The organism is Achromobacter sp. K91, assembly GCF_003576205.1.
Lineage (GTDB): Bacteria > Pseudomonadota > Gammaproteobacteria > Burkholderiales > Burkholderiaceae_B > Achromobacter > Achromobacter aegrifaciens.
Genome location: NZ_QWFB01000033.1, coordinates 1 through 112,277, shown reverse-complemented (window position 1 = coordinate 112,277; position 112,277 = coordinate 1). Strand labels below are relative to the sequence as shown.

Genomic DNA, 112,277 nt, shown 5'->3' with positions numbered 1-112,277 from the left:
ACGCCCTCACCATGGCCTGGTGGGCCGTGTGCAGCGCCGTGTTCTACATCGTCGTCGGCGCCACGCTCGCGCTGAAATACGGCGCCCGCAACGCCATCATCGGCATGGTGCTGTCGGTGATCAGCTACGGGCTGATCAACGGCGTCATCAGCCGCTACGCCATCCGCAGCGGCCTGTCGGTGGCGCTGTTCTCGCGCCGGCTCTTTGGCACCTCGGGCGCGGCGCTGGCCACCCTGATCTTCTTCGCCACCGCCATCTACTACGCGGTGTTCGAAGGCGCGGTGATGTCGGTCGCCGCGCATCATCTTTATCCTGCCGTGCCGTACTGGCTGGTGGCGCTGGTGGTGGTCATCTACAGCGTGCTGTTGATCTTCGGCAGCGTGCAAACATGGCTCGACAAGTTCAACGGCGTGCTGCTGCCCTTCTATTTGCTGGGGTTGTTGCTGGCCGTGGTGATGGCGACGCAGGAATACGGCTACAGCGATGCCTGGCTGTCATTCGGTCCGCCCGAAGGCCCGGTCCCCGGCGGTTGGTGGGACGCCTTCGTGTACTACATGGGCGTATGGGTCCTGATGATGTTCACCTTCGACTATGCCCGCTTCGGCAAGCGCGAAGACCAGACCTACCATAGCCGCTACAACTTCGGCATGCCCTTCTATCTGGTGACCTTCCTGCTCAACGGCGTGGCCGGCATCTATCTGGTCAGCACCATCCCCAGCGACGCCGCGCTGTCGGAGGTGTCGGTGGTGCTGGCGCTGCTCAAGCTGATGGGCCTGGGCGGATTGCTGTTCGTGTGGATCACGCAGACCCGCATCAACACCGCCAACTACTACCTGGCGACCATCAACATGCAGGCATTCTTCGCGCGCTGGCCGGGCATGCGCTGGCCCAAGGCGATGTGGGCGGTCATCGTGGGCGCGGTGACGTATGCGCTGATGCTGCTGGACGTGTTCTCGTATCTGCTGCAGGCGCTCGCCTACCAGGGCATCTTCGTGGTGTCGTGGGTGGCGGTGGCCCTGGTGCACATTCTGGGCGACCAGGAGTCCGCGCCGCAACATGGCGGGGCCGCATTCAACCGCGCAGGCCTGGCCGGCTGGTTCGCAGGCGCGATTTGCGGCCTGGCGCTGATGCACACGGAGGGTTTCGCGGCGACGCTGGCCGCGCCGGCCAGCTTCGTGGTGTCGGCGCTGGTGTACCGGATCTGCTCCACGGCGGCGGCACGGATGCAGGCGCAGGGCGGCTAAGGCCGCCCTGCGGGCCGCGCGGCAAAACGCCCGGCCCGAGAACGTCCTGTGTACACTTTCCGCTGGTCCCGAAGCTGGCGGAAGAAAATGAAGATGCGCGAAGATTTGGCGGCATTGCGGCCGCAGCTCATACTGATCGCCCAGAGCGCGGATACCGGTGACGGCGCCCATGACCTGAGCCATCTGGAACGCGTATGGAAGGCCGCCAACAGCATGCTGGCGCACCACCCCGAAGCCGACGCCATGGTGGTCATGGCCGCCAGTTACCTGCATGACCTTGTCAACCTGCCCAAGAACCATCCCGACCGGGCGCGCGCATCGGCCATGGCGGCTGACGAGGCCGTGCGTGAGCTGCAGGCCGCCGGCTATCCCTCAACCAAGCTCGCAGCCGTCCATCATGCCATCGAGGCCCACAGCTACTCCGCCAACATCCCGCCCCGGACCATCGAGGCCCGCATCGTGCAGGATGCCGACCGCCTGGATGCGCTTGGACCGGTGGGACTGGCCCGCATGTTCCATGTCGGCGGGCAACTGGGGCGGGCGCTTGCGCACCCCACCGACCCCATGGGCATGCATCGGCAACTGGACGACGGCGCCTACGCGCTGGATCACATCGAATTGAAGCTCGCACGCATCGCGGGAACCATGCAGACGGATGGCGGCCGCGCGCTTGCTGCCACGCGGCTGGACTGGATACGGCGGTTTCGTGATGAGTTCGTGGCAGATTGGTCGGCCTGATTCAGGTTCCCGCCCACGCCATCAATTGGCAGGCTGGCGGCGCCTGGCCGACAAACCACGGATCCATCACAGCACGAAGCAATCCGCCGAAGCGCGCACCGTCATGTCGCTGACCGAAACGCCCCATGGTTGATCGATGGCAAGCAGGATCGCGTCGGCGATCGAGTCAGGCTCCACCGGCATATGCGACAGGCTCTCCGGATCGCGGAGATCAGGCGGCAGGGCCCCTTCCTGCAGGCCCTTTACCATTGCCATGAACTGCTCCATGTTGTTCCCGACTCTCCCGACGGCGGCAGCGTGGTTGGCTACGGACCCGCCAAGTCCGGTGTTGGGCACTCCGGTGGGGCTGATGGTCGTCACCTTGATCTTCCCGCGCGCCTCCGTCCTCACGGCTTCCGACATGAAATCGACTGCGGCTTTGGTGGCGCCGTAGATTGCCGCGCCCACTGCGGGGAAGTCCCCATAGATGGACGAGATGTTGATGAAGTGGCCCCGCCCCTGAAAGATCATCGCATCGTGGGCGGCAATCATGCCATTGAACACGCCCCTCATATTGATGTCGATACAACGCATCCAGGCATCGTAGGCACGCGAGTGATCCGCGACAAAAGCCAGCGGCATGATGCCTGCATTGTTGAGCATTACGTCGATCGAACCATAGCGCTGCACGCTGGCGCCGACGAGGCCTCTCAGGTCATCCAGAATGCGGACATCCGCGGCTAGGGCCTGCGCCCGGCCGCCCGCCGCGGTAATGCGTGCGACGGTTTCCGCCGCAGCGTCCGCGTCGATATCGCCGCACGTCACCAGCGCGCCACGGGCGGCGGCCTGCTGCGCGACTTGGCGTCCAAAGCCGCCGCCTGCCCCGGTAATGACGATGGTCTTGCCTGAGATGTAATCACTCATGATTCTCTTCTCCAATGCCGCTATGCGAGGAGCCGCGCCATGCCGCATCGCCGCCGTGCGCATGACCTGCCGTTGCATCCACGCAAGTCGCGGACTGATCCGTGGGATACGGCAGAGCTGGCAGGAGGACCAACCCACGACCATATTTCGTTGCCACACAATAATTAGAATTCTAATTCTATTATTGGAAGGTACTTGAGGCCCTTCAACGCGAGGTTTCCCTAGGCCGAGATCAGTGCTGGGCCAAGCACCTGTGACCGCCGTTCGTCCTGCAAACAACCTCCCCGTTATGACGTGGCAGCAACAGGCGCTTGATCGATAAGAGAGCGCATCTGCTACGGCATAATGTGGCACTTCAGGTTTGGATAGATGTTGTCATGGCAGCCCCTCCATCGCAGAAAACAACTACCAAGACAACGCGCGCTTCCAGGGAGCGGAAAGCCGCTCGCCCGGTCGCGCAATCACCGGGCGTTCCGCGCCCTCCCCGTCAGTTACGCAGCGAGGAGTCCCTGGCCAGGATGATCCGCGCCGGCCGCGAATTGCTAGAACGGCACGCCAACCTGGACCTGGTACTGATTGGTGACGTGATACGTCTCGCGGACACATCCATCGGCGCGTTCTATGGCCGTTTCCAGGACAAAGAGACCTTTCTTGCGGCAGTCCTGGACGCTGCCGTCACGGAAAGCAAAGCGCAAGCCGATAATCTTGTCCGCCAAGACGCCGTCTGGACCGAAGGCACCGCCTCGGATATCGTCGCAGCCATGGTGGATTTTTACGTCGATGGCTGCCGCGAAAGCCAGGGGACTTTCAAGGCCGTGCTACAGGATTTCTCGATGGCCGAACGAGAATCGAGTCCGTTGGTCATCTTGAATCGCCATATGCATGCCCTGTTCGTGCCGGCCTTGGCTCGAAAAATGCCGGTCCAGGCGGGCGTGGACACAGAATTGGAAATCCAGATCGCCATGCAGATGCTGCTGGGAACGCTCAGTGCCATGATGCTGACGGACCCGGGTCCAATGCGCCTCCCGGATGATGCAATCAAGCAGCTGCTGACGGACAGGATGCGGCGGATGCTGCGCTTGACCTGAGGGTCAGCCCGGAAATGGCAAAAGGCCGTCAGCGACATATCGCTGACGGCCTTTCTTCATTGGTCGGGGCGGTGGGATTCGAACTCACGACCCTCTGCTCCCAAAGCAGATGCGCTACCAGGCTGCGCTACGCCCCGAAGGGTGGCAACTATACCAGATCCCGGCCCGGTTGGCCTATGCGGCTGGGCCTGCGGGGCTGTTACGCGCTGGCGAGGATGTTCATGGTGCTGATTCCCGGCCGCCATGCGGGCAACGTCCAGGACCAGCCCCGGCGGGCTCCGAGCAGGTGCTGCTGTAACAGCAAATGAAAAACGGCGCGCTGTCCGAACAGCGCGCCGCCATTTGCAGAGCCGAAACGCAGCGGTCAGCCGAAGCGACCCGTGATGTAGTCTTCCGTTTCCTTGCGCGAAGGCTTCACGAAGATCTGGTCGGTCTGGCCGAATTCCATCAGCTCGCCCAGGTACATGTAGGCGGTGTAGTCCGAGCAGCGCGCGGCCTGCTGCATGTTGTGCGTCACGATGACGACGGTGTAGTCGTTCTTCAGTTCGGCGATCAGCTCTTCGATCTTGGCGGTCGAAATCGGGTCCAGCGCCGAGCACGGCTCGTCCAGCAGCAGCACTTCCGGCTTGATGGCCACGCCGCGCGCGATGCACAGGCGCTGTTGCTGGCCGCCCGACAGGCTGTTGCCGCTCTGGTGCAGCTTGTCCTTCACTTCGTTCCACAGCGCGGCCTTGCTCAGGGCCCATTCCACGCGCTCGTCCATTTCCCCCTTGGACAGGCGCTCGAACAGGCGCACGCCGAAGGCGATGTTGTCGTAGATGCTCATGGGGAACGGCGTGGGCTTCTGGAACACCATGCCGACCTTGGCGCGGATCAGCGAGATGTCGGTCTTGGCCGTCAGCAGGTTTTCGCCGTCCAGGATGATTTCGCCCTCGGCGCGCTGGCCGGGGTAGAGCTCGAACATGCGGTTGAAGGTGCGCAGCAGCGTGGACTTGCCGCAGCCGGACGGGCCGATGAAGGCCGTGACCTTCTTCTCCTGGATCGACATGTTCACATTGCGGATCGCATGGAACTTGCCGTAGTAGAAGTTCAGGTTCTTGACCTCGATCTTGTTCTTGACGGCGGTAGCGGTGTTTTCCATTTGGTTTCCCTTGGCTCCGGCGCGCCCGGCGCGCCGGCATAGCGATCTTTACTTGCGGAACATGTTGCGGGCGATGATGTTGATGCCCAGCACCAGCAGCGTAATCAGGGTGGCGCCGGCCCAGGCCAGGTTGTTCCAGTCCTTGAAGGGGCTGGCGGCGTACTGGTAGATCACGACCGGCAGGTTGGCCATCGGGCCGTTCATGTTCAGGGACATGAACTGGTTCGACAGCGCGGTGAACAGCAGCGGCGCGGTTTCACCCGAGATGCGGGCGATGGCCAGCAGCACGCCGGTGATGATGCCGGTCTTGGCGGCGCGATAGCACACCATGGTGATCATGCGCCACTTGGGGCAGCCCAGCGCGGCAGCGGCTTCGCGCAGGCTGTTGGGCACCAGCAGCAGCATGTTGTCGGTGGTGCGCACCACCACCGGAATCACCAGGATGGACAGCGCGATGGCGCCGGCCCAGCCCGAGTAGTGCCCCACCTGGGCCACGTACACGGCGTAGATGAACAGGCCGATGATGATGGACGGGGCCGACAGCAGCACGTCGTTCAGGAAGCGCGTGGCCGGCGCCAGCCAGCCGCGCTGGCCGTATTCGGCCAGGTAGGTGCCGGCCAGGATGCCGACGGGCGTGCCGATGAGCGTGCCCACGCCAGCCATCATCACGCTGCCGAAGATGGCGTTGATGAGACCGCCGGTCTGCCCGGGCGGCGGCGTGATCTCGGTGAAGAGCGTGTACGACAGCGCGGGCGCGCCCTTCATCAACAGCGTCAGAATGATCCAGAACAGCCAGAACAGCCCGAACACCAGGGTGCCCAGCGACACGGTCAGCATGATGCGGTTGACTACGCGGCGCCGGCGATAGGTGCCGTTCTGCATATTGAGTACGGATACAGCCATGATCTTTTCCTTGTGCTCGCGGCGCGTCAGGTTTTCTTGCCTTCACTGGCGGACAAGCGAACCAGCAGCATCTTGGCCAGCGCGAGCACGATGGTCGTGATCAGGAACAGGATCAGGCCCAGTTCCAGCAGCGCCGACTTCTGTATGCCGCCCGCTTCATTGAATTCGTTGGCCAGCGCCGAAGCGATCGAGTTGCCCGGCGAGAACAGCGAACCGGACCACTTGAAGGCGTTGCCGATGACGAAGGTCACCGCCATGGTTTCGCCAAGCGCGCGGCCCAGTCCCAGCATGATGCCGCCGATGACGCCCGACTTGGTGTAGGGCAGCACCACGCGCCACATCACTTCCCAGGTCGTGCTGCCCAGGCCGTAGGCGGATTCCTTGAGCATCGCCGGCACCAGTTCGAACACGTCGCGCATCACCGCGGCGATGAACGGGATGATCATGATCGAGAGGATCAGGCCGGCGGTGAAGATGCCGATGCCGAAGGGCGGCCCCGCGAAGATGCCGCCGATCACGGGCAGGCTGCCCAATGTGGCGATCATGAAGGGCTGCACATACTGCTGGAACACGGGGACGAAGACGAACAGGCCCCACATGCCGTAGATGATGGACGGAATCGCCGCCAGCATTTCGACCGCTGTGCCCAGGGGGCGGCGCAGCCAGGTGGGCGACAGTTCGGTCAGGAAGATGGCGATGCCGAAGGACACGGGCACGGCGATGATCAGGGCGATGGCCGAGGTCAGCAGCGTACCGATGATGGGCACCACGGCGCCGTAGTTCGAATTGACCGGATCCCAGTCGTTGAGCCAGAGGAACGACAGGCCGTACTTGGCCAGCGATTCGCGGCTGCCGTAGATCAGGGAAACAAGAATCGCCGCCAGCAGGATGAACACCAGGAAGGCGAACAGGCGGGTCAGGTTCTTGAATAGCGCATCCATCAGCGCGTTTTTGTTTTGCTTCATAGGCGAAGGCGTGCCGGTAGTCACGGAGTCCGCCACGCTGGGCGAAAGCGGCACACTATTATCCATTACCGCGCTCATGGATGGACTTTCCTTAGGAAACCAGGGGAGAAACTTCGAAGGTCTTGCGGCGGACCGCCGCCAGCATCCCGTATCCGGAACGCCAGCGGCGGCCGCTGGGGCTTGCGCGCGATGGAGATTGGCATTGTCAGCCGACCTCCCTCGCGCTCAAGCCTTTATTGCCAGACGGCCTTGCCGTCGGCGGCCTTGACTTCGCCCCAGGCGGCGCGGATTTCCTTGGTCACGGCTTCCGGCAGCGGCACGTAGTCCATGGCTTCAGCCGACTTGGCGCCGTTCTTGAAGGCCCAGTCGAAGAATTCCAGCACGGCCTTGCCCTGCGCCGGCTTGTCTTGCGACTTGTGGACCAGGATGAAGGTGGCGGCGGTGACGGGCCAGGAATCGGCGCCCGGCTCGTCGGTCAGGACCACGCCCATGCCCGGCGCGCTCTTCCAGTCGGCGTTGGCGGCCGCGGCTGCGAACGCCTTCTGTTCCGGCTGGACGAACTTGCCGTCCTTGTTCTGCAGTTGCGTCCAGGCCAGCTTGTTCTGCTTGGCGTAGGCGTATTCCACGTAGCCGATCGAGTTCTTCAGCTGGCCGACGTAGGCGGCGACGCCTTCGTTGCCCTTGCCGCCCTGACCCACGGGCCACTTGACGGCCTTGCCTTCGCCCACGGTCGACTTCCAGTCCGGCGACACCTTGGACAGGTAGTTGGTCCAGCCGAAGGTGGTGCCCGAGCCGTCCGAGCGGTGCACGACGATGATGTCGGCGGCCGGCAGCTTCAGGTCGGGGTTCAGCGCCTTGATGGCAGCGTCGTCCCACTTCTTGATCTTGCCCAGGAAGATATCGGCCAGGACCTTGCCCGACAGCTTCAGCTTGCCGGGTTCGACGCCGTCGATGTTCACCACGGCAACCGTGCCGCCGATGACGGCCGGGAATTGCAGCAGGCCGTTCTTTTCCAGATCGGCAGCCTTCATGGGATCGTCCGAAGCGCCGAAATCGACGGTCTTGGCGATGATTTGTTGCTGACCGCCGCCCGAACCGATGGACTGGTAGTTGACGGCGCTATTGGTGGCGGCCTTGTAGTCGGAGGCCCACTTGGCGTAGATCGGGTACGGGAACGAAGCGCCGGCGCCGGTCACGTCGGCGGCCTGGACGGCAAATACGGCGGCGCTCAGCGCGACGCCCAGGGAAACTTGTTTGAAGACACGTTTGAACATCAGGGTTCCTTCTGTGCTCGTTGGAGGAGTCTGGCAGGCTTGGAAAACTGCCTGTCTTTCAGCGACCCTCGAATAATAGAAGTCCCACATGACAGGATAGTGACAGTCATGATCCCCCCGAGGCGCTGCGCGCCTCCCTCCCAGGGGGCGCCGGTGGCGGACCGGCGCGGAGCCGGATCCGCGCGGCCTGGATCTGGGGAGGATTTGCCTCGAACACCGCCATCCCAAAAAGGGGACGTAACATATGGGAGGCCTTGCTTCGAAAACCGCCCCGGTCGGGGCGGCTGGCGTTACACGCCCAGCTTCTGCATCAGGTACTGGTGCACGTTGAAGGGCTCGCGACGGCTCTTGACGCGGGTGTAGTCGCCGTCGGGCAGTTGCTGCCAGGCCAGCTGGTTGTCGCGCAGGGCGTAGGTGAAGGCTTCGTCGATGACGCGCTTCTTCAGGGTCTTGTCGTAGATCGGGAAAGCGATCTCTACCCGGCGGAAGAAGTTGCGATCCATCCAGTCGGCCGACGACAGGTACACGGTTTCTTCGCCCTCGGCGTAGAAGTAGAAGACCCGCGAATGCTCCAGGAAGCGGCCGACGATGGAACGCACCCGGATGTTCTCCGACAGCCCCGGCACGCCGGCGCGCAATGCGCATACGCCGCGCACGATCAGGTCGATCTTCACGCCGGCCTGACCGGCCTTGTAAAGCTCTTCGATGATCTGTTCTTCCAAGAGCGAGTTCATCTTGGCCATGATGCGCGAACGCTTGCCGGCCTTGGCCGCGCGGGCCTCGGCGCGGATCAGCGCCACCATGCCGTCGTGCATGGTGAAGGGCGACTGCATCAGCGCCTTGAGCGAACGGCGCGCGCCCAGCCCGGTCAGCTGCGCGAACACCTTGTCCATGTCCTCGCACAGCTTCGGATCGGCGGTCAGCAAGCCGAAGTCGGTGTACAGGCGCGCCGTGCGCGGGTGGTAGTTGCCGGTGCCCAGGTGAGCATAGCGGCGCAGCCGCCCTTTTTCGCGGCGCAACACCACGGCCATCTTGGCGTGCGTCTTGTGCGCCACCACGCCGTACACGACGTGCGCCCCCACCTCTTCCAGCTTGGAAGCCCAGTTGATGTTGGTCTGCTCGTCGAAGCGGGCCATCAGCTCCACCACCACCGTCACTTCCTTGCCGGCGCGCGCGGCGGCCAGCAGGATCTTCATCAGCTCGGAGTCCTCGCCGGTGCGGTAGATGGTCTGCTTGATCGCCATGACGTCCGGATCCAGCGCGGCGGCGGTCAGGAAGTCGATGACGGGTTGGAACGACTGGTAGGGATGGTGCAGCAGGCGGTCCTGCTCGGCCACGGCCTCGAACAGTTCGGCCGGCTTGTCGCCCACGCGGTCGAACGGCGCCGGCACGGGCGCGCGGTAATCCGGGAACAACAGATCCGGGCGCGAATCCGAGTTGCACAGCTGCATCAGGCGCGACAGGTTCACCGGCCCCGGCACGCGGTACGTGTCCTCGGCCTTGAGCGAGAACTCGCGCTGCAGGAAGTGTTCCAGTTCGACCGGCGTCAGCTTGTCGATCTCCAGGCGCACGGCGGCGCCGAAGTTGCGCTGCGACAACTCGCCCTGCAAGGCGTGGCGCAGGTTGGTGACTTCTTCCTCGTCCACGAACAGGTCGCTGTTGCGCGTGACCCGCCACTGATAGCAGCCCAGCATTTCCAGGCCCGGGAAGAGCTCGCCGACAAAGGCGCGCAGCAGCGAGGTCAGCAGGATGTAGCCCTCGGGCTGGCCCGACAGCTCCTGCGGCATCTTGATCAGGCGCGGCAAGGCGCGCGGCGCCTGCACCACGGCGATCGAGGCCTGCCGGCCAAAGGCGTCGGCGCCCGACAGCGACACGATGAAGTTCAGGCTCTTGTTGTAGACCCGCGGAAACGGATGCGCCGGATCCAGTCCGATCGGGGTCAGCAGCGGCATCACGTCGCGATTGAAGACATCGCGCGCCCATTCCTGCTGTTGCGGATTCCATTCGGACGCGTGGTGCAACGAAATGCCCTCGGCGTGCATGGCCGGCAGGATCTCGTCGTTGAGCAGGTTGTACTGGCGGTTGACCAGTTCGTGCACCGCCTGCTGCACATTGTCGAACGCCTGGTCGGGCGTCATGCCGTCGGGCCCCACCAGATTCGGCGACTGGCGCTGCTGCTCCTTCAGGCTGGAAATCCGGATCTCGAAGAACTCATCCAGGTTGGAACTGACGATGCAGACGTAGCGCAGGCGTTCCAGCAAGGGAGTCTTGGGATTCTCCGCCATCGCCAGCACGCGTTCGTTGAATTTCAGCAGCGACAACTCGCGGTTCAGAAGCAAGGGCTCGGCAGGAGGGCGTGAGGGCATACCGGATTCCATACGTAGGGAGAGCGTGGAGTTTTACTGCAAAAAAGTGACGGTTCCATGACACAGCAGCAAATACGTAGCGTACGCCAAAACCGGGACGCATAGCAGGCGGATCAGATGCCGCAAACCCCTGTTCCATAAGAAAAAAAACGTGGGCGGGGGCGCTGTCACATGGGATCTCTATAATCGGGCCACCTCTCAGACAATATTTACGAGCCGCATGGATCAACTTCTGGCCGCGGTGGACCTCGGGTCCAACAGCTTTCGCCTCTCCATCGGACGCATCGTTCAACAGGACGGTACGCCCCAGATCTATCAGATCGACCGCCTCAAGGAAACCGTCCGGCTTGCGGCCGGCCTGGACTCCGAAAAGAGGCTGGGCGACGAGGCCATCGACAGAGCCATCGCCGTGCTGGAGCGCTTCGGCGACCGCCTGCGCAGCTTCCATCCCAACCGGGTCCGCGCCGTCGCCACCAATACGTTCCGCGTCGCCCGAAACACCCGGGATTTCCTGCCGCGCGCCGAAGCCGCGCTGGGCTTTCCCATCGAAGTCATCGCCGGCCGCGAAGAGGCCCGCCTGATCTTCTCCGGCGTGGTTCACACCCTGCCCCCCTCGCCCAACAAGCGCCTGGTCATCGACATCGGCGGCGGCTCGACCGAAGTCATCATCGGCAAAGGGCACGAGCCCGGCCTGATGTCCTCGCTCTACATGGGCTGCGTCAGCTACAGCCGCCAGTTCTTCTCGGACGGCGTGGTGGACGCGCATCAGATGAAGCAGGCCGAACTGGCCGCGCGCCGCGAGATCGAAGTCATCGCCAAGCAGTACCGCAAGATGGGCTGGAAGGAAGCCTACGGCTCCTCCGGCACGGCCAAGGCGCTGTTCGCCATCCTGACCGAATGCCGCTTCTCGGACCGAGGCATCACGCGCGCCGGCCTGAACAAGCTGAAGGACCGCATCATCCGCTCGGGCCGTGTGGTCCCATCAGAACTGCCCGGCATCAAGATCGAACGCTCGGACGTGCTGCCCGGCGGCCTGGCCATCATGAGCGCCCTGTTCGACGAGCTGGGCATCGACGTCATGCACACCGGCGATGGCGCCTTGCGCCTGGGCGTGCTGTACGACCTGCTGGGCCGCGATGACGAGCATGACAAGCGCGATGAATCGGTGCGCCAGTTCATGAAGCGCTACCACGTCGACGTCAACCAGGCGCGTCGCGTGCACCACGCTGCGCTGACGCTGTTCGACGCCATGTTCCCGGACGGTCCGGAACGCGCGGAGTTGCGCCCAGCACTGGGCTGGGCGGCCGATCTGCACGAAGTGGGCCTGTCCATTGCCCACAACGCGTACCACAAGCACACCGCCTACGTGCTGGAAAACGCCGACATGCCCGGGTTCTCGCGCGCCGACCAGCAGTTGCTGGCGCTGCTTGCGCTCGGCCATCAGGGCAAGCTGACCAAGCTGGAACCGCTGGTGCGCTCGCGCCCGCAATGGAAGGCCATCCTCAGCCTGCGCCTGGCGGTGCTGCTGTTCCGCCGCCGCAATGAAATCGAACCGCTGCCGCTGACCGCGTCGGTGCGCGACAACTCGATCGTGGTGCGGGTCAACCGCGAATGGCTGGCGCAGCACCCCCTGAGCGACTTCACGCTGCGCGCGGAAGAAGCCGAGTGGAACAAGGTGGGCTTTTCGTTCGAACTGCTGGAGTTCTGAGGAACCAGCCGGGCGGCGCGCTCGCGCCGCCCTGTTCGGACCCCGCCCTGCGGGGCCGACGCGCTAGAACGGCGACAGATCGGTTTCGCGATCCAGCCGCTTGAGTTCCATGCGCAAGGGCCTGGTGGCCCGCCGTATCAACCTGATCTTCATGCGGCGGAACAGGCGGCGCATGGGGGTCTCAGCGCTGGACAGCGGCGGTTGCGGGCTGATCCAGCCCGAAATGGCGGCGGTAGCGCTCGTCCATGCGGTCCATCTTCAGCAGGACCGGGAAATCCGCGGCGTTGAAATCGGGGTCCCAGGCGGGCTCGCCACAGACCTTGGCACCCAGCTTCAGGTAACCCTTGATCAGCGGCGGCACGCGCGCCGGCAAGGTGCTGTTGAGCTTTTCCACCGGATAGCGGTGCAGCGGCGTCACGCGCGGCTCATCGCCCTGCGGCAGCTGCTTGGAAATGGTGCGCCACACTTCGGCGGCCGTGACGCCGTCGTCGCGCAGGCTGACGCTGGCGCAGCCCAGCACGTACTGATAGCCGCCCCGGCGCAGGTATTCGGCCAGGCCAGACCACAACAGCATGATCACGCCGCCGCTGCGGTAGTCGGGATGGGTGCAAGAGCGGCCGACTTCGACCAGCTCGTCCTGGATGGAGCCCAGCCCGGACAGGTCGAACTCGGACTGCGAGTAATACCCGCCAGCCTCTCGCGCCTTTTCCGGCGTCAGGATCCGGTAGGTGCCGACCACGCGGCCCGTATCCAGCTCGCGGACCATCAGATGTTCGCAGAACGGATCGAAGCGATCATGCTCGATGCCGTCCTGGGCGTCGGGGAACACCGCGCCCATGTCCTCGGTGAAGACGTCGTAGCGCAGGCGTTGAATCTGCTCGATTTCTTCAGCGGTGCGCGCCAAGCCCACCACCAGCACCTTGGCGGCGGCGCCGGTCCAAGGTTCCGCGGCATTACGGCTCGGATTGATGCGTGCTAATTCCAGCATTGCGCGAAGCTCCTAGAGAGTCCAGCCAGTGTGGACGCCCTGTATGTCAAAGACTTGACCAATATGTTACGTGACTATGAAGTTTAGTCTGGAGCGAATAAATCAATCCTCCGCCCAAATCGACAAAACTTTACAAATCTATACAACCCTTGAACAAACAAAGGCCACCCGTCACGCGCCGGGTGGCCTTGCTCGAAATCGTAAGGCAGCGTTTATCCCAGGCTGGCCGCAAGCTTCTCGGCGCAGGAGACGGCCAGGGCTTCATCCTCGGCCTCGACCATGAGGCGCAGCTTCGGCTCGGTGCCCGAAGCGCGGATCAGGATGCGGCCGCGGCCGTCCAGCTCGGCTTCGACGGCCTTGCGCGCCGCGCTCAAGCCGGCATGCGTCTTCCAGTCCTGGCCCGGGGTCAGCGGCACATTGATCATCTTCTGCGGATACATGCGCAGATCGCTCACCCACTCCGCCAGCCCGACCGAGTTGCGGCGCAGCGCAGTCAGGACCTGCAGCGCGGCGACGATGCCGTCGCCCGTCGAATGGCAGTCCAGGCACAGCAGATGGCCGGAGCTTTCGCCGCCATACAGCCAGCCGCGCGCCTGCATCTGCTCCAGCACGTAGCGGTCGCCGACATTGGCGCGCTCGAAGCCCACGCCCAGCCGCTGCATTTCGCGTTCGAAGCCGAAGTTGGTCATCAGCGTGCCGACCACGCCGTCCACCTTGCCGCGCTGCATGCGTTCGCGGACGATGGCGTACATGAGTTCGTCGCCGTTGTAGATGCGGCCTTCGCCATCGACCATCTGCAGGCGGTCGGCGTCGCCGTCCAGCGCGATGCCCAACTGGGCGCCGCGAGCGTGCACTTCCTTGGCCAGCAGCTCGGGATGCAGCGCGCCCACGCCCTTATTGATGTTGAAGCCATCCGGATTGACGCCGATGGCGTGCACTTCGGCGCCCAGTTCGCGGAACACGTGCGGCGCGATGTTGTAGGCGGCGCCATGGGCGGCGTCCACCACGATCGTCATGCCGTTCAGGTCCAGATCGTTGGGGAAGGTGCTCTTGCAGAACTCGATGTAGCGGCCCTGCGCGTCGCCCATGCGGCGCGCGCGACCCAGCGCTTCCGAGGCGACGCAGCCCAGCGGCTCGTCCAGGGCGGTTTCGATGTCGGCCTCGATCTCGTCGGGCAGCTTCATGCCCTGCGCCGAGAAGAACTTGATGCCGTTGTCCTGGTACGGATTGTGCGAAGCGCTGATGACAATCCCCGCCACCAGTCGCAGCGCCCGGGTCAGGTAGGCCACCGCGGGGGTCGGAATCGGACCGGCCAGCAGCACGTCGATGCCTGCCGCCGACAGGCCGGCTTCCAACGCGGATTCCAGCATGTAGCCGGAGATCCGCGTGTCCTTGCCGATCACGACCTGCGGACGGCTGCCGCCGCGCACGGCGTGCTCACGCGCCAGGACGCGGCCGGCCGCGTAACCCAGACGCAGCGCGAATTCGGCGTTGATCACCGGACCGCCGACTTCGCCGCGGACACCGTCGGTACCGAAATATTTGCGTCGAATCATGAACTGAGTGCTCCTTGTTCTGCCGCGTGCCATACCTTGAGCGCGTCGACCGTGGCCGCCACATCGTGCACCCGCACGATGGAAGCGCCACGCGCCACGCAGGCAAGCGCCGCGGCGATGCTGCCGGGCAACCTGTCGCCCACGGGCCGGCCGGTAGCCTGGCCGATCATGGTTTTGCGCGAGAGGCCGATCAGCAATGGATAACCGGCGCTGCGCAGGCTGGACAGCCGGCGCAACAGTTGGAAATTCTGGTCGCCCGTCTTGCCGAAGCCGAAGCCCGGGTCCAGCACGATGCGGCGAGGATCGATCCAGGCCGCGCGCAGCTTGTGCGCGCGAGCCCCCAGGAAGAGTCCGATTTCACCGATCAAGTCGGTGTACTCGGGCGGGGCGGCCTGCATGGTGCGAGGTTCGCCCTTCATGTGCATCACGCAAAGCCCGCAGCGCGAATGCGTCACCGCCTCGACGGCGCCGGGCTGCCTGAAGCCATAGATGTCGTTGATCATGTCCGCGCCGGCATCCAGCACGGCGCGCATGACTTCCGGCTTGAAGGTGTCGATGGACAGGGGCACGCCGCAATCGCGCAGCGCCTCCACCACCGGCAGCAGCCGAGCCAGTTCGTCGGCCACGGACACCGGATCGGCCCCGGGGCGCGTGGATTCGCCGCCCAGGTCCAGGATCTGGGCGCCTTCGGCGATCAATTGGCGCGCATGCGCCACTGCGGAATCCGTATCGTCATGCTGGCCGCCGTCGGAAAAGGAGTCCGGCGTGACGTTGACGATACCCATGACAAGCGGGCGCTCGAGATCAAACTCGAAGCGCCCGCAAAGGAAGTTATTTGCCATAACTCAGGATGAGCAGCCTCAGACAGCGGCAGCCGTATTGCCACCTGCCGCCAGGCCCGTGGGCGGCGTATCGGACGTATCCGACGGGCCCTGAGGCGTCTTCGGGGGACGCGGAGGACGGCCCTCGATGATGTCGTTGATCTGGTCGGCGTCGATGGTTTCCCATTCGAGCAGCGCGGAGGTCATGACTTCGACCTTGTCGCGGTTGTCTTCCAGGATCTTGCGCGCAACGCTGTACTGCTCGTCGATGATGCGGCGGATCTCGGTGTCCACCTTCTGCATGGTGGCTTCCGACATGTGCGTGGTCTTGGTGACGCTGCGGCCCAGGAACACTTCGCCTTCGTTCTCGGCATAGACCATCGGGCCCAGCTCGTCGGTCATGCCGTAGCGCGTGACGATGTCGCGGGCGATGGCGGTGGCGCGTTCGAAGTCGTTCGAAGCTCCCGTCGTCATCTGGTCCATGAAGATTTCTTCGGCGATGCGGCCGCCGAACAGCACGGCAATGGTGGACAGCAGACGACCCTTGTCCATGCTGTAGCGGTCGGTCTCAGGCAGTTGCATGGTCACGCCCAGCGCACGGCCGCGCGGGATGATGGTGACCTTGTGGACCGGATCGGTCTTGGGCAGCAGGCGGGCGACGATCGCGTGGCCGGACTCGTGGTACGCGGTGTTCTTGCGTTCCTCTTCGGGCATCACGATGGAGCGGCGTTCCGCACCCATGATGATCTTGTCCTTGGCCTTTTCGAAGTCGGACATGTCGACCGTGCGGCCATTGCGGCGGGCGGCGAACAGCGCGGCTTCGTTGACCAGGTTGGCCAGATCGGCGCCCGAGAAGCCCGGGGTGCCGCGCGCCAGCACGGTCGCGTCGACGTTGGGCGACAGCGGAACCTTGCGCATATGGACCTTCAGGATCTGCTCGCGGCCGCGGATATCGGGCAGCGGCACCACGACCTGGCGGTCGAAGCGGCCCGGGCGCAGCAGCGCGGGATCCAGCACGTCGGGACGGTTGGTCGCGGCGATGACGATGACGCCCTGGCCGGACTCGAAGCCGTCCATTTCCACCAGCATCTGGTTCAGCGTCTGTTCGCGTTCGTCGTTGCCGCCGCCCAGGCCGGCGCCACGCTGGCGGCCGACCGCATCGATTTCGTCGATGAAGATGATGCAGGGAGCGTGCTTCTTGGCGTTTTCGAACATGTCGCGCACGCGGGCCGCGCCCACGCCGACGAACATTTCAACGAAGTCGGAACCCGAGATGCTGAAGAACGGCACTTTGGCTTCGCCCGCGATGGCCTTGGCCAGCAGCGTCTTGCCGGTACCCGGCGAGCCGACCATCAGCACGCCGCGCGGAATGCGGCCGCCCAGCTTCTGGAACTTGCTGGGGTCGCGCAGGAAATCGACCAGTTCCTGGACGTCTTCCTTGGCTTCGTCGCAGCCGGCAACGTCGGCGAAGGTGATCTGGTTGGTGTTCTCGTCGAGCATGCGGGCGCGCGATTTGCCGAAGCTGAACGCCCCGCCCCTGCCGCCGCCCTGCATCTGGCGCATGAAGAACACCCAGACGCCGATCAGCAACAGCATGGGGAACCACGACACGAAGATGCTCATCAGCAACGACTGCTCTTCGCGCGGCTTGCCCGACACCTGGACGCCATACTTCAGCAGATCGGAGACCATCCAGAGGTCGCCCGGCGAAGTCAGCGTGTAGGCGCGGCCCGCGTCAGGGGTGACGTACAGCACGTCGCCCTGGACGTCGACCTTGCGGATACGTCCCGCCTTGGCGTCGTCCATGAACTGCGTGTAGGTCACGCCGTCCTGGGTCTGAGCGCGTCCGTCGAACTGTTTGAAGACGGTGAACAGCACGAGGGCTATCACCATCCAGACAGCGACTTTCGAAAATGAATTATTCAAGGTCGATCTCCTGCTTTCGATTCCGACCGGCGACCGCGCACCCGCATATGGCACAGTCACAAGTATGTCAATAGCTCATTCTACCCTGTCAGACCAGATTGCGTCCCGGGATGCCTGAGCCCCTCTGAGTTTTGTCTTATTCGCGAATTTTCTGGTCGTTGTCCCGGCAGGCTGTAGGTTTTTCGAATCCGAGGCGGCGCGCCCCGGACCCGGGCTACTTCAGATCGCGCGCAACCAGAAAGGTTTCGGAGGATTTGTCCCGCGATGCCTTCGGCTTGCGTTCGACCACCCGCTTGAAGCGCTGCTTGAAGGATTCCACGATCTGCGAAAAGCCGCTGCCGTGGAAAGCCTTGACGATCAGCGCCCCGTTGGGCTTGAGGTGGGCGCAGGAGAATTCCATCGCCAACTCGCACACATGCTGGATGCGCGCGGAGTCGGCAATACCCACCCCTGACAAGTTGGGGGCCATGTCGGAAATAACAAGGTCCACCGCGCGCGATCCGACCATGTCTTCCAATTGTTTCAAAACTTCATCTTCGCGGAAGTCGCCCTGGATGAATTCAACGCCCGCCACGGGTTCCATGGGCAGGATATCGAGCGCGATGATGCGTCCGTCCACGACCCCGCCCGGCCCCGCCAGGCGCTCGCGCGCCACTTGGGACCAGCTGCCGGGCGCCGACCCCAGGTCGACCACGAGGTCGCCCCGGCGCATCAGCTTCTCGGTATCCAGGATCTCGATCAGCTTGAAGGCGGCGCGGGCCCTGTAGCCCTTCTGTTGCGCCAGCTTCACATAGGGATCGTTGATGTGCTGGTGAATCCAGTCTTTAGAGAATTTATTCTTGGCCATTACCGTACAATTCCACGCATGCCTATATTAGAACTTACCTCTCGTGAGCGCAGCGACCTTCGGTCCGCCGCTCACCCTTTGCGCCCCGTCGTCCTGATTGGCGACAATGGCCTGACCGAAGCCGTGCTCAAGGAAATCGACCTGGCGCTGACTTCGCATGGCCTCATCAAGGTGCGCGCCGGCGGCGACGACCGCGAGGCCCGCGACGCAATGCTGTCGACCATCTGCGACACGCTTTCCTGCGCCCCGGTGCACCACCTGGGCAAGACGCTGATCCTGTTCCGCCCGCTGGCCGGCAACATCAAGCCCGCCGCGCTGGCCGCCATGGAACCCGAACGCCCTGCCAAGCGCCGCGCCTCTGAGCCGCACACGCCCAAGAAGCTGGCCGCCGAAGGCAAGACCCTAGCCAAGCGTCCGCGCCGCAGCGAATCCGAAGAGCCCAAGCCGAAGACGCGCTTCGTGCCCCAGGACCAGCTCAACAAGAACGGCAAGCCCATGCGCCCTGGCACCAGGAAGACCACCGCCAGCGGTCACGGCATTCCCCGCCGCGCCGGCAGCGCGCTCAGCCTGCGGGCCGGAGCACGCAGCGGCACCAGCCGCAAGTCGACGAAAAGGTAAGTGCAGGCACAAAAACGGGCGCTTTACGCGCCCGGTCCACCATAGCGATCCGCATTAAACCGCGGAATTCAGTCGAACGCACGGTTCGGACTATGGTGTTTTGACAACTTCCAGCTTACTACGTTGGCGTCAGATGTAGCGCACGCCCAGGACTTCATACTCGCGAACGCCAGCCGGGGCCTTGACCTCGACCACATCGCCTTCGCTTTTGCCGATCAACGCGCGCGCCACCGGGCTGGACACGGAAATCAGGTTCGACTTGATGTCGGCTTCAACGTCGCCGACGATTTGGTACGTCACACGATCGCCCGAGTCCAGGTCCTCGATGTCGACGGTGGCGCCAAACACGGCGCGGCCTTCGGCATCCAGGGCGGTAGGATCGATCAGGTGGGCGTTGGAAAGCGTGCCTTCAAGCTCGGCAATCCGGCCCTCGATAAAGCCTTGGCGCTCGCGAGCAGCGTCGTACTCGGCATTTTCCGACAGATCACCCTGCGCACGCGCTTCAGCGATCGCGTTGATAACGGCAGGACGTTCCACGGTTTTCAGCCGCTGGAGCTCTTCTTGCAAGCGCTCGGCCCCGCGCACGGTCAAAGGAATGGCAGACATGTCGTTTCCCAAACAAAAGTAGAAAACGCCCCGGACGGAGCGTTCTCGGTGAAGGTCGGAATCCTGGCGCGCGCAGGCAGCCGGGTAAAAGCAAAAACTGGCGAGCGGCGCGGACGACCAAAACAAAACCCCGGCTCGGGTCGGAACCGGGGCAATCAAGGTCATATTGTGGTCAAAGTCCACGGGAATTGCAAGCCGCCGGAGAAACCGCTGTTTTCGCCGCATTTCGCCGCTGTAACCCGCTAAAACCCGTCATTTTTTTCAGTTTTTCCTGATCCACCCGAAAGCCGGATGGGGCAGGCCGCAATCGCGCGCCATGGCGCAGGTGTGGCGTAAAAACTACTCTTCGATAGTTTTTTGCAACAGCCGATGCTTACCTCTCAAAAACGCCAGCAAAAACGGACTGAATCAGTATAAAACAACAAATTGTGTCATTCATGACAATTTAATACATTGAAATCACTGCCGATTGGCCGGGGCTGCTGATCGCAAGCACGTGCCAGGGGCAGGAGTCTTGTTTTTGCGGGTAGTTGCAGTGGAGGCGGACGCATCGCAGCCACCCGGCGCGACGTTCGCCATTCCGCCGCTCGGCGGGCGGCCTGGGCCGTTCCTTCGCGCGGCGGATCGCGTTCAAGAACGAGGAGCTCTCATGCTGGAAAAATTGAAAGTCCGTACTGGAATGCTGTTGGTGCTGGGCTGCTTCGTCGTCGCCCTGGCGCTGGCTTGCGGCTTGAGCTGGATGAACGCCGAAAAAAGCGTGACCGAGATCAAGGACCTGAACAATGTCGCGGTCCATCAGGTCGACCCGCTCTACGAAGCCAACGCCGCCCTGCTGCGCGCGCGACTGGCGCTCGGCGCGGGCATGGCTGCCATGCAGGCCGGCGGCATGGACCAGGCCGGGCTGGCCGGGGACGAAGCCGCCAGCCATCTGAAGCAGGCGCGCGAGCGCTTCGCCCGCTACATGGCCGTCCCCAAGAGTCCTCGCGGTCAGGAGCTGGCCCAGACGCTGCAGGGACGCTTCACCGAGTACGCCGCCATCCTGGACACACTGGAATCCGACCTCAAGGCACGCTCGCCTGCCAAGTACCGCCAGGACGAGGGACGGCTGCCCCAGGCAGACGCCTACTTCATGAAAGACATGCAAGCCTTCCTGGCCCGGGTCCAGGAGCGCAGCGACGGCGTGCTGGCAAGCTCGGAGCAAACCTACTCCACCGCCCGGATCTCGGCGGTCGCGCTGATATCCGCCGCCCTGCTGCTGACGGCATTGTGCTGGACCTTCATCCGGCGCGCCGTGCTGCGTCCGCTGCAGGAGGCTGGCAGGCATTTTGACCGCATCGCGGCCGGCGACCTGACGAACCGCGTGGAAACCCGCTCCAACAATGAGATCGGCGTCCTGTTCGCTTCGCTCAAACGCATGCAGGAGGGCCTCACCCGCACGGTGACGTCCGTGCGCCAGGGCGTGGATGAGATCAATGTGGGCGCGGCGGAAATCGCTGCCGGCAACTCCAACCTGTCAGTGCGTACCGAAGAACAGGCCGCGGCGCTCGAAGAAACCGCATCCACCATGGAAGAGCTGGCGGTGACCGTCAAGCAGAATGCGGAAAACGCCGCCCAGGCCAATCAGTTGGCCGCGGTCAGCATGGACGTGGCGCAGCGCGGCGGCCAGAACGTGGAGCAGGTGGTGGCCACCATGCACGGCATCTCGGACAGTTCGCGGCGGATCGCGGACATCGTGTCCGTGATCGATGGCATCGCCTTCCAGACCAACATCCTGGCGCTGAATGCGGCGGTGGAAGCCGCGCGCGCCGGCGAGCAGGGCAAGGGCTTTGCCGTGGTCGCGGGCGAAGTCCGCACCCTGGCCCAGCGCGCGGCGCAGGCCGCCAAGGAGATCAAGACGCTGATCGAAGCTTCGGTGGACACGGTCGCCGCCGGTTCGGCCCAGGTCGCCGCAGCCGGGCAGACCATGCAGGAAATTGTGGATTCCGTGCAGCGGGTGGCGGCGATCATGGCCGAGATCTCGGCCGCTTCGACGCAGCAAGCCGGCGGCATAGACCAGGTCAGCCTGGCAATTTCGCAAATGGACGAGGTGACCCAGCAGAACGCCGCGCTGGTCGAGGAAGCGTCAGCGGCGGCAGCCGCGATGGAGGAACAGGCGCGGCGCCTGGCGGAAGCCACCGCGGTATTCAAGACGCAATCCGGACAGGTGATCGAGGCGGTGCCGGTGGCCGTGACCGCCACGGCCTCTGCCACGAGGCTGTCGGGCACCTAGGCGCGCTGGCCGGCCACGCGCGCGACGCCGGGTCCGCGCGTGGTCGCGCCGCTTACTTCCTGCGGCGCAGCAAGGCATACAGGATGATGGCGCCGAAGGTGGCGGTGCCGATGCCACCCAGCGTGAAGTTACCCAACTTGACCGTGAAGTCGCCCGCGCCCAGCACCAGCGTGACCGCAGCCACGATGAGGTTGCGGTTGTCGCTGAAGTCCACTTGGTTGACCACCCAGATACGGGCGCCGGCAATGGCGATCAGGCCGAACACCACCACCGACATGCCGCCCAGCACGGGCCCCGGGATCATCTGGATCAGCGCGCCGAACTTGGGCGAGAAGCCCAGCACGATGGCGATCAGGGCGGCGACCACGAACACCAGGGTGGAATAGATGCGCGTGACCGCCATCACCCCGATGTTCTCGGCGTAGGTGGTGACGCCCGTGCCGCCCACGGCGCCGGACACCATGGTGGCGACCCCGTCGCCGACGAAGGCGCGGCCCAGATAGCGGTCCAGGTCCTGTCCGGTCATGGCGCTGACGGCCTTCACGTGGCCCAGGTTCTCGGCCACCAGGATGATGGCGACAGGCACGATCAGGCCCATGGCCTCGGCCTTGAACACCGGCGCGGCGAAATGCGGCAAGCCGAACCAGGCCGCGGCGGCCACGCCCGAAAAGTCGATGGGCTTGCCCAGCCCCATGCCGTTGGCCAGGATGCCGTACACCACGCAGGCCAGGATCATGCCGACCAGGATCAGCAGGCGCTGCACCATGCCCTTGGTGAACACGGCGATGCCGCCCACGCAGAGGATGGTGACCATGGACATCACGCTGTCGAAACCGGATGCGCCCATCGCGCCCTTGGCGGCGATCGGGGCCAGGTTCAGGCCAATGACCGCAACCACCGCGCCCGTGACGACGGGCGGCATCAAGGTGTCGATCCAGTTCGCGCCGCCGCCGGCGCGCGCGTTGACAAACCAGACGATCAGGCCGATCAGCGTGTAGGCCAGGCCGCAGGCGATGATGGCGCCCAGCGCGACGCCGATATTGGCGTTCGCCCCGCCGCCGGCATAGCCGGTCACCGCGATCACGCCGCCGATGAAGGCGAAGCTGGAACCCAGGTAGCTGGGAACGCGTCCGCCCACGAACAGGAAGAAGATCAGCGTGCCGATGCCTGACATCAGGATGGCGACGTTCGGGTCAAAGCCCATGAGCAGCGGCGCCAGCACGGTGGAGCCGAACATGGCAACCACGTGCTGGGCGCCCATGGCCACGTTCTTGGGCCAGGACAGCCTTTCGTCGGGCGCGATGATGACGCCGGGCTCGGCGTCGTCCGCCAGGCGCCAGCGCGGAAAGTAGGAATTGGACATGGATATCCCAAAGTAGGTGTTGGGTGTGAGCGGGCGCCAGTGTAAAGGGGGCCGCAAACAGGGGGCAATGCTTAAGTTCACCGTCAGAATGCCGTACTAGTGAAAACCCCGAAATCCTCATAGGCGGCAGGAGCAATCATGGCGATCGATCCCATCAGCGGCAGTTCCCGAATCAACAGCCTGGCCGACCTCTGGGCCCAGAAGATCCAGGCCAACAAGGAAGCCAAGAGCGCCTCGGACGCGGAAGCGAGCACGGTGTCCACGGACGGCAAGATCCGCGTCAACAACCCAGGCGGCCTGAAAATGGGCAACGTGCAGGAAGCCAAGGAAACCGAAGACTCCAGCAACGACGACGCCTACACACGCCAGATCAAGGAACTGCAGAAGCAGCTCAAGCGCGTGATGGACCAGATCGCCAAGGTCAAGGCCAGCAGCATGCCGGCCGAAATGAAGGCCCAGCAACTGATGGCGCTCAACGCCCAGGCGATGCAGATCCAGCAGCAGATCACCGCAGTGATGGACAAGCAGGCCCGGGCCATGCAAGGCGGCATATCCGCCACGGCCTAGCGGGCAAGGCTCGGCGCCCCGCCCGGCCGGGGCGCCCGCATTGATGGCGCGCATCAAAATTTGTGATTGGACGCTGCCCAGGCCGGCCAGTACTGTCTCCGGACAAATCTAAAACTACGGAGACAAACCATGCATGCAATGCGCACAGCCCTTGCAGGTGCGGTGCTGGCCGTTTGCGCGGCCCCTGCCCTGGCAGGCACCGTCACGGTGATCACGTCGTTCCCCAAAGACCTCACCCAGGCCTACAAGACGGCCTTCGAAAAGGCCAATCCCGGCATCACGCTGGAAGTCCTGAACAAGAACACGGTATCGGGCATCGCCTATGTGCGCGAAACGCCCGCCGGCCAGCGCCCCGAGGTGTTCTGGGCCAGCGCGCCCGACGCCTTCGAAGTGCTGGGCCGCGACAAACTGCTGGCAAGTTCCACCGACGTCGCCAACAAGCAGGTGCCTGACAAGATCGGCAACTATCCCATCAACGATCCGGGCGGCATGTATTTGGGCCAGGCCCTGGCCGGCTACGGCATCATCTACAACACCCGCTACATCGCGGCGCACAAGATCCCTGCGCCGGTGGAATGGAAGGACCTGCTGTCGCCGCAGTGGTTCGGCCATGTCGGGATCACCTCGCCGTCGCGCTCGGGCACCATGCACCTGACGGTGGAAACCATCCTCCAGGGCGAAGGCTGGGACGAAGGTTGGAGCACCTTGCTGCGCATGTCGGGCAACAGCAGCGCCGTGACCGAGCGTTCGTTCGGCGTACCCGACGGCGTGAACAACGGCCAGTTCGGCGCCGGCCCGGTGATCGACTTCTTCGGCCTGTCCAGCAAGTATTCCAAGTTCCCGGTCGAATTCGTCTACCCCTCCGAAACCGCCATCGTGCCGGCCAACATCGCGCTGATCGCCGGCGCGAAGAACTCTGAGGAAGGCAAGAAGTTCATCGCCTTCACCCTCAGCCAGGCCGGGCAGGAACTGCTGCTGGAGCCCAAGATCTCGCGCCTGCCAGTGCTGCCCTACACGGCGCTGGCCGGCAAGATTCCCCAGGGCTACCCCGACCCCGCCGAAATCGCCAAGCGCAGCAAGGTGCAATTCAACGCCGACCTGTCGCAGTCGCGCTATTACGTGGTGCAGTCGCTGTATGACCAGACGGTCACGTTCCGCCTGAAGGAACTGCAGGCCGCCACCAAGGCCATCTACGACGCCGAAGCCAAGCTGGGCGACAAGGCCAAGAGCGGCAAGGCCGCCGAACTGCTGGCGCAGGCCCGCAAGCTGACCTGGGCGCCGCTGATCGACGGAAAGAAGGCCGCCGACCCGGCCTTCCTGGCGATCTTCGCCGGCAACAAGAAGGACGCCGCCGTGAACCAGCAGATCACCCAGCTGGAAGGCGAATGGAACGGCCGTTCCAAGGCGAACTACGAAGAAGCCGTAAAGCTCGCCAAGCAGGCCGCCGCGCTCTAGGCCGCCACACCCGCAGGACGCGCAGTGGACGGGCCGGTCCCGTCCGCTGCCGCGGTTTTCCCCTGGCAACGATTTCGGGAATCTCGATGAATTCTTCGGGCCACTCGCGCCTGCCCGTCGGCCCCCTGCTGACGGCGCTACTGGTGTTCGGTTTTCTGCTGCTGTTCCTGGCCGTGCCGGTGGGCACGGTGTTCTACAGCGCCTTCGTGAACGCCGACGGCAGCTTCACCATGGGCCACTTCGGCGCCTTCTTCAACCAGCCGCTGATGAAGGAAGCCTTCTTCAACAGCCTGTACGTGGCGGGCTGGTCGGCGCTGCTGGCGTCCCTGATCGCCGTGCCGCTGGCGTACTTCACGGTGCGCTTCGATTTCCGCGGCGCGCTGCTGATCCAGACGCTGGGCGTGCTGCCGCTGATCATGCCGCCCTTCGTGGGCGCGGTCGCGATGCAGCTGATCTTCGGCCGCTCGGGCAGCGTGAACCTGCTGCTCAATGACTGGTTCGGCTTCACCATTCCGTTCATGGAAGGCCTGAACGGCGTCATCTTCGTGGAAGCGCTGCACTACTTTCCCTTCATCCTGATGAACCTGGTGGTGGCGCTGCGCAACATCGACGGCGCCATGGAAGAAGCGGCCTTCAACCTGGGTTCGCGGGGCTTTCGCCTGTTCCGCCGCGTGATCTTCCCGCTGGCCCTGCCCGGCTACGTGGCTGGCGCCTCGCTGGTGTTCGTCAAGGTGTTCGACGACCTGGGCACGCCGCTGGTGCTGGGCACCACCAACATGCTGGCGCCGCAAGCCTATCTGCGCATCACGCAGGTGGGCCTGGAGGACCCGTTGGGCTATGTGATCAGCGTGATCATGGTGGGCTTCTCGATCCTGGCGTTGTGGCTGTCGGCACGGGTCCTCAAGGGCCGCGATTACTCCACCCTGCAGAAGGGCGGCGGCTCCATCCAGAAGCGCAAACTGCGCCCGATGGAGAGCGTGCTGGCCTATGGCTGGATCATCCTGGTGCTGCTGCTGGTGCTGTCGCCGCACATGGGCGTATTGCTGCTGTCGCTGGCCAGCGTCTGGAGCTTTGCGCCGCTACCTGACGGCTACACGCTGGCGCATTACGCCGCGGTGTTCTCCGAGTCGCAAGGCATGATCGCCAACACCCTGCTCTATTGCGGCCTGGCCGCCGGCGTGGACGTGATCCTGGGGACTGCCATTGCCTACCTGATGCTGCGCACCCGCTTGCCGGCGCGCCAGTGGCTGGACTTCCTGGCTTCCGCGGCGCTGGCGATTCCAGGCATCGTGCTGGCCATCGGCTTTCTGCGCACTTTCCGCGGCATAGAGCTGCCCGGCACGGGCACGTTGCTGACCTCGTCGTGGATCATCATCATGATCGCGTACTCGGTGCGCCGGCTGCCCTACGCCCTGCGTTCCTGCGTGGCCTCGCTGCAGCAGATCAACATCTCGCTGGAAGAGGCGGCGCAATCGCTGGGCGCGACGCGCATGAGCACCATACGGCGCGTGGTGGTGCCGCTCATGGCGGGCGGCATGCTGGCGGGCTTCGTGACCAGCTTCGTGACGGCGGCCGTGGAACTGTCGGCCACCATCATGCTGGTGACCAAGGATAGCCAGGCGCCCATGAGCTACGGCATCTATCTGTACATGCAGAGCGCAGCGGGGCGGGGTCCCGGCGCCGCGCTCGGCGTCCTGGCGGTGGCCGCGGTGGCCATCGGCACGTATGTCTCGCACCTGCTGGTGGAGCGCGCCCAGTCGCGCCAGCGGCCGGCTCGCAATGAAGGGGAATCCGCATGAAGAAAGTCAGCGTCGAATGCCGCAACATCCGGCTGTCCTATGGCAAGACGGAAGTGCTCAAGGACGTCAACATCAGCATCGAACCCGGCGAGTTCTTCGCGCTGCTGGGCCCCTCGGGGTCGGGCAAGTCCACGCTGCTGCGGCTGATCGCCGGCTTCAACCGGCACAGCGCCGGGCAGTTGCTGGTGGACGGCAAGGACATCAGCGGCACGCCGCCCTGGAACCGCAACATCGGCATGGTGTTCCAGAACTATGCGCTGTGGCCGCACATGACGGTCTGGGACAACGTGGCCTTCGGCCTGGTCGAACGCAAGCTGCCGCGCGCCGAGATCCATGCCAAGGTGGAGGCCGCGCTGGACCTCGTCGGCCTGTCCCAGTATGGCAAGCGCCGCCCCAACCAGCTTTCCGGCGGGCAGCAGCAGCGCGTGGCCCTGGCGCGCACCATCGTGATCGAGCCGCAGGTGCTGCTGCTGGACGAGCCTCTGTCCAACCTGGACAAGAAGCTGCGTGTGCAGATGCGCCAGGACCTGCTCAGCCTGCAGCGCCGGCTTGGCATCACCACCATCTTCGTCACCCACGACCAGGAAGAGGCCATGACCACCGCCGACCGCATGGCGGTGCTGGACCATGGCGTGGTCCAGCAAATCGGCGCGCCCAGCACCTTGTTCGACTATCCGGTGAACCGTTTCGTCGCCAACTTCGTGGGCACGATGAACGTGCTGGAAGGCGACGTGCGCGAACGGACCAGCGGCAGCGTGGTGCTGGCGGTGGAAGGCGTGGGCGACCTGCACCTGCCGCTCACGGGCGAAGCGCCCGCCGCTACCCGGCTGGCGGCCAGCTTCCGCCCGCACACGGTGCAGATCGAAATGGCGGACGGGCTGGGCGACGCGCGCTATGTGTGGCTGCCGGGCATCGTGGAAAGCAGCGAGTTCCTGGGCGAGTTCACCCGCTATCAGGTGCAGATCGGCGAGCAGCGGCTGACGGCGGACCAATCGCATCTGGCCGGGCTGTCGCCCTTCCCCATCGGCGCTCCGGTTTCCATCGGTCTCGAACCTACCCAAGTGCGGCTCCTGGCGGCCTAAACTCGGGGCCATGGAAATCTATCAGATCCGCGCCTTCGTCACCGTCGCCCGGCTGGGCAACCTGACGAAGGCGGCCGAGGCGCTGTCGCTGACCCAACCCGCCGTGACCGCGCAGATCAAGGCGCTGGAACAAAGCCTGGGCGTGGCCTTGTTCGACCGCAGCGGCGGCAGGCTGGCCTTGGCCAAGGCCGGCGAGGTGCTGCTGCCCACCGCCGAATCGCTGCTGGTGCTGGGCGCGCAGTTCAAATCCGAAGCCCAGCAGCTGCAAGGCAGCCTGCATGGCGCGGTCGAGCTGGGCGTGCCCAGCGAAAAGCCGGATTTCCTGCGCCTGGGCGAACTGGCCTCGGCCGTCACCCAGCGCCTGCCGCTGGTCGAGCTGAAGACCCAGACCCTGCCTGCCGCCGCGTTGGCGGAACAGGTCAGCACCGGCCGCCTGCCGGCGGCGCTGATCATCGCCGCGAATCCGCCGCGCGGCGTGCTTTGGCAGCCCCTGCGCAGCGTGCGCTACCGCATCGCCATGCCCAAGGAGCACGCCGCCGTGCTCAAGCGCGGCGGCTGGCGCGAGGTGGCGCAATTGCCCTGGCTGGACGGCCCCGCCGGCAGCCATACGCACCTGCTTTTGCGCGACATGTTCGAACGCCATGGCCTGTCGCCGCGCATCGTGATGCAGAATGACGACCAGGCCAACCTGGACGCGCTGGTGCGCGCGGGCGCCGGCTGCGCCCTGCTGCGCGAGGAAGCCGCGCTGGCCGGCGCGGCCTCGAACGACTTCATCGTCTGGGGCCAGGCGCGCGTGGACGCCATGCTGGGATTCATCCTGCCCTATGAGCGCGCTAGCGAGCCCGCGCTGGTCGCGTTAAGCTCGATCATTCAAACCATCTGGAAACCGCGCGCGCCCATCGCGTCCGGCCAGCTCTAAATCCGCATCAAGACCGTAATGACTGAAATCTGGTTCATCCGCCACGGCGAAACCGACTGGAACCGCCAGCGCCGCCTGCAAGGCTGGCAAGACATCCCCCTGAACGAATTCGGCGTCAACCAGGCCAGCCTGCTGGCCGCGCGCATGCGCGAAGAGGCTCGCCACACGCCCATCCACGCCATTTACAGCAGCGACCTGCAGCGCGCCCACGCCACCGCCGTGCCCGTGTCCGAACAGCTGGGCCTGCGCGTGCGCGTGGAGCCGGGCATCCGCGAGCGCGGCTTCGGCGTGCTGGAAGGCCTGGACCACGAACGCATCGATGTGCTGGCCCCCGAAGCCGCTGCCGCCTGGAAGAGCCGCGACCCGCTGCGCCCGCTGGACGGCGGCGAAACGCTGGGCCAATTCCAGTCCCGCGTCATTTCCACCGTGGACGACATCGCCAGCCGCCACGACGACGAACGCATCCTGATGTTCACGCACGGCGGCGTGCTGGACATCATCTGGCGCCATGCCTCGGGCGTGCCGTTGAACGGGCCGCGCGACGCCTCGCTGCTGAACGTCAGCATCAACCGCGTCGGCGTGCAGGGCCGTAAATGGCAGGTGCTGGACTGGGGCGACGTGGGCCACGTGACCGACGAAGTCGGCAACGACGTGGTGCCGTGAACACTTAGCGCGCGCGGCGCGGCTTGCGCGGCGCGTTGCGCGCCAGCCTGTCGTAGACGGCATTGGGCAACAAGCGCATCAGCTTGGCCACGATGCCCATCTGCCACGGAATCACCACATAGGACGCGCCCCGCCCGATCGCGCTGCGCGCGCGGCGGGCGAAGGCGTCTGCTTCCATCAGGAAAGGCATGGAATACGGGTTGTGGGCCGTCATCGCCGTCTTGATGTAGCCGGGCGCGATCGTCACCACGTCTATGCCTTCGGCGGCCAGCTCCAGCCGCAGGCTTTCGCAATAGGTCACCACCGCCGACTTGGACGCGCTGTAGGCGCCCGCGCCCGGCAGCCCCCGCACCCCTGCCACGCTGGCGATGCCCACCAGCCTGCCCGACCCGGCCTGGCGCATGGACGCGATGAAGGGTTCGAAGGTTGCCACGGTGGCCAGCAGATTGGTGTCGACGATGGCCTTGAAGACGTCGTAGTCTTCGCCATGCTCGGTCAGGGTGCCGGCGCTGATGCCGGCGCTGGCGATGACCACGTCCACCCGGCCCTGGCAAAAGGCAATGAAATCCTGTGCCGCGGCATGCAGCGCCTGGCGGTCGCGCACGTCCACTGCATAGCAGCGGTGCTCGCCGGGCAGGCTGTCGGCCAGTTCGCGCAGCGCGTCCTCGCGCCGGCCCAGCAGGCCCAGCGTGGCGCCCGTGGACGCGTATTGCTGCGCCAAGGCGCGTCCCAGGCCGCTGCTGGCGCCGGTGATGAAGACTCTTTCCATGTGTGCCTGATGCCTGTCGTAGCGTTGCGGAATCGCGTTGCAAAAAAATAGGGCACGCTTTCGCGTGCCCTATTGTGTCGCTTGCCGGCTTAGCCTTGCAAGGAAGCGTGCAGCTCCTGCAGCGGATACACCTGCAGGCCCAGGCCTTGGCGCAGGTATTGCATGCCTTCGACCGCGGCGCGGGCGCCGGCGATGGTCGTGAAGAAGGTCACGCGGGCGGCCAGCGCCTGGGTGCGGATGGTGCGCGAATCAGCGATGGCGTTACGGCGCTCTTCGACGGTGTTGATGACCAGCGAGATCTCGCCGTTCTTCACCATGTCGACGATGTGCGGACGGCCTTCGGTGACCTTGTTCACCAGTTGAACCGGAATGCCGGCGGCTTCGATCTCGGCAGCCGTGCCACGCGTGGCGACCAGCTTGAAGCCGAGCGCGTGCAGGCCGCGCGCCACTTCCACCGCCAGGGGCTTGTCCTGGTTCTTGACGCTGATGAACACCGTGCCGGATTCCGGCAGGCGCACACCCGCGGCCAGCTGCGACTTGACGAAGGCTTCGCCGAAGCTCGTGCCCACGCCCATCACTTCGCCGGTCGACTTCATTTCCGGACCCAGGATGGTGTCCACGCCCGGGAACTTCACGAACGGGAACACGGCTTCCTTGACCGAGAAGTAAGGCGGCACGACTTCCTTGGTGATGCCTTGCGCAGCCAGGGTCTGGCCGGCCATGGCGCGCGCGGCGATCTTGGCCAGTTGCAGGCCGGTGGCCTTGGAAACGTAGGGCACCGTGCGCGAAGCGCGCGGGTTCACTTCCAGCACGTAGACGTCGCCGCCCTGGATCGCGAACTGCACGTTCATCAGGCCGCTGACGTTCAATGCCTTGGCCATCATCGTGGTCTGGCGCTTGATCTCGGCGATGACTTCCGCCGACAGCGAGTACGGGGGCAGGCTGCAAGCCGAGTCGCCCGAGTGCACGCCGGCCTGCTCGATGTGTTCCATGACGCCGCCGATGAAGACGGTTTCGCCGTCGGCCAGGCAGTCCACGTCCACTTCGGTGGCGTTGTTCAGGAAGCGGTCCAGCAGCACCGGCGAGTCATTGCTGACCTTCACGGCCTCGCGCATGTAGCGCTCGAGGTCCTGCTGCTCGTGCACGATTTCCATGGCGCGGCCGCCCAGCACATAGCTGGGACGCACGACCAGGGGATAGCCGATTTCGGCGGCGTGGGCCAGGGCCTCGCCTTCGGTGCGCGCAGTGCGGTTGGGCGGCTGGCGCAGGCCGAGCTTGTTGAGCAGCTTCTGGAAGCGCTCGCGGTCTTCGGCCACGTCGATGGATTCAGGGCTGGTGCCGATGATGGGCACGCCGTTGGCTTCCAGGGCGCGCGCCAGCTTCAGCGGGGTCTGGCCGCCGTACTGGACGATCATGCCGACCGGGTTTTCCTTGTGGACGATCTCGAGCACGTCTTCGAGCGTCAGCGGCTCGAAGTACAGGCGGTCCGAGGTGTCGTAGTCGGTGGACACGGTTTCCGGGTTGCAGTTGACCATGATGGTCTCGTACCCGTCATCGCGCAGCGCCAGCGCGGCGTGCACGCAGCAATAATCGAATTCAATGCCCTGGCCGATGCGGTTCGGACCGCCGCCCAGCACCACGATCTTCTTGCGGTCGGTGGGCGCGGCCTCGCACTCTTCCTCGTAGGTCGAGTACATGTAGGCCGTGCGGGTGGCGAATTCGGCGGCGCAGGTGTCGACGCGCTTGTAGACCGGACGCACGTTCAGCTGGTGGCGCAGCTTGCGCACTTCGGATTCCGAGGAATCCAGCAGGAAGGCCAGGCGGCGGTCGGAGAAACCGCGGCGCTTGAGTTCCCACAGCGTGGCGTAGTCCAGGTCAGCCAGCGTCTTCTGTTCCAGCGCCAGCTCGATGTCGACGATTTCCTTGATCTGCGACAGGAACCACGGATCGATGTGCGTGATGTTGTGCACTTCGTCCAGCGTGAAACCCTGCGCGAAGGCATCGCCCACGTACCAGATGCGTTCCGGACCGGGTTCGCCCAGTTCGACCTGCAGCTTTTCGCGGTCGGTGGTCTTCTGGTTCAGGCCGTCCACGCCCACTTCCAGGCCGCGCAGCGCCTTCTGGAAGGATTCCTGGAAGGTGCGGCCAATGGCCATGACTTCACCCACGGACTTCATCTGGGTGGTCAGGCGCGCGTCGGCAGTGGGGAATTTTTCGAAGGCAAAACGCGGCACCTTGGTGACCACGTAGTCGATCGAGGGCTCGAACGAGGCGGGCGTGGCGCCGCCGGTGATTTCGTTCTTGAGCTCGTCCAGCGTGTAGCCCACGGCCAGGCGCGCGGCGACCTTGGCGATGGGGAAGCCGGTAGCCTTGGACGCCAGCGCCGACGAACGCGACACGCGCGGGTTCATCTCGATGACGATCATGCGGCCGTTCTTGGGATTGACGGCGAACTGCACGTTCGAGCCGCCCGTATCCACGCCGATCTCGCGCAACACCGCGATCGATGCGTTACGCATGATCTGGTATTCCTTGTCGGTCAGCGTCTGAGCCGGCGCCACGGTGATGGAGTCGCCCGTGTGCACGCCCATCGGGTCCAGGTTTTCGATGGAGCAGACGATGATGCAGTTGTCCGCCTTGTCGCGGACCACTTCCATCTCGAATTCCTTCCAGCCCAGCAGCGACTCTTCGATCAGCAGTTCGCTGGTGGGCGAAGCTTCCAGGCCGCGGCGGCAGATGGTTTCGAATTCTTCGGCGTTGTAGGCGATGCCGCCGCCCGAACCGCCCATGGTGAAGCTGGGGCGGATCACGGCGGGGAAACCGGAGGTGCCGACTTCGGCCGCGATGCGGCGCTGCACTTCCCAGGCTTCGTCCATGCTGTGGGCGACGCCCGACTTGGCCGATTCCAGGCCGATGTCGGTCATGGCCTGCTTGAACTTCTGGCGGTCTTCGGCCTTTTCGATGGCGTGCTCGTTGGCGCCGATCAGCTCGACGTTGTGCTTCTTCAACACGCCGTGGTGGGCCAGGTCCAGGGCGCAGTTCAGCGCGGTCTGGCCGCCCATGGTGGGCAGCAACGCATCGGGCTTTTCACGCTCGATGATCTTTTCGACGGCTTGCCAGGTGATGGGCTCGATGTAGGTGACGTCGGCCGTTTCCGGGTCCGTCATGATCGTGGCCGGGTTGCTGTTCACCAGGATGGTGCGGTAGCCCTCTGCCTTGAGCGCCTTGCACGCCTGTGCGCCGGAATAGTCGAATTCGCAGGCCTGCCCGATGATGATGGGGCCGGCGCCGATGATGAGTATGCTTTTTAGGTCTGTACGCTTGGGCATGATGCAATCTTTACTTTTGGCCGGACATCAGGGCGATGAACTTGTCGAACAGTTCAAGGATGTCGTGCGGACCCGGGCTGGCTTCGGGGTGACCCTGGAAGCAGAAGGCCGGGCGGTCGGTGAGCTCGAAGCCCTGCAGCGTGCCGTCGAACAGCGAGACGTGCGTCACGCGCGCGTTGGCCGGCAGGCTTGCCGCGTCGACAGCGAAACCGTGGTTCTGGCTGGTGATGAACACGCGCTTGGACTGGAGGTCCTGCACGGGGTGGTTGGCGCCGTGGTGGCCGGTCTTCATCTTGAGCGTCTTGCCGCCCAGCGCCAGGCCCATGATCTGGTGGCCCAGGCAGATGCCGAACACCGGCAGCTTCTTGTCCAGGAAGGCGCGCGTGGCTTCGATCGCGTAGTCGCAGGGCTCGGGGTCGCCAGGGCCGTTGGACAGGAACACGCCGTCGGGATTGAGCTTCAAGACTTCCTCGGCGCTGGTCTGGGCCGGCACCACCGTCAGGCGGCAGCCGCGGTCGGCCAGCAGGCGCAGGATGTTGGTCTTGATGCCGAAGTCGTAGGCCACGACGTGGAACTTGGACTGGTCGGGCTTGGAGAAGCCCTCGCCCAGTTGCCAGGTGCCTTCGGTCCATTCGGCGCGATCCTTGAGCGACACCACCTTGGCCAGGTCCTGGCCGGCCATGCCGGCAAAACCGCGCGCCAGCTCGACGGCGCGCTCGGCGTCGGTGCCGACGAAGATGCAGGCGCCCTGGGCGCCCTTTTCACGCAGGATGCGGGTGAGCTTGCGGGTGTCGATGCCGGAAATGGCGACGACGCCTTGCTCGGAGAGGTACTCAGGCAACGATTGCGTGGAACGGAAGTTCGACACGCGGGCGGGACAGTCGCGGACCACCAGGCCGGCGGCAAAGACGCGCTTGGCTTCCACGTCTTCGGCGTTGACGCCGGTATTGCCGATGTGCGGATAGGTCAGCGTGACGATCTGGCCGCTATAGCTGGGATCGGTGAGAATTTCCTGGTACCCGGTCATCGCGGTGTTGAACACCACTTCGGCAACGGTATGCCCAGGCGCACCGATCGACACGCCTCGAAAAATGGTACCGTCCGCCAGAGCCAGAATTGCAGGAGGGAAGCGGTTGATCCCCTCGGGAAAGAGTTGCGGCAGCACAGTAAACCCCGGTTTTAGAATCGATAATCAAACCTTCGGATTATACCTTGAGCGGCCGTTTTTCTCGGGGAACCGCGCCAAATAAGGCCGGAAACGGGGTTTTGGCCTGTTTTTCCGCGTCCCGCCGTCCCCCTCCGCCGTCCGGCCGGCAGCGCGCCTGCGGCCTCGGTGATACGCTAGGACACCTTCAACCCTAGCCTGCAGCGAGCCGTACCGTCCATGCCCAGCCAACTTGACGCCCTGCGCAACCACACCACCGTCGTCGCCGACACGGGGGATTTCGAAGCGATGAAGGCGTTGCGTCCCACCGACGCCACCACAAACCCGTCCCTAATTCTTAAGGCCGTCCAGCAGGACGCCTACCGTCCCCTGCTGGAAAAGACCGCGCGCGAACACCGCGGCGCGCCCACTGCCGAACTCATGGATCGCCTGCTGGTGGCCTTTGGCCGCGCCATCCTGGACATCGTGCCCGGCCGCGTGTCGACTGAAGTCGACGCCCGCCTGTCCTTCGACACCCGCGCCACCATCGAACGCGCCCGCAGCCTGATCGCCCTGTACGAAGCCGCTGGCGTGCCGCGCGAGCGCGTGCTGATCAAGATCGCCTCGACCTGGGAAGGCATCCAGGCGGCCCGCGCCCTGCAATCGGAAGGCGTGCGCTGCAACCTGACCCTGCTGTTCTCGCTGCCGCAGGCCGTGGCCTGCGCCGATGCCCGCGTGCAGCTGATCTCGCCCTTCGTCGGCCGCATCTACGACTGGCACAAGAAGTCCGCCGGCGCCAACTGGGTCGAGGCCGACAATGCCGGGGCGCGCGATCCCGGCGTGCTGTCCGTCACGCGGATCTACCAGTACTACAAGCACTTCGACATCCCCACGGAAATCATGGGTGCGAGCTTCCGCAACGTGGGCCAGATCCTGGCGCTGTCGGGCTGCGACCTGCTGACCATCAGCCCCGAGCTGCTGACCAAGCTGGCCGGCACCGAGGGCGACGCGCCCGCGCAATTGCGCGCCGACGACGTGCCCGCCAACATTGCCCGCATCGGCGCGGACGAGGTCACCTTCCGCACCCTGCTCAACGAGGATGCGATGGCCAGCGAAAAACTGTCGGAAGGCATCCGCCTGTTCGTGGCGGACGCGGTCAAGCTGGATGCGTTGATCGAGGCGCAGCGCGCCTGAGCGCGACTTTCCGCTGCCACATCCGCAAGCATGCGCGCGGCCCTTGCGGCCGCGCGCGTACGTCAGCGGTGATCGTGTGAATGCACCTGCAGCGCTTCCAGGAAGCGCGACACCATGTTGTAGGCCGCCACCGTCGCGGTCAGCTCCACGATGAGCTTTTCGGAGCCCATCGCCGCCTTCGCCACCTGGAACACCGGTTCCGGCACCTGCACCTGTCGCGTCATGGCATCGGTGTAGGCCAGCACCGCCCTTTCGCGTTCATCGAACAGGTCTGACGCTTCCCAATCATTGAGCGCGTCCAGCTGCGCTTGCGAAACGCCTTCCTTCAGCGCGATCGGCGCATGCTGGTCGGCCTCGTAGGGCGCGCCGTTGATGGCCGCCACGCGCATGATGACCAGCTCGCGCAGATCGCCAGGCAAGGTGCTGAGCTGGCGGATCGAGGTCAGGTAATTGAGCCAGCCGCCGGCCACCGCGGGGCTGTGCAGCAGCATCTGGTACAGGTGCAGGACGCTGCCGCGTTCGGCGACGATGCGGTCGACCAGAGGCTTGGCTTCGGGATGGGTCAGGTCGGCGTAGGGTAGACGGGCCATGGGAAACTCCGGTCAGATCTTTTCGGTTTCGCCGGACCTGGGCTGCCATTTCATCAGCCGCTTTTCGCCCATGCCGACGATGGCGTCCAGCACCAGCGCAAAAGCCGTGAGCACGATGATGCCCGCGAACACGGTGTTGACGTCGAAAGTGCCTTCGGCCTGCAGGATCAGGTAGCCCACGCCGCTGGCCGAGCCCAGATACTCGCCCACCACCGCGCCCACGAAGGCCAGGCCCACGGAGGTATGCAGGCTGGAAAACACCCAGCTGGTGGCAGACGGCAGGTAAACGTGCCGCAACAGCTGGCGGCGGCGCGCGCCCAGCATCCTGGCGTTGTCCAGCAAGGTGGGGCTGACTTCGCGCACGCCCTGGTAGACATTGAAGAACACGATGAAGAACACCAGCGTCACGGCCAGCGCCACCTTGGACCAGATGCCCAGGCCGAACCACATGCCGAAGATGGGCGCCAGGATGACGCGCGGCATCGAGTTGGCGGCCTTGATGTAGGGATCGAGGATCGCGCTTGCGCCGGGCGACAGACCCAGCCACAGGCCAAAGGCCAGGCCGGCGATGGTGCCGATGAAAAACGCCAGCACGGTTTCGGTCAGCGTCACGCCCAGGTGGGTATAGATGTCCGCGTTGGTCACGAACCAGGCCCAGATGCGGCCCCACACTTTCAGCGGTTCGCCGAAAAAGAAGGCCACCTTGGGATCGCGCGACGCGAAATGCCAGACGAGAAGAATGATGACGAGCAGCAGCAACTGCCAGAAGCGCAGGCTGGCCGAACCGGGTTTGATCAGCTTGGACATGGCCTAGGCTCGCTTCTGTTGGGCGTAGCCCTTAAGAACTTCTTCGCGCAGCACGCCCCAGATGGCGGAGTGCAGCTCCACGAAGCGCGGATGCGTGCGCACTTCGGCCACGTCGCGCGGACGCGGCAGGTCGATGGCGAATTCGCCGATGGGGTGCGTGCCGGGCCCTGCCGACAGCACCACCACGCGATCGCTCATGGCGATGGCCTCGTCCAGGTCGTGCGTGATGAAGAGCACGGCCTTGCGCTTGGCCATCCACAGGTCCAGGACCTCGTTCTCCATGAGCTGGCGCGTCTGGATGTCCAGCGCCGAGAACGGCTCGTCCATCAGGATGATGTCGGGATCGCGGATCAACGTCTGCGCCAGCATCGTGCGCTTGCGCATGCCGCCCGACATCTGATGCGGATAACGGCCCTCGAAGCCGCCCAGGCCCACGCGGCGCATCCATTCGCGGCCACGCTCCAGCGCCTGTTGCCGAGGCACGCCGGCAAAGTCCAGGCCCGCCACCACGTTGTCCAGCGCGCTGCGCCAGGGCAGCAGGGCCTCGCCCTGGAACATGTAGCCGGCCCGCTCATTGATGCCGGACAGGGGCTGCCCGAACACCTTCACGCTGCCCGAGGACGGCGCCAGCAAGCCGGCGCTGACGTTGAGCAGGGTGGACTTGCCGCATCCGGTCGGACCCACCACCGACACGAACTCCCCTGGCGCGATGGCCAGGGTCGTGTCGCTGACGGCGGTGTAGCGCTGCGAGCGGTCGTCGCGGGAGACAAAGGTGCAGCTGATGTTTTCCAGCGACAGCGCGGCTTCAGCCATTGGGGTACTTCTCGTTGGCGCGGCGCGCGTAGTCGTTGGTCCAGACCTTGGACGGGTCGATCTTGGAGCCGTCGAAATCCGCCTGGTAGGCAGCCAGCGCCTTGAGCGCAGTGGCGGCGCCATCCTCGGGGATCAGGCCGTCCGGCGACAGGCCTTCCAGGCTCTTGGCGATGGCGGCCTTGTAGACGGCCGGATCGCCCAGCAGATAGGTTTCCGGCACGACCTTGGCGATTTCGTCGGCGCCGGCCTTCTGGATCCACTTGTCGGCGCGCACCAGCGCGTTGGCCAGGGCCTGGGTGGTGTTGGGATTGGCGTCAAGGAAGGCCTGCGGGGCGTACAGGCAGCCCGCCGGCATGTTGCCGCCGAAGATTTCCTTGGTGTCCTTGAGCGTGCGCGTATCGACGATGATCTGGATGTCGCCCGGCATTTCCAGCATCGACACCACGGGGTCGGTGTTGGAGATGGCGTCGATCTGGCCGCTGCGCAGCGCGGTCACTGCGCCGGCGCCGGCGCCCACGCCGATGATGGACACATCCGAGGCCTTCAGGCCGTGCTTGGCGAGGAAGAAGCTGACCACCATGTTGGTGGACGAGCCCGGCGCGGTCACGCCGATCTTCTTGCCCTTCAGGTCGGCGGCGCTCTTGTAGTTGGGCAGGTTCTTCTTGGACACGCCCACGCCTATCATCGGCGCGCGGCCCTGCAGCACGAAGGCGCGGTAGGCCTGGCCCTTGGATTGCATGGACAAAGTGTGTTCGAACGCGCCTGACACGATGTCGGCGCTGCCTCCCACCACGGCCTGCAAGGCCTTGGAGCCACCCGCGAAGTCGGCGATGCTGACGTCCAGCCCTTCGTCCTTGAAGTAGCCGCGGGCTTCCGCGATGGACAGGGGGAGATAGTAGATCAGCGGCTTGCCGCCGACTGCGATCTGGACCTTGGTCTTCTCCAGCTTCTGCGCGCGCACGATGGCGGGCGCCATGCCCATGACGCCGGCGGCGCCGGCCATCTTGAGCAGATCACGGCGAGTGACTGACATGTGCTTGTCTCCTAGTTGTCGGGCAGACCGATAGCGCCGGTCTTTGCCAGCTCTTCTATAGCCGCTGAATCATACCCCAGCGATTTCAGGACTTCCTCGGTATGTTCCCCTAATACGGGCCCCACCCAGCGCGTCTCGCCGGGCGTCTCCGACAGCTTGGGCACGACGGCCGGCAGCTTGACCGGCGTGCCGTCAGGGAAGCGGTGCTGCTCTATCATGCGGCGCGCCAGGAACTGCGGATCGCTGAACATGTCGGCCACGCTGTAGATCTTGCCCACCGGCACGTCGGCGCCCTTCAGCGCGCCCAGCGCCTCTTCGATGCCGCGCGCGCCGCACCACTGCTGGATGGCGCCGTCGATCTCGTCCACGCGCTTGGCGCGGCCGTCGTTGCGCACCAGCCCCGGATCCGTGGCCAGATCGTCACGGCCGATGGCGCGCATCAGCCGGTGGAAGATCGCGTCGCCGTTGCCGGCGATGACGATGTTCTGGCCATCGCGGGTGGTGTAGGTATTCGAAGGCACGATGCCGGGCAGCGCGCCGCCAGTACGCTCGCGCACCACGCCGGCCACGTCGTACTCTGGCACCAGGCTTTCCATCATGTTGAACACGGCCTCGTACAGCGCCACGTCCACCATCTGGCCCTGCCCCGCCTGGCACTCCGCGCCCTGCTTGCCGTTCCAGCGCCCGCCGGTGGCGTCGCGGTGCCGCAGCGCCATCATCGCGCCGATCACGCCGTGCAAGGCGGCGATGGAATCGCCGATGGAGATGCCCACGCGCAGGGGCGGCCGGTCGGGATGGCCCGACACGTAGCGCAGCCCGCCCATGGATTCGCCGATGGCGCCAAAGCCCGGCTGGTCCTTCATGGGCCCCGTCTGCCCATAGCCGGACAGGCGCACCATGATGAGCGCGGGGTTGATGGCGCGCAGCTGCTCGTACCCCAGCCCCCACTTCTCCAGCACGCCCGGCCGGTAGTTCTCGACCACCACGTCGGCGTCCAGCGCCAGCTTGCGGGCGATCTCCCGCGCGCGTGGATCTTTCAGGTTGAGTGCGATGGATTGCTTGTTGCGGGCCTGCACCGTCCACCAAAGGGAATTGCCCTCGTGCAGATGGCGCCAGCTGCGGATGGGGTCGCCGCCGCCCGTGCCGTCAGGCCCGTGGGGCGTTTCCACCTTGATGACATCGGCGCCGAATTCGCCGAAGATGCGCGCGGCGAACGGGCCGGCAATGAGCGTGCCGAGTTCCAGGACCTTCAGTCCGGTCAGCGCTGACATGGCTTGTCTTCCTCACGGTTTTTGCCGTTGCCGATACGTTGCCGGCAAGGCGTTCTGGTACTGCGGAATCAGGTGGTCTTGCGCTCCATCAGGGCCCAGGCGATGGTCCCGGCGTCGACGTATTCCAGCTCGCTGCCGGCAGGCACGCCGCGCGCCAGCCGCGTGACCCGCAGGCCGCGCTCGCCCAGCGCTTCGCCCAGGAAGTGGGCGGTGGTTTCGCCTTCGGCGGTGAAGTTGGTGGCCAGGATGACCTCCTGCACCACACCGTCGGTCGCGCGCTTGATCACCCGCTCGAAATCCAGCTCGCGCGGACCGATCCCTTCGAGCGGCGCGACGCGGCCCATCAGCACGTAATACAGGCCGCGATAGCCGTGGCTGGACTCGATCATGTTCTGATCGGCCGGCGTCTCGACGATGCACAGCAGCGAGGGGTCGCGCTTGGGATTGATGCAGGTGCCGCAGACTTCCTCTTCCGAGAAACTGTTGCAGCGGGCGCAATGCTTCAGGTCCCGCACCGCGCCCGCCAACGCCTGCCCCAGCATGTCCGCGCCTTGCGGGTCATGCTGCAGCAGGTGATAGGCCATGCGCCGGGCAGAACGCACGCCCACGCCGGGCAGGCGCCGCAGCGCCTCGATCAGCGAGACGAGCGGCTCGGGTTCAGGCAGTAGCGGGTCCATTGCGGCCTTGGGGCTGCGTTCAGAACGGCAGCTTCATGCCCGGGGGCAGCGGCATGCCGGCGGTGACCGAGGCCATCTTTTCCTGCGAGGTGGCTTCGGCCTTGCGCAGCGCGTCGTTGAACGCGGCGGCGACCAGGTCTTCCAGCATGTCCTTGTCATCGCCCAGCAGCGACGGATCGATGGCCACGCGCTTGACGTCGTGGCGGCAGGTCATGGTGACCTTGACCAGGCCGCCGCCGGAGGCGCCTTCGACCTGGATCTCGGCCAGCGCGTCCTGCGCCTTCTTCATGTTTTCCTGCATTTGCTGCGCCTGGCGCATCAGGCCGGCCAGTTGTCCTTTCATCATGATCGATGCTTCCTTGAACGAGGGGAATGAGAGATGGCCGCCGCTTCAGGCAGCGGCGGCGGGGGAATCTACGTGGCGGATCGAGCCGGCGACGACCTGGCCGCCGAAATCGGCGACGAGCGCCTGTACGAACGGGTCGACCGCGACCGCCTCTTCGGCGGCCTGCTGGCGGGCGGCGCGTTCGGCCTGTGCCACGGCATGCGCCGTCGCCTCGCCCGTCACGCCGACCTCGACGTCCAGCCGTATGCCTTGGCCGAAATGTTCGCACAACACCGTCTGCAGACGGACGCGGCTTTCGCTTTCGGCCAGCGTCTTGACGGCCACGCGCAGGATGACGGCATCGCCCTGCACGCCGGCCCATGCGCTCTGGCGCGCCAGTTCCGCCGCCAAGCCGGTGACCGGCAGGCGCGCAGCCAGCTCGGGCCAGGTTTCCGACGTCATGTCCGTCAGGCGGGCGCGCGACGACTGCCGCTTGCGCGCGGGCGCCGGACCTTCGCGGCGGGCCGCTGGCGGCGGCGCAGCCGAGGGCGCGCTGGCCAGGGTTTCGAAATCATCGTCGTCGGGATCCGACGTAAAGCCGTTGTCCGGCGCAAAGCCGCCTTCGGCTTCGAACGGGATTTCTTCGTCGACCCAGGCGGGCGGGCCTTCGCCATCATCGGTTTGGGGCGCGGGCGCGGGCGCGATGGCTGCGGCGGTCGCGGGCGTGACCGCCAGCGCGGCCGAACCAGCGGTCTTGCCAGCTTCGGATTCGGACATGGCCGGCGCATCGGCAGGCAGTTCATCCCAGGGCGGCACGCTGCCGGGCTGGGTGGCTTGCGAAGTTTGTTCCAACGCGGCCGGTTCGGGTTCCGCCGCGGCAGGCGCCGGTTCAGCCTTCTGCGCGACGGCTGCGGGAGCCGCGGACTCAGCCGGAGCAGGAGCCTGCGCGGCCACGGGCGGCGCCGGAATCGCGGCGACCGGTGCAGGCTCCGCAACCGCTGGTGCGGCTGCGGGCTGAACGGCTGCCGGCGCGGGCTGGGGCTGCGCCGCGGCGGGCGCAGGTGCGGCAACTGCCGCCGGCGCTGCGGCCGCATCGGCAGTCTGACGGGCCGGCGCGGCGGGCGCTTCGAGCGCGGTCTGCGGGCCGGCGTCGCCATTGAGCGCCAGCATGCGCAGGCAGGCCATGATGAAGCCCGCGTACTCGTCGGGCGCCAGGGTCAGTTCGCTGCGGCTGTGCACCGCCACGGAATAGAACAGCTGCACCGCGTCCGGGTGCAGAGCCAGCGCCAGCCGGGCAATGTCGCCGGCCAGCGGATCCTCGGCGGGGGTCACGCCGCGCACGCGCTGCTCGATGGCGACGCGCGACAGCAGCACGGCCAGGTCGGCCAAGGCGCCAGCATAGGACAGGCCGCGGATGGCCAGTTCATCCGCCACCGCCAGCACGCCCTTGGCGTCGCCAGCGGACAGCGCATCCAGCAGGCGCACCAGATGCCGCTGGTCGATGGTGCCGAGCATGCCGCGCACGGCGTCCTCGGTCAGGTTGCCAGCGCTATAGGCAATGGCCTGGTCGGTCAGCGACAGCGCGTCGCGCATGGAGCCCGCGGCCGCCTGCCCGATCAGCCGCAAGGCCGGCACGTCGAAGCCCACCGCTTCCTGGCCGAGCACGGCCTGCAGATGGCCGACGATGGAATCGGCCGGCATCTGCTTCAGGTTGAACTGCAGGCAGCGCGACAGCACCGTCACCGGAATCTTCTGCGGGTCGGTGGTCGCGAGGATGAATTTGACGTGCGGCGGCGGCTCTTCCAGTGTCTTGAGCATGGCGTTGAACGCATGCCCGGTCAGCATGTGGACTTCGTCGATCATGTAGACCTTGAAGCGCCCTGCTCCCGGCGCGTACACCGCCTGCTCCAGCAACTGCGTCATTTCCTCGACGCCGCGGTTCGAGGCCGCGTCCAGCTCGAGGTAGTCGACGAAACGCCCGGCATCGATCTCCGTGCAGGCGCGACAGACGCCGCAAGGCTTGGACGTGATGCCTGTTTCGCAGTTGAGGGACTTCGCCAGGATGCGCGAGAGCGTGGTCTTGCCGACGCCGCGGGTTCCCGTGAACAGCCAGGCGTGATGCAGGCGTTGGGTGTCGAGCGCATGCGTCAGCGCGCGCACCACGTGATCCTGTCCCACGAGGGTATCGAACGATCTCGGCCGCCACTTGCGGGCCAGTACCAGATAAGTCATGGGTGGATTGTAGAGCCTGTTTCGCAAGCTGGCCCGAAATGGCCGGTCCAGCTGCCGGGGTTCGGCGCGAAGCATGGCAACCCATGCTCAGCGCGGCCTGAAACGCAAAGGGGACGGGCTTATTCCCGTGGAACGTATCCTTGGAAAATAACCCCGTCCCCCTTGAAAGCGGCGACATCATGGATAGTCATGACGCGCTGCTTTGAAGAATCCGGTTGGCGAGCCTTACTCCGGCACTGACCCTAAACGACTATGGCTGCTTCGTTCCCGACCTGACCAGGTTCACCGCCGAACCATGCGGAGGGGCCCGCCAGCCGAGATTCTAGCAGAGCTGCGCTTCGCTTGCTTGCTAGCCTCTCGGCTGGCGGGCCCCGGGGGGCTGAATGTGCGCCCCCTCCCCGGCCCTCCCCCCGAGGGGGAGGGGGTTGGGACGTCGCTTCGCTGGTCCTTTTGGCTCGCTTCGCTTTGCCTGGCTTGGACTGCTTTTGCGCGCCTTTCCCCCTCGTTTGGCTATCTCCACTGGGCTGCGCTTTTCTTGATATGCCTGATCGCGAATGGGAGGGGTGACGGGTTGCAGGGTTGGCCGGGCGATGGCTTCTTATTTGGACGTGGCGGCGGCCAGAACATAGAGTTTGCGGACAGTGGCGTGGATGTGCCAGACGCCTTGGGTGCCGGGGGGCATGGCCAGGGTGTCGCCTGCGCGGAATTGCAGGGGGGGCTGGCCGTCGGGCGTAAAGGTGCCGGAGCCGGCAAGGATGTGCATGATCTCGCCTTCCTGGACCTCGCGGCGGAACTGACCGGGGGTGCATTCCCAGATGCCGGCGCTGGTGGCTTCGGCGCCGGGGATCACTATCTTGCTTGCGCGCAGCGTGCAGGCGGGGTCGCTGAGCGGGATGCCGACGGGGCCGAGCTCGTCGAGCTGGGCGGAGTCGCCGGTCTGGGGGATGTGCTGGATGGACATGGGTGCTCCGGGGTTGGGGTTGGCGCCTCTACGAGAGCTTGTCGCACAGGCCGTAGTAGGCAACGCCGAGGGCGATGTAGAAACGCTTAAGGCCGTGGAACGGCAGCGGCGTGATCGGGGTGACCGGGTATGGCATGGGTTCGCCGGCGGCGATGGTGCGGGCGAGGTAGCGGCCCATCTGCGTCGCCAGCGCAACGCCGCGACCGTTGTAGCCCAGCAGGATGTGCAGGTTGGGCGAAGGCTGGTGCACGTGCGGCACGAAGTCGCGCGTCAGGGCGATGCGGCCGGCCCAGCGGTAGGTAAACGGAATCCGGGCCAGCTCGGGAAACAGCATGCGCGCCCCCCGCACCAGGTGGTCCCAGTCTTGCTGCGCGACGGGGTCAGCGAACTGGCCCCGGCCGCCCAGGACGAAACGGCCCTCATGGTCGCGGCGGAAGTACAGCAGCAGGCGGCGGGAGTCCGAGGCCACGACGCCGCCGGGCATGATGTGACCGCAAGCCTGCGCGTCCAGCGGCCCCGTAGCGACGATGAAGCTGTTGGCCGCGATGACGCTGCGCTGCAGGCCTGGCCACAAGCCGTTGGTATAGCCGTTGGTGGCGATCAGCGCGTGGTCTGCCCGGACCGTGGCGCCCTGCTCCGTGCGTGCCAGCCAATGCTGGCCTGAACGCTCCAGCGCCTTGACGCGGGTATGGCCGTGCACGGCAGCCCCGGCGGCTTGCGCCGCCGCCAGCAGGCCGCGTGTGTAGAGCAACGGCTGGATGCTGCCGGCGCGCCGGTCTATCCAGCCGCCCAGGAACCGGTCAGTGCCCAGACGCGCGCTGACCGCTTCCCGGTCCAGGATTTCCACCGGCGCGCCGCGCTCCAGCCACTGCCGCGCCCGATCCGACACCGCCTCCAGGGCCCGGGCCGAGTGGGCCGGCTGTATCCAGCCGGCGCGCGTGGCATGGCAGGCGATGGCGTGCCTATCGATAAGTTCGAACACCGCGTCGGCGGCCGACCCCACCATGCTCAACAGCGGCTCCCCCCGTTCCTTCCCATAACGGGCCAAGATCGCCCGCGGGTCGTGCTTGATGCCCGGAATGACCTGCCCGCCGTTGCGGCCGGAGGCACCCCAGCCTGGGTCCTGGGCATCGAGCACGCAGACGCGCAGCCCCGATTCGCTCAGATGCAAGGCCGTGGACAGGCCGGTAATGCCCGCGCCGACGATGACGACGTCGTATTGGACGGAACCGGTCAGGGCCGGCGTCGCGGGCGCCTGTCCCGCGGTCTGCTGCCACAAGGATTGCCGGGCATCGGCCGAGTCTGGTGCGCGCATGGTGGGTATCAGCGTCCGCTGGCCTGGGGAAACACGAAGGGCGTGGCGTCGGCGAACCGGGCAAGCACGTTCGCGGTGATGCGCGACACGTTGTTGTCGTAGCCGTTCCAGGCCAGCGACGCGCCCCACGTGATCGAGCCCGTGGAGAACACGGCGCCGCCGTTCAGGCATTCGTAGAACACCAGGTCCGCATAGCAGTGCTTGGCTTCCTCGCCGTTGATGGTGGGATGGTGATAGGTGGTCTCTTCGGGCACCACGTTGTAGTAGCGCGTGTGCTTTTCCGAGCGGGCCACGATCAAGGTGTGCGGCGGCGTGCCCAGGCGGTAGTCGACGCGGTCGATCTCGTCGCCCGCGGCGCCGCCCCCGCTGCTGCCGAAATCGCCGATGATCTCGTCCTCCACGCCGTCGAACATGAAGGCGACGCGCGGATCATGGCTTTCGGGCCGCCGGCGGTAATAGGATGAGGCGTCGAACCCGGTCGCGGTCGTGCCGATACCGGTCAGCGTCTGCGGCGCGATCCCGATGCGGCGCCAGGTGCCGCCGTATTCGCCGGTATAGCTGTGGTAGCTCTCGCCCGCCGGCGTCTCGCTGTAGCGGGCGCCGGTCTCGGTCCGGCGCAGTTCCATCAGCCAGGGCTTCTCGGGATGGTAGGCGCAACGCCAGTAGAAGCCGTTGCCGCCCATGTACATGAGGCGACCGCCCCGCCCCTGGTATGCCACCATTGCCTGCCACATGCGCGTGGTCCAGTACTCGGGGTGCGCGCCGGTCATGACGACCTTGTAGCCATCCAGTGCCTGCAGACCCTCCGCGTGCAGCATGTCGTCCGTGATGACGTCGTAGTCGAAACCCTTTTCATCCAGCCAGTCCAGGAAATGCGTGTCGCCATTGAGCGACCAGGTGCGGCATTGCAGGTGCATGCTGAAAACCGGTCGCAGGCGCGAGGCGTAGTAGACGCCGTAGCCATCCGAATGCGTGTCGTACATGGACAGGCCGAGCTCGCGATGCTCGCCCAGATAGGTCTCCCATGGATACAGGACCATGAAGTTGCCGGACTTCATTTCCATGCCCTCTTCATCCAGGCGGTAGTGCGAGTTCGAGTACGCCATGTAGGTGGCCGTCGACGCCAGGAACGCGATCCGCTTGCGTGGGCCGCCCGCCTTCGGGCGCACGATGAAGGTGATGCGCTCCTGCTCTCCCGCCGCGCCGGTAAGGCGCGCCGCATACAGGCCGCTGGGCAGATCATCCGGCACGGCCAGGCTGAAGTCGGTTTCCCAGCCCGCGTCTTCCAGCGTGTCGTCATGGAAGTGCAGCGCGGCGAAATGGTCTGGGCGTTCGCGCCAGAACATGACACTGGAATCCCAGCGCAGGCCGGGCACGCCGCGCGCGGGCAGGTTCTCGATGCGCCCCTCGGACCAGGGCCGGGCTGCGTCGACGATGACGTCGGTGTCGATGCGTTGCGAAAAATCCCATGCGGCCAGAGGCGGCGCGGCATGGCGGCGCGCCGCGGCCTCGACGCGTAGCTGCGCCAGGTCGGCATCGCCCGCGGCATACGGCAGCAACGTGGGCGAATCGAGCCGCCCGTTATAGTGCCGGGCATAGCGTGGAAACGGCTTGCCGGTGGCGGCCGCGCCCATCGTCAGCGGCAGGCTCGCCAGCGCAGCCGGATCCACCGCTGTCAGCCGGCCACTAGCCTGCGCATGGGAATCCACGGCCAGCAAGGGATTGGTGGGAGTCTGCCGCAGCGCGACCGTTCCCGCATCCAGGTCCATGTTCACCGCCACCAGGTACCACTGTCTCGCGGCCATGGGCAACGCCAGCGTGAGACGCTCGCTCTTGCCCCCACTGCCCTGCTCCCAGAACAGACGGCCGTCTCTGTCCAGGCCCAGCGCGTAGCCGACGTGCGCGGCCTCGTCCCAGCGCGACAGGATCGCCTGATCGCCGCCGTTGCAGGGCAAGGTCGGCATCACCGCCAGGATCCAGCTCTTGCAGCCCGAGACAGGCTCGCTGAACGCCGGCGCCACCGCGCGCGAGCCGGTTTCCGTGCCTTGCGGACGTCCGGCGATACCGGTGGCGATACCAGACAACACCACGGTTTCCTTCAGCCCCGGCGCGCCCGGCGACACGTCGCCGCTGCGGATGCGCACCAGATCGGCGTCGTAGCGCAGTGCCTGCGCACAGCTGACTTTGAATTCTATGGTCTCTCCCGGCGCGATCGTCCAGGTGCTGGGGTACCCCAGGATCTCGTACATACAGGCTCCGTCGATTGGGTTCAGGCCACACGGCGTGGCGGCCGGCGTTCAGTCCAGGTCGGACGGCCAGGGATAAGGGGAATGAATGGCCCAGCGGATCTTCAGCAAAGCCCACTGCGCATCGGCCAACTTGGCGTAGCGCTGCGGCGCCAGCTCGACCGGATCGCCCCGCCCCTCGCCCAGCGTGCCAATGGCATATTCCGAATAGGGCTTGGTGCAGACGATGACCTGCTTGCCGGCCATGGGCTCCATCCGCAAGCGGTTGAGCAGGCGGTTCAGCTTCAACGGCCGGTTCTTGGTGGTGGTCGTCCTGAAGTGCTTGAGCAATTCCGCATCTTCGGGCTGGATCTCATACATATCGGGCTCCGGACATAAAAAGGGGTTCAGTGGTCGCGCTCCGGCGCGGCGAACATCTCCAGCCCGACCGTGCGCTCCAGCAGCAGCACCAGCGCAAGCGTGAAGACGATCAGGGACGTGGCGATGGCGGCGATCACCGGGCTGGCGCTTTCCTGTATCTGCGTGAGGATGCGCACGGGCAAGGTGTTGACATCGGGGGCGACCAGGAAAACGGTGATCGTCGCCTCGTCGAACGACACGATGAAGCAAAACAGGAACGCAGTGATCAAGCCGGGCTTGAGCATGGGCAGGGTTACAGTGCGCAGCACCTGCGCGGGCCGCGCACCCAGGCTCATGCTGGCTTCTCCCAGCGCGGGGTCCAGCTTGCGCAAGGAGTTCAGGATGGGGCGATAGGCGAACGGCAGCGTAATGATGCAATGCGCCAGCACGATGCCCAGGTACGAGCCGCTGACGCCCAGCAAGCCGAGCAGTCCCAGGAAGGCCACGCCCAGCGCCGCGTTGGGAAACACCAGCGGCAGCATGATCAGGGACTCCATCAGGCCGCTACCCCTGATGCGGCTGCGGTCCAGCACCAACGCGGCCAACAGGGCCGCCGAGGTGCTGATGAACGCCACCAGCAAGGCGATGCCGGCGCTGACGGCCAGCAGGCCCAGCCACTGCGCGTCGGTAAAGAATTCCAGGTACCAGCGCCACGACAGCGAGGCCAGAGGCAAGGTGAAATAACCCGTGGAGGTGAACGACGACACCGCCACCACCAGGATGGGCAAAGGCAGGAAGCCGAACAGCAGCACCAGCAGCAAGCGGTAGAGCCAGCGCATATCAAACTCCCATTCCGGACACGCGCGCGGCGACGCGGCGTTCAAGCCATTGCAGCGGGATGACCAGCGAGAACGCCGCGAACAGCAGGACGATCGCCATGCTGGCGGCCTTCGGGTAGTCGAAGACCTGCAACACGTCCTGGTAGATCTGCGTGGCCAGCATGCCGTCGCGCACGCCGCCCAGCAGCAGCGGCGTGACGATGGCGCCGGTGGACAGCAGGTAGACCAGCATGGCCCCGGTAATAACGCCCGGCAGACTCAGCGGCAAGGTGACGTGCATAAAGGTCTTCACCGGGCCAGCCGACAAGGTTTGCGACGCCTCGTCCAGCGCGCGGTCCAGGTGCAGCAGCACCGCCAACACCGAAACGATGAAGAATGGACAGAAGACATGCACCAGGCCGATTACGACGCCGGTCATGTTGAAGATCAACCGCATGGGCGTATCGATCAGACCGAGCGACAATAGCAGCGAGTTCAAGGTGCCCTTGGGGCCCAGGATCACCACCCAGCCGTAGGTGCGCACCACCACGCTGACCAGCCACGGCGTGATGACCAGCATCATCAGGAGATTCCGATTGCCCCGGTAGCGCGAGATGGCATAGGCGATGGGATAACCGACCAGCACGGAGAACAGCGTGACAACCAGCGCGATCCCTATCGTGCGCAACAGCACCGCGACGTAGTCGGCCCGAGCGAAGAAGCTGGCGAAGTTGCCCAAGCCGAAACCTTCCCCGGCGCGCAGCGATTCGACGACGAGATAGGCGATTCCCGTGACGAACATGAGGATCAGGATCGCTGGAGGAAGCAGCAGTATCAGCGGCGGCCGGGTCGATTTCATCGAGGCGGCTCCGGGCTTACCGGCCAGCGCCCGCCATGGCGCGCTCGACCAGCTCGATGCGCGACTTGCGGGATTCGGCGATGTAGTTCCAATCCGGCTGGTAGAGCTGGTCGCGCAGGGCTTTCAGCGGTTGTCCCAGTTCTTTTTCAGTGGCCGCAGACAACTTGGCCATGCTGTTCAGCGGCAGATAGCCGGCGATGTCGGCGATGCGCGACTGCCCTTCCGGCTGCGCCACGTAGTTCAGCCACTTCAGGTAGCTGGCGCGGCCCTGCGCCTTCTTGGGCACAACCACGATGTAGGGCAGGATCAGCGCGCCCTCCTTGGGGATGACCATCTCGATATTGGTCTGCCCGTCGCGCTTCATCTGCCAGACGCGGGTCGAGTAATAGGGAGCCGCCGTGACCTCGCCGCGCTGCAGCAGTTGGTTCATCTGCGCCATCGAGCTGTACATCGCCAGCGAGTTCTTGCCCAGCGCGGTCAGCAGGGCCAAACCCTTGGCGGTGTCGCGCTCATTGCCGCCTTCGGCCACCGACATGATGGTCAGGTCATAGGCCGAGCTGTAGACCGGGCGGGTAACGGATAGCTTGCCCGCCCATTTGGGATCGCCGAGCGCTTTCCACGACGAAAAATCGGAGGGTTTGGCCAGGTCCTTGTTGACCGCGATACCGTAGTAGGCGAAATAGGTGCTGACGCCGATCAGGCGCCCGCCGGGCGTCTTGAGCAGGTACTTCTCAGGCACGTTCTTCAGCGCCGGCACCTCGCTCATGTCGAAATCTTCGAGCAGACCGTCGCTGTACATCTGCGAGGCCTCGAAGAATGACGACAATGCCGCGTTGAATTTGGGTGCGTCCTTCTGCGCGCGCACCTGGGCCTCGGGCGTGGGCACTTCGACGATCTTCACGCCGATTCCGGTCTCTTTGGTGAAGGGCTCGGCGTAGGCCTCGCGCCACGCCGCACCGACGCCGCCGCCCCAGGTGGCCATGGTGATTTCCTGCGCGCCGGCTGCGCCGCAAACGGCCATGAACGCGGCGGTGGTCCAGTTGGCGAATCGATGGATGCTCATTGTGCGACTCCAGTAAGAGTGAACAGCGCTAGAGGGAAACGACCGAAATGCGGCTGTCGTCCCAGGTCAGTCCAACGGCTGCGCCCTGTTCGGGCAGGGGCAGTCCGTCCTGCGCAGGCCAGTCGGCGATCAAGGTGCGGGCGCCGGCCTGTAGCCAGACGCGGGTGTTCTGTCCGGCGTAGACGCGGCGTTCCACGCGGGCCTGCAGGCGCGCGCCGGCCATCGGCGTCAGCTTCAGGTGCTGGGGGCGCAGCGACACACCCACGGCACTGCCCGCGGCGAAACACGGCTCCGGCAGATCAAAGGCACAGCGGAGTTCGGCGCAGTCCACGCGCGCCGCGCCGGTCTGCACCACGCCTTCGAAGAAGTTCGTGTCGCCCACGAACTCCGCAACGAAGCGGGTCTGCGGCTTTTCGTAGATGGTGGCGGGATCGCTGACCTGGTCGATCAGACCGTTGCGGAACACGGCAACGCGGTCGGACATGGTCAGGGCTTCTTCCTGGTCGTGCGTCACGAAGATGAAAGTGGTGCCGAGCTTTTCCTGGATCAGCTTCAGCTCGGTCTGCATCTGGCGGCGGATTTTCATATCCAGGGCGCCGAGTGGCTCGTCCAGTAGCAGCACCCGCGGCTCCATGACGATGGCGCGCGCCAGCGCCACGCGCTGCTTCTGTCCGCCGGAGATTTGGCCGATGTAGCGCGCGCCATAACCCTCCAGGCCCACCATCGCCAGCGAGCGCTCCACCTTGCTGCGGATGGCGGCAGGCGTTTCGCGACGCATCCTCAGGCCGTAGCCGATGTTCTCCGCGACGGTGAGGTGCGGAAACAAGGCAAGGTTCTGGAAAACCATCCCGAGGGGACGGCGGTATGGCGGCGCGGACAGGATCGACAGCCCGTCGATCCGCACCTCGCCGGAGGTGGGTGTTTCGAAGCCGGCGATGATCCGGATGAGCGTGGTCTTGCCGCAGCCGCTCGGGCCCAGCAGCGTCAGAAACTCGCCTTCGCGCACATCGAGGCTGACGCCCTTCAATGCCGCCGACGCGCCAAACGTCTTGCTGACGTTCTGGACCTGGAGGATCGGCGTCCCCGCTGTTTTCTGACCCTGCCCCATGCTCACACACTCCGGCAAAACAGATGAATGAGCGCAGAATATTGGAACGAATATGCTTTGGGCAATAGTAAAATCCCGCATGAAGATTTAATATTACCGCTAGGCGATAATTAACACCCAAAATTCGGGAAAACGAGGAGCCCAAAATGCTGGAACAGGCCGAACTGGAAGTCGACGATGGCATGTTCAATCACTCGTTCGCGAGAGGGCTGAAAGTGCTGTTCGCGTTCCGCGGCGCGCAAAGCGCAATGTCCTTGTCGGAAGTGGCGCAAGCCGTGGGCACCAGCGTCAGCACGGCCCAGCGCACCGTGTACACGCTGGAAAAACTGGGCCTCATCAGCAAATCGCCCAAGACGCGCAAGTTCAGCCCCACGCTGCGAGTGCTGGAACTCGGCTACAACTACATCGCGGCCGACCCGCTGGTCGAAGCCGCCAATCCATTTCTGGCCGAACTGTCCAACATCACCGGGGAAACAGTCAACCTGACCGAACCCCTGGACCACGAAATGGTCTACGTGTCCCGGGTCGTGGCAGCGAAGTTCATTCCCATCCACATGCCCATCGGCAGCCGCATCCCGATGTACTGCACGGCCAGCGGCCGCGCCTACCTGGGAGCGCTGCCGGAAGACGCCGCCCAGGCCATACTCGATGCATCGCCGCTGCAGCGCCATACGCAATGGACCGAGACCGATCCAACCAGGTTGATGGAGATCGTCCGCCAAGCGCGGCGCGAAGGCATCGCGTACAACAAGGAAGAGCTGTTCCTGGGCGACATGACGATTGCCGCGCCCATCATGGGCCAGCGCGGCACGCCCGTTGCCGCCGTGCACATAGTGGCGCCAACCAGCCGCTGGACCCTTGAAGAGGCGCTGGCGCGACTGGGTCCGCTAGTGTTCGACTGCGCCCGCGGCATCAACAATTCGGTGCGCTCGTTTACCTGACGGCCACCGGGCCGGCGGCCCGCGCTACAACAGGTCGATCCAGGCGCGGGCCCGCGGAAAGTAGAGGGCGGCGCGCGCTGCGCGGCCGTCCAGCGCCGTGACCTGCGCGCAATAGCGCAACAGTTGGTCGCCGTGGCGTTGGCGCATGCGACCGGCGAAGGCGGTGGGGGTTTCGCCGGGGTGCGGGCGGCCGGTTTTGTAGTCGACGATGAGCCAGCCGTCTTCGGTGCTGAGGGCCAGGTCGATGACGGACACCTTGCCGGCGGCGTCGATCAGGGGCCATTCGCGGCGGGCGCCGGATTGGGACAAAAGCCACAGGCCGCGTTCGTCGGCCAGGGTGGCTTGCAGGGTTTCGAGCACGGCCTCGGAGGCGGCGTCGGCCTGGCTGGCGGGGATGCCGGCGCGCGTGAGTTGACGGCGCATGGCGGGCAGGCGTTCGGCCAGCGCGTCGGCGGACCAGGCCTGAACGCCGTCCTGGCCGATGCGCGCCAGCCAGGCATGCGACAAGGTGCCGATGGCGGCGTCGTAGCCGGCCTCCAGTTGCCAGGCGGGATGTTCGCCGCCATCGCCCCAGGCGCCGCGCGCTGCGGCGCCAAAGCCGGGGCTGACCGCCACGTCCGCCACGCGCGCCAATTGCGCCAGGCCCGCGCGGTCCACGCGCCGCAAGGGTTCGCCCTGCCACTCGGGACCGTCGGCTTCCTGCACCACCGTTTCGCCATCCAGCGACGGCGGTGTCGGTGTGGCCAGGCAGGGCCACAAGCGGCCCAGCAGGCTGGCGGAGGACGGCGTCTTGACCTGACCGCTGGCTTCGTCCACCGACACGTGGCCCACGAGGTGCAGGCGCTTGCGCGCCCGCGTCGCTGCCACATACAGCAGGCGATCGATTTCGTAGGATGCGCGGCGCGCCTCGCGCGCGCCCAGGTAGCGCGACAGGGGGTCGGCCTCGGTTTCGGCGCGCGGCTTTACCGGACCGAACAGCACGCGGCCGCCGCTCTGCTCAAAGCGCACGAGCGGCGCCTGATCGCCGCGCGGCGCGCGGTGCAGGCCGTACAGGATGACGGTTTCGAACTGCAGTCCCTTGGACTTGTGCATGGTCATGATTTCGACCGCGCCCGTGTCTTCGTCCGCCGCGTCCGGCGCGGCGAACAAGCGCGCGATGCCGGCGTCCAGGGCCGCGACGTCGATGGCGCCGTGCGGCGCCAGGCGTTCGACCAGCTGGAACAGGCTTTCCGCGTCGTTGGCGACAGACAGTCCGGCGTACAACGCCGGGCCGCCCAGGCGGCGCCACAGCGACTCCACCCACGCCGCGAAAGGCATGGCGCCCGAGGCGTTGCGCTTGTCGAGCAGGATGCCCGCCACCTGACGTAAGCGCTCGAACTCGTCGGCGCCGAGCACGCTTTGCGCCGATGGCGTGTCCGGCGCTGCGGGCGCCGCGTCGAACAATGACCCCTGAGGCGCGCTGGTGGCGGATGAAGGTACGGTCTGCGGCGCGATGCGCAGGGCGCGCTCCAGCAGCACCGGCACCGGCGTGATGTGGTCGTCGCCGAATAAGCGCTGCAGGGATGTCAGCGTCAAGCCGCAGTACGGCGCGCGCAGCACCGACAGCCAGGCCAGACGGTCGCCTGCATGCGACAACGCCCGCACCAGTTGCACCAGGTCTGCCACCACCGGCCGCAGAGCCAGCGGCACCAGGTCCACCGCGCGGCAGCGTATGCCTTCCTGCGCCAGGCGGCGGGTCAGGTTGCCCAGATGGCTGCGTGCCCGCACCAGCACGGCGACGGGATGCTTGGCCCCCTTGTGGTCGATCAGCGCCTGGCGTACCAGGTCCACCGCAATGTCTTCAGCCTGCGCTTCCGCGGGGGCCGCGCCCTCGCGCGACCAGGCCGGGTGAAAGCGCACAGCGGGTTCCGGCAGCGCTTCATGGAAAGCGGTGGACGGGCTGTAGGCGATGGCTCCCGCCGCCGCATCGCTGCGCCGGGGCAGCAACTGCGCAAACGACTGGTTGACCCATTCGACGATGCCCGCTTGCGAGCGGAAGTTGTCGGTAAGGTTGAGAAAATCCGGCTGCAGTTCGCCTACGCCGATGTCGGCGACTTCCAGGAACAGGCCCACTTCCGCCTTGCGGAAACGGTAGATGGACTGCATCGGGTCGCCCACCAGGAACAGACTGCGGCCGTCGCCCTGCTGCCAGCCCGAGGTCAGCGTGCGCAGCAGGTCCAGCTGGGTCTGGCTGGTGTCCTGGAATTCGTCGATGAGCAGATGGCGGATCGAGGCGTCCAGCTTCAGCAGCAGTTCGCCCGGATCGTCGGCGCTGCCCAGCGCGGCCGCGGCGCGCTGCGAGATTTCGATGAAATCCACCTCGCCCGTGTCGGCGAAGCGCAGCCGCAACTGCGCCACCGCCAGCGCCAGCGTCATCAGCTGCGCGCCCAGCACCTCCCATTGCGCATCGGTGAAATGTGGCGCGGGCACGTCGCGCACCGCATGCAGGCGGCGCACCCAGACTGCATCCGGGTCGGCGGCTTCCAGCCACGCCACGAACGGGTCCTTGTGCGCGCACTTGGCAGGAAAGCCCAGGTTCTTGTTGACGGTCTTGCGCAAGGTGCCGGTGCCCGTCAGCAGCAGATGCGCCACGGCTTGCCAGAGCTCCAGCGCTTCGGCGTCAGGCGGAGGCTCTTCTGTCCAGTCCAGCAAGGCCAGCAGCTTGTTTTCGGTCTCTCCATCCTGCAGATTGGCGGCAGCCAGCCGCGCCGGGCCGCATAGCGCTTCGGCCCAGCCATAGGGCATGGCCTCGCTGAGCGCGTCCAGGTCTTCGCCGATGGCCTCGGCCAGCATGGCTTCCATGCCCTCGCGGTCGGAGCCGTGGCGCAGCAGTGGCAGCCACTGGTCACGTTGACCCAGCATGTCGGCGATGGCCTCCTTGGCGGCCTGCACGTCCACGTCCAGATGCTTGAGGAGGATGCGCACGGCCTCGTAGTCGTCGGCAAGGTCCAGGGTGGCGCGCGCCGCCGCCTCGTAGTGGGTGCGCGCATCATCCGTGATCTCGGGCATGCCGCCCAGCTCCGACAACCAAGGCATGCTGCGCACCAGGCCCGCGCAGAAGGAGTCGATGGTGCGGATGGCCAGGCGCGCGGGATGGTCCAGCAGATGCCAGCCCTGCTCGTCGTTGCGTGCCAATGCGGCGCGCGCGAGTTCCCAGCTGCGGCGCTCGTGCATGGCTTCGGGCGGGGCATCCAGTCCGCGGCGCAGCTTGCTCAGCACGCGCGCGTGCATCTCCGACGCGGCCTTGCGCGTGAAGGTGATGGCGACGATTTCCTCCGGACGGTTCACAGTGGCCAGCAGCGCCAGGATGCGGTCCGTCAGCAGCTCGGTCTTGCCCGAGCCGGCGGGCGCCTGCACCAGAAACGAACGGGTCGGATCCAGCGCGTCGGCGCGCGCCATATGGTCATGCGGCAAGCGTTCTTGTTCAGCCATGGCTCATGCGTCCTCGTCGTCCAGATGCAAACGCAGGAACGGCAATGCATCGCAGTATTTCAGGTCGTCGCGGCGATACGCGACGTTGGCCGCGTAGCCCGCGGCGTACTCGTCGGCCAGCGCTTCGATGGCACTGCGCCAGCGCTGCCGGATCTCCGGCCAGGACAGCCCGTCGAAGTACTTGCTGTCGCTGGCCAGCGTAACGCCGGGCACGCCCAGGTCCTCGTCGGCCAGGCCTTGTGCGGCGACCTGCCGCGCATGGATCTGTGCCAGCACCAGGCCCGCCACTTCGCCGCCCGCGGCGTCCGCCAGCACCGAGGCATAGAACGGCAACTGGACGTTCACGGGGCGACTGCGCGACCAGTCGGGTTCGGGCTTGGCCGCCGCCACGCCGGTCTTGTAATCGACGATGACATTGCGGCCATCGCCGAGGGTATCGATGCGGTCCAGCCGCAGCTTCAGGTTGAGCGCGCCGCGCTGCCATTGATGGTTCTTTTCCACCTGCGCCACCGCGAAGGGCAGGCGCTGCGCTTCCATATCCAGCCAGGACGCCAGCACGGCCTGGGCGCGCTGGCATTCCAGCGTGCGCAAGGCGGGCGCGTAGTCTTTCAGTTCCTCGTCCGCGGCTTGCGCCACCGCCTGCTCCAGCAAGGCAGGCAGGCGGCCCGTGGCCATGACTTCGTGTAGCGCGTCCTGGTCGGGCATCATGCCCCACACCAGTTCCAGCGCCTTGTGCAAAAACTGGCCGCGCACGTTGACCGTGGCCGCATCCGCATAGGGCGCCATTTCGCGGCCGCCCAGGCGATGCCGCACGAAGGCCCACAGCGGATTGCGCGCCTGCGTGTCCAGCACGTCCAGGCCGCCGCCGCCACGATTGCCGGCCGCCAGAGCGGGCCCTTGCGCGTCGTCCAGCGATTCCTGCGGCAAGGCCGGCAACGCTTGCGCCGCCGCGGGCGTCCAGTCCGTCAGCGCTGCCGCCGCGATCAGCGGCGACGGACGCAGCTCGCGTTCGCCGTCCATGTGCGCGTGGCTGACGATGATCTCGGGCGCGCAGCGACACAATGCCGCGTACATGCCTTCGGCCCATTCGCGTTCGCGCTCGGGCGTGGCGCGCGGCGCCTTGGCCTGGCGCAACACTGCCAGCGGCAACAGCGGATTGGGCTTGGGCGAGGCCGGCAACACGTCATCGGTCAGGCCCAACACCCAGACGCCGTCCCAATAGCCGCCCTCGGCTTCCAGCAAACCCAGCACGTCCAGGCGCGCCTGCGGATCGCGTTGCGGCTGGAACGAGGCGGAACGCGCCACGCTTTCCAGCAGGTTCACGGCGGCCACGCCGCCCAGGCGCCCGGCGGCCGGCGCCAGCGCCGAAAAACTGCCCAGCGCATCGCCCAAGGCGCCCATCACCTGATAGCCGACGCTGTCCAGCACGCCTTCGCCGGGAAAGCCCAGCGCCATCAGCGCGGCCTTCATGCGCAACATCCACACGTCGCAAGTGGCCTGGCGGCCGCCCTGCGTCCAGATTTCCATGGCCTGATTCCAGGCCTGCGCCAACGCTGGCAAGTCCGCCAGCAGCTTGCGCCAATCCTGCGGGCCGACATGCAGTTGCGCCTGGCGCCGCCAGCGCGCGTCGATCGAGGCCAGCCGCGCGCGGTCGCGCACGTCGCCCGCGCAATGCCCGCCCAACAGGGCCGCGCCCAGCACCTCCACGCCACAGCCCTTGCCCGGCGCGCATTCGGCCAGGGCGCGCAACCAAGCGAGCGCGGCGCGCGCCATCGGCCATTCGTTCAACGGCCGCCCCACCGCCACGTTGAAGGCGTACGCGGCTTCGCCGCCACGCCCGGCCAGGGCCTGGCTCAGCACCCGCCGCGCGAACGGCGATTCCGCCTCCAGTTGGGGCGAGACGATGGCGTAGCGGCCATGGGGATGCATTTTCAAGCGCTCGGCCGCCCAGGCCGCGGCAGCGCGCCATTCCGCGCCTTGATCGGCGGCCTCGAACCTGCGCGCCGGCGTTTCAATGCGCTGCGCGTCGCGCCACTGCGCAACGGCCGCGCCCTGCTCTTCAAACGCCTGCAGCAGCCGGCGAAAGCGCGGCGACATGTCCGTGAATCCGGCCAGCACAAGTTGGCGCGGCACGGGCAGGCGTCCGTCCTCCAGCGCCCGCAGTACGCGCGCATAGCCCTGGTTGGCATCCTCGGCATCGATGCCGGCCAGCGCCTGGCGGTAGCGAACCCGCCATTTCGCGAAGCCGCGGTATTCGTCGGTATCCGCGCCCGAAGGCACGTGCAGTTGCCATTCGTCCATCAGCAGGTCTGCATCCATCGACAAGCGCGCGGCCTGGCTCGCATCCAACAGCACGCGCTCGGCTTCTTCAGCGCGGATCGCCTCGGTCCACACCAGTTGCGTGGCGAAACTGTCCAGCCGATAGGCAGGCACATCGCCATCCGTCTCGAACGCGAGTTCATTGGCGGCATCGGCCAGCCAGGCGGATAGCGGCAATATGCGCGGCAATTCGCTGACCTGGCGCTCCTGGCGCAGCAGGCCCGCCAGCTCCAGCGTAAGCCGGCGCGATAGGCGGTTGTTCACCGTCAGCACCAGCGTGTCGGCGGCAGGCATGCCGCCGATGTCCGGCAGCGATAGATCGGGATAGGAGGGCGATGAGTCCTGCATGGGCATCCGTAGCGCCCGCCCGCAGGCGGCGCGCGATGAGGGGAGAAATACCGCCGTAGGATACCGCGAGGCCGAGCGGAAAAAACGCCTAGAAGCCGCAGAGCGCGGCCAGGTTTTCCCAGTGGATCTGCATTTCCGGCGTGGTGTAGCCCCAGAAAGCCAGGCCCAGGACGGCAACCAGGGCCAGCGCGCCAATCGCGCGCCAGCCGCGATGGCGGCGGGCGGCGGGCGCGGAACGATTGGCAGGGTTCATGAACGTCTCAGGCCGCGGCCGGCTGGGCAACCGGCTGTTCGCGCACCGGCAGGCACAACAGCGCCGCGATGACGGCCAGGGCCACGCCCAGCCACCAGACGGCGTCGTAATTGCCGGTCTTGGCATAGGCATATCCGCCCAGCCATACGCCGATGAAACTGCCCAGCTGGTGCCCCAGGAAGACGATGCCCGACAGCGTGGCCGCATAGCGCAGGCCGTAGATCTGGCCGATCAGGCCTTGCGTGAGCGGCACGGTCCCCAGCCAGAACAAACCCATCCACGCGGCGAAGGCGTACAGCACCCATGGCGACAACGGCATCCAGAGCAGCAGCAGAATGCCGAAGGCGCGCATGCCGTACACCACGGCGAGGAGCCGTTTCTTGCTGTACTTGCCGCCCAGCTTGCCGGCATAGAACGAGCCCAGCACGTTGAACAGGCCGATCAGCGCAATGGCGGTCGCGCCCTGCCCCGCGCTCAGGCCGCCGTCCGTGACATAGGCGGGCAAGTGCAGCGTGATGAAGGCGGTGTGGAAGCCGCAGACGAAGTAGCTCCAGAACAGGAAATGGAACGAGGGGTGGCGTACCGCCTGCTTGACCGCCGAGGCCAGCGATTGCTGCGGCCCGGTGTGGGCCTGCGGACGTCCGCGCAGGAAATACGCCAGGGGCGCGCCGCAAGCGACGAACAGCGACAGCACCCACAATGCGCCCGTCCAGTCCAGGCCGCTGATCAGCACCTGTCCCGTGGGCACCACGGCAAACTGACCGAGCGAGCCGCCAGCGCTGGCGATGCCCATCGCCGTGCTGCGGTAGGCGGGCGGAACCGCGCGGGCCACCACGGGCAGGATCACCGGAAAGGTCGTGCCGGCCTGGCCCAATCCGACCAGCACGCCGGCCGTCAGATAGAGCGTGGCTTCATCCGTGGCGAAGCGCGTGCCTATCATGCCCAGCATGTACAGCAGCGCGCCCAGCGCGATGGTGCGGCCCGAACCGTAGCGGTCGGCCATGATGCCCATGAAGATACAGGCCACGCCCCACACCAGGTTCTGCAAAGCGAAGGCCATGGAGAACACTTCGCGTCCCCAGCCTTGCGCCAGCCCCATCGGCTGCATGAAGAGCCCGAAGGTGGCGCGCACCCCCATCGCGAGCAGCACCACCAGCGTACCCACGATCAGGGTACGGATGAAATTCGTATCGGTTTGGTTAGACATGAAACCCGTTTTTCGTTGTTTTGTTCGTCGCCCCCTCCACGGGACGGTCCGGCGCGCAGCGCGGGACCCGGTCATCATATACAAATAGCCTCCGCGCTCCGGCAATAGCCACGTTGGGCGTCGGGTCCAGCGAGCCGGTTGCAGGGCAACGGATTTGGGGCTTGCGCCGCCTGCTGATAGACTTGCGTCCTGCGCCGAAACCCGTGCCCCCAGTGATAAACTCAGGGCCGACAGAATCGTAGCGATATCAAGGCCTTAGCAAGCAAGCGCGGTCACTCGACCGACGCTGCCGCCTGATCAGCAATAGTCTCGCCGTAGTTAAATGGATATAACCGGCCCCTCCTAAGGGTCAATTGGTGGTTCGATTCCACCCGGCGAGGCCATCTCTGTCGTCGGTTCCGACGCCCCCTTCCCTGCATCCCCTACGCGCCCGAAGCCCTGCGCTTTTGTGAGCGCGGTTTGCCTGCTCCGGCATGGACAAAAACCTCGCGCGTTCAGCCGGATGAGGGTTAATCCGGGCTACGCTCACGCGCGGCCTGCCGTTAGCTTCTCGCACTTGTCTTGTGACGAATTGAAGCTGCGTCAATACGTCACTATTATTTTTTTGGACGATGATAGCGAATCGCCTTGCGCGCAACTTGAAATTGCTGTTTAAATTCGACGCGTAAGCCTCTAATTCATCTGGACTTTTTCTGGCCCGACGAAACGCCGGCTTAAGAAACATTTACTGACAGACTGACAAGCCAGCTCAAACCATGGCATTTCCCTGGAAACGTGCGATTGCGAACGCGATAGCGCCTGTGGCGCTGGCGGTGTGCGCGCTCCTGCCCCCCGCCGCCCAAGCCGCGAAGAATACGGACCCTTGCAAGACCAACGCCAAGTCGTCGGCCTGCAAGGCGCAACAAGCAAAGAAGGCTCCGGCCCCCAAAGCCAGCTCCGGCAAGAGCGCCTCCGGCAAACAAGCCGCCTCCTCCGCCAAGAAAGCTCCCCCCAAATCCTCCTCCGGCAAGAAAGCCGCCGCCCCCAAAGGCGGCAAGCAGGTCGCAGCCAAGGGCACGCCGCCCAAGAAGGGCGCGGCCGCCGGCAAGAACGGCAAGCCAAACAAGCCGTCGCGCGCGCAACGGGCCGCCGCTGCCGCCGCAGTCGGTTCGGCCGCCATGCCGCCGCCCGCCTCCTCGGTGCGCGCCGAAGCCGCCGCCCTGCGTTCCAGCACCGCCTACGTGCAGGATCTGGAAACGTCCACGGTCATCTTCGCCAAGAACGAAAACGTAGTGCGCCCCATCGCTTCGATCTCGAAGCTGATGACGGCCGTCGTCGTGGTCGACGCCAACCTGCCCATGGACGAAATGCTGGAGATCACCGACGAAGACGTCGACGGCCTCAAGCACACCACCTCCCGTCTGCGCGTGGGCACCAAGCTGTCGCGCGGCGACATGCTGCACCTGGCTCTGATGTCGTCCGAGAACCGCGCAGCCAACGCGCTGGGCCGCCACTATCCGGGCGGCCTGCCGGCTTTCGTGGCCGCCATGAACGCCAAGGCGCAGGCGCTGGGCATGACCAGCACCCGCTTCATCGAACCCACCGGCCTGTCCAGCGACAACGTCTCGTCGCCGCACGATCTGGCCCGACTGCTGCGCGCGGCCTCCCAGCGCCCGCTGATCCACCGCTACTCCACCGATACCGAGTACGACGTCGAGGTCAACAACCGCACGCAGACCTTCCGCAACACCAACCTGCTGGTGCGCAAGCCCGACTGGGACATCAAGGTGTCCAAGACCGGCTACATCAACGAAGCCGGCGAATGCCTGGTCATGCTGGCCCGCATCAACGGCCGCGATCTGGCCATCGTGCTGCTGGATTCGCAAGGCAAACTCTCACGCATCGGCGATGCGGTGCGCATCCGCCGCATCGTGCAGAACGAAGTGGCGATGGCGTCGATCCAGTCTGGCGGCTGAACGCCTGCTGCGCTGCCTCCACATGAACAAAGGGCCCGAGAATTCGGGCCCTTTGCTTTTTGCCGTGGCGGCGGCGCCAGTGTTGACGGATTAGGCAGCCTTGCGTTTCGGGCGCAGAGGCTGGGCGTCGTACAGCGTGGGCGGCAAGCCTTCCAGCACGGCCTGCGGGTTGAGCGAACGGATCGGCACGGCCGCATCCAACGGAATGCGGCCCTCCGCCTGCAACAGTTGGTAGCGCAGGCAGCATACGCGCAGGAACGACGTGAAATTGGCGGCCTCGCCGCGATACTCGATCAGTTCGTCGTACAAACGTTCGATCAGCTGCGTCACGCGCATGCCGTCCCGGCCGGCGATTTCTTCCAATACCTGCCAGAACAACTGTTCCAGCCTCAGGCTGGTAGCCACGCCATGCAGCCGCAGCGAACGGGTTTCGGGCGCGTAGGACTGTTCGCTGGCGCGGATGAAAATTTCACACATGGGAGCTCCTGGAACTCGGGACTGGGCGCGAGGCCTGGGCCGGGAGGCCTACGGCTGACTGTACGCCGTTTGCCGCGGCCCGGGCAAGGGCGCGGCGGCCGGCCTCTTTCTGCAACCACACGTTTCCGGCATCGGCGGGCAGCCCGCTCGGTTGATATAAATCATGGTCGGGAAAGCGTCCACGTTCGAGCATAAGGAATCTTGATCAGACTTCGGAGGCAGTGATGGATAAAACCATGAAAGCAGCGGTTGCACGAGCATTCGGCAAGCCCCTGGCAATCGAAGAAGTCGCGGTGCCGCGCCCGGGTCCGGGCGAATTGCTGGTAAAGATTGAAGCCTGCGGGGTCTGCCACACCGACCTGCACGCGGTCGAAGGCGACTGGCCCGTCAAGCCCAACCCGCCCTTCATTCCCGGTCACGAGGGCGTCGGCCATGTGGTCGCGGTGGGCGCGGGCGTGGCCCATGTGAAGGAAGGCGACCGCGTCGGCATACCCTGGCTGTATTCCGCCTGCGGGCATTGCGAGCATTGCCTGGGCGGCTGGGAAACGCTGTGCGAAACACAGAAGAACGCCGGTTACTCCGTGAACGGCGGCTTCGCCGAATACGCGCTGGCTGACGCCAACTACGTGGGCCTGCTGCCCAAGAACGTCGGTTTCGTCGAGGTCGCGCCCGTGCTGTGCGCCGGCGTGACCGTCTACAAGGGCCTGAAGATGACGGACACCCGTCCGGGCAACTGGGTGGTGATCTCGGGCATTGGCGGATTGGGCCACATGGCGGTGCAGTACGCCAAGGCCATGGGCCTGAACGTGGCCGCGGTGGACATCGACGACGCCAAGCTGGACTTCGCCCGCCGCCTGGGCGCCGAGGTCACGGTCAACGCCAAGACCATCGACCCGGCCGCCTACCTCAAGCGCGAGATCGGCGGCGCGCACGGCGCGCTGATCACGGCGGTATCGCCCAAGGCCTTCGAGCAGGCGCTGGGCATGGTGCGCCGCGGCGGGACCGTGGCGCTCAACGGCCTGCCGCCGGGCGACTTCCCGCTGTCGATCTTCGACATGGTGCTCAACGGCGTCACCGTGCGCGGCTCCATCGTGGGTTCGCGCCTGGACCTGCAGGAATCGCTGCAGTTCGCCGAAGAGGGGAAGGTGCACGCCACCGTCGCCACCGAAAGCCTGGAGAACATCAACGACGTGTTCGACCGCATGCGGCGCGGCCAGATCGAAGGCCGCATCGTGCTCGATTTCGCCTGATTTCCAAGCCGTAAAGGAAAAGCGCCAGGGCCGCATGTTTGCGGCCCTGGCGCTTTGTGGCGGTGAAGATCAGGGCGTGATCTTCGTGCCCAACACCGCCAGGAATTGCGACATCCAGGCCGGATGCGCGGGCCAGGCCGGCGCCGTCACCAGATTGCCGTCGGTGTAGGCCTGGTCGATGCCGATCTCGGCATAGGTGCCGCCTGCCAGGCGCACTTCCGGTGCGCACGCCGGATAGGCAGAGCAGGTGCGGCCCTTCAGGATGCCGGCCGCGGCCAGCAGTTGCGCGCCGTGGCAGACCGCCGCGATGGGCTTGCCCTCCTTGTCGAAGGCGCGCACGATGTCCAGCACCTTTTCGTTCAGGCGCAGATACTCCGGCGCGCGGCCGCCCGGAATCACCAGGCCGTCGTAGGACGACGGCTCGACGCGATCGAAGTCATAGTTCAGCGCGAAATTGTGGCCGCGCTTTTCGGTGTAGGTCTGTGCGCCTTCGAAGTCATGGATCGCAGTCGCGATGGTGTCGCCCGCCTTCTTGTCCGGGCATACCGCATGCACCGTGTGCCCCACCGTCAGCAGGGTCTGGTACGGCACCATGGTCTCGTAGTCCTCGGCGTAGTCGCCGACCAGCATCAACAGTCGCTTGCTCATGTTTGTCTCCTAGGGATGGCGGAAAGCCGGTTCAGCGCCCGTGGCCGGGCTCCGGTTCTTGATCTACGCCCCTATTGTGACGCCGCCATCGGCTTGGGTGGTGGTATGGGAATACCACGCCCACGCCAGCCCGCCCTATTCCAGCGCGACGGTTACGCCCTTGGCGCCCAGCAGCGTGACCAGTACCTTGGGGTCTATGCCGATCAGATACCCGCGCCGCCCGCCGTTGATGTAGACCACCGGGTAGTCCAGCACTTCGGCCTCGACCCACACCGGCATCTTCTTGCGCGTGCCGAAGGGCGAGGTGCCACCCACCTGATAGCCCGAATGGCGCTGCGCGACCTCGGGTTTGCAGGGCTCGACGCGCTTGAGCCCGGCCTGGCGCGCCAGGTTCTTGGTGGAAACTTCGCGGTCGCCGTGCATGACCACGATGAGGGGTTTGGCGGATTCGTCCTCCATCACCAGGGTCTTCACCACCGCATGCGGATCCAGGCCCAACTGGCGCGCGGCTTCGCCGGCGCCGCCATGGTCGATGTAGTCATAGGTATGTTCCGTGTACGTCACCTTGTTCTGCTTGAGGAACTGGGTGGCGGGCGTTTCGGAAACGTGGCGGGCTTTGCTCATGGTTATGCGTGAAAGAAGAATTTCGAAGCGGCGCGCGCCGGCTAGCCGCGGGGATGGTGGGTCGCGTGCAGCGCCTTCAGGCGTTCGCGCGCGACGTGCGTGTAGATCTGCGTAGTGGAAATGTCGGCATGCCCCAGCAGCATCTGCACCACGCGCAGGTCGGCGCCGTGGTTCAGCAGGTGCGTGGCGAAGGCGTGCCGCAGCACGTGGGGCGACAGCGGCGCGCGCACGTCCGCCAGCAAGGCGTACTTCTTCACCAGTTGCCAGAACGCCTGGCGCGACATCGCTTCGGCCCGGCCGGTGATGAAGAGCGCATCGCTCACGCGCCCGGCCGCCAGCTCTGGCCGCGCGGACTTCAGGTAGCGGTCGATCCAATGCGCGGCCTCGGCGCCCAACGGCACCAGTCGGTCCTTGCCGCCCTTGCCCAGCACCACCCGCACCACGCCTTCGTTCAGGCTCACGTCCAGCGTGCGCATGCCCACCAGCTCGGACACGCGCAAGCCCGTGGCATACAGCGTTTCCAGCATCGCGCGGTCGCGCAGGCCACGGGCCTGCTCCAGGTCGGGCGCGCGCAGCAAGGCATCCACCTGCTGCTCGGACAGCGTCTTGGGCATGCGCGGCGGCTGCTTGGCCGCGATCAGCGTCAGGCAGGGATCGCGTTCGGCGCGGTGCTCGCGCAAGGCCCAGGCGTAGAAGCGGCGCAGCGCGGCCAGCCTGCGGTTGGCGGTGGTGGCGCGGGTTTCCTCGTGGCGGAAGGCGAACCAGGCTTCGATGTCAGCCTTGCCGGCATCGCGCAAGGGCTTGGCGGGTCCAGCAGGCAGCGCGTGGGCCTGTGCCGCATCGCCATGGCGGTCGGCCATTTCGCGCGCATAGGCTTCGGGGTCTTCCAGCCAACGGGCAAAGCCCGTCAGGTCGCGCCGGTAGGCAGCCAGGGTGTTGGCCGACAGGCCGTCTTCCAGCCAGACGGCGTCGATGAAGGCGTCGATATCGGCCTGGGATTCAAGCGGGGGGCGGGTCGCGGGCATGCCAGGATTCTACGGCTCAGCGTCCGCCCACGCCCGCGGCGGCGGACTTCAGCCAGCTCTCGAAGAGCTTGAGCGCCTCGGAGCGTTCGCTGCGCTGCGGATAGCCGAAGTAGTAGCCCTGGCTGACCGACAGCGATTGCGGCACGGGCATCGCCAGCGTGCCCTGGTCCAGCGCGGGCTGGGCCAGGAAGCGCGGCATCAGCCCGACGCCCAGGCCGGCCTGCACCGCCGCCATCACCATGGTGAAGAGTTCGTAGCGCGGGCCGCCGGCGGCGTGCGGACCATAAAGATGGCTATTGGCCGCGTACCACTGGCGCCAGGCGTCGGGCCGTGACGCCAGGTGCAAATGGGTCATGCCGGACAAGGCGCTGGCGCCCGGCTCCGGCGTGCGTGCCGCCAGCTCCGGCGCGCACACGGGCACCAGTTCGCGCTCGGGGAACAGCAGCACGCCCTGGGTGCCTGGCCACAATCCGTCCCCGTGATACAGCGCTCCGTCGAAGGGCTGGTCCTTGAACTGGAATGGCAACGTGCGCACGGACAGGCTGACCGTGATGTCGCCATGCTCGCGCTGGAAATCCGCCAGGCGCGGGATCAGCCAGGTCGTCGCCAGGGTGGGCACCACGGCGATATGGATGCTGCGGCCCATGCCGGTGCGGCTGACCAGGCCGAAGGTGTCTTTTTCGATCTGGTCCAGATGGTGGCGGATGCGGCCGGCGTACTCGGCCCCATGGTCGGTCAGCACGATGCGCCGGCGTACCCGGGTGAACAGCTGCACGCCCAGGCGCGCCTCCAGGCTGGCCACCTGGCGATAGACGGCGCTGTGCGTCAGGGACAGTTCCTCGGCCGCGCGGGAAAAGCTGCCCAGACGGGCTGACGCTTCAAACGCCTGCAGGGCGCTCAGGTTGGGAATGCCGTTTCTCATATCGAGGGAACCGCCAGGTGCCGGCGGGCGTCCCCGCCGCTCGGCCGCGCGGATCTTGCCGCGGCGCAGCATGGCAGGTCGTGCCGGTGGGTCAATAGATTGTGCAATTTTATCAATTGCATTGTGCGATCAAGGAACATTATGCTCGGATGTCCTAACCTCGGCTCATCATGACTACCACCCCCATGTCCCAGCAAGAATCCCGCCTTGGCGGTCACATCCTGGTCGACCAGCTGGTTGCGCAGGGCGTCAAACATGTTTTCTGCGTCCCCGGCGAAAGCTATCTGGCAGTGCTGGACGGCCTGCACGATGCGGACATCAAGGTCACGGTGTGCCGCCAGGAAGGCGGCGCGGCCATGATGGCCGACGCCCACGGCAAGCTGACCGGCGAACCCGGCATCTGCATGGTGACCCGTGGCCCGGGCGCGTCCAACGCGCTGGCCGGCGTGCACATCGCCAAGCAGGACTCCACCCCCCTGATCCTGTTCGTCGGCCAGATCGAGCGCGGCATGCGCGAACGTGAAGCCTTCCAGGAAATGGATTACCGCGCCGTGTTCGGCACGCAAGCCAAGTGGGTCACCGAGATCGACCAGGTCGAACGCATTCCCGAACTGGTGTCGCGCGCCTTCCACATTGCCACCTCGGGCCGTCCCGGCCCGGTCGTGATCGCGCTGCCCGAGGACATGCTGGTCGAAGCCGCCAAGGTCGCCGACGCGCCGCGTTACGAAATCATTGATTCCGCCCCCACGGCCGGCCAACTGGCCGACCTGGAAAAGCTGCTGGCCGAAGCCAAGAATCCGGTCGCCATCCTGGGCGGCACGCGCTGGGACGCCCGCGCGGTGCAGCAGTTCGCCGATTTTGCGCAGCGCCATGCGCTGCCCACGGCCGTGTCTTTCCGCCGCCAGATGCTGTTCCCGGCCGACCACCCCTGCTTCATCGGCGACGTGGGCCTGGGCATCAATCCCGCGCTGCTCAAGCGCGTCGCCGACGCGGACCTGATCCTGCTGGTGGGCGGCCGCATGTCGGAAAACCCCAGCCAGGCCTACACGCTGCTGGACATACCGGTACCCAAGCAGAAGCTGGTGCACGTGCATCCCGATACCGCCGAGCTGGGCCGCGTCTACCGCCCCACCCTGGCCATCAATACCTCGCCCGCCGCCTTCGCGCAGGCGCTGGCCGGCCTGAAGGCGCCGGCTCAGCCCGCCTGGGCCGCCGGCACGCAGGCCATGCGCGAGTCGTACCAGAAATGGAGCGACCCCAGCGCCATCACGACGCCTGGCGCGCTGCAGATGGGCCAGGTCATGGCCTACCTGGAAAAGACGTTGCCGGCAGACGCCATCATGACCAACGGCGCCGGCAACTACGCCACCTGGCTGCACCGCTTCCATCGTTTCACCCGCTACGGCACGCAGCTGGCGCCGACGTCGGGCTCCATGGGCTACGGCCTGCCCGCCGCCGTGGGCGCCAAGCGCGTGTCGCCGGACAAGACCGTGGTCTGCTTCGCCGGCGACGGCTGCTTCCTGATGCACGGCCAGGAATTCGCGACCGCGGTGCAGTACGACCTGCCCATCGTCGTGGTGCTGGTGGACAACGGCATGTACGGCACGATCCGCATGCACCAGGAAAAGCACTACCCCGGCCGCATTTCCGCGACCGAGCTGAAGAATCCGGATTTCGCCGACTACGCGCGCGCCTTTGGCGGCCACGGCGAACGCGTCGAAACCACCGAGCAGTTCGGCCCGGCCTTCGAACGCGCCCTGGCCAGCGGCAAGCCGGCCATCCTGCACTGCTTCATCGATCCGGAAACCATCACCCCGGGCACGACCCTGGAAAAAATCCGCGACGCAGCGCTCAAGGCGCAGCACTGAAGGCGGGACGGAACGGCGCCGCCGCGCGCCCGCCGTTCCATTCGCCGCTTGCCGCCTGAATTATTTTAGGTTTAAACTTTCTAGCATTCCGAAATCCATAGCGGAGACCCAGCATGTCCTCGAATCCTTCCTTTCACTGGCAAGACCCCCTGTTGCTGGACCAGCAACTGACCGAAGAAGAACGCATGGTGCGTGACGCAGCCTACGCCTATGCGCAGGACAAGCTCGCCCCGCGCGTTCTGAACGCGTTCCGCAACGAACAGACCGACCCGGCCATCTTCTCCGAAATGGGCGAACTGGGCCTGCTGGGCGCCACCATCCCCGTCGAATACGGCGGCGCCGGCCTGAACTACGTCAGCTACGGCCTGATCGCCCGCGAAGTCGAACGCATCGACTCCGGCTACCGCTCCATGATGAGCGTGCAGTCGTCCCTGGTGATGGTGCCCATCAACGAATTCGGCAGCGAAGCGCAAAAGCAGAAGTACCTGCCCAAGCTGGCTCGCGGCGAATGGATCGGCTGCTTCGGCCTGACCGAACCCAACCACGGCTCCGATCCCGGCGGCATGGAAACCCGCGCCGTCAAGACGTCCGACGGCTACAAGATTTCCGGCAACAAGATGTGGATCACCAACTCCCCCATCGCCGATGTCTTCGTGGTGTGGGCCAAGTGCGTCGGCGGCGACTTCGACGGCAAGATCCGCGGCTTCATCCTGGAAAAGGGCATGAAGGGCCTGTCGGCCCCGGCCATCCACGGCAAGGTCGGCCTGCGCGCCTCGATCACCGGCGAAATCGTCATGGACGAAGTGGAAGTGTCCGCCGACCAGATGATGCCCGGCGTGTCCGGCCTGAAGGGTCCGTTCACCTGCCTGAACTCCGCCCGCTACGGCATCGCCTGGGGCGCCGTCGGCGCCGCTGAAGCCTGCTGGCACACCGCCCGCCAGTACACGCTGGACCGCAAGCAATTCGGCCGCCCCCTGGCCGCCAACCAGCTGATCCAGAAGAAGCTGGCCGACATGCAGACCGAAATCACGCTGGCCCTGCAAGGCTGCCTGCGCCTGGGCCGCATGAAGGACGAAGGCACTGCCGCCGTCGAAATCACCTCCATCATGAAGCGCAACTCCTGCGGCAAGGCACTGGACATCGCCCGCCTGGCGCGCGACATGCTCGGCGGCAACGGCATCTCCGACGAGTTCGGCGTGGCCCGCCACCTGGTGAACCTGGAAGTGGTCAACACCTACGAAGGCACCCACGACGTGCACGCCCTGATCCTGGGCCGCGCGCAGACCGGCATCCAGGCGTTCTATTGATCGCTTGTTCGGTTCCGACAAAACCGCCCTACGGGGCGGTTTTTTTTTGCGCGACTCAACACAGGGCGGCGCCTGCTGCCCGTGGACAGCGAGCGCCGCGCCCGCCTTCCTGATACCGGTGCCGTTGAAAAGTCGTTAGTCAGACGGGGGGACTCAGCAACTGTTCTGCAGCACGCGCAAAGACCGCATAGCAGGTCTCGAATTCCGGCTTCCGCGCAGCGTAGAGCAGTGGCTTCAGACGTTGCTCGAAGTTCGTCTTCAATCCTTCATGAACGGCAGCAGACGCCAATGTGCGCCTCAGCACCGAGTATGCGTCTTGATCAAACCCAGGATGCTGGCCGCGGAATTCCTCTACCTCTTTTCGGACCAGTTCCGCAAAGATCTGACGGGCTACAGCCAAGGCATCGGGCCGGATTTCTGCAATACGCCAGACGTCATAGACATGGCGCACCAAGGCGGCGTCGTACTCCCCGCGCTGATGCCCATCCCAGTTCCAAGCGCAGCGCCGCAGCAGTGACAACACCTTCTCCGCGAGCGTCTCCGCGACCGTGATGCATGCCATCGAAAAACGCAGGGGCGCTACGCGCGGAACAAGGCCGTCGAACATGTAGCCCATGTCGCGCATTTCAGCCGCCAACACGGTAGAACGATGTATCAGCTCAAGCTTGAGCTCGGGACGCAGCGCACCAGATACGTCCTGAAAATGCGCCGCATATGAAATCGAAAGACAGTAGTAACGACGGCTGTCCCGCGCAACGGGGTTATCCTCATCGTCACGGGTCACAAGTTGGAAGCCGATATCCGTGAGAAGCCGCTCCACCTGCCGATGCAGATTGCCTAGCCGAGCCCGGTCTGTGTGACCGTCTTGCAGCACATAGCCTTCCGGCACATTGTCCAGCACAACCTTGATGTCTATGTCCTCGGACATCCGCTCAACCAGACCATGCGCTTTCGAAAGGCAGGTCCCGCCGGCGAAGACCAAGCGCGTAGCCACGGGGATGGACGCCGGCCTGGGATCCCCCTTCTTGCGGCCTTTCTGATGCGCAATGTGCGTGACCTCGATCTGGGCCAGAATTCGTAGCACATCAGTGATGTGCAGGTCTTTCTCAACGACGGCAGGCGGCAAGGCGCCCAGCAGGCCTGCCGTGGCGGCGTCTTCAATATCAGACTTCTGTTCGTCTGAGATCCTTTTCATACGTCAGCGTGCTGCTCCCTACAGTCACTTTTCGAGTGATGCGCCGGCGTCCCGTACTGACAGTCGCCCCCATGGGAATCTGGGTCGATTTGCCGCAGTTGTATTCGGCTACGAACGCGCTCGGTTTCACAGAGATCTTGAGCTTGCGAAAAAGCTCCGCAGCAATCATTTCCAGCGTTCCTGCAGCGGTCGGCTTGCCCGTGAACTGGTTGACGCGGGTCTTGGCAAAAGCCCCTTTGCTGATGCGTACAAGCATCCCGTCATCGACGAAGCGGGCCAAGACTCGCCCGACCTGTGAGTCGCTCGCCATATCAGCAAAGTCCGAGCGCAAAACGACAACCCCTGCGCGCTGCTTGATCGAGCGACTCATGCGGTCTTCCAGCTTCATACTTTACCTCCGACGGAGCATTGAATTCCATAAGGTCACTGTACTTTATAACTGGCAATTCTTCTAGTAATTACAGCATATTACGTAGCAATATCCATGCATTAATGCGCAGTTTTTGCTAATCCGAGACGGCTGTGGCCGCGCCACCCAAATTTCGTTTACAACGTAAGTCCCCCCAAAAAAAGGAAGCACACATGACTCCGCGGCAACTGGTCGAAGAATGGGTCCTACGGTTCAATGCCGCCGATGCCGCTGGCCTGGCGGAGCTTTACGATGAAGCGGCGGTGAACCATCAGGTCACCCAGGAGCCCATCGTCGGACGCGAGGCCATACGCGCGATGTTTGAACGGGAGTTCGCCCAGGCCGACATGACCTGCATCGTGGAGACGATCCATGAAGCCGGCGAGGTTGCTGCCCTGGAATGGCGCGATCCCCTGGGACTGCGCGGCTGCGGATTCTTTACGGTGCGCGGCGGCAGGATCGTGTTCCAGCGGGGTTACTGGGACAAGCTGTCCTTCTTGAAGATGCACGGCCTGCCCATCCAGTAATTGCCGCCAGGCCGCTCTCGTCCCCGCAACAACCCGCGCATTGCCGAAAGCCCGTATAGGCGAGCCCTTGCACTCGCCGTACGCTTTGCAGCATCGGCCAGGCACAGGGCCGGGCGCTCCCGCGCCCTGCCGCGTGTCCCGACCAGGTTTCCCCCCGAGCCCAGGAGCCGCGCATGCAAGGCTGTCCCACCCTCCGCCTGATGACAGGCATTGCCATGGCGTTCATGGCCCATGGCGCCTACGCCGTCACCACCCTCACGATGGCCACCGAGTATCCGGCCACCTCCATGCCCGGACAAGGCGTATCCACGTTTGCCGAACTGGTCCGCGCCAAGACCGCGGGCAACGTGGTCATCGACGCCAGCTATGACGCGTCCAAGGGGATCAAGTCGTCCGACATGATCGATGCGGTGCAAGCGCGCAAGGTGGATGCGGGCGATGCCTTCGCCGGCGCACTGGCGGCCAAGTATCCCTTGTTCGGCGTGTCGTCCCTGCCGTTCCTGGCGGACTCGTTGTCCAAGGCCCGCAACCTGAACAAGGCCGCCCGCCCCGCCTACGAGAAGCTGCTGGCGGCGCATGGGCAGAAGCTGCTGTACACCACGCCGTGGCCGGCGTCCGGCATCTGGTCCAAGCAGAAGCTGGACAGCGTCGCCGCCTTGAAGAAGCTGAGCATCCGCACCTACGACGCCACGTCGCAGGACGTCATGCAGAAAGCCGGCGCCCGCGCGCAGAACATTTCCTTCGCGGATGCGATGCCGCTGATCGCCTCGGGCGAGGTGAACGCGGTACTGTCGTCAGGCGACGGCGGCGCGGGCCGCAAGCTCTGGGAGCACCTGCCCAACTTCGCGGAAATCAACTACGCGATGCCGATCTCGGTGGCGACGATGAACCTGCAGGCGTATCAGGCGCTGGATGCGCGCACGCGCCGCGCCATCGACCAGGCGGCGGCGCAGACCGAAACCGAACAATGGAAGCGCATCGACGGCCGCCTGCAGCAGAACTACGCCAACATGCGCAAGAACGGCGTGGCGATCAATACGTCGGTGCCGCTGCCCGTGCAGCGCGCGCTAAAGGATGCCGCGGCAGACTCGGTCAAGAACTGGAAGGCAGCAGCCGGTCCTGAAGCCGCCGCCATCCTGAAGCAGACAGGCAAGCGCTAGACGGCCAGCCTCAGTTTTCGCCGGACAGATCGAACAGGCTGGTCGCGTCCAGCTCCAGCACGCCTTCGTCGTGCTGGTTCAGGACCGTCCAGGCCCAGGTAATGATGCCCAGGTCGGGACGCGACGACGAGGTGCGCACGCCCTGCACGCGCGCTTCGAGGCGCAGGGTGTCGCCCGGACGCACCGGCGTGCGCCAGCGCACCTCGCCCAGGCCGGGCGAGCCGAAGGATTCGGAATCGTGCAGCGCCGCGTCCACGGCCATGCGCATCGCCAGCGCGCAGGTATGCCAGCCGCTGGCAATCAGGCCGCCCCAGCGCCCTTCAGAGGCACGCTTGGGATCGGTGTGGAACCACTGGGGATCGAACTTGCGTGCGAACTCCAGGATCTCGGCTTCCGTCAGGGTGACCGGACCGCCCTTGATGACCATGCCGTCCTTGAATTCGGCGAACTTCATTTTGTGGATTCCCCCCGCAAATGCAATCGGCGCGCCAGCGCGCGCCGATTGCCACGCATGTTTGTGGATTCAGTACGTTTCGAAATGCAGGCGCCCTTCGCGGCGCAATGCATCATGCAGGATAGACCAATCCTGGCCCGCTTGCACCGTCACATCGCGCAGGGCGTCCAGCACGCCTACTTCCATGCCCTTCAGCCCGCACACGTAGATGCAGGTATTGCGGTCCGCCAGCAGTTCCCGCACCGCGCCTGCGCGGTCGCGGATCAGGTCCTGCACGTAGCGCTTGGGTTGCCCGGCTTCGCGCGACAGCGCCAGGTTGATGTCGATGAAATCTCGCGGCAGCTTCATCAGCGGCCCGAAGTACGGCAGTTCACGCTCGGTGCGCGCGCCGAAGAACAGCAGCAGCTTGCCGTTTTCGCCGGTCTCGATGCGGCGGCGGTAGCGCTCCGTCATCGCGCGCATGGGCGCCGAACCCGTGCCGGTGCAGATCATGATGAGATTGGCGCGGGGGTGATTGGGCATCAGGAAGGTGTGGCCGAACGGCCCGATCACCTGCACCTTGTCGTTCTTGGCCAGGTCGCACAGGTAGTTCGAGCACACGCCATGCGCGGCGGCGCCCGCATGGTCCTCGGTGACGCGCTTTACGGTCAGCGAAAGATTGTTGTAGCCGGCCCGCTCGCCGTCGCGCGGACTGGCCAGCGAGTACTGGCGCGCGTGGTGCGCCCGGCCCTGCGCGTCCACGCCGGGCGGCAGGATGCCGATGGACTGCCCTTCCAGCACGGGAAACGGCAGCTCGCCGAAGTCGAGCACGATATGGTGGATGTCGCTTTCCGTGTCGGCGCCGGTCACGCGGTAGTTGCCGACCACGGTGGCCGTCATCGGCGTCTTGTGCGTGTACAGGTTGACGTATGGGTGGGCGGCGGACCAGGGCGGGACCGTTGCGCCGGGCGCGGTGGAAGTCGCGGGCGCGGCAGGCTGCGGCGTATCCGGCTCATCGCAGGCCGGCGCGGCGGCAGCCGTTTCCGGCAGCGCCTTCTCGCCCGGCAGTTCTTCCCAGCCCAGTTGTTCCTGCACGCCATAGGCTTCGGCGCGTACCATCAGCCGCCAGTTGTCGATCGCCCCCGTGGGGCAAGGCGGCACGCAGGCCATGCAGCCGTTGCAGATCTCGGGATCCACCACGTAGTTGTTCGAGTCGTGGGTGATCGCCTTGATCGGACAGGTTTCTTCGCAGGTATTGCAGCGGATGCAGATCTCGGGATCGATCAGGTGCTGCTTCAGGACTTCTGCTGGTAAGGGAGCGTTCATCTCGGTCTTCCCCATGCTCCGGTAGGCGGCCGTGAAAACAGCCGCCGCCCCGCTTTAGTTGAAACGGACGTACTCGAAATTCACCGGCTGGCGGTTGACGCCCATGACGGGCGGCGCGATCCAGTTGGCGAACTTGCCCGGCTCGGTGACGCGGCCCATCAGCGATGCAACGAAGGCGCGGTCCTCGGGCGTCGGCAGCCATTTGTGACTGTTGGCCTGCCATTGCGATTCGGACAGGATCTCGCCTTCGGGCGACATGCGGATGCCGGCCAGCGTGCCGATCTGGCGATTGAAGGCCTTGTGCGGCACTTGCAGCCGGAACGGCAGGCCGCTCTTTTCGATGACCTTGTTCCAGCGCCCGATGCCAGCGACCGAATCGCGGATGAAGTCGTCGCGCAGCACTTCGTTCAGGGCGTTCAGCATCGGCACCTCGATCTCGCGCAGCCTGCCGTTTTCCACGGTTAGCACGCGGTAGGTGTCGTTCTTCAGCTGGTGGTCGTCGGTGCGCTTGCTTTCCTCGTAGCGGCCCTTCAGGCCCGAACCGTAGAAAATGGCCGCATTGGAGGACTGATCCGCGCCGAACAGGTCGATGGTGACGCTGTAGTGGAAGTTGAGGTAGCGCTGGATGGTGGGCAGGTCGATCACGCCGGCCGCGCGCACCGCTTGCGGGTCATCGGTCTTGAGCTGGTTCATGACCTCGCAGGTGCGCTGGATGACGCGCGAGATGCCGGATTCGCCCACGAACATGTGGTGCGCTTCCTCGGTCAGCATGAACTTCGTGGTGCGCGCCAGCGGATCGAAGCTGGACTCCGCCAGCGCGCACAGCTGGAACTTGCCGTCGCGGTCGGTGAAATAGGTGAACATGTAGAAGGCCAGCCAATCGGGCGTCTTCTCGTTGAACGCGCCCAGGATGCGCGGATTGTCGGAATCCCCCGAGCTGCGCTGCAGGAGCGCGTCCGCCTCTTCGCGGCCATCGCGGCCGAAGTAGCGGTGCAGCAGATAGACCATGGCCCACAGGTGGCGGCCTTCCTCGACGTTGATCTGGAACAGGTTGCGCAAGTCGTACTGCGAGGGCGCGGTCAGGCCCAGGTGGCGCTGCTGCTCGATCGAGGCCGGTTCGGTGTCGCCCTGCGTGACGATGATGCGGCGCAGGTTGGCGCGGTGCTCGCCGGGCACATCCTGCCAGACGTCGCGGCCCATGTTCTCTCCGAAATGGATCTTGCGCTGCCCGTCCTGCGGCGCCAGGAAGATGCCCCAGCGGTAGTCCGGCATCTTGACGTGGTCGAAGTGCGCCCAGCCGTCGGGCTGCACGCTGACCGCCGTGCGCAGGTAGACGTCGAAGCCGTGGGAGCCGTCAGGGCCCATGTCCTGCCACCACTGCAGGTAGTTGGGCTGCCAATGTTCCAGCGCGCGCTGCAAGGTGCGGTCGCCGGACAGATTGACGTTGTTGGGGATCTTATCGGTGTAGTTGATTCCAGACATGTCTCGCTCCTGTTCCTTTGGGGTGGCCGCGTTCACGCGGCGCGGTGACGCGGGGCCGTCAGACCCGGTTCCAGTCGAATGCGGCTTGCTCGCCCTTGCCGTAGAGCTTGAGCGCGCCCTTGTCGCCGGCGGCGTTGGGGCGGTTGAAGATCCAGTTCTGCCAGGCTGTGAGGCGGCCGAAGATGCGGGTCTCCATCGTTTCCTGGCCGCCGAAGCGCAGGTTGGCTTCCAGTCCGGTCAGGGCGTCGGGCGACAGCGCGCGGCGCTCTTCCAGCATCATGCGCACCTCGTCGTCCCAATCGATGTTGTCGGGCGCATAGGTGACCAGGCCCAGCTCCAGCGCGTCGATGGCCGACAGCGGCTGGCCGGCGCGCGCGCGCACCGCTTCCAGGGGCGCTTCCTCTTCATAGAAGCGGCGCTGCAGGCGGCTCTGGCCGTTGACCAGCGGATAGGCGCCGAAATTGCGCTCGCCCACCACGATCTGCGCGGGCGCGGATTCGTCTTCGTTGTCCAGCATGTAGCTGCGGTCGGCAGCCAGCGCCAGTTCGAGCAAGGTGCCTGCAAAGCAGGAGCCGGGTTCGATCAGCGCGAACAGGCTGCGCGAGGTCACGTCCAGGCGCGCCAAGGTGCGGCGCAGCATGCCGGCGGTTTCGCGCACGAACCAGTGGTCCGCATGCTGTTGGAGCGCGGCATCCGCGGCCAACACCAGCGCGGCGTCGCCTTCGGTCTTGATGATCCAGGTGCCGATGTCCAGTTCGTTGGTGCGCATCGACAGGATGGCATCGTCCAGTTCGCGCGCCATCTGCAGCGGCCACCAGGCCGCGCCGGCCGCGACGATGTCCTGCAGCTCGGTTTGCACCGCGCCCTCGGGCGCGCGCACCGTCCAGGTGGCCTGGCGCTTCTCGCGGTCCAACTTGATGTCCACATAGCGGTAGGACAGGCCATCGGCGCTTTCCGTGCGCTGCACCGGCGTCAACACGATGCCTTGCTCGCCTGCCGGGCGGTCGCTGCCCTGCGCCAGCGCCTGCGCGCGCTCACGCACGGCCTCCTCGAAGCGGGCCGGCTTGACCACTTCGTCCACCAGGCGCCAATCCTTGGCGCGCTGGCCGCGCACGCCCTCGACCAGGGTGCAGAAAATGTCGGCATGGTCGTGGCGCACGCGGCGCTTGTCGGTCACGCGGGTCAGGCCGCCGGTGCCGGGCAGCACGCCCAGCAGCGGCACCTCGGGCAGCGCGACCGCCGACGATCGGTCGTCGATCAGCATGATCTCGTCGCAGGCCAGCGCCAGCTCGTAGCCGCCCCCGGCGCAGGCGCCGTTGAGCGCGGCGATGAACTTCAGGCCGCTGTGGCGGCTGGAATCTTCAATGCCGTTGCGGGTTTCGTTGGTGAACTTGCAGAAGTTCACCTTCCAGGCGTGCGAGGACAGACCCAGCATGAAGATATTGGCGCCGGAACAGAAGATGCGGTCCTTCATGCTGGTCACGACCACGGTGCGCACTTCCGGGTGTTCGAAGCGGATGCGCTGCAAGGCGTCATGCAGTTCGATGTCCACCCCCAGGTCGTAGGAATTCAGCTTGAGCTTGTAGCCCGGACGCAGGCCACCGTCCTCGGCAACATCCATGGCCAGCGTGGCGACCGGGCCGTCGAAGCTCAAGCGCCAGTGGCGGTACTGCTCGGGGTCGGTCCGGAAATCAACCCGGTTGAGGGTGCTGCTCATAGTGTGTCTCCTCGTACGCCTGCCAAACAGGAAAAATACTGCACTACATGAATTATTGTGCAGATTAGAGGACAAAAAAAGCCCCGTCAAGCGGGGCATGCATAAAAATGCATATTGCCGGCGCTGCCGGCATCGAATCCAGCTATAGCGGCAGGCCGCAAGCCTTGCGCACCTGGGTGCGCAGGCCGGCAAAGCTTTCCTGCACATCCAGGTTGCTGGTGACCCAGGTGAGGTCGGCCTTGGCGTAGAAGGCTTCGCGTCCGGCCAGGATGCGCTTGAGGTCCGCCATGGCCTCGTTGTTGCCCGACATGGGACGGAAATCCCCCTGCGCCATGACCCGGCCCATGTGCTCCTCGGGCGTGGCGCGCAGCCATACCGTGTAGCAGTGCGCCAGCAGCAGATTGAGGGTGGCGGGCTCGGACACCAGCCCGCCCGGCGTGGCCAGCACCATTTCCGGGTAGATCTGCACGGCCTCTTCCAGCGCCCGCCGTTCGTAGCGGCGGTAGGCATTGGGGCCGTACAGATTGTGGATTTCCAGGATGCTGCAGCCGGCCACGCGCTCGATCTCGCGGTTCAACTCCACGAACGGATAACCCAGGTCATCAGCCAGCATCTGGCCCAGCGTGGACTTGCCCGCGCCGCGCAGGCCGATCAGCGCCACGCGCTGGGTGCGGTTGGGGCGCTGCGCCCCCGCCCCTACGCCGAACAGCTGGGTCAGGGCCTCGCGCGCGCGCTGCAGGTCGGATTCCGTGCGGCCGCTGAGCAGCTCGCGGATCAGCAGCCAGTCGGGCGATTCGGTGGTGACGTCGCCCACCAATTCGGCCAGCGCGCAGTTGAAGGCGCGTGCGATCTGCAGCAACACCAGGATGGAGGCATTGCCCACCCCATGTTCCAGATTGGCCAGATGGCGCTCCGATACGCCAGTCACCTGCGACAGGCTCTTGCGGGTCATGCCGCGTATGGCCCGCAGGCGGCGCACCCGCTCGCCCAAGGCCACCAGGAACGCTTCCCGCCTGGGTTCGGATGGCGCCGCATCTAGCGCTTGATTCATGTTTACGTGACTCCGCAAAAACCCTGATTACCACGTTTTATGCACTATAGTGCTTGACCATAATCAATGGAAGCACTATTTTTCCATTCAATCAGTCCAAAGCGCCTCATGTGCAAAAAAGCAGCAGTCGATTTCATGTCGATTCTGAAGCGCCGACAGTGTAAAGGAGGTGCCCGGTGAGTACGCCTGATCAATTCCATGCCCTGATGCGCGAGGTCACGCGCCTGACGCAAGGCCAGCCGCTGGACGCGGCGCTGCAGGAAAGCCTGAACCGCGAGGCCGGCCCGCAAAGCGCCCTGTTCCAGGAGATCTACGCCACCTGTAGGCAGGGCGTGGCCGAGGGCTGGATGTGCAGCCGGGAAGGCGGCGGCATCCGCTACGGCCGCGTCATCAAGCCCGCGCCAGACCTGGCGGACTGCTCGGTGGACGTAGTGGACATGAACGATCTTGCCGGCCCGCACCACGCGCACCCCAATGGCGAGATCGACATGATCATGCCGCTGACCGAGGGCGCCCGCTTCGACGGCCACGGCGCCGGCTGGCTGGTCTACGGCCCCGGCAGCGCGCACAGCCCGACCGTGAGCGGCGGCCGCGCGCTGGTGCTGTATCTGCTGCCGGGCGGCGCCATCGAATTCACGCGCACCTGAGAGGCCCCGCCCCACCCGCCGCCAGAAAAACACACACAGCGCGGCTCCCCCCACAGGACATCAGGAGACAACCGTGAACGCCTGTCCCGACGAACTCAACTTCGCCAGCCACCTGGCGGCGCTCAATGCGCCGCGCGCCGCCAAGCCGGCCTACATCGACGACACCCGCCAGATCAGCTACGGCGAACTGGCGGAGCGGGTGGCGCGCATGGCCGGCGCGCTGCGCCAGCTGGGCCTGCGGCGCGAGGAGCGCATCCTGCTGCTGATGCAGGACACTGTCGACTGGCCGGTGGTATTCCTGGGCGCGCTGCATGCGGGCGTGGTGCCGGTGGCCGTGAACACCCTGCTTACCGCCGATGACTACGCTTACATCATTGGCCACAGCCGCGTGCGCGCCGTGTTCGTATCGGGCGCCTTGCTGCCAGTGGTGCAGACCGCGCTGGGGCAGGCCGCCGCCGATGTCGAACACCTGGTGGTTTCCCAGCCCGCCGGCCCCTTACCCGAAGGCGGGCGCGAATTCGAATCGCTGCTGGCCGCCGCCCCGCTCGCGCCAGCGGCGCGCACCCTGTCCGACGAGATCGCTTTCTGGCTGTATTCGTCCGGCTCCACCGGCAAACCCAAGGGCGTGGTCCACACCCATGGCAACCTGTGGCACACGGCCGAACTCTATGCCAAGCCCGTGCTCGGCATCCGCGAGGACGACGTGGTGTTCTCGGCCGCCAAGCTGTTCTTCGCCTACGGCCTGGGCAATGGCCTGACCTTCCCCCTGTCCGTGGGCGCGACCGTCATCCTGATGGGCGAACGCCCCACGCCGCAAGCGGTCTTCAAACGCCTGACGCAGCATCGGCCCACCGTGTTCTACGGCGTGCCCACGCTGTACGCCAGCATGCTGGCCTCGCCCGACCTGCCGGCGCGCGAACAGGTCGCCATGCGCATCTGCACGTCCGCCGGCGAAGCGTTGCCGCGCGACATCGGCGAACGCTACACGCGCCACTTCGGCTGCGAGATCCTGGACGGCATCGGCTCCACTGAGATGCTGCACATCTTCATCTCCAACCAGACCGGGCAGCTGCGCTACGGCACCACCGGTAAGCCCGTGCCGGGCTATGAAGTGCAGTTGCGCGACGAGAACGGCGCCCCGGTGCCGCCCGGCGCCATCGGCGACCTCTACATCAAAGGCCCCAGCGCAGCCCTGATGTACTGGAACAACCGCGACAAGACGCGCCAGTGCTTCCTGGGCGACTGGCTCAAGAGCGGCGACAAGTACACCTGCGACGCGGACGGCTACTACACCTATGCCGGGCGCAGCGACGACATGATCAAGGTCAGCGGCCAGTACGTGTCGCCAGTGGAGGTCGAGAACATCCTGGTGCAGCACGAGGCTGTGCTGGAAGCGGCCGTGATCGGCGTGCCGGACCACGACGGGCTGGTCAAGACCAAGGCCTACGTGGTGCTGCGTCCCGGCTTCGAGCCCGACGCGCAGACCGGGGCTGCGCTGCAGAATTACGTGAAGCAGCATCTGGCGCCGTTCAAGTATCCGCGCCAGATCAATTTCACGGAAGAACTGCCCAAGACGGCCACCGGGAAGATACAGCGCTTCCGCCTGCGCCAATTGGAAGAGGCCACGCTATGAGCGCCTGCGCCGTGGCCGAGACCGTGTTTGCCGAGTTTCATACCGGCGGCCGGGATCTGCGCCTGGAATACCAGTGGATAGGGTCCGACAGCCCCGGCGCCCCGTTGCTGGTCTTCCTGCACGAAGGACTGGGGTCCGTATCCATGTGGAAGGACTGGCCCGAGCGCGTCTGTGCAGCAGCCGGGTGCCGCGGACTGGTGTATTCGCGCTACGGCTACGGGCAATCGACGCCCCGGCCGCCAGCAGAAAAGCGGCCGGTGGATTTCATGCACATCGAGGCGCGCGAGGTGCTGCCCGCGCTGTTGATCGCGCTGGGCGTGGACGCCCGGCGCGACAAGCCGGTGCTGTTCGGCCACAGCGACGGCGGCTCCATCGCCCTGCTGTATGCGGCCATGCATCCCGACGCGGTGGCCGGCGTGGTCGCCGCCGCGCCCCATATCCTGGTCGAAGACGTGTCGGTCGCCAGCATCGCGCAGGCGCGCCAGGCCTATCTGGACACGGACCTGCGCGCCCGGCTGGGGCGCTATCACGCGGACCCGGATTCGGCGTTCTGGGGCTGGAACGACATCTGGCTAGACCCGGCTTTCCGCCGCTGGAACCTGGACGAATACCTGCCCCGCATCGCCTGTCCCGTGCTTGCCATCCAGGGCGTGGACGACGAATACGGCAGCTTGGCGCAGATACGCGGCATACGCCGGCTCGCGCCCCAGACCGAACTGCTGGAACTGCCCGACTGCGGCCACTCGGCGCACAAGGACCAGCCAGCCCGCGTTATCCAGGCCGTCGCCAGCTTTATGGGCGGCCTGGAAAAACCCCGCTGACCACTGCGTCGGCCCATAACAAGCACGGAGACTAACCATGAACCACGCCCTGACCCGGGCTGCGCTCGCCGCGGCTCTGACGCTCGCCGCCACCGGCGCCCAGGCCGCCGACAAGATCAAGGTCGGCTTCATGCTGCCCTACAGCGGCACCTACGCCGCGCTGGGCAACGCCATCGAGAATGGCTTCAAGCTGTACGTCGCCGAACAAGGCGGCAAGCTGGGCGGACGCGAGATCGAATACTTCAAGGTGGACGACGAGTCCAACCCCGCCAAGGCCGCCGAAAACGCCAACCGCCTGATCAAGCGCGACCAGGTGGACGTCCTGATCGGCACCGTGCACTCGGGCGTGGCGATGGCGCTGGCCAAGGCCGCCAAGGATGCCGACACCACACTCATCGTGACCAACGCGGGCGCCAACGCCATCACCGGTCCGCTGTGCGGCCCGGGCATCTTCCGCACCTCGTTCACCAACTGGCAGCCGGCCTACGCCATGGGTCCAGTGGCCTTTGCCAAGGGCCACAAGACGGCCGTCACCATCACCTGGAAATACGCGGCCGGCGACGAGGCCATCGGCGGCTTCAAGGAAGGCTTCGAGAAGGCCGGCGGCAAGGTCGTGAAGGAACTGAGCCTGCCGTTTCCCAACGTGGAATTCCAGCCGCTGCTGACCGAGATCGCGGCGCTCAAGCCCGACATGGTGTTCACGTTCTTTGCAGGCGGCGGCGCCGTGAAGTTCGTGCAGGACTATTACGCCGCGGGCCTGGGCAAGACCATCCCGCTGTACGGTTCGGGCTTCCTGACCGATGGCACGCTGGAGGCCCAGGGCGCTTCGGCGCAAGGCCTGCTGACGACGCTGCACTATGCAGACGGCCTGAACACGCCGCGCGACAACGCCTTCCGCGCCGACTACAGCAAAGCCTACAAGGCACAGCCCGACGTCTACGCGGTGCAGGGCTATGACGCCGCGCAGCTGATGCAGTCGGGCCTGGCCGCGGTCAAGGGCGACTTCGCCAAGAAGGAAGACTTCCGCAAGGCCATGCGCGGCGCCACGGTGGACAGCCCGCGCGGCCCCTTCACGCTGTCCAGCGCGGGCAACCCGGTGCAGGACATCTACCTGCGCCGCGTCGACGGGCTGCAGAACAAGGTCGTGGATATCGCCGTGAAGAAGCTGGCCGACCCGGCCCGCGGCTGCAAGCTCTGACCGCAATCCGCCACAGGGAGGCCCCATGGACATCAGCATCCTGCTCATCCAGAGCCTGAACGCTTTCCAGTACGGCTTGCTGCTGTTCCTGGTGGCCAGCGGACTCACGCTGATCTTCGGCATCATGGGCATCATCAATCTTGCCCACGGCAGTTTCTACATGATCGGCGCCTACATGGCGTTCGCGCTGGGACCGGCCGTCGACCGCTGGCTGGGCGGCGGCTTCCTGGCCACGCTGGCGGTCTGCGTGCTGGCCGCCGGCGCCCTGGGCTATCTGCTGGAGGCCGCTTTTTTCAGCTACCTGTACAAGCGCAACCACTTGCAGCAGGTGCTGATGACCTACGGCCTGATCCTGGTCTTCGAAGAACTGCGCAGCATCCTGGTGGGCAACGACGTGCACGGCGTGCCCCTGCCAGCCTGGCTGCAGGGCAGCATCGCGCTGGGCGACGTCATGACCTATCCGGTCTACCGGCTGTTCATTTCCGCCGTCGGCATCGCGGTGGCGCTGTTGCTGTACTGGGTCATCACGCGCACGCGGCTGGGCATGATGCTGAGGGCCGGCGCCAGCAACCGCGAGATGATCGGATCGCTGGGCATAGACATCAACAAGCTCTACCGCCTGGTGTTCGCGGCAGGCGTGGCGCTGGCGGCGCTGGCAGGTAGCATCGCCGCGCCGGTGTCCTCGGTCTATCCCGGCATGGGCAACGGCGTACTCATCATCTGCTTCGTGGTGGTGGTGATCGGCGGCATCGGCTCGATCCGTGGCGCCTTCCTGGCCGCGATGCTGGTGGGCGTGGTGGAAACCTTCGGCCAGGTGCTGTTCCCGTCCGCGGCGGGCGTGCTGGTGTACCTGCTGATGGCCTTCATACTTCTTTGCAAGCCCGAAGGGCTGTTCAAGCAGGGCTGACCATGTTGAACCGACTCTTGCCCATTGCGGCGCTGCTGGCGCTGGCCGCTTTCTCCTGGAGCGGCAGCGACTACTACACCGGCCTGGCGATCAAGATCATGATCTATGGAATCTTCGCGCTCAGCCTGCAGCTGCTGGTGGGCGGCGCGGGACTGGTCAGCCTGGGCCACGCCGCCTTCTTCGGCATCGGCGCCTACGTCGCGGCGCTGCTGTCGCCGGAATCCGAAGCCGCCGGCCTGTGGTGGCTGCTGCCGGCCGCCCTGCTCGCCGCCGCGGCCTATGCGTTGGCGACCGGCGCGCTGGCGCTGCGCACCCGCGGCGTGTACTTCATCATGGTCACGCTGGCCTTCTCGCAGATGGCCTACTACGTGTTCCACGACACCAAGATCGGCGGCGGCAGCGACGGCATCTACCTGTACTTCCGGCCCGAACTGTCCCTGGGCGGCTGGCTGCCGTTCGACCTGGGCGATGCCCGGACCTTCTACTTCTTCGTGCTCGCCTGCCTGGCGCTGACCTGGGGCTTCCTGGCGCTGCTGCGGCGCTCGCCTTTCGGCGCCGCGCTCGCCGGCATCCGCATCAACGAACAGCGCATGCGCGCGGCCGGCTACTCGACCTATCCCTACAAGCTGGCCGCCTATGTCATCGGCGCCACGCTGGCCAGCCTGGCGGGCTTTCTGTTCGCGCTGAAGGACGGCTTCGTCACGCCCGAGCTGCTGGCCTGGGAACAATCGGGCCTGGTGCTGCTGATGGTGATCCTGGGCGGCATGGGCAGCCTGGGCGGCGCGGTGCTGGGCACTGTGGCGCTGGTGCTGATGCAGGAACTGTTCCAGTCGCAGGAGATTTTTGGCGAATACGCGCGCCACTGGCACCTGCCGCTGGGCGTGGCCATCATCGCGCTGGTGGCCTTGCTGCCCAACGGCCTGGCCGGGCTGCCGGCTCAGCTGCGCCAGCGCCGCGCGGCGCACGTTGCCGCCCCCGGCCTGGACGCCGACACCGCCCGCGCCGCGCCCAAACCGGATGCCGCGCATTCCAGCCGTCAGCAGGCTCCCGCCCGCCTGCCCATCCAGGGAGAGCCCCATGTCTGATGTCCTGCTGGCCGCAAGCGCGGTCACGCGCCGCTTCGGCGGCCTGACGGCGGTGAACGGCGTGTCGCTGGAATTGCAGCGCGGCCAGGTCCACGCCGTCATCGGCACCAACGGCGCAGGCAAGTCCACGCTGATCAACATCCTGTCGGGCGAACTTGCGCCCAGCAGCGGCCAAGTGATGCTGGCCGGCCGCGACATCACGGCCTGGCGCCAGCCCGACCGGGCGCGCGCGGGCCTGGGCCGCAGCTACCAGCGGTCCACCATCTTTCCCGAACTGAGCGTGTTCGAAAACTGCAGGCTGGCCGCCCAGGCTCGCCGCCAGCGCTTCTGGCACTGGTGGCGGTCCGCCGCCGAATGCCGCCACAGCGCGGAGCTTGCGCGTCACGCGCTGGAGCGCACCGGCCTGGCGGACGACGCCGCGCGCGACGCCGGGCTGCTGCCGCATGGCCGCAAGCGCCAGCTTGAGATCGCCATGTGCCTGGCTGGCGAACCGCAGGTGCTGCTGTTGGACGAACCCCTGGCCGGCATGGGCCCCGAGGAAACCGACCGCATCCTGGAGCTGCTGGAAGCGCTCAAGCCCGGCCACGCAATCCTGCTGGTGGAACACGACATGGACGCGGTCTTCCGCGTCGCCGAAACCATTACCGTCATGGTCAACGGCGCCGCCATCGCCAGCGGCACGCCAGACGCGATCCGCGCCAACCCCGACGTGCGCACCGCCTACCTGGGCGAAGACAGCCATGGAGCCAGCGTATGACCGCTTTGATCGAAGCAGGCGGCCTGCACGTTTACTACGGCGCCAGCCATGTGCTGCGCGGCATCGACATGTATATCGCGCCCGGAGAATCCGTAGGCCTGGTGGGGCGCAACGGCATGGGCAAGACCACGCTGATCCGCAGCCTGATGGGCCATGTCAGAAGCGCCCAGGGCAGCGTGCGCGTGGACGGGCGCGACTGCACCCGTGCGCAGCCCCACGCCATCGCCCGCATGGGCGTGGCCTATGTACCCGAAGGGCGCGGCATCTTTCCCAACCTGAACGTGCGCGAGAACCTGCAGGTGGCAGCGCGCGCCGGCCGCGACGGCCGCCAGGACTGGACCTACGCGCGCGTGCTGGAGGTGTTTCCGCGCCTGCGGGAACGCCTGGGCCATGGCGGCCAGCAGCTATCGGGGGGCGAGCAGCAGATGCTGGCCATCGGCCGGGCGCTGATGACCAATCCCGAACTGCTGATCCTGGACGAAGCCACCGAGGGCCTGGCCCCGCTGATCGTGGCCGAGATCTGGAAAATCATCCGCCAGATCCGCTCCAGCGGCATGTCCACGCTGATCGTGGACCGCAATTACCGGGCGGTGCTGGAACACACCGACCGCTGCCTGGTGATGGAAAAAGGCCAGATCGTGCAGGACGGCGACAGCGCGTCGCTGGCCCGGCAGCCCGAGCAGTTGACGCGCTATCTGGGGGTTTAGATCACCGCTTCAATCAGGAACGGGCCGCGGCGCTTCAGGCCTTCCTGCAGCGCGCGCGCGAAGCCTTCCACCGTATCCACGCTGACCGCTTCCACGCCCATGCCGCGCGCCAGATGCGTCCAGTCCAGGTACGGTTCTTCCAGATCCAGCATGCGGCGGGCGTTGCGCCCGGGTTCCTGTACGCCGACGTTCTTCATCTCGCCGTGCAGGGTGGCGTAGGAACGGTTGGCCAGGATCACGGTCAGGCAATCCAGGTTCTCGCGCGCCTGCGTCCATAGCGCCTGCAAGGTGTACATGCCGCTGCCGTCTGCCTGCAGGGTGACGACCTTGCGGTCCGGGCAGGCGACGGCAGCGCCGGTCGCCAGCGGCAGGCCGATGCCGATGGCGCCGCCCGTCAGCATGAGCCAATCGTGCGGCGCGCTGTTGACGCTGTAGAGCGGGAATTCGCGGCCCTGGGTGATGGACTCGTCGCAGACGATGGCCTGCTCCGGCAGATGGTGCGCGACCAGGATGTTGACGGCGGCGCCAGTCAACTTGCCGGACTGCGGCACCTCGTAGTTGGCGGGGGCAGCGGCCAGGCGCGGCGCGTCCTGGGCGATGCCGAGCTCGTCGGCCAGCCACTCCAGCGCATGCGCCAGGTCCTGCTCGGGCGTGCCCAGCACCACCTGCTTGCAGTCGGGCGGCGCCAGCAGGCTGGGCTTGCCGGGATAGGCAAAGAAGCCGACCGGCGCTTTCGCGCCCACCAGCACCAGATGGCGCACGTCCTTCAGCTTGGCCACCGCCAGGTCGATCGGATACGGCAGGCGGTCCACCGGCGTGCGCGAGCCGCCGCGCTCGATGCGGCGGTTGGAGGTTTCCGACACCAGCCGCACGCCGGTGGCGCGCGCGATACGGCCGGCGGCGTTCAGCGCGCGTTCACGCAGCGCGGAACCGCCCAGCATCAGCGTCGTGACTTCGCCCGAGCGGATCGCGGCAACCGCCGCGCGCACCGCGTCGGCCGAGGTCTGGGCCAAGGCCTCGCTCTTGGCCAGCACCGGCGCGGTGTTTTCCGGCAAGTCCGTCCAGGCCGCGTCGGCGGGCAGGATCAGCGTGGCGATGTTGCCCGGCGAGCGGCGCGCCACGCCCACGGCCTCAGCGGCGTCGGCGGACAGGTCGGCGGCCTTGGTGGTGCGCTTGACCCAATGCGACATCGGGCGCGCGACGCCTTCGACGTCGCTGGTCAGCGGCGCGTCGTACTGGACGTGATAGGTGGCGTGGTCGCCCACGATGTTGACCATGGGCGTGCGGGCGCGCTTGGCGTTGTGCAGGTTGGCCAGCCCGTTGCCCAGGCCCGGGCCCAGGTGCAGCAGCGTCGCGGCAGGCTTGTCGGCCATGCGCGCGTAGCCGTCGGCCGCGCCGGTCACCACGCCTTCGAACAGGCCCAGCACGCAGCGCATCTTCGGCTTGCGATCCAATGCCGCGACAAAGTGCATTTCGGATGTGCCGGGGTTCGCGAAGCAAACATCCACGTCGTTGGCCAGCAAGGTATCGCAAAGACTATCAGCGCCGTTCATCGTTTTTCCCTGATCATTTTCCATTGGCGGTGCATGGGCGCATGCGCGCCCGCGTGACATGCATGATAGGTAGCGTAGCCGAAACCGGCTAGAGCCATTTCAGGCCGCCGTCATGGAACCATTCCACAGGTTCCGCCAAACGGAATTTGAAAGGCCCGATCAACCCAGTATCTGCCCCAGGAAGGCCTGCGCGCGTTCGGTGCGCGGCGCGCGGAAGAAATTGTCCGGCGTGTCGGCCTCGACGATGGCGCCCTGGTCCATGAAGACCACGCGGTCGCCGACCTCGCGCGCGAAACCCATTTCATGCGTCACGCACACCATGGTCATGCCGTCGCGCGCCAGCGCCACCATCGTGTCCAGCACTTCCTTGACCATCTCGGGGTCCAGCGCGGATGTGGGCTCGTCGAACAGCATGATCTTGGGCCGCATGCACAGCGCCCGCGCAATCGCCACGCGCTGCTTCTGGCCGCCGGACAGCTGGCCCGGGTACTTGGAGGCGTGCTGCGGAATCTTGACGCGCTCCAGGTATTCCATGGCGCGGGCCTCGGCTTCCTCGCGCGGCACGCCCTTCACCAGCATCGGCGCCAGCGTGCAATTGTCCAGCACGGTCAGGTGCGGAAACAGGTTGAAGTGCTGGAACACCATGCCGACCTCGGCGCGGATGCGCTCGATGTTCTTCAGGTCGTCGTTCAGCTCGATGCCGTCGACGACGATGCGGCCTTGCTGGTGTTCCTCGAGCCGGTTCAAGAGCCGGATGGTGGTGGACTTGCCGGAGCCGGACGGCCCGCACAGGATCAGCTTTTCGCCTGGCAACACCTCCAGCGCCAGCTCGTCCAGCACCTTGAAGTCGCCATACCATTTGCATACGCCCTGCATCGTGATGATAGGGGCGGCGTAGTTCAATCCATCCATCGCATCAGGCCTTGGAAATGTCATGGTTTTCGCCCGCGCCGCTCCAGTAGCCCGGCACGGTCAGGCGCTTTTCGGAACGGCGGAACACGTAGGACAGCACGCTGCACATGGCGAAGTAGATGACGCCCACCATGGTGTAGACGGTCAGCGCCTGGAAGGTGGCGCCCGCCAGCATTTCGCCCGCGCGCATCAATTCGTAAACGCTGATGACGGCCACCAGCGAGGTTTCCTTGATCAGCACCAGCGCGTAGTTGCCCAGCGCCGGGAACACCGTGCGCAAGGCCTGCGGCAGCACGATGCGGCGCAGCCGCTGCACCTTGCCCAGGCCCAGCGCGCGCGCCGCCTCGTACTGGCCGCTGTCCACCGACTGGATGCCGCTGCGGAAGAGTTCGGCCAGATAGGCGCCGAAGTTCAGCGTCAGGCCCAACACGCCGGCAACGAAGCCGTTGATGACCACGCCCATCTCAGGCAGGCCGTAGTAGATGTAGAACAGCTGCAGCAGCAGCGGCGTGCCGCGTATCACGTCGATGTAGAAACGCGCGCCGCGGCTGAGCAGCCGCGACGGCGACAGGCGGCACAGACAGACGACCAGGCCCAGGGCCACCGCCAGGAATGCCGAAGAGAAAAACAGCGCCAGGGTCCAGACCGTGCCCTCGGCGAGGGGGGTCAGGTACATGCGCAGGGTCGCGAGATCCAAGTCGTACTCCTTATCCGTGCCGGTACGGCGTCACTTGCTCATCAGGTCGGCCACGCCCCACTTCTGCCCGATGGCGGCGAGCTCGCCGTTCTGTTTCATCTGTGCCAGCGCGCCGTTGACCGCCTCCAGCAGCGCGGCGTTGCCCTTCTGCACCGCCATGCCCACCTGCCACTTGCGCTGCGGCTGATAGCCCGTGTCCAGCTTCACGCCGGGGATGTTCTTGGTCTTGATCTGGTAGATGATGCTTGGCGGATCCACGATGCCCAGGTCGATGCGGCCGGCGCGCACGTCGGCCAGCAGCGTGGAATAGTCCTGGTACGTCGAAACCTTGGTGCCGGGCATGTCCTTGATCATGTTGAACTGCACCGAGTCCACCAGCACGCCGACGCGCTGGCCCTTCATGTCTTCGAACTTGGCGTACTTCTTGTCCGCCTTGTCGCTGACCACGATGCCCTCGCCCCATTCATAGACCGGCGCCGAGAAGTCGATGGCGCGGGCGCGTTCCTCGGTGATGAAGAGCGGCGCGGACATCACGTCGGCGCGGCCCGAGGTCAGCGTGGGAATCAGGCCGGAGAACGGCACGTCGGACAGCTTGTCCGACACCTTCAGGTGCTTGGCCACGGCCGCGGCCACGTCCACCATGATGCCCTCCAGCTGGTTCGACTTCGGATTCTTGAAGCCGTGCGGCGGCGCGGACGCCGTGGTGACGACGTTCAGGCTCTGGTCCGCGCGGATCTCGTCCAGCGTGCGCGCCTGCGCGCCGCCCTGGGCCAGCAGGCCGGCTACAGCCAGGCCCAGCAGAATGGATTTGAGTTTCATCGTTTTCCCCTTGGATGAATTGGTTGGCGTGGCGCTGCCGGCTCAGGCCGGACGCCCCTGCGGATACTGCTGCACCGCTACCGCCGCCAGCGCGCAGAATTCCTGCATGACGGTGGCTGCCAGGAAGGCCGTGGCCCCCTGCACGTCTTGCGGCGGCGACACGGTGTTCACGTCGAACGCCACGAAGTTCAGGCCCGCGAGCTGGCGCAGCAGCGCCAGCCCTTCCTTGGCCGTAAGTCCGCCCCACTCCGGCGTGCACACGCCCGGCGCGCAGGAAGGATCGAAGATGTCCATGTCGAAGCACAGGTACACGGGCCGCTGGCCGATGCGCTGCTTGATGTTGGCCAGCGCGCCCTTCTGGTCCTGGTCGAAGTCGTCATAAGGCAGGATCGTGTAGCCGACCTCGCGCCCGAACTCCAACACGCCCGGCATGAAGGAACTGCCGCGCGTGCCGATGTGAAAGCTGGAGGCCACGTCCAGCAGCCCCTCTTCAGCGGCGCGTGTGAACGTAGTGGCCGTGTTGTAGCCAGGGATGGGATAGGTGTCGGTGTGCGAATCGAAATGCAGCACCACGAAATCCGGATGGCGGCGCGCCACGGCGCGCAGCTGCGGCAAGGTGACCGCGCCATCGCCTCCCATGGAAATCGGTATGGCGCCCGAATCCAGGATGGCGCCTATGCCGGCCTCGATCAGCGGATAGGAGGCGTCCGGATCGCCCGGATGGCAGGCCACATTGCCCACATCGATGGCGCGCAGGAACTCCGGCGGGTTGTCGATGCCGTGGCGCCGGAAGATATCCACCGGCCGCAGCAGCCTGGACTGCTCACGGATCGCGTCCGGCCCCTGGCGCGATCCGACCCGGAACGGATGCGTGCCGCAATCGAAGGGAATGCCGACCACGCAGGCGCGCGCCGCGCCCATGCCCGCGGCGCGGACGGCAGGCAGGCCCATGAACCCGGCGACGGGATGAAAACAGACTTCGGCTGGCTGCTGCACAACTCGGCTCCTGGGTGACGACCGCTGCCCTGATAAGGCTGGGATCACTATTTAGATTCAATCAAATCGCTGTGCGATATGATCGTGTCGAAATAAGAGTAGCGTGCGTACAAGCATCCGGCCAATTAGGGAGTTTCCCCTAATCAGCAGTTTTATATCCGACTAAATTAGTATGCATAACGAACGCACGTGGTCGGCGCGCCCGGGACCCGGGCCCCCTGGAATCAGGCTTCGTCGCCCGCGAACGGCATCGCGTCGCGCAGGGCGCCGCCCGGCGGCTCCATTTCATAGAAGGGGCGCGACCGCCCCAGCGTGCGCGACGCGCTGATGGCGTGCGCCGTTTCCACCACTTGCGGACCGAACACCGCCTGCGCCTGCTCGAACGACCAGCGGCTGGACGGCACCGATACGTTGACCGCGCCTACCGGCGTGCCACCGGCATCCAGCACCGCGGCGCTGACCGTGATGTCGCCCGGATAGAACTCGCCGTTGGAGCGCGCATAGCCGTGCCTGCGGGCAAACTCCAGCTCGGCCAGGAGCTCGTCCATGCTTGTGATGGTGGCGGCCGTGTAGGCCTTGCGGTCGCACCGTTCCAGGAGACCACGCGCGACCGCGGGATCCAGCCTGGCCAGCACCGCCCGGCCCGCCGCCGTGCAGTACAGCGGCAGGCGCATGCCCACCGGCATGTTCACGAACATTTCCTTGTGGGTGGCAAAGCGCGCCACGTACACCATGTCCAGACCGTCGGGCTCGGCCAGGCTGCAGGTTTCCTGGCTGTTGCGGTTGAGCGTGTGCAGGAAAGGATTGCCGCCCAGCACCAGCGGGCTGGTCTGCACGTACTTCATGCCCAGCTCCAGCGACCAGGGCCCCAGCGAGAACTTCTTGCTCAAGGGGTCCTTGCGCAGATAGCCCAGCGTCCACAGCGTGTGGGTGAAGCGCTGCACCGAACTCTTGCTCAGTCCGGTCGCTTCGGCCAGCTCCGGCAAGGTCATGGCGGGCTGCCCCTCGCTGAAGGCCCGCAGGACGGAGACGCCGCGCGCCAGCGCGGCGATGAACAGTGGGGAATCCTCGGCGTTTCGGGTCTGCGTCATGGCGCGTGGGCCGTCCAGTAGAAAGCGCATAGCGTACCGCAATACGGTGCAGACGTATCGCGTGGCGATGCCATAAAAAAACGGCCCGGAAATCCGGGCCGTCCTGGCTGGCGCGAACCTTAGCGGATCGGCCAGGGATACATGGCGCCGCCCTTGTTCCACAACGCATTGGTGCCGCGTTGCAAGCCGAGCTTGCTGTCCTTGCCCACGTTGCGCTCGAACACTTCGCTGTAGTTGCCCACTGCCTTGATGGCGTTGTAGGCCCACTTCTCATCCAGCCCCATGTTCTTGCCCGCCCCCGGCGTCACGCCCAGGATGCGGGCGATGTTGGGGTTGTTGCTCTTCAACATTTCGTCGACGTTCTTCTGGGTGATGCCGTATTCCTCGGCCTCCATCAGCGCGAACAGCGTCCAACGCACGATGCCCAGCCAGTTCTCGTCGCCCTGGCGCACCATGGGACCCAGCGGCTCCTTGGAGAAGCGTTCCGGCAGGATCTCGTAGTCGTCCGGCTTGGCGACCTGGGTGGCGCGCACCGCGGCCAGTTGCGAGGCGTCGTCGGTGAAGGCGTCGCAGCGGCCCGATTCGAAGGCGCGCACGACCTCGGTCACCTTGTCGATCACCACCGGCTTGAATTCGATGTTGTTGGTGCGGAACCAGTCGGCCAGGTTGAGCTCGGTGGTGGTGCCGGGCTGCACGCAGACCGTGGCGCCGTTGAGTTCCTTGGCGCTCTTGACGCCCAGCTTCTTGCTCACCAGGATGCCCTGGCCGTCGTAGAAGCTGGCCGCCACGGCCGCCAGGCCCAGCGACGTGTCGCGGGTCTGCGTCAGCGTGACGGTGCGCAGCAGCACGTCCACCTCGCCCGATTGCAGCGCCGTGAAGCGTTGCTGGGTGGACAGCGGCGTGCCCTTGAATTTGGTCGGATCACCGAACACCGCCGCCGCGACCGCGCGGCAGATGTCCACGTCCATGCCTTCCCATTCGCCCTTGCTGTTGGTCGCCGAAAAGCCGGATACGCCGTCGGTCAGGCCGCACTGCACGAATCCTTTTTTCTTCACGGCATCGAGGGTGGGCCCCGCCACCGCCGCCTGGGATGCGCAAGCCAGGGCCAAGGCGCCGGCTGCAAACAAGATGGACCGCTTCATGATCACTTCTCCTGAGTATGGATGCCGCGCCGGCTTGTAAGCCGACTGCGGTTGAAACCGAGCCCTGCCTTACTGGGCCGGCCGCCAGATTAAGCCATGTCCACGGCGTGAACAACGCGAAGGCGCCTAGTGGAAACCCGGAGGACGGGGCGCGATTCCTGAAGGTTGCAGACCTGTCCGGTGAACGAACTTTATCCGCCCGCCAGACCGCGATGGCCGCTTGCCTTGGTGCCATACTTTTTTCGCGTCCCGGGCCCGCCGCTGCCGGCGCCGCGATCTCTCAAAAAATAACGGCCGCGACTACGCGAGCGGCCGATTCATGGAGGAGACCCAACCCATGACCCATGCAAGCCACTTGCAGTCCCGCCGCAGCACCCTCAAATCCCTGCTGGGCACGGCCCTGGCGGCCGCCGGCCTGGCCGCCGGCGCTGGCGTTCACGCCGCAGACGACTGGCCCAGCAAGCCGATCAAAGTCATCGTGCCGTACACGCCGGGTGGCTCGACCGATATCGTCACGCGCATCGTGATGGACAAGCTCGGCCCGCGCCTGAAGCAGACCATCATCATCGAGAACCGCCCCGGCGCCAACAGCAGCGTGGGGGCCGCCATCGCCGCGAAGGCGGAGCCGGACGGCTACACCTTTCTTTCCATCCTGCCCGCCTACATCATCAATTTCCATCTATACAAACTGGGCTACAAGCCCGCCGACCTGACGCCCGTGGTGCAGATGGCGGACCTGCCCCTGTTCCTGTTCGTGGCCGAAGACATTCCCGTGAAGACGGTGGCCGAACTGGTCGACTATGCCCGCAAGAATCCGGACAAGCTCACCTATGCCTCCAGCGGCAACGGTTCCAGCGCGCACCTGACCGGCGCGGACTTCGCGCTGCAAAGCAAGATCACCATGACGCACGTGGCCTACAAAGGCAGCGCCCCCATCCTGGCGGACCTGCTGGGCGGCCGCGTGTCCATGGTCTTCGATCCGATCCTCGTGCCCATGCAGTACGTCAAGCAGAACCGGCTGAAGGCGCTGGCGTTCACCGGCAAGCAGCGCTGGCCGACCGAGCCCTCGATCCCGACCATGGAAGAAGCCGGCCTGCCCGGCTTCGTCACCGGTTCGTGGGCGGGCCTGATGGCGCCGGCCGGCACGCCCACGCCGGTCATCGACCGCATGGCGCGCGAGATCAGCGAGATCGTCAAGGAGCCCGACGTCAGGCAGAAATTCCTGGACGCGGGCTTCCTGCCGGTCAGCGGCACCACCGCGCAATTCGCCGACCTGATGAAGACGGACTCGACGCGCTACGCCGGGATCATCAAGCAGGCGCGTATCACCGTGGACTGAAAGCGCAGGAGCCCCGCATGATCGACAAGTTCTACGACACTCCCGAGACCGCCGTTGCGGACGTGCACGACGGCGCCACCGTGCTGATCAGCGGTTTCGGCGGCGCCGGCATGCCCACCGAGCTGATCCACGCGCTGATCGCGCAGGGCGCGCGCGAGCTCACCGTGGTCAGCAACAACGCCGGCAACCACGAAACCGGCCTGGCGGCGTTGATCAAGGCCGGGCGCGTGCGCAAGGTGATCTGCTCGTTTCCCAAGGCGTCGCACTCCTGGGTCTTCGACGAGTTCTACCGCCAGGGCCGCATCGAACTGGAATGCGTGCCGCAAGGCACCATCGCCGAACGCCTGCGGGCGGCCGGCGCGGGCCTCGGCGGGTTCTACACGCCCACGGCCTATGGCACCGAACTGGCGCGCGGGAAGGAAACCCGCATGATCAACGGCCGCGGCCACGTCTTCGAACATCCCTTGCATGGCGACTTCGCGCTGGTGAAGGCCGACCTGGCTGATCGCTGGGGCAACCTCACCTACAACAAAAGCGCGCGCAACTTCGGTCCCGTCATGTGCATGGCGGCCAGGACCGCCATCGTGCAGGTGCGCGCCAAGGTCGCCTTGGGCGAACTCTCGCCCGAAGCCGTGGTGACGCCGGGCATCTTCGTCACGCGCGTCACCCAGGTGGCCAACGCCGCCTTTTCCAGCTAGGGCTGGCCGAATCCCAAGGAGTCCGCATGTTCCAACCCTTGACCCGAGAGGCCATGGCGCGCCGCCTGGCCCAGGACATACCCGACGGCAGCTATGTCAATCTGGGCATCGGCATGCCTGTGCTGGTGGCCGCGCATCTGCCGGCCGGCCGCGAGATCGTGCTGCACAGCGAAAACGGCATCCTGGGCATGGGTCCGCCGCCCGCCGAAGCCGACATCAACCTGGACCTGATCAACGCCGGCAAGCAGCCCGTGACCCTGCTGGAAGGCGGCGCGTATTTCCATCACGCCGATTCGTTCGCGATGATGCGCGGCGGCCACCTGGACATCTGCGTCATGGGCGGCATGCAGGTCGCCGCCAACGGCGACCTGGCCAACTGGTCGCTGGCCAAGCCGGGGGAAGCGCCGGCCGTGGGCGGCGCGATGGACCTGGCGGTGGGCGCGCGCAGCGTCTACATCATGATGGAACACAACAGCAAAAGCGGCGAGCCCAAGATCGTCGAACGCTGCACATATCCGCTGACGGGCGCCGGCGTAGTGGACCGCATCTATACCGACCTGGCCGTCATCGAGGTCACGCCGGACGGGCTGCTGGTTCGGGATATGATCGACGGCATGACCCTCTCAGCCCTCCAGGCGCGCACCGGCGCGCCATTGCGCGCAGCCTGATGCGGCCCAATCTTCCGCCGCCCGGCTACGCCGCGCCGCTCGCAGCGGAAGACCATCCCGACCAGCTGCGCGGCGATCCGGATTACATGCTGACGCTGGCGCGCGGGCTGCATGTGATCCGCGCCTTCGGCACCCGCCGCCATCCGCAGACCGCGGCCGAACTGAGCCGCCGCGCCGGCTTGCCGCGCGCCGTGGTACAGCGCTGCCTGCACACGCTGATCCTGTTGGGCATCGCCGAACAGCACGGCAGGCTCTATGTACTGACCCCGCGCATCCTGGGCCTGGGCTACGCCTATTTCTCGTCCACGCCCTTTGTGTCGCTGGCGCAGCCGGTGCTGGAAGAACTCAGCGCCACGATCAACGAGACCTGCGCGCTGGCCATCATGGAAGGCCACGAGATGCTGTACCTGGCGCGTTCCGAGGTGACCCGCCTGCTGGCGACCTCGATGGGGCTGGGCAGCAGGCTGCCGGCGTACTGCACCTCGATCGGCCGGGTGCTGCTGGCGCAATTGCCTGAACCCGCGCTGGCCCGCTACTTCGCCGCGACCGAGCTTCAGCCGTACACGGAATTCACGCTGGTCACCGAGGACAAGCTGCGCGCCGAACTCGCGCGCATCCGCGAGCAGGACTACGCCGTCGTCGACCAGGAACTGGAACTGAACGTGCGCGCCATCTCCGTGGCGGTGCGCTCGGCCAGCGGCAAGGCCTGCGGCGCGGTCAACGTCAGTGTCAAGGCGGCGCGGGTGCCGCTGAACCGGCTGACGGAGGAGTTCCTGCCGCCGTTGCGGCAGGCGGTGGAGCGGATCGGGGAGTTCCTGGCGGCCTGAAGCGCAAGGCCTACAGGTCCGTCGTATCCAGCGTGAAGGCAGCGGCGGCGCGGCCGATGCGGTCGTTGACCGCGTGCCAGTCATCGGTGGCAGGCGGCGCCTGCACGATGATGCGGGCGTAGCCCTGCTTGTCCAGGTCGCGCAGCAGGCCATAAAGCGCCTGCGCATAGCGCGCCGGATCGGCTGGCACGCCCTGCCACTGCACCCGCCCGTCAAGCGCATCGGGGCGATCGCCGTAGGCGACCACCACGACCTTGCCTTCGGGCAGGCCCTGCCCCTGCACCACGTCCCGCAGGCGTGCGTCGGAAGCCAGCTCCAGCGCCGTGCGCGGCGCGTAGTGCGCCTTCAGCGTGCCCGATGCCCTGGGCGCGGCGGCGTCGGGCGCGAAGACCTGCACGCCCAGCACGGCCTCGATCTGCGCGGCGCTGATGTGGCCGGGACGCAGCAGCACGGGGCCGGCGCCGCGGTCCAGGCGCGACAGGTCAAGGATGGTGGACTCGATGCCCACTTCCGAGGCGCCCCCTTCCAGCACCGGCATGCCGGCCGCGACTTCCTCGGGGAACTCGCTGCGCACGTGCTCGGCGCGCGTCGGCGACACCTGGCCGAACTTGTTGGCAGATGGCGCCGCGACGCCGCCCTGCCCGTTGGGCTTGCCCGCGGCAAAAGCCTCCAGCAGCGCCTGCGCCACCGGATGCGAGGGGCAGCGGATGCCGATGCTGTCCTGGCCGCCGCTGACCGTGTCGACGATGTGCGGCGCGCGCTTGAGAATCAACGTGAGCGGACCGGGCCAGAAAGCGTCGATCAGCAGGCGCGCCTCTTGCGGCACTTCCGCCGCCCAGTACGACAGATCGCCTTGCGGCGCGATGTGCACAATGACGGGATGGTTGGAAGGCCGGCCCTTGGCGGCGTAGATCTTGGCGACCGCTTGCGGGTTTTCCGCGTCCGCGCCCAGGCCGTAGACGGTCTCGGTGGGAAATGCGGCCAGCTCGCCGTCCAGCATGCGCTGGGCGGCGTGGGCGATCTCCGCGGCGGTGGCGGACGCTGACGGGGACAAGGAAGTCATGGAATCCGCGCTTTACTCGGGAGCCTGCATGCCCAGCGCCGCCGCCACGCGGGCGGCGTCGTCGCGAGCCTGCTGCAGGGTGGGCGCCACGATCGTGATGTGGCCCATCTTGCGGCCACGGCGCGCTTCGCGCTTGCCGTACAGGTGCAGCTTGGCGGTTGGCACGGCCAGCGCGGCGGCCCAATCGGGTTCGCGCTGCGCCGTGGCGGTGGCCGACGGATACCAGATGTCGCCCAGGATGTTCAGCATGACGGCGGGCGCCAGCAGGTCGGAGCCGCCCAGCGGCAGGCCGGCCATGGCGCGCGCCTGCTGCTCGAACTGGCTGCTGAGGCAGGCATCCATGGTGTAGTGGCCGCTGTTGTGCGGGCGCGGCGCGATCTCGTTGACGATCAGGCTGCCGTCCTTGAGCACGAAGAATTCCACGCACAGCACGCCGTGGTAGCCCAACCCCTGCGCGATGGCTTGCGCGGCCTGCGTGGCGCGGGCCTGCCTTTCGGCATGGGCTGCGTCCTGCTGCACCGGCGCCGCGGTCGACACCGCCAGGATGCCGTCGCGGTGCACGTTGCGCGCCACCGGGAACACCACGCTCGCGCCATCGAAGCCGCGCGCCAGCACCACGGAAATTTCGTAGTCCAGCGGCATCAGCGCTTCCAGCACGCAGGCCACGCCGCCGAATTCGGCGAAGGCCGCCAGCGCTTCCTCGCGCGTGTTGATGCGGGCCTGGCCCTTGCCGTCGTAACCCAGGCGCGCGACTTTCAGGATGCCCGGAAACAGCCCTTGGGGCGCTGCGCGCAGGTCGGCTTCGCTGCGGATCGCGGCGTGCGGCGCGACAGCAATGCCTTGCGAGGCAATGAACGTCTTTTCGGCGATGCGGTCCTGCACGATGGCCACGGCGTCTCCGGCCGGGCTGACGCGGCAGCGCGTGGCCAGCGTGCGCAGGCTGTCCGCGGGCACGTTCTCGAACTCGGTGGTGACGGCCTGACAGGTCTGGGCCAGGCGCTCGAGGCCGGCCTCGTCGTCATAGGCGGCCTGGATGTGCAGGTCGGCCACCATGCCCGCCGGGCATTCGGCGGCCGGATCCAGCACCGCGACCTTGTAGCCCAGGCTCTGGGCCGCGTGGCAGAACATGCGGCCCAGTTGGCCGCCGCCCAGCAATCCCAGCCAGCCGCCGGGAGCAATCATGAAAGCAGTCGATTGAGTCATTCTGATCAGGCCTCGGGCGGAACCTTCATGTCGCGCGCGGCTTGCGTCTGGCGGGCGCGGAACGCCACCAGCTTCTTGTGCAAGCCCGCGTCCGTGCCGGCCAGGGTAGCGATCAGGTGCAGCGCGGCATTGGCCGCGCCGGCTTCGCCGATCGCGAAAGTGGCCACCGGCACGCCCTTGGGCATTTGCACGATGGACAGCAGCGAATCCTCGCCGCGCAGGTACTTGGACGGCACCGGCACGCCGAACACCGGCACTTCGGTCAGGGCGGCCATCATGCCCGGCAGGTGCGCCGCGCCGCCGGCGCCGGCGATGATGCCGCGCAGGCCGCGGGCATGCGCCGCCGCGCCGTACTCGGCCATGTCCTGCGGCATGCGGTGCGCGGAGATCACGCGCGCCTCATGGGGAACGCCAAAATCCTCCAGCATCGTGACCGCGTGCTTCATGACCTCCCAATCGCTGGAAGAACCCATAATCACGCCCACCACGGGGGTGGCCTCTGCCGCTGCGGAAGTCTTGGCTGTCATAACCGGTGTCGTAGAGTTGAGACCGCGGCGCAGGGCCGCGGAAAGTCAAAGGACCGCGGACGGATGCCGCGAAACCCGGTATTTTACCCGGCGCCGGCAAGGGCTATGTCGCGGAGGCGGAATCCAGCCATTGGTAGCTGGCGGGGTTGTCCGGACAAGGCCCGAAACCGCACTCCAGCGTGGTGCTGCCCACATTGGCCAGCGCCACCAGGAAAAACAGGGCCATGACCAGCACGCCCAGCACCGACACCGGCTTGCGCAGCATGTTGTCGCCCCATTTGCGGTCGACAGCCAGCATCACGGCGCAGAACACGATGATGGCGGCAAAGGCGATGAACGCCCAGGTGTAGAAGTGCAGGCCCAGGAAGGGCGAGCCGTAGCCCGGATCGCCCGGCGCGATGTGCAGCAGCACTTGCCGGCCGGCGGCCAGCATGCCGCCCAATGCGGCCGCGATGCTCATCGCATAGTGCATGGGCGAAGGCCCCAACCGCATGTTCAGCAAGAAGCCCACGCCCGCAAGCAGCAGCGCCACGCGCTGCAACAGGCACAGCGGACAAGGCAGCTCGTCGTAGGCGATCTGCCAGAAGAAGGCCATGCCCAGGGCGCTGGTGACGCCCAGCAGCGCCAGGCCATTGAGGACGCGCGAGCCGCGCGCGGGATTGCGGGAGAAGATCATTGCCCCGCCCTCAGAACGACAAGGCCAGAGGGCTGGTCATGTGGTACTGGCACCAGCCGGCGAACAGCGCCAGCGTCAGCAGCCAGAAGGTCACGCAGGGGCGGCGCCTGCCTAGCATGCCGAACCACACCGCGATCAGGCCAGTCAGGAAAGGCAACATCATTACCATGCTGGGAGCTCCTTTCTGGGGAACGTCCCCATGCAAGCAGCCGGGAATTATAACGTCACAATTCGCAATAAATCCTATCGAAAGCCCTGATAACACTTGCAGGGCAAGCGCTTTTCGGGTCGAAAAAACCGCTCCATCTGGACCGGCCGCGGTAAGTTGGACGTAAATCCAACTTGCTGGGGGCGAAGCGGTAGGGCTTCGAGCTTGCGGGCGTCAGGGTTCTTTAGCCGCCGAGGCTGCCCTGCGCCATTCCGATGCTCGCCCCGGTGGGGCTGCGCTTCGGATGGCTTCGGGGTCCTCGGCTGGCAATCGCCTAATGCGTTGGCCTCAGACCCCGTTCATAGGTAGATGCTGTAAGCCGGTGTCCGGGTGGAGGGATCCGAAGCGCAGCCCCACTGGGGCGAGCATCGGAATCCCGCAGCCCGGACGCCGGCGACTCAAGAACCCCGCCTCACAACACCGAAGCGGCAGGGCCTCGAGCTTGCGGATGTCGGAGTTCTTTAGCCGCCGAGGCTGCCCTGCGCCATTCCGATGCTCGCCCCAATGGGGCTGCGCTTCGGATGGCTCCGGGCCGCCTCGGCTACAGTCGCCTAATGCGTTGGTTTTGGACCCCGTTCAGGGGCAGATGCCGTGAGCCGGCGGCCGGGCGGAGGGATCCGAAGCGCAGCCCCACTGGGGCGAGCATCGGAATCCCGCAGCCCGGACGCCGGCGACTCAAGAACCCCGCCTCACAACACCGAAGCGGCAGGGCCTCGAGCTTGCGGATGTCGGAGTTCTTTAGCCGCCGAGGCTGCCCTGCGCCATTCCGATGCTCGCCCCAATGGGGCTGCGCTTCGGATGGCTCCGGGCCGCCTCGGCTACAGTCGCCTAATGCGTTGGTTTTGGACCCCGTTCAGGGGCAGATGCCGTGAGCCGGCGGCCGGGCGGAGGGATCCGAAGCGCAGCCCCACCGGGGCGAGCATCGGAATCCCGCAGCCCGGACGCTGGCGACTCAAGAACCCCGCCCCACAAAACCGAAATGCGATCCGGATTTTCTTCATCCAGACGCCTTGGGAGCGGGCTTTCCTTACCCGACAGCGTTCAGGCGACCAGGCGGTCCAAGGCTTCGCGGTACTTGGCGGCGGTCTTTTCCAGCACGTCCTGCGGCAGGCGCGGCGCGGGCGGGGTCTTGTCCCAGGTCTGGGTTTCCAGCCAGTCACGCACGAATTGCTTGTCGAACGACGGGGGGCTGATGCCCACGCGGTAGCCGTCGGCAGGCCAGAAGCGCGAGGAATCCGGCGTCAACACTTCGTCCATCAGATACAGCGTGCCGTCGTCGTCCAGCCCGAATTCGAACTTGGTGTCGGCGATGATGATGCCCTTGGTGGCCGCGAACTTGGCGGCTTCGGCATACAGTTTGAGGGTCACGTCGCGGATGCGCTCGGCCATTTCCTGGCCGACTTCCTTGACCACGTGGGCAAAGTCCACGTTCTCGTCGTGCATGCCGAACTCGGCCTTGGCGGCGGGCGTGAAGATCGGTTCGGGCAGCTGGCTTGCCTGTTGCAGGCCGGCGGGCAGCTTGATGCCGCAGACGGCGCCGGTGGCCTGGTAGTCCTTCCAGCCCGAGCCGATCAGGTAGCCGCGGGCGACCGCTTCCACCAGGATGGGCTTCAAGCGCTTGACCACCACGGCGCGGCCGCGCACCTGGTCGACTTCGTCCGGCGCGACCACGTCTTCGGGCTTGATGCCGGTGGAGTGGTTCGGCAGGATGTGGGCCAGCTTCTGCAGCCAGAACTCGGTCAGTTCGGTCAGCACCTGTCCCTTGCCTGGGATGGGGTCGTCAAGAATCACGTCAAACGCGGAGATGCGATCCGATGCGACGATCAGCAACTTGTCGTCGCCCACCGCGTACATGTCGCGCACCTTACCGCGGCCCAGCAGCGGCAAGGACTTGATGCTGGATTGATGCAAAGCAGAAGTCACGGGAATGGCCTATGGCAATAATGAAGATTCCCGCCTCGGGCAAGCGCCAGGGCGGGAAGTAGAACGGAATCCGGGAACTGCGGGCAAGGCCGGCGCGGCGCGCGCGGGTCCTGCGAAGCGCATAGGTTACTGCAAATGGGCAGGTTTTGCCGGCCCTCCCCTCGACGCCGCCCGGCGGCCGGGTTAGGCTCTTGCCTCCCCTATGATGCGCGCCGGCCGCCTCTCGCGTCACGGCGCTGACCCCAAGCCGGAGACAAAGCCGTATGCAGGATGCTTCCCTAAAACGCAGCGCCCACGCCGACGCGCAGGTACACCTGACCGGCGGTTGCCAGTGCGGCGCTGTCCGCTACGCCATCACCGATGAACCGATCATGGCGGCAACCTGTCACTGCCGGGACTGCCAGTATTCCAGCGGCGGCGCCCCGGCCCATGCATTGATATTCCCCACCGGCTCCATCACGCTGTTGCGCGGCACCCCCAAGGAGCACCGCTACCGCGGCGAATCCGGCCATACCGTGATGCGCAGCTTCTGTGCGGACTGCGGCACTCCGCTGTTCGGCAATTCGGCGGGCATGGGCTATGACATCGTGCGGGCCGGTTCGCTGGACGATCCGGAAGCCTTCCGCGCCCGCGCCACCCTCTGGACCGAGTCGGCCCCGTCCTGGCACCACGTGGACCGTACCGTGCCGCACTTTCCCCGCAACTCGCCGGCGCCCTAGCGGCGGCGCAGACAAAAAAAGGGCGGTCCACCTGGGTGGACCGCCCTTTTTTCGCTTTGGCGCCAGACGCCTTTTGGCGTCATGCGCCTGCGGCAGATGCTTACTGCACCACTTGAGCCAGCTTGCCCGACGCGTATTGCGCGGCGATTTCGGTCAGCGGCAGGGCCTTGATCTTGCTGGCGTTGCCGGCGGTGCCGAATTCGGTGTAGCGAGCCACACAGATCGCCTTGGCGGCGGCGCGGGCCGGCTTCAGGTATTCGCGCGGGTCGAACTTTTCCGGGTTTTCAGCGAAGAAGCGGCGGATCGCGCCGGTCATGGCCAGACGGATATCGGTGTCGATATTGATCTTGCGCACGCCGTACTTGATGGCTTCCTGGATTTCCTCGACGGGCACGCCGTAGGTTTCCTTCATGTTGCCGCCGAATTCGCGGATCTCGGCCAGCAGTTCCTGCGGCACGCTGGAGCTGCCGTGCATCACCAGGTGGGTGTTGGGCAGGCGCGCGTGGATTTCCTTGATGCGGGAGATCGACAGGATGTCGCCGGTGGGCTTGCGCGTGAACTTGTAGGCGCCATGGCTGGTGCCGATGGCGATGGCCAGGGCGTCCAGCTGCGTGCGGCGCACGAAGTCGGCGGCTTGTTCCGGGTCGGTCAGCAGCTGATCCATGGTCAGCTTGCCGTCGGCGCCGTGGCCGTCTTCCTTGTCGCCTTCCATGGTTTCCAGGGAACCCAGGCAGCCCAGTTCGCCTTCGACCGTCACGCCCAGCTTGTGGGCGGTGTCCACGACCTTCTTGGTCACTTCGACGTTGTAGTCGTAGTCGGCGATGGTCTTGCCGTCTTCCTTGAGCGAGCCGTCCATCATGACGCTGGAGAAGCCCAGGTCGATGGCGCCTTGGCAGATCTTGGGCGACTGGCCGTGATCCTGGTGCATGACCACGGGGATGTGGGGATAGGTTTCCACGGCGGCCTGGATCAGGTACTTCAGGAAGCCTTCGCCCGCGTACTTGCGCGCGCCGGCCGAGGCCTGCATGATCACCGGGCTGTCGGTCTCCGCAGCGGCTTCCATGATGGCCTGGACCTGCTCCAGGTTGTTGACGTTGAAAGCGGGAATGCCGTAGCCGTGCTCGGCGGCGTGGTCGAGCAACTGGCGCATGGAGACTAGGGCCATGAGTGGTCCTCCTTAGGTACTGTCTATTGAAAGATGATTGAAGACTTGCTGAATGGGGTGATTTTACGGGGGATTCGACGAAAGGTCTTGCAACCGCCCGTATCCGGTCCATTCAGATGAGCACGAAAGGCTCAGGCCAGCCTTCGGCTCCCCCGAAGGACCGATGGCGCGGCGGCTTGCGCCGCGTCAGAAACCGCAGCGCCTACGGCCGACCGGCGTGCGGCACGTCCACCCGGGTCATCAGGATGCAGCCTTCGTGCCTGGCCCGGCGGTTGGCCTCGATGAAGTCGGGCGCGGCCGCCATGAACAGGGTCCGGCCGTCCGGCCCGCCCAGGGCGGCGGCGAAGATGCCGAATTCGCCGGTGTCGATCTGCTCCAGGATCTGGCCGCCGCGCGCCACGCGCACGATGCGCTTGCCGATGGCGTCAGCCACCCACAAGGCCCCTTCCGCGTCCAGCGCGCCGCCGTCCGGTCCGATGGCGGAGGCGGCGATCAACACGCCCAGGTCGTCGCTGGCCGGCAAGGGGCCGAAATCGGCCCAGTCGCGGCGCGGCCCCAGCCCGCCATCGGCCAGGATGTCGAACTCGGAAATGCGGTTGCCGAAGGTTTCGTTGACGATCATGGTCTTGCCGTCCGGCGTGATGAACGAACCGTTGGGAAAGCACAGTCCGTCGGCCACCTGGCGCGCCGAGCCGTCGGGATCGACGCGCACGATGCCGGTATTGCGGACCGGCTCGCCCGCCATCAGGTCGAAACCGAAATTGCCCACATAGGCCCGACCCTGCGCATCCACCACCATGTCGTTGACCGGGCCTCCGGTGTACGCCGACAGGTCGGCGTGCACGGCCAGCGTGCCGTCCGTCTCGCGCCGCAAGAGCTTGCGGTCCTTCATGGACGCGATCAGCAGGCAGCCGTCCGGCAGCCAGCCCAGCCCGGACGGCTGCTGCGGCACCTTGCAGATCTGCTCGACCTTGCCATCCAGGTCCACGGCGATGACCTGCTCGGTATAGAAGTCCGACGCCCACAAGCGGTTTTCGTGCCAGCGCAGCCCCTCCAGATAGGTGTATCCGGACGCCAGCACGGACAATTCGCGTTTCGGCATTGCCTGGTCTCCTTGTGCGGCCCCGCGCAGGGGCCTGTTGTTCGTGTTGCCCTGCGCCGCTGCCGCGCACGCCGGGATCGGCCCATTCTGGCATGAGCGCGAGCGATAGCGCAGCAGTTCCAAATTGATACAACTTCGGCATCGCCGGTCCCGAAGCCGCTCCCGGGTAAGCCGCCTTATCCGTCCCCGATCTGACAACTACGTGTCAGGTGCGCGGCGTTAAGATCGCGCCCCAAGGGTAAACCCGGGCCTCTCGGCCTACCCTGGCATTCCCTCTCCGGATCCTCCTGCCCGCCTCTTGCCGGCGCGCCCGCCCTGCCGGGCCAGGCAAACGATCCCTGTTTTCCGTTTTGATCATGAACACTAAGAAGCTGACGCGTTACATCGGCATCGCCATGGTGCTGGGCATCGTGGTGGGCTATTTCTGCCACAACTACGCGCAGAACGAGAAAGAGGCCTTGCAGATCGCCTCGTACTTCAGTCTCGTCACCGACATCTTCCTGCGCATGATCAAGATGATCATCGCGCCGCTGGTCTTCGCCACCCTGGTGACCGGCCTGGCCAGCATGAGCGACGCCAGCGCCGTGGGCCGCATCGGCATGCGCGCCATGGTCTGGTTCATCGCCGCCTCGGCCCTGTCGCTGCTGCTGGGCCTGGCGCTGGTCAACATCTTCCAGCCCGGCGCGCACATGAACCTGGCGCTGCCGGACGCGAACCTGACCTCAGGCCTGAAGACGGGCGACTTCACGCTCAAGGCCTTCATCACGCACGTATTCCCGCGCAGCATCGCCGAGGCCATGGCCAACAATGAGATCCTGCAGATCCTGGTGTTCTCGCTGTTCTTCGGCGCCGCCCTGTCCTTCATCCGCGGCAAGGGCCACAACACCATCTACAACCTGATCGACGAGCTGGCCAAGATCATGTTCCGGGTGACGGACTACGTGATGCGCTTTGCGCCCCTGGGCGTGTTCGCCGCCATGGCCGCCGCCATCACCACCGAGGGCCTGGGCGTGCTGGTGAGCTACGGCAAGCTGATAGGCGAGTTCTACCTGGGCCTGGCGCTGCTGTGGGCCATTCTGTTCGCCGTGGGCTATCTGTTCCTGGGCAAGTCGACCTTCCGACTGGGCGGTTTGATCAAAGAGCCCACGCTGCTGGCGTTTTCCACGGCCAGCAGCGAATCGGCCTACCCCAAGACCATCGAGGCGCTGACGCGTTTCGGCGTGCCCAAGCGCATCTCGGGCTTCGTGCTGCCGCTGGGCTACTCCTTCAACCTGGACGGCTCGATGATGTACCAGTCCTTCGCGGTACTGTTCATCGCCCAGGCCTACAACATCCAGATGAGCTTTACGCAGCAGCTGACCCTGCTGCTGGTGCTGATGGTGACCAGCAAAGGCATGGCCGGCGTGGCGCGCGCCTCGCTCGTGGTGGTGGCCGCGACCCTGCCGATGTTCCATCTGCCGGAAGCGGGCCTGCTGCTGATCATGGGCATCGACCAGTTCTTCGACATGGGCCGCACCGCCACCAACGTGGTCGGCAACAGCCTGGCCACCGCCGTGATCTCCAAGCTGGAAGGCAATCGCGAAGACACGGCCGATACCGAGTCCGCCGCGGCCGAGGAAGCCCCCGCGGGCCAGGCCGCACGCCAGAACGCCTGACGCAGCGGGCAATGAAAAACGGGCCGCATGGCCCGTTTTTTTCATGGCTAGCGCCAGCTTGACCGGCGCCATGGCGGGGAGCAACATATAAGCCCTTCGCTTCCCATCCCGGCGCGGCGCGCATGGGCGCCACGCTCAGTCCTCATGCCATGAAACGCCTTAGCCTGCGCTGCGCCCTGGCAGCCGCGGCCCTGATGTCCGCCGCGCCCGCCTCCCACGCCTGGACCCGCATTTCCTGCGAGCTGGGCGGCACCGTGGCCAACCTGCCCGTGGTGATGCGCCAGTACCGCACCGACGGTACGGAACTGACGCAACTGATATTTCGCTTGAAGGTCAGGAACGCGGACATCCCCGATGGCGCCCGCGCCGATACCGACTGCACCGAATTCGTCGGCCGCGAGATCGACGTGGTGCTGGAGAACACCGCCGCCAACACGGTCCGCAAGGGCAAGACCCTGAAGATGCTGTACCGCTACGACGATTCGCTGGGCCAGAGCCAGGCGACGAAGTTCGAGCTGGACCGGCCCTAGGCGCTGTACGCCCTAGTCGTTGACCGAGCACGAGACGGGCGCGCCGTCCTCGAATTCCACGTCGTAGGTGTGCACCGGATCCCAGGGCAGCGTGAACCACAGTTCATAGCCGTCGCCGTCTTCGTCGAACAGCCACAGCGCGCGCAGCACGGCATGCTGGGCCATGGCTTCGGGGGTTTCTTCCTGCAGCAGCTGGTTGTCGTCCAGGCCGAGCTTCTTGTAGTGCTCGTAGGAGTAGTTTTCCAGCAGGAATTCGGCCGCGGCCAGGATCTGGTCATCGAGGTCGTCGATGATGGCCTTGACCACCTTGGACGCGCTGCTGTCGGGTTCTTCGCCGTCAGTCTGGATCATCACGTGGATGGGCGGACGGCCCTTGCCGGCGGCGACGTTCTCCGCGGCCCACAGATCGGGTTCCTCGGGATCCTGGGTGAAATTGAATCGTGCCATCGCAAACTCCGGAAAAAGGGCCGGCGCGCCGCGGAAATCGCGGCCGCGCCTTTCCCGTCATTTAACCAGATGCACGGCCTCCCGGCTGCGCATATCGGCGATGTTTTTGCGACAGGCCGGCCTTGCGCGGACGGCGTTCAGACACGCTCCAGCGGCAGGTGCGGCAGGTCGGGCAGCGCCACGAGGATGGGATCGCCGGCGCTCACCGTGCCGCCTTCGATCACGATGCCCATGATGCCGGCGCGGCGCATCAGGCTGCCGTCCGGATGGCGGCCCAGCACAGCGGCGGTCAGGCCCTGCTGGTAGTTGTCGAGCTGGGAGCAGGGATTGCGCAGACCGGTGATCTCGACCACCGCATCCGCGCCGATATGCAGGCGCGCCCCGCGCGGCAGGCCCAGCAGGTCGATGCCGCGGGTGGTGATGTTCTCGCCCATGGTGCCTTCGGCCACGTTGAAACCGGCAAGCTGCAGCTCGTCGTGCAGCTCGCCGTGGATCAGGTGGACCTGCCGCAGATTGGGCTGGGCGGGATCCGCCTTGACGCGGGAGCGGTGCTTGACCGTAACGCCCATGTGGGCGTCGCCTTCCACGCCCAGCCCTTTCAGCAACATGATGGCCGGCACCACCGGCTTGCTGAACCCGTGCGTCGGGCTGCAGGCCACGGCTGTCACGATGGGATGCAACACATCTCTCTCCAGGAACCGGTTCAGGCCGCCACGGCCTGCTTTTCGGACGCCCGCTGCTCGCTGGCGCGCACGGGCGGATAGTGCGCCGAGAATACCAGCCGCCCCGCCGACCAGGTATGGCTGATCAGCGGCTGCGTGCCCACTTGCGCCACCGCCACCAGGTCCGCGCGCAGCCCCGGCGCGATGCGCCCGCGGTCGGACAGGCCGCAAGCCTGCGCCGGATTCAGCGTCACCAGCGCGACCGCCTGTGGCAGCGTCAGGTCGGTCTGAGCCGCCACCGTGTAGGCGGCAGCGATCAACGCCGACGGCTGGTAGTCCGAACACAGGCAGCTCGCCACGCCCGCGCGGATGGCATCGATGGCGCGCATGGAACCGCTCTGGCTCTGGCCGCGCAGCACGTTGGGCGCGCCCAGGATGGTGGGCAGTCCGCAGGACACCGCGGCGCGCGCGGTATCCAGGGTGATCGGGAATTCGCTCATGGCCACGCCCAGGTTGCGCATGGTGGCGATGCGCTGGATCGAATCGTCGTCGTGGCTGGCGGTGGGGATACCCAGTCCCTGCGCATGCGACAGCAGCGCCTCCACCCGCGCCACCGCGCCATCCTTGGCGCGCGTCTTGGCCTGCGCGGCCTCCTCGGCCTGCTCGCGGCTCATGGCATGGTTGCCCATCATGTACTGCAGATAGGACTCCAGCGTCTTGAACTGGCCCTGCCCCGGAGAATGGTCCATCACCGACAGCAGGTCCACCGCGCCCTCGTCCATCAGCGCGCGCAGCACGTCCACCGAGGACGCGTCGGTGACTTCGTAGCGGCAGTGGACGCGGTTGTCGACCAGGCTGTGCTGGCCGAAGGCGCGCACCGTGCGCACCACTTCCGCCGCCGTCTGGTTGTTGCGCACGCCCCACTCGCTATTGGCGAAGGACAGCGCGTGATACGGCGTGGTGATGCCGGCCGCGGCATTGCGGCGGTCCACCTGGGCCACGGCAAAATCCAGCGGAAACAACACGCGCGAACGCGGCTCGGCTTCCTTTTCGATGGCATCGCAATGCAGGTCGATCAAACCAGGCAGCAAGGTCTGGCCACGGAGATCGATCTCGCGGTCCGCGCGCGCGCCGGCAGGTTCGATGGCGACGATGCGGCCATCGTCGATCAGCACGGCGCTGTCCTCCAGGATGCGGTCCTGCAGTACCACGCGGGCATGGGTGAGATAGGTGCTCTGCATCATTGCTCCAGGTCGGCCAGGGCCTGTCTCTTATACACATCT

At 65.9% G+C, this 112,277-nt stretch carries 101 protein-coding genes, 2 tRNA genes and 1 other RNA gene (1 of these 104 running past the window's edge); 36 read left to right on the top strand and 68 right to left on the bottom strand.

Annotated elements, in window-relative coordinates:
* Both DXK93_RS16580 and DXK93_RS16575 read left to right on the top strand, forming a co-directional pair.
* On the top strand, positions 1 to 1,244 hold the 3' portion of the coding sequence (locus tag DXK93_RS16580; protein ID WP_119450618.1) for a cytosine permease. It extends 85 nt beyond the left edge of the window; the window shows 1,244 of its 1,329 coding nt (coding positions 86-1,329); its start codon lies off the left edge, out of view; it ends in the stop codon at positions 1,242 to 1,244.
* An 87-nt stretch (positions 1,245 to 1,331) separates the two neighbouring features.
* Entirely contained in the window at positions 1,332 to 1,982 is a 651-nt protein-coding gene (locus tag DXK93_RS16575; RefSeq protein WP_119450617.1) for an HD domain-containing protein, read from the top strand.
* 66 nt (positions 1,983 to 2,048) lie between these two features.
* On the opposite strand, the gene DXK93_RS16570 is transcribed toward DXK93_RS16575, so the two are convergent.
* Positions 2,049 to 2,885, bottom strand: a complete 837-nt coding sequence (locus tag DXK93_RS16570; RefSeq protein WP_119450670.1) for an SDR family oxidoreductase — start codon at positions 2,883 to 2,885, stop codon at positions 2,049 to 2,051.
* 518 nt (positions 2,886 to 3,403) lie between these two features.
* Between DXK93_RS16570 and DXK93_RS16565 the strand changes: the two genes are divergently transcribed.
* Complete coding sequence (locus DXK93_RS16565) at positions 3,404 to 3,973, top strand: TetR/AcrR family transcriptional regulator (protein ID WP_233564556.1); 570 nt, start codon at positions 3,404 to 3,406, stop codon at positions 3,971 to 3,973.
* 60 nt (positions 3,974 to 4,033) lie between these two features.
* Here the strand turns inward: DXK93_RS16565 and DXK93_RS16560 are convergent.
* The 6 genes from DXK93_RS16560 to ppk1 form a co-directional block, all read right to left on the bottom strand.
* Positions 4,034 to 4,110: transfer RNA gene (locus DXK93_RS16560), tRNA-Pro, on the bottom strand.
* A gap of 227 nt (positions 4,111 to 4,337) precedes the next feature.
* On the bottom strand, positions 4,338 to 5,114 hold the full coding sequence (gene pstB / locus DXK93_RS16555) for a phosphate ABC transporter ATP-binding protein PstB (protein WP_006221056.1): 777 nt from the start codon (positions 5,112 to 5,114) through the stop codon (positions 4,338 to 4,340).
* A gap of 48 nt (positions 5,115 to 5,162) precedes the next feature.
* On the bottom strand, positions 5,163 to 6,017 hold the full coding sequence (gene pstA, locus DXK93_RS16550) for a phosphate ABC transporter permease PstA (protein ID WP_082400756.1): 855 nt from the start codon (positions 6,015 to 6,017) through the stop codon (positions 5,163 to 5,165).
* A 26-nt stretch (positions 6,018 to 6,043) separates the two neighbouring features.
* On the bottom strand, positions 6,044 to 7,060 hold the full coding sequence (gene pstC, locus DXK93_RS16545) for a phosphate ABC transporter permease subunit PstC (protein WP_054451356.1): 1,017 nt from the start codon (positions 7,058 to 7,060) through the stop codon (positions 6,044 to 6,046).
* Between the two features lie 155 nt (positions 7,061 to 7,215).
* Positions 7,216 to 8,256, bottom strand: coding sequence for a phosphate ABC transporter substrate-binding protein PstS (gene pstS, locus DXK93_RS16540; RefSeq protein WP_054451357.1), 1,041 nt, complete (start codon positions 8,254 to 8,256; stop codon positions 7,216 to 7,218).
* Between the two features lie 290 nt (positions 8,257 to 8,546).
* Positions 8,547 to 10,622, bottom strand: a complete 2,076-nt coding sequence (gene ppk1 / locus DXK93_RS16535; protein WP_054451358.1) for a polyphosphate kinase 1 — start codon at positions 10,620 to 10,622, stop codon at positions 8,547 to 8,549.
* Positions 10,623 to 10,842: 220 nt separating this feature from the next.
* Between ppk1 and ppx the strand changes: the two genes are divergently transcribed.
* Positions 10,843 to 12,330 carry an exopolyphosphatase gene (ppx, locus tag DXK93_RS16530; protein WP_119450616.1) on the top strand — a complete coding sequence of 496 codons (1,488 nt, stop codon included), beginning with the start codon at positions 10,843 to 10,845 and terminating at the stop codon, positions 12,328 to 12,330.
* 181 nt (positions 12,331 to 12,511) lie between these two features.
* Here ppx and DXK93_RS16525 read toward each other — a convergent pair whose 3' ends face one another.
* The 5 genes from DXK93_RS16525 to DXK93_RS16505 form a co-directional block, all read right to left on the bottom strand.
* Positions 12,512 to 13,318, bottom strand: coding sequence for a GNAT family N-acetyltransferase (locus DXK93_RS16525; RefSeq protein ID WP_054451360.1), 807 nt, complete (start codon positions 13,316 to 13,318; stop codon positions 12,512 to 12,514).
* A gap of 212 nt (positions 13,319 to 13,530) precedes the next feature.
* Positions 13,531 to 14,874, bottom strand: a complete 1,344-nt coding sequence (gene glmM / locus DXK93_RS16520; protein WP_119450615.1) for a phosphoglucosamine mutase — start codon at positions 14,872 to 14,874, stop codon at positions 13,531 to 13,533.
* Positions 14,871 to 15,716: a dihydropteroate synthase gene (gene folP / locus DXK93_RS16515; RefSeq protein WP_119450614.1), complete on the bottom strand. Its 846-nt coding sequence runs from the start codon at positions 15,714 to 15,716 to the stop codon at positions 14,871 to 14,873. The genes glmM and folP overlap by 4 nt, the downstream gene beginning before the upstream one ends.
* 18 nt (positions 15,717 to 15,734) lie before the next feature.
* Positions 15,735 to 17,621 (bottom strand): ATP-dependent zinc metalloprotease FtsH, encoded by a 1,887-nt coding sequence (gene ftsH / locus DXK93_RS16510; RefSeq protein ID WP_054451363.1) that lies wholly within the window; start codon positions 17,619 to 17,621, stop codon positions 15,735 to 15,737.
* 214 nt (positions 17,622 to 17,835) lie between these two features.
* The gene (locus DXK93_RS16505; protein WP_054451364.1) at positions 17,836 to 18,468 is read right to left on the bottom strand and encodes an RlmE family RNA methyltransferase; all 633 of its coding nucleotides are present in this window, start codon (positions 18,466 to 18,468) and stop codon (positions 17,836 to 17,838) included.
* 18 nt (positions 18,469 to 18,486) lie between these two features.
* On the opposite strand from DXK93_RS16505, the gene DXK93_RS16500 reads away from it, so the two are divergent.
* Positions 18,487 to 19,086 (top strand): YhbY family RNA-binding protein, encoded by a 600-nt coding sequence (locus tag DXK93_RS16500; protein WP_054451365.1) that lies wholly within the window; start codon positions 18,487 to 18,489, stop codon positions 19,084 to 19,086.
* Positions 19,087 to 19,215: 129 nt separating this feature from the next.
* On the opposite strand, the gene greA is transcribed toward DXK93_RS16500, so the two are convergent.
* Positions 19,216 to 19,692 (bottom strand): transcription elongation factor GreA, encoded by a 477-nt coding sequence (gene greA, locus DXK93_RS16495; RefSeq protein ID WP_054451366.1) that lies wholly within the window; start codon positions 19,690 to 19,692, stop codon positions 19,216 to 19,218.
* A gap of 649 nt (positions 19,693 to 20,341) precedes the next feature.
* On the opposite strand from greA, the gene DXK93_RS16490 reads away from it, so the two are divergent.
* Entirely contained in the window at positions 20,342 to 21,961 is a 1,620-nt protein-coding gene (locus tag DXK93_RS16490; protein WP_054451367.1) for a methyl-accepting chemotaxis protein, read from the top strand.
* 52 nt (positions 21,962 to 22,013) lie between these two features.
* On the opposite strand, the gene DXK93_RS16485 is transcribed toward DXK93_RS16490, so the two are convergent.
* A complete protein-coding gene (locus tag DXK93_RS16485; RefSeq protein ID WP_119450613.1) occupies positions 22,014 to 23,324 on the bottom strand; it encodes a solute carrier family 23 protein in 1,311 nt (436 codons plus the stop codon).
* A gap of 138 nt (positions 23,325 to 23,462) precedes the next feature.
* Between DXK93_RS16485 and DXK93_RS16480 the strand changes: the two genes are divergently transcribed.
* The 6 genes from DXK93_RS16480 to DXK93_RS16455 all read left to right on the top strand — a co-directional run bounded on the left by DXK93_RS16480 (position 23,463) and on the right by DXK93_RS16455 (position 29,809).
* Positions 23,463 to 23,891: a hypothetical protein gene (locus tag DXK93_RS16480; protein WP_119450612.1), complete on the top strand. Its 429-nt coding sequence runs from the start codon at positions 23,463 to 23,465 to the stop codon at positions 23,889 to 23,891.
* A 129-nt stretch (positions 23,892 to 24,020) separates the two neighbouring features.
* Entirely contained in the window at positions 24,021 to 25,346 is a 1,326-nt protein-coding gene (locus DXK93_RS16475; RefSeq protein ID WP_054451370.1) for an ABC transporter substrate-binding protein, read from the top strand.
* An 86-nt stretch (positions 25,347 to 25,432) separates the two neighbouring features.
* On the top strand, positions 25,433 to 27,145 hold the full coding sequence (locus DXK93_RS16470) for an iron ABC transporter permease (protein ID WP_054451371.1): 1,713 nt from the start codon (positions 25,433 to 25,435) through the stop codon (positions 27,143 to 27,145).
* Positions 27,142 to 28,227: an ABC transporter ATP-binding protein gene (locus tag DXK93_RS16465; protein ID WP_054451372.1), complete on the top strand. Its 1,086-nt coding sequence runs from the start codon at positions 27,142 to 27,144 to the stop codon at positions 28,225 to 28,227. Before DXK93_RS16470 ends, DXK93_RS16465 begins: the two co-directional genes overlap by 4 nt.
* A 10-nt stretch (positions 28,228 to 28,237) precedes the next feature.
* Entirely contained in the window at positions 28,238 to 29,146 is a 909-nt protein-coding gene (locus tag DXK93_RS16460) for a LysR family transcriptional regulator (protein WP_054451373.1), read from the top strand.
* A gap of 18 nt (positions 29,147 to 29,164) precedes the next feature.
* Positions 29,165 to 29,809, top strand: coding sequence for a histidine phosphatase family protein (locus DXK93_RS16455; RefSeq protein WP_013395601.1), 645 nt, complete (start codon positions 29,165 to 29,167; stop codon positions 29,807 to 29,809).
* 4 nt (positions 29,810 to 29,813) lie between these two features.
* Here the strand turns inward: DXK93_RS16455 and DXK93_RS16450 are convergent, their stop codons facing one another.
* From DXK93_RS16450 to carA, 3 genes are all read right to left on the bottom strand, one after another.
* Entirely contained in the window at positions 29,814 to 30,578 is a 765-nt protein-coding gene (locus DXK93_RS16450) for an SDR family oxidoreductase (RefSeq protein ID WP_054451375.1), read from the bottom strand.
* A gap of 89 nt (positions 30,579 to 30,667) precedes the next feature.
* Positions 30,668 to 33,907, bottom strand: coding sequence for a carbamoyl-phosphate synthase large subunit (gene carB, locus DXK93_RS16445; RefSeq protein WP_054451376.1), 3,240 nt, complete (start codon positions 33,905 to 33,907; stop codon positions 30,668 to 30,670).
* A gap of 10 nt (positions 33,908 to 33,917) precedes the next feature.
* Complete coding sequence (gene carA / locus DXK93_RS16440; protein WP_059380170.1) at positions 33,918 to 35,072, bottom strand: glutamine-hydrolyzing carbamoyl-phosphate synthase small subunit; 1,155 nt, start codon at positions 35,070 to 35,072, stop codon at positions 33,918 to 33,920.
* 219 nt (positions 35,073 to 35,291) lie between these two features.
* Here carA and tal point away from each other — a divergent pair, with 219 nt between their 5' ends.
* Positions 35,292 to 36,245 carry a transaldolase gene (gene tal, locus DXK93_RS16435; RefSeq protein WP_054451378.1) on the top strand — a complete coding sequence of 318 codons (954 nt, stop codon included), beginning with the start codon at positions 35,292 to 35,294 and terminating at the stop codon, positions 36,243 to 36,245.
* Positions 36,246 to 36,307: 62 nt separating this feature from the next.
* Here the strand turns inward: tal and DXK93_RS16430 are convergent, their stop codons facing one another.
* The 17 genes from DXK93_RS16430 to DXK93_RS16350 all read right to left on the bottom strand — a co-directional run bounded on the left by DXK93_RS16430 (position 36,308) and on the right by DXK93_RS16350 (position 52,702).
* On the bottom strand, positions 36,308 to 36,835 hold the full coding sequence (locus DXK93_RS16430; RefSeq protein WP_119450611.1) for a carboxymuconolactone decarboxylase family protein: 528 nt from the start codon (positions 36,833 to 36,835) through the stop codon (positions 36,308 to 36,310).
* Between the two features lie 12 nt (positions 36,836 to 36,847).
* Positions 36,848 to 37,642, bottom strand: coding sequence for an ABC transporter permease (locus DXK93_RS16425; RefSeq protein WP_054451381.1), 795 nt, complete (start codon positions 37,640 to 37,642; stop codon positions 36,848 to 36,850).
* 3 nt (positions 37,643 to 37,645) lie between these two features.
* Positions 37,646 to 38,455 (bottom strand): ABC transporter ATP-binding protein, encoded by an 810-nt coding sequence (locus tag DXK93_RS16420; protein ID WP_054451383.1) that lies wholly within the window; start codon positions 38,453 to 38,455, stop codon positions 37,646 to 37,648.
* Positions 38,448 to 39,488 (bottom strand): ABC transporter substrate-binding protein, encoded by a 1,041-nt coding sequence (locus DXK93_RS16415; protein ID WP_054451384.1) that lies wholly within the window; start codon positions 39,486 to 39,488, stop codon positions 38,448 to 38,450. Before DXK93_RS16415 ends, DXK93_RS16420 begins: the two co-directional genes overlap by 8 nt.
* An 11-nt stretch (positions 39,489 to 39,499) precedes the next feature.
* Positions 39,500 to 40,759 carry a CaiB/BaiF CoA-transferase family protein gene (locus DXK93_RS16410; RefSeq protein ID WP_054451385.1) on the bottom strand — a complete coding sequence of 420 codons (1,260 nt, stop codon included), beginning with the start codon at positions 40,757 to 40,759 and terminating at the stop codon, positions 39,500 to 39,502.
* Positions 40,760 to 40,827: 68 nt separating this feature from the next.
* On the bottom strand, positions 40,828 to 41,436 hold the full coding sequence (gene recR / locus DXK93_RS16405; RefSeq protein ID WP_054451387.1) for a recombination mediator RecR: 609 nt from the start codon (positions 41,434 to 41,436) through the stop codon (positions 40,828 to 40,830).
* 19 nt (positions 41,437 to 41,455) lie between these two features.
* Positions 41,456 to 41,782 carry a YbaB/EbfC family nucleoid-associated protein gene (locus DXK93_RS16400; RefSeq protein WP_042794716.1) on the bottom strand — a complete coding sequence of 109 codons (327 nt, stop codon included), beginning with the start codon at positions 41,780 to 41,782 and terminating at the stop codon, positions 41,456 to 41,458.
* Positions 41,783 to 41,827: 45 nt separating this feature from the next.
* On the bottom strand, positions 41,828 to 43,993 hold the full coding sequence (locus DXK93_RS16395; protein ID WP_119450610.1) for a DNA polymerase III subunit gamma/tau: 2,166 nt from the start codon (positions 43,991 to 43,993) through the stop codon (positions 41,828 to 41,830).
* Between the two features lie 214 nt (positions 43,994 to 44,207).
* An RNA gene (ffs, locus tag DXK93_RS16390) (signal recognition particle sRNA small type) lies at positions 44,208 to 44,305 on the bottom strand.
* Positions 44,306 to 44,591: 286 nt separating this feature from the next.
* Positions 44,592 to 44,954 (bottom strand): cupin domain-containing protein, encoded by a 363-nt coding sequence (locus tag DXK93_RS16385; RefSeq protein ID WP_119450609.1) that lies wholly within the window; start codon positions 44,952 to 44,954, stop codon positions 44,592 to 44,594.
* 28 nt (positions 44,955 to 44,982) lie between these two features.
* Entirely contained in the window at positions 44,983 to 46,269 is a 1,287-nt protein-coding gene (locus DXK93_RS16380; protein WP_119450608.1) for an FAD-binding oxidoreductase, read from the bottom strand.
* 8 nt (positions 46,270 to 46,277) lie between these two features.
* The gene (locus DXK93_RS16375; protein WP_119450607.1) at positions 46,278 to 48,518 is read right to left on the bottom strand and encodes a N,N-dimethylformamidase beta subunit family domain-containing protein; all 2,241 of its coding nucleotides are present in this window, start codon (positions 48,516 to 48,518) and stop codon (positions 46,278 to 46,280) included.
* Between the two features lie 48 nt (positions 48,519 to 48,566).
* Positions 48,567 to 48,875, bottom strand: a complete 309-nt coding sequence (locus DXK93_RS16370) for a small subunit of N,N-dimethylformamidase (protein ID WP_119450606.1) — start codon at positions 48,873 to 48,875, stop codon at positions 48,567 to 48,569.
* 26 nt (positions 48,876 to 48,901) lie between these two features.
* Positions 48,902 to 49,693 (bottom strand): ABC transporter permease, encoded by a 792-nt coding sequence (locus tag DXK93_RS16365; protein ID WP_119450605.1) that lies wholly within the window; start codon positions 49,691 to 49,693, stop codon positions 48,902 to 48,904.
* A 1-nt stretch (position 49,694) separates the two neighbouring features.
* Positions 49,695 to 50,531, bottom strand: coding sequence for an ABC transporter permease (locus DXK93_RS16360; protein WP_119450604.1), 837 nt, complete (start codon positions 50,529 to 50,531; stop codon positions 49,695 to 49,697).
* A 16-nt stretch (positions 50,532 to 50,547) separates the two neighbouring features.
* Positions 50,548 to 51,594: an extracellular solute-binding protein gene (locus DXK93_RS16355; protein WP_119450603.1), complete on the bottom strand. Its 1,047-nt coding sequence runs from the start codon at positions 51,592 to 51,594 to the stop codon at positions 50,548 to 50,550.
* Between the two features lie 28 nt (positions 51,595 to 51,622).
* Complete coding sequence (locus DXK93_RS16350) at positions 51,623 to 52,702, bottom strand: ABC transporter ATP-binding protein (protein WP_119450602.1); 1,080 nt, start codon at positions 52,700 to 52,702, stop codon at positions 51,623 to 51,625.
* Between the two features lie 146 nt (positions 52,703 to 52,848).
* Between DXK93_RS16350 and DXK93_RS16345 the strand changes: the two genes are divergently transcribed.
* Entirely contained in the window at positions 52,849 to 53,643 is a 795-nt protein-coding gene (locus tag DXK93_RS16345) for an IclR family transcriptional regulator (protein WP_119450601.1), read from the top strand.
* Positions 53,644 to 53,667: 24 nt separating this feature from the next.
* On the opposite strand, the gene DXK93_RS16340 is transcribed toward DXK93_RS16345, so the two are convergent.
* From DXK93_RS16340 to DXK93_RS16330, 4 genes are all read right to left on the bottom strand, one after another.
* On the bottom strand, positions 53,668 to 57,114 hold the full coding sequence (locus tag DXK93_RS16340) for an exodeoxyribonuclease V subunit beta (RefSeq protein WP_119450600.1): 3,447 nt from the start codon (positions 57,112 to 57,114) through the stop codon (positions 53,668 to 53,670).
* A 3-nt stretch (positions 57,115 to 57,117) separates the two neighbouring features.
* Complete coding sequence (locus DXK93_RS16335) at positions 57,118 to 59,781, bottom strand: PD-(D/E)XK nuclease family protein (protein WP_119450668.1); 2,664 nt, start codon at positions 59,779 to 59,781, stop codon at positions 57,118 to 57,120.
* Between the two features lie 88 nt (positions 59,782 to 59,869).
* A complete protein-coding gene (locus DXK93_RS32145; RefSeq protein ID WP_166738338.1) occupies positions 59,870 to 60,034 on the bottom strand; it encodes a hypothetical protein in 165 nt (54 codons plus the stop codon).
* Between the two features lie 7 nt (positions 60,035 to 60,041).
* Positions 60,042 to 61,241: an MFS transporter gene (locus DXK93_RS16330; protein WP_119450599.1), complete on the bottom strand. Its 1,200-nt coding sequence runs from the start codon at positions 61,239 to 61,241 to the stop codon at positions 60,042 to 60,044.
* A 308-nt stretch (positions 61,242 to 61,549) separates the two neighbouring features.
* Between DXK93_RS16330 and DXK93_RS16325 the strand changes: the two genes are divergently transcribed.
* Both DXK93_RS16325 and pbpG read left to right on the top strand, forming a co-directional pair.
* Positions 61,550 to 61,624: transfer RNA gene (locus DXK93_RS16325), tRNA-Arg, on the top strand.
* A gap of 372 nt (positions 61,625 to 61,996) precedes the next feature.
* A complete protein-coding gene (gene pbpG / locus DXK93_RS16315) occupies positions 61,997 to 63,196 on the top strand; it encodes a D-alanyl-D-alanine endopeptidase (RefSeq protein WP_225588909.1) in 1,200 nt (399 codons plus the stop codon).
* Between the two features lie 90 nt (positions 63,197 to 63,286).
* On the opposite strand, the gene DXK93_RS16310 is transcribed toward pbpG, so the two are convergent.
* Positions 63,287 to 63,673 (bottom strand): ribbon-helix-helix domain-containing protein, encoded by a 387-nt coding sequence (locus DXK93_RS16310; RefSeq protein WP_054451398.1) that lies wholly within the window; start codon positions 63,671 to 63,673, stop codon positions 63,287 to 63,289.
* A gap of 224 nt (positions 63,674 to 63,897) precedes the next feature.
* On the opposite strand from DXK93_RS16310, the gene adhP reads away from it, so the two are divergent.
* Entirely contained in the window at positions 63,898 to 64,923 is a 1,026-nt protein-coding gene (gene adhP / locus DXK93_RS16305; RefSeq protein ID WP_119450598.1) for an alcohol dehydrogenase AdhP, read from the top strand.
* A gap of 69 nt (positions 64,924 to 64,992) precedes the next feature.
* On the opposite strand, the gene DXK93_RS16300 is transcribed toward adhP, so the two are convergent.
* The 4 genes from DXK93_RS16300 to DXK93_RS16285 form a co-directional block, all read right to left on the bottom strand.
* Entirely contained in the window at positions 64,993 to 65,571 is a 579-nt protein-coding gene (locus DXK93_RS16300) for a DJ-1/PfpI family protein (protein WP_119450597.1), read from the bottom strand.
* Between the two features lie 135 nt (positions 65,572 to 65,706).
* Positions 65,707 to 66,195, bottom strand: coding sequence for a Cys-tRNA(Pro) deacylase (gene ybaK, locus DXK93_RS16295; protein WP_054451406.1), 489 nt, complete (start codon positions 66,193 to 66,195; stop codon positions 65,707 to 65,709).
* A gap of 41 nt (positions 66,196 to 66,236) precedes the next feature.
* On the bottom strand, positions 66,237 to 67,220 hold the full coding sequence (gene xerD / locus DXK93_RS16290) for a site-specific tyrosine recombinase XerD (protein ID WP_119450596.1): 984 nt from the start codon (positions 67,218 to 67,220) through the stop codon (positions 66,237 to 66,239).
* 16 nt (positions 67,221 to 67,236) lie between these two features.
* Positions 67,237 to 68,142: a LysR substrate-binding domain-containing protein gene (locus DXK93_RS16285; protein ID WP_054452202.1), complete on the bottom strand. Its 906-nt coding sequence runs from the start codon at positions 68,140 to 68,142 to the stop codon at positions 67,237 to 67,239.
* Positions 68,143 to 68,327: 185 nt separating this feature from the next.
* Here DXK93_RS16285 and DXK93_RS16280 point away from each other — a divergent pair, with 185 nt between their 5' ends.
* Together DXK93_RS16280 and DXK93_RS16275 are read left to right on the top strand one after the other, a co-directional pair.
* Positions 68,328 to 70,010 (top strand): thiamine pyrophosphate-binding protein, encoded by a 1,683-nt coding sequence (locus tag DXK93_RS16280; protein WP_119450667.1) that lies wholly within the window; start codon positions 68,328 to 68,330, stop codon positions 70,008 to 70,010.
* A 113-nt stretch (positions 70,011 to 70,123) separates the two neighbouring features.
* Complete coding sequence (locus DXK93_RS16275; protein WP_054451413.1) at positions 70,124 to 71,317, top strand: acyl-CoA dehydrogenase; 1,194 nt, start codon at positions 70,124 to 70,126, stop codon at positions 71,315 to 71,317.
* Between the two features lie 139 nt (positions 71,318 to 71,456).
* Here DXK93_RS16275 and DXK93_RS16270 read toward each other — a convergent pair whose 3' ends face one another.
* Positions 71,457 to 72,512, bottom strand: a complete 1,056-nt coding sequence (locus DXK93_RS16270) for a nucleotidyl transferase AbiEii/AbiGii toxin family protein (protein ID WP_119450595.1) — start codon at positions 72,510 to 72,512, stop codon at positions 71,457 to 71,459.
* Positions 72,481 to 72,900 carry a DUF6088 family protein gene (locus DXK93_RS16265; protein ID WP_054451416.1) on the bottom strand — a complete coding sequence of 140 codons (420 nt, stop codon included), beginning with the start codon at positions 72,898 to 72,900 and terminating at the stop codon, positions 72,481 to 72,483. Before DXK93_RS16265 ends, DXK93_RS16270 begins: the two co-directional genes overlap by 32 nt.
* A gap of 194 nt (positions 72,901 to 73,094) precedes the next feature.
* On the opposite strand from DXK93_RS16265, the gene DXK93_RS16260 reads away from it, so the two are divergent.
* Positions 73,095 to 73,448, top strand: coding sequence for a nuclear transport factor 2 family protein (locus DXK93_RS16260; protein ID WP_054451417.1), 354 nt, complete (start codon positions 73,095 to 73,097; stop codon positions 73,446 to 73,448).
* Positions 73,449 to 73,621: 173 nt separating this feature from the next.
* Entirely contained in the window at positions 73,622 to 74,608 is a 987-nt protein-coding gene (locus DXK93_RS16255) for a TRAP transporter substrate-binding protein (RefSeq protein WP_119450594.1), read from the top strand.
* A gap of 10 nt (positions 74,609 to 74,618) precedes the next feature.
* Here the strand turns inward: DXK93_RS16255 and DXK93_RS16250 are convergent, their stop codons facing one another.
* The 5 genes from DXK93_RS16250 to DXK93_RS16230 all read right to left on the bottom strand — a co-directional run bounded on the left by DXK93_RS16250 (position 74,619) and on the right by DXK93_RS16230 (position 80,617).
* Positions 74,619 to 75,062: a MaoC family dehydratase gene (locus DXK93_RS16250; protein WP_054451423.1), complete on the bottom strand. Its 444-nt coding sequence runs from the start codon at positions 75,060 to 75,062 to the stop codon at positions 74,619 to 74,621.
* Between the two features lie 69 nt (positions 75,063 to 75,131).
* On the bottom strand, positions 75,132 to 76,367 hold the full coding sequence (gene boxA, locus DXK93_RS16245; RefSeq protein ID WP_119450593.1) for a benzoyl-CoA 2,3-epoxidase subunit BoxA: 1,236 nt from the start codon (positions 76,365 to 76,367) through the stop codon (positions 75,132 to 75,134).
* 54 nt (positions 76,368 to 76,421) lie between these two features.
* A complete protein-coding gene (gene boxB, locus DXK93_RS16240; RefSeq protein ID WP_054451425.1) occupies positions 76,422 to 77,849 on the bottom strand; it encodes a benzoyl-CoA 2,3-epoxidase subunit BoxB in 1,428 nt (475 codons plus the stop codon).
* 58 nt (positions 77,850 to 77,907) lie between these two features.
* Entirely contained in the window at positions 77,908 to 79,566 is a 1,659-nt protein-coding gene (gene boxC / locus DXK93_RS16235; RefSeq protein ID WP_119450592.1) for a 2,3-epoxybenzoyl-CoA dihydrolase, read from the bottom strand.
* Between the two features lie 142 nt (positions 79,567 to 79,708).
* Positions 79,709 to 80,617, bottom strand: a complete 909-nt coding sequence (locus tag DXK93_RS16230; protein ID WP_042794737.1) for a helix-turn-helix transcriptional regulator — start codon at positions 80,615 to 80,617, stop codon at positions 79,709 to 79,711.
* 176 nt (positions 80,618 to 80,793) lie between these two features.
* On the opposite strand from DXK93_RS16230, the gene DXK93_RS16225 reads away from it, so the two are divergent.
* From DXK93_RS16225 to DXK93_RS16190, 8 genes are all read left to right on the top strand, one after another.
* Complete coding sequence (locus DXK93_RS16225; RefSeq protein WP_054451429.1) at positions 80,794 to 81,264, top strand: DUF4863 family protein; 471 nt, start codon at positions 80,794 to 80,796, stop codon at positions 81,262 to 81,264.
* 73 nt (positions 81,265 to 81,337) lie between these two features.
* The gene (locus DXK93_RS16220) at positions 81,338 to 82,897 is read left to right on the top strand and encodes a benzoate-CoA ligase family protein (RefSeq protein ID WP_119450591.1); all 1,560 of its coding nucleotides are present in this window, start codon (positions 81,338 to 81,340) and stop codon (positions 82,895 to 82,897) included.
* Positions 82,894 to 83,718: an alpha/beta fold hydrolase gene (locus tag DXK93_RS16215; RefSeq protein ID WP_119450590.1), complete on the top strand. Its 825-nt coding sequence runs from the start codon at positions 82,894 to 82,896 to the stop codon at positions 83,716 to 83,718. The genes DXK93_RS16220 and DXK93_RS16215 overlap by 4 nt, the downstream gene beginning before the upstream one ends.
* Positions 83,719 to 83,755: 37 nt before the next feature.
* The gene (locus DXK93_RS16210; RefSeq protein ID WP_119450589.1) at positions 83,756 to 84,916 is read left to right on the top strand and encodes an ABC transporter substrate-binding protein; all 1,161 of its coding nucleotides are present in this window, start codon (positions 83,756 to 83,758) and stop codon (positions 84,914 to 84,916) included.
* A gap of 25 nt (positions 84,917 to 84,941) precedes the next feature.
* On the top strand, positions 84,942 to 85,823 hold the full coding sequence (locus DXK93_RS16205) for a branched-chain amino acid ABC transporter permease (RefSeq protein WP_042794742.1): 882 nt from the start codon (positions 84,942 to 84,944) through the stop codon (positions 85,821 to 85,823).
* A 2-nt stretch (positions 85,824 to 85,825) separates the two neighbouring features.
* Positions 85,826 to 86,908 carry a branched-chain amino acid ABC transporter permease gene (locus DXK93_RS16200; RefSeq protein WP_119450588.1) on the top strand — a complete coding sequence of 361 codons (1,083 nt, stop codon included), beginning with the start codon at positions 85,826 to 85,828 and terminating at the stop codon, positions 86,906 to 86,908.
* Positions 86,901 to 87,665 (top strand): ABC transporter ATP-binding protein, encoded by a 765-nt coding sequence (locus DXK93_RS16195; RefSeq protein ID WP_119450587.1) that lies wholly within the window; start codon positions 86,901 to 86,903, stop codon positions 87,663 to 87,665. The genes DXK93_RS16200 and DXK93_RS16195 overlap by 8 nt, the downstream gene beginning before the upstream one ends.
* Positions 87,662 to 88,372, top strand: coding sequence for an ABC transporter ATP-binding protein (locus tag DXK93_RS16190; RefSeq protein ID WP_119450586.1), 711 nt, complete (start codon positions 87,662 to 87,664; stop codon positions 88,370 to 88,372). The genes DXK93_RS16195 and DXK93_RS16190 overlap by 4 nt, the downstream gene beginning before the upstream one ends.
* On the opposite strand, the gene DXK93_RS16185 is transcribed toward DXK93_RS16190, so the two are convergent.
* From DXK93_RS16185 to DXK93_RS16155, 7 genes are all read right to left on the bottom strand, one after another.
* Positions 88,369 to 89,925 carry an acetolactate synthase large subunit gene (locus DXK93_RS16185; RefSeq protein WP_054451445.1) on the bottom strand — a complete coding sequence of 519 codons (1,557 nt, stop codon included), beginning with the start codon at positions 89,923 to 89,925 and terminating at the stop codon, positions 88,369 to 88,371. The genes DXK93_RS16190 and DXK93_RS16185 overlap by 4 nt on opposite strands.
* A gap of 159 nt (positions 89,926 to 90,084) precedes the next feature.
* Positions 90,085 to 90,837 (bottom strand): amino acid ABC transporter ATP-binding protein, encoded by a 753-nt coding sequence (locus DXK93_RS16180; protein WP_054451448.1) that lies wholly within the window; start codon positions 90,835 to 90,837, stop codon positions 90,085 to 90,087.
* 4 nt (positions 90,838 to 90,841) lie between these two features.
* The gene (locus DXK93_RS16175; RefSeq protein WP_054451450.1) at positions 90,842 to 91,534 is read right to left on the bottom strand and encodes an amino acid ABC transporter permease; all 693 of its coding nucleotides are present in this window, start codon (positions 91,532 to 91,534) and stop codon (positions 90,842 to 90,844) included.
* A gap of 30 nt (positions 91,535 to 91,564) precedes the next feature.
* Complete coding sequence (locus tag DXK93_RS16170) at positions 91,565 to 92,353, bottom strand: ABC transporter substrate-binding protein (protein ID WP_054451452.1); 789 nt, start codon at positions 92,351 to 92,353, stop codon at positions 91,565 to 91,567.
* Between the two features lie 42 nt (positions 92,354 to 92,395).
* The gene (locus DXK93_RS16165) at positions 92,396 to 93,304 is read right to left on the bottom strand and encodes an arginase family protein (RefSeq protein WP_054452208.1); all 909 of its coding nucleotides are present in this window, start codon (positions 93,302 to 93,304) and stop codon (positions 92,396 to 92,398) included.
* A 269-nt stretch (positions 93,305 to 93,573) separates the two neighbouring features.
* Positions 93,574 to 94,440 carry an IclR family transcriptional regulator gene (locus DXK93_RS16160; protein WP_119450585.1) on the bottom strand — a complete coding sequence of 289 codons (867 nt, stop codon included), beginning with the start codon at positions 94,438 to 94,440 and terminating at the stop codon, positions 93,574 to 93,576.
* Positions 94,441 to 94,559: 119 nt separating this feature from the next.
* Entirely contained in the window at positions 94,560 to 95,582 is a 1,023-nt protein-coding gene (locus tag DXK93_RS16155) for an amino acid ABC transporter substrate-binding protein (RefSeq protein WP_054451454.1), read from the bottom strand.
* Between the two features lie 337 nt (positions 95,583 to 95,919).
* Between DXK93_RS16155 and DXK93_RS16150 the strand changes: the two genes are divergently transcribed.
* The 4 genes from DXK93_RS16150 to DXK93_RS16135 are packed head-to-tail and all read left to right on the top strand — an operon-like array spanning position 95,920 to position 99,114.
* On the top strand, positions 95,920 to 96,921 hold the full coding sequence (locus DXK93_RS16150) for a tripartite tricarboxylate transporter substrate binding protein (RefSeq protein WP_054451456.1): 1,002 nt from the start codon (positions 95,920 to 95,922) through the stop codon (positions 96,919 to 96,921).
* 17 nt (positions 96,922 to 96,938) lie between these two features.
* Positions 96,939 to 97,619, top strand: a complete 681-nt coding sequence (locus DXK93_RS16145; protein WP_054451457.1) for a 3-oxoacid CoA-transferase subunit A — start codon at positions 96,939 to 96,941, stop codon at positions 97,617 to 97,619.
* A 26-nt stretch (positions 97,620 to 97,645) separates the two neighbouring features.
* Complete coding sequence (locus tag DXK93_RS16140; RefSeq protein WP_119450584.1) at positions 97,646 to 98,287, top strand: 3-oxoacid CoA-transferase subunit B; 642 nt, start codon at positions 97,646 to 97,648, stop codon at positions 98,285 to 98,287.
* Positions 98,287 to 99,114 carry an IclR family transcriptional regulator C-terminal domain-containing protein gene (locus DXK93_RS16135; RefSeq protein WP_054451462.1) on the top strand — a complete coding sequence of 276 codons (828 nt, stop codon included), beginning with the start codon at positions 98,287 to 98,289 and terminating at the stop codon, positions 99,112 to 99,114. The genes DXK93_RS16140 and DXK93_RS16135 overlap by 1 nt, the downstream gene beginning before the upstream one ends.
* Before the next feature lie 10 nt (positions 99,115 to 99,124).
* On the opposite strand, the gene DXK93_RS16130 is transcribed toward DXK93_RS16135, so the two are convergent.
* From DXK93_RS16130 to DXK93_RS16110, 6 genes are all read right to left on the bottom strand, one after another.
* On the bottom strand, positions 99,125 to 100,177 hold the full coding sequence (locus DXK93_RS16130; RefSeq protein WP_119450583.1) for an L-threonylcarbamoyladenylate synthase: 1,053 nt from the start codon (positions 100,175 to 100,177) through the stop codon (positions 99,125 to 99,127).
* A gap of 12 nt (positions 100,178 to 100,189) precedes the next feature.
* Positions 100,190 to 101,380 (bottom strand): 5-(carboxyamino)imidazole ribonucleotide synthase, encoded by a 1,191-nt coding sequence (locus DXK93_RS16125; protein ID WP_054451466.1) that lies wholly within the window; start codon positions 101,378 to 101,380, stop codon positions 100,190 to 100,192.
* A gap of 5 nt (positions 101,381 to 101,385) precedes the next feature.
* Positions 101,386 to 101,907 carry a 5-(carboxyamino)imidazole ribonucleotide mutase gene (purE, locus tag DXK93_RS16120; protein ID WP_054451468.1) on the bottom strand — a complete coding sequence of 174 codons (522 nt, stop codon included), beginning with the start codon at positions 101,905 to 101,907 and terminating at the stop codon, positions 101,386 to 101,388.
* Between the two features lie 103 nt (positions 101,908 to 102,010).
* The gene (locus tag DXK93_RS16115) at positions 102,011 to 102,583 is read right to left on the bottom strand and encodes a disulfide bond formation protein B (RefSeq protein WP_119450582.1); all 573 of its coding nucleotides are present in this window, start codon (positions 102,581 to 102,583) and stop codon (positions 102,011 to 102,013) included.
* 10 nt (positions 102,584 to 102,593) lie between these two features.
* A complete protein-coding gene (locus DXK93_RS32140) occupies positions 102,594 to 102,752 on the bottom strand; it encodes a DUF5993 family protein (protein WP_367648236.1) in 159 nt (52 codons plus the stop codon).
* Between the two features lie 1,080 nt (positions 102,753 to 103,832).
* A complete protein-coding gene (locus tag DXK93_RS16110; protein WP_049075485.1) occupies positions 103,833 to 104,714 on the bottom strand; it encodes a phosphoribosylaminoimidazolesuccinocarboxamide synthase in 882 nt (293 codons plus the stop codon).
* A 263-nt stretch (positions 104,715 to 104,977) separates the two neighbouring features.
* On the opposite strand from DXK93_RS16110, the gene DXK93_RS16105 reads away from it, so the two are divergent.
* Complete coding sequence (locus tag DXK93_RS16105; RefSeq protein ID WP_119450581.1) at positions 104,978 to 105,433, top strand: GFA family protein; 456 nt, start codon at positions 104,978 to 104,980, stop codon at positions 105,431 to 105,433.
* A 100-nt stretch (positions 105,434 to 105,533) separates the two neighbouring features.
* Here the strand turns inward: DXK93_RS16105 and fba are convergent, their stop codons facing one another.
* Both fba and DXK93_RS16095 read right to left on the bottom strand, forming a co-directional pair.
* On the bottom strand, positions 105,534 to 106,598 hold the full coding sequence (fba, locus tag DXK93_RS16100) for a class II fructose-bisphosphate aldolase (RefSeq protein WP_013395676.1): 1,065 nt from the start codon (positions 106,596 to 106,598) through the stop codon (positions 105,534 to 105,536).
* Positions 106,599 to 106,800: 202 nt separating this feature from the next.
* Positions 106,801 to 107,700 (bottom strand): SMP-30/gluconolactonase/LRE family protein, encoded by a 900-nt coding sequence (locus DXK93_RS16095; RefSeq protein WP_119450580.1) that lies wholly within the window; start codon positions 107,698 to 107,700, stop codon positions 106,801 to 106,803.
* 356 nt (positions 107,701 to 108,056) lie between these two features.
* Here DXK93_RS16095 and DXK93_RS16090 point away from each other — a divergent pair, with 356 nt between their 5' ends.
* Positions 108,057 to 109,355 (top strand): dicarboxylate/amino acid:cation symporter, encoded by a 1,299-nt coding sequence (locus DXK93_RS16090; protein WP_119450666.1) that lies wholly within the window; start codon positions 108,057 to 108,059, stop codon positions 109,353 to 109,355.
* Between the two features lie 149 nt (positions 109,356 to 109,504).
* Entirely contained in the window at positions 109,505 to 109,885 is a 381-nt protein-coding gene (locus DXK93_RS16085) for a hypothetical protein (protein WP_225596846.1), read from the top strand.
* A 12-nt stretch (positions 109,886 to 109,897) separates the two neighbouring features.
* Here DXK93_RS16085 and DXK93_RS16080 read toward each other — a convergent pair whose 3' ends face one another.
* The 3 genes from DXK93_RS16080 to DXK93_RS16070 all read right to left on the bottom strand — a co-directional run bounded on the left by DXK93_RS16080 (position 109,898) and on the right by DXK93_RS16070 (position 112,235).
* Positions 109,898 to 110,332: a hypothetical protein gene (locus DXK93_RS16080; protein WP_054451475.1), complete on the bottom strand. Its 435-nt coding sequence runs from the start codon at positions 110,330 to 110,332 to the stop codon at positions 109,898 to 109,900.
* A gap of 137 nt (positions 110,333 to 110,469) precedes the next feature.
* Complete coding sequence (locus DXK93_RS16075; protein ID WP_119450665.1) at positions 110,470 to 111,012, bottom strand: MOSC domain-containing protein; 543 nt, start codon at positions 111,010 to 111,012, stop codon at positions 110,470 to 110,472.
* Positions 111,013 to 111,035: 23 nt separating this feature from the next.
* A complete protein-coding gene (locus DXK93_RS16070; protein ID WP_054451477.1) occupies positions 111,036 to 112,235 on the bottom strand; it encodes an alpha-D-ribose 1-methylphosphonate 5-triphosphate diphosphatase in 1,200 nt (399 codons plus the stop codon).
* Positions 112,236 to 112,277: the final 42 nt, after the last annotated feature.

What these genes read in the sequence shown, in the direction of transcription:
- DXK93_RS16575 (WP_119450617.1), top strand. Translation starts at nt 1,332, where the DNA reads ATGAAGATGCGCGAAGATTTGGCGGCATTGCGGCCGCAGCTCATACTG.
- DXK93_RS16570 (WP_119450670.1), bottom strand. Translation starts at nt 2,885, where the DNA reads ATGAGTGATTACATCTCAGGCAAGACCATCGTCATTACCGGGGCAGGC.
- DXK93_RS16565 (WP_233564556.1), top strand. Translation starts at nt 3,404, where the DNA reads ATGATCCGCGCCGGCCGCGAATTGCTAGAACGGCACGCCAACCTGGAC.
- pstB (WP_006221056.1), bottom strand. Translation starts at nt 5,114, where the DNA reads ATGGAAAACACCGCTACCGCCGTCAAGAACAAGATCGAGGTCAAGAAC.
- pstA (WP_082400756.1), bottom strand. Translation starts at nt 6,017, where the DNA reads ATGGCTGTATCCGTACTCAATATGCAGAACGGCACCTATCGCCGGCGC.
- pstC (WP_054451356.1), bottom strand. Translation starts at nt 7,060, where the DNA reads ATGAGCGCGGTAATGGATAATAGTGTGCCGCTTTCGCCCAGCGTGGCG.
- pstS (WP_054451357.1), bottom strand. Translation starts at nt 8,256, where the DNA reads ATGTTCAAACGTGTCTTCAAACAAGTTTCCCTGGGCGTCGCGCTGAGC.
- ppk1 (WP_054451358.1), bottom strand. Translation starts at nt 10,622, where the DNA reads ATGCCCTCACGCCCTCCTGCCGAGCCCTTGCTTCTGAACCGCGAGTTG.
- ppx (WP_119450616.1), top strand. Translation starts at nt 10,843, where the DNA reads ATGGATCAACTTCTGGCCGCGGTGGACCTCGGGTCCAACAGCTTTCGC.
- DXK93_RS16525 (WP_054451360.1), bottom strand. Translation starts at nt 13,318, where the DNA reads ATGCTGGAATTAGCACGCATCAATCCGAGCCGTAATGCCGCGGAACCT.
- glmM (WP_119450615.1), bottom strand. Translation starts at nt 14,874, where the DNA reads ATGATTCGACGCAAATATTTCGGTACCGACGGTGTCCGCGGCGAAGTC.
- folP (WP_119450614.1), bottom strand. Translation starts at nt 15,716, where the DNA reads ATGGCAAATAACTTCCTTTGCGGGCGCTTCGAGTTTGATCTCGAGCGC.
- DXK93_RS16505 (WP_054451364.1), bottom strand. Translation starts at nt 18,468, where the DNA reads ATGGCCAAGAATAAATTCTCTAAAGACTGGATTCACCAGCACATCAAC.
- DXK93_RS16500 (WP_054451365.1), top strand. Translation starts at nt 18,487, where the DNA reads ATGCCTATATTAGAACTTACCTCTCGTGAGCGCAGCGACCTTCGGTCC.
- greA (WP_054451366.1), bottom strand. Translation starts at nt 19,692, where the DNA reads ATGTCTGCCATTCCTTTGACCGTGCGCGGGGCCGAGCGCTTGCAAGAA.
- DXK93_RS16490 (WP_054451367.1), top strand. Translation starts at nt 20,342, where the DNA reads ATGCTGGAAAAATTGAAAGTCCGTACTGGAATGCTGTTGGTGCTGGGC.
- DXK93_RS16485 (WP_119450613.1), bottom strand. Translation starts at nt 23,324, where the DNA reads ATGTCCAATTCCTACTTTCCGCGCTGGCGCCTGGCGGACGACGCCGAG.
- DXK93_RS16480 (WP_119450612.1), top strand. Translation starts at nt 23,463, where the DNA reads ATGGCGATCGATCCCATCAGCGGCAGTTCCCGAATCAACAGCCTGGCC.
- DXK93_RS16475 (WP_054451370.1), top strand. Translation starts at nt 24,021, where the DNA reads ATGCATGCAATGCGCACAGCCCTTGCAGGTGCGGTGCTGGCCGTTTGC.
- DXK93_RS16470 (WP_054451371.1), top strand. Translation starts at nt 25,433, where the DNA reads ATGAATTCTTCGGGCCACTCGCGCCTGCCCGTCGGCCCCCTGCTGACG.
- DXK93_RS16465 (WP_054451372.1), top strand. Translation starts at nt 27,142, where the DNA reads ATGAAGAAAGTCAGCGTCGAATGCCGCAACATCCGGCTGTCCTATGGC.
- DXK93_RS16460 (WP_054451373.1), top strand. Translation starts at nt 28,238, where the DNA reads ATGGAAATCTATCAGATCCGCGCCTTCGTCACCGTCGCCCGGCTGGGC.
- DXK93_RS16455 (WP_013395601.1), top strand. Translation starts at nt 29,165, where the DNA reads ATGACTGAAATCTGGTTCATCCGCCACGGCGAAACCGACTGGAACCGC.
- DXK93_RS16450 (WP_054451375.1), bottom strand. Translation starts at nt 30,578, where the DNA reads ATGGAAAGAGTCTTCATCACCGGCGCCAGCAGCGGCCTGGGACGCGCC.
- carB (WP_054451376.1), bottom strand. Translation starts at nt 33,907, where the DNA reads ATGCCCAAGCGTACAGACCTAAAAAGCATACTCATCATCGGCGCCGGC.
- tal (WP_054451378.1), top strand. Translation starts at nt 35,292, where the DNA reads ATGCCCAGCCAACTTGACGCCCTGCGCAACCACACCACCGTCGTCGCC.
- DXK93_RS16430 (WP_119450611.1), bottom strand. Translation starts at nt 36,835, where the DNA reads ATGGCCCGTCTACCCTACGCCGACCTGACCCATCCCGAAGCCAAGCCT.
- DXK93_RS16425 (WP_054451381.1), bottom strand. Translation starts at nt 37,642, where the DNA reads ATGTCCAAGCTGATCAAACCCGGTTCGGCCAGCCTGCGCTTCTGGCAG.
- DXK93_RS16420 (WP_054451383.1), bottom strand. Translation starts at nt 38,455, where the DNA reads ATGGCTGAAGCCGCGCTGTCGCTGGAAAACATCAGCTGCACCTTTGTC.
- DXK93_RS16415 (WP_054451384.1), bottom strand. Translation starts at nt 39,488, where the DNA reads ATGTCAGTCACTCGCCGTGATCTGCTCAAGATGGCCGGCGCCGCCGGC.
- DXK93_RS16410 (WP_054451385.1), bottom strand. Translation starts at nt 40,759, where the DNA reads ATGTCAGCGCTGACCGGACTGAAGGTCCTGGAACTCGGCACGCTCATT.
- recR (WP_054451387.1), bottom strand. Translation starts at nt 41,436, where the DNA reads ATGGACCCGCTACTGCCTGAACCCGAGCCGCTCGTCTCGCTGATCGAG.
- DXK93_RS16400 (WP_042794716.1), bottom strand. Translation starts at nt 41,782, where the DNA reads ATGATGAAAGGACAACTGGCCGGCCTGATGCGCCAGGCGCAGCAAATG.
- DXK93_RS16395 (WP_119450610.1), bottom strand. Translation starts at nt 43,993, where the DNA reads ATGACTTATCTGGTACTGGCCCGCAAGTGGCGGCCGAGATCGTTCGAT.
- DXK93_RS16385 (WP_119450609.1), bottom strand. Translation starts at nt 44,954, where the DNA reads ATGTCCATCCAGCACATCCCCCAGACCGGCGACTCCGCCCAGCTCGAC.
- DXK93_RS16380 (WP_119450608.1), bottom strand. Translation starts at nt 46,269, where the DNA reads ATGCGCGCACCAGACTCGGCCGATGCCCGGCAATCCTTGTGGCAGCAG.
- DXK93_RS16375 (WP_119450607.1), bottom strand. Translation starts at nt 48,518, where the DNA reads ATGTACGAGATCCTGGGGTACCCCAGCACCTGGACGATCGCGCCGGGA.
- DXK93_RS16370 (WP_119450606.1), bottom strand. Translation starts at nt 48,875, where the DNA reads ATGTATGAGATCCAGCCCGAAGATGCGGAATTGCTCAAGCACTTCAGG.
- DXK93_RS16365 (WP_119450605.1), bottom strand. Translation starts at nt 49,693, where the DNA reads ATGCGCTGGCTCTACCGCTTGCTGCTGGTGCTGCTGTTCGGCTTCCTG.
- DXK93_RS16360 (WP_119450604.1), bottom strand. Translation starts at nt 50,531, where the DNA reads ATGAAATCGACCCGGCCGCCGCTGATACTGCTGCTTCCTCCAGCGATC.
- DXK93_RS16355 (WP_119450603.1), bottom strand. Translation starts at nt 51,594, where the DNA reads ATGAGCATCCATCGATTCGCCAACTGGACCACCGCCGCGTTCATGGCC.
- DXK93_RS16350 (WP_119450602.1), bottom strand. Translation starts at nt 52,702, where the DNA reads ATGGGGCAGGGTCAGAAAACAGCGGGGACGCCGATCCTCCAGGTCCAG.
- DXK93_RS16345 (WP_119450601.1), top strand. Translation starts at nt 52,849, where the DNA reads ATGCTGGAACAGGCCGAACTGGAAGTCGACGATGGCATGTTCAATCAC.
- DXK93_RS16340 (WP_119450600.1), bottom strand. Translation starts at nt 57,114, where the DNA reads ATGGCTGAACAAGAACGCTTGCCGCATGACCATATGGCGCGCGCCGAC.
- DXK93_RS16335 (WP_119450668.1), bottom strand. Translation starts at nt 59,781, where the DNA reads ATGCAGGACTCATCGCCCTCCTATCCCGATCTATCGCTGCCGGACATC.
- DXK93_RS32145 (WP_166738338.1), bottom strand. Translation starts at nt 60,034, where the DNA reads ATGAACCCTGCCAATCGTTCCGCGCCCGCCGCCCGCCGCCATCGCGGC.
- DXK93_RS16330 (WP_119450599.1), bottom strand. Translation starts at nt 61,241, where the DNA reads ATGTCTAACCAAACCGATACGAATTTCATCCGTACCCTGATCGTGGGT.
- pbpG (WP_225588909.1), top strand. Translation starts at nt 61,997, where the DNA reads ATGGCATTTCCCTGGAAACGTGCGATTGCGAACGCGATAGCGCCTGTG.
- DXK93_RS16310 (WP_054451398.1), bottom strand. Translation starts at nt 63,673, where the DNA reads ATGTGTGAAATTTTCATCCGCGCCAGCGAACAGTCCTACGCGCCCGAA.
- adhP (WP_119450598.1), top strand. Translation starts at nt 63,898, where the DNA reads ATGGATAAAACCATGAAAGCAGCGGTTGCACGAGCATTCGGCAAGCCC.
- DXK93_RS16300 (WP_119450597.1), bottom strand. Translation starts at nt 65,571, where the DNA reads ATGAGCAAGCGACTGTTGATGCTGGTCGGCGACTACGCCGAGGACTAC.
- ybaK (WP_054451406.1), bottom strand. Translation starts at nt 66,195, where the DNA reads ATGAGCAAAGCCCGCCACGTTTCCGAAACGCCCGCCACCCAGTTCCTC.
- xerD (WP_119450596.1), bottom strand. Translation starts at nt 67,220, where the DNA reads ATGCCCGCGACCCGCCCCCCGCTTGAATCCCAGGCCGATATCGACGCC.
- DXK93_RS16285 (WP_054452202.1), bottom strand. Translation starts at nt 68,142, where the DNA reads ATGAGAAACGGCATTCCCAACCTGAGCGCCCTGCAGGCGTTTGAAGCG.
- DXK93_RS16280 (WP_119450667.1), top strand. Translation starts at nt 68,328, where the DNA reads ATGTCCCAGCAAGAATCCCGCCTTGGCGGTCACATCCTGGTCGACCAG.
- DXK93_RS16275 (WP_054451413.1), top strand. Translation starts at nt 70,124, where the DNA reads ATGTCCTCGAATCCTTCCTTTCACTGGCAAGACCCCCTGTTGCTGGAC.
- DXK93_RS16270 (WP_119450595.1), bottom strand. Translation starts at nt 72,512, where the DNA reads ATGAAAAGGATCTCAGACGAACAGAAGTCTGATATTGAAGACGCCGCC.
- DXK93_RS16265 (WP_054451416.1), bottom strand. Translation starts at nt 72,900, where the DNA reads ATGAAGCTGGAAGACCGCATGAGTCGCTCGATCAAGCAGCGCGCAGGG.
- DXK93_RS16260 (WP_054451417.1), top strand. Translation starts at nt 73,095, where the DNA reads ATGACTCCGCGGCAACTGGTCGAAGAATGGGTCCTACGGTTCAATGCC.
- DXK93_RS16255 (WP_119450594.1), top strand. Translation starts at nt 73,622, where the DNA reads ATGCAAGGCTGTCCCACCCTCCGCCTGATGACAGGCATTGCCATGGCG.
- DXK93_RS16250 (WP_054451423.1), bottom strand. Translation starts at nt 75,062, where the DNA reads ATGAAGTTCGCCGAATTCAAGGACGGCATGGTCATCAAGGGCGGTCCG.
- boxA (WP_119450593.1), bottom strand. Translation starts at nt 76,367, where the DNA reads ATGAACGCTCCCTTACCAGCAGAAGTCCTGAAGCAGCACCTGATCGAT.
- boxB (WP_054451425.1), bottom strand. Translation starts at nt 77,849, where the DNA reads ATGTCTGGAATCAACTACACCGATAAGATCCCCAACAACGTCAATCTG.
- boxC (WP_119450592.1), bottom strand. Translation starts at nt 79,566, where the DNA reads ATGAGCAGCACCCTCAACCGGGTTGATTTCCGGACCGACCCCGAGCAG.
- DXK93_RS16230 (WP_042794737.1), bottom strand. Translation starts at nt 80,617, where the DNA reads ATGAATCAAGCGCTAGATGCGGCGCCATCCGAACCCAGGCGGGAAGCG.
- DXK93_RS16215 (WP_119450590.1), top strand. Translation starts at nt 82,894, where the DNA reads ATGAGCGCCTGCGCCGTGGCCGAGACCGTGTTTGCCGAGTTTCATACC.
- DXK93_RS16210 (WP_119450589.1), top strand. Translation starts at nt 83,756, where the DNA reads ATGAACCACGCCCTGACCCGGGCTGCGCTCGCCGCGGCTCTGACGCTC.
- DXK93_RS16205 (WP_042794742.1), top strand. Translation starts at nt 84,942, where the DNA reads ATGGACATCAGCATCCTGCTCATCCAGAGCCTGAACGCTTTCCAGTAC.
- DXK93_RS16200 (WP_119450588.1), top strand. Translation starts at nt 85,826, where the DNA reads ATGTTGAACCGACTCTTGCCCATTGCGGCGCTGCTGGCGCTGGCCGCT.
- DXK93_RS16195 (WP_119450587.1), top strand. Translation starts at nt 86,901, where the DNA reads ATGTCTGATGTCCTGCTGGCCGCAAGCGCGGTCACGCGCCGCTTCGGC.
- DXK93_RS16190 (WP_119450586.1), top strand. Translation starts at nt 87,662, where the DNA reads ATGACCGCTTTGATCGAAGCAGGCGGCCTGCACGTTTACTACGGCGCC.
- DXK93_RS16185 (WP_054451445.1), bottom strand. Translation starts at nt 89,925, where the DNA reads ATGAACGGCGCTGATAGTCTTTGCGATACCTTGCTGGCCAACGACGTG.
- DXK93_RS16180 (WP_054451448.1), bottom strand. Translation starts at nt 90,837, where the DNA reads ATGGATGGATTGAACTACGCCGCCCCTATCATCACGATGCAGGGCGTA.
- DXK93_RS16170 (WP_054451452.1), bottom strand. Translation starts at nt 92,353, where the DNA reads ATGAAACTCAAATCCATTCTGCTGGGCCTGGCTGTAGCCGGCCTGCTG.
- DXK93_RS16165 (WP_054452208.1), bottom strand. Translation starts at nt 93,304, where the DNA reads ATGGGCCTGCCTGCCGTCCGCGCCGCGGGCATGGGCGCGGCGCGCGCC.
- DXK93_RS16160 (WP_119450585.1), bottom strand. Translation starts at nt 94,440, where the DNA reads ATGACGCAGACCCGAAACGCCGAGGATTCCCCACTGTTCATCGCCGCG.
- DXK93_RS16155 (WP_054451454.1), bottom strand. Translation starts at nt 95,582, where the DNA reads ATGAAGCGGTCCATCTTGTTTGCAGCCGGCGCCTTGGCCCTGGCTTGC.
- DXK93_RS16150 (WP_054451456.1), top strand. Translation starts at nt 95,920, where the DNA reads ATGACCCATGCAAGCCACTTGCAGTCCCGCCGCAGCACCCTCAAATCC.
- DXK93_RS16145 (WP_054451457.1), top strand. Translation starts at nt 96,939, where the DNA reads ATGATCGACAAGTTCTACGACACTCCCGAGACCGCCGTTGCGGACGTG.
- DXK93_RS16140 (WP_119450584.1), top strand. Translation starts at nt 97,646, where the DNA reads ATGTTCCAACCCTTGACCCGAGAGGCCATGGCGCGCCGCCTGGCCCAG.
- DXK93_RS16135 (WP_054451462.1), top strand. Translation starts at nt 98,287, where the DNA reads ATGCGGCCCAATCTTCCGCCGCCCGGCTACGCCGCGCCGCTCGCAGCG.
- DXK93_RS16130 (WP_119450583.1), bottom strand. Translation starts at nt 100,177, where the DNA reads ATGACTTCCTTGTCCCCGTCAGCGTCCGCCACCGCCGCGGAGATCGCC.
- DXK93_RS16125 (WP_054451466.1), bottom strand. Translation starts at nt 101,380, where the DNA reads ATGACTCAATCGACTGCTTTCATGATTGCTCCCGGCGGCTGGCTGGGA.
- purE (WP_054451468.1), bottom strand. Translation starts at nt 101,907, where the DNA reads ATGACAGCCAAGACTTCCGCAGCGGCAGAGGCCACCCCCGTGGTGGGC.
- DXK93_RS16115 (WP_119450582.1), bottom strand. Translation starts at nt 102,583, where the DNA reads ATGATCTTCTCCCGCAATCCCGCGCGCGGCTCGCGCGTCCTCAATGGC.
- DXK93_RS32140 (WP_367648236.1), bottom strand. Translation starts at nt 102,752, where the DNA reads ATGGTAATGATGTTGCCTTTCCTGACTGGCCTGATCGCGGTGTGGTTC.
- DXK93_RS16105 (WP_119450581.1), top strand. Translation starts at nt 104,978, where the DNA reads ATGCAGGATGCTTCCCTAAAACGCAGCGCCCACGCCGACGCGCAGGTA.
- fba (WP_013395676.1), bottom strand. Translation starts at nt 106,598, where the DNA reads ATGGCCCTAGTCTCCATGCGCCAGTTGCTCGACCACGCCGCCGAGCAC.
- DXK93_RS16095 (WP_119450580.1), bottom strand. Translation starts at nt 107,700, where the DNA reads ATGCCGAAACGCGAATTGTCCGTGCTGGCGTCCGGATACACCTATCTG.
- DXK93_RS16090 (WP_119450666.1), top strand. Translation starts at nt 108,057, where the DNA reads ATGAACACTAAGAAGCTGACGCGTTACATCGGCATCGCCATGGTGCTG.
- DXK93_RS16085 (WP_225596846.1), top strand. Translation starts at nt 109,505, where the DNA reads ATGAAACGCCTTAGCCTGCGCTGCGCCCTGGCAGCCGCGGCCCTGATG.
- DXK93_RS16080 (WP_054451475.1), bottom strand. Translation starts at nt 110,332, where the DNA reads ATGGCACGATTCAATTTCACCCAGGATCCCGAGGAACCCGATCTGTGG.
- DXK93_RS16070 (WP_054451477.1), bottom strand. Translation starts at nt 112,235, where the DNA reads ATGCAGAGCACCTATCTCACCCATGCCCGCGTGGTACTGCAGGACCGC.